General features: G+C 70.9%; 107 protein-coding genes and 1 tRNA gene (1 of these 108 cut by a window edge). 49 read left to right on the top strand and 59 right to left on the bottom strand.

Translation table 11 applies throughout. The features are described from left to right. Both JW613_RS12985 and glgB read left to right on the top strand, forming a co-directional pair. Window positions 1-1,110: the 3' portion of a maltokinase N-terminal cap-like domain-containing protein gene (locus JW613_RS12985; protein WP_209210930.1), read on the top strand. The gene continues 318 nt to the left of window position 1, outside the view; only the last 1,110 of its 1,428 coding nucleotides appear in the window; its start codon lies beyond the left edge, outside the window; the stop codon is at window positions 1,108-1,110. Window positions 1,111-1,154: 44 nt separating this feature from the next. Then, window positions 1,155-3,404: a 1,4-alpha-glucan branching enzyme gene (gene glgB / locus JW613_RS12980; protein ID WP_307865873.1), complete on the top strand. Its 2,250-nt coding sequence runs from the start codon at window positions 1,155-1,157 to the stop codon at window positions 3,402-3,404. Between the two features lie 43 nt (window positions 3,405-3,447). Here the strand turns inward: glgB and JW613_RS12975 are convergent, their stop codons facing one another. Further along, window positions 3,448-4,812, bottom strand: coding sequence for a cation:dicarboxylate symporter family transporter (locus tag JW613_RS12975; protein WP_209210967.1), 1,365 nt, complete (start codon window positions 4,810-4,812; stop codon window positions 3,448-3,450). 231 nt (window positions 4,813-5,043) lie between these two features. On the opposite strand from JW613_RS12975, the gene JW613_RS12970 reads away from it, so the two are divergent. Then, window positions 5,044-6,711: an ATP-binding protein gene (locus tag JW613_RS12970; protein WP_209210928.1), complete on the top strand. Its 1,668-nt coding sequence runs from the start codon at window positions 5,044-5,046 to the stop codon at window positions 6,709-6,711. Next, window positions 6,708-7,415 (top strand): response regulator, encoded by a 708-nt coding sequence (locus JW613_RS12965; RefSeq protein ID WP_209210927.1) that lies wholly within the window; start codon window positions 6,708-6,710, stop codon window positions 7,413-7,415. Before JW613_RS12970 ends, JW613_RS12965 begins: the two co-directional genes overlap by 4 nt. A gap of 211 nt (window positions 7,416-7,626) precedes the next feature. Here JW613_RS12965 and JW613_RS12960 read toward each other — a convergent pair whose 3' ends face one another. Next, window positions 7,627-8,262, bottom strand: coding sequence for an LAETG motif-containing sortase-dependent surface protein (locus JW613_RS12960; RefSeq protein ID WP_209210926.1), 636 nt, complete (start codon window positions 8,260-8,262; stop codon window positions 7,627-7,629). 203 nt (window positions 8,263-8,465) lie between these two features. After that, complete coding sequence (locus JW613_RS12955) at window positions 8,466-9,398, bottom strand: LysR family transcriptional regulator (RefSeq protein WP_209210966.1); 933 nt, start codon at window positions 9,396-9,398, stop codon at window positions 8,466-8,468. Between the two features lie 161 nt (window positions 9,399-9,559). On the opposite strand from JW613_RS12955, the gene JW613_RS12950 reads away from it, so the two are divergent. From JW613_RS12950 to JW613_RS12940, 3 genes are all read left to right on the top strand, one after another. Then, window positions 9,560-10,768: an MFS transporter gene (locus JW613_RS12950; RefSeq protein WP_209210925.1), complete on the top strand. Its 1,209-nt coding sequence runs from the start codon at window positions 9,560-9,562 to the stop codon at window positions 10,766-10,768. A 15-nt stretch (window positions 10,769-10,783) separates the two neighbouring features. Further along, window positions 10,784-11,962 (top strand): protein kinase domain-containing protein, encoded by a 1,179-nt coding sequence (locus JW613_RS12945; protein WP_209210924.1) that lies wholly within the window; start codon window positions 10,784-10,786, stop codon window positions 11,960-11,962. 123 nt (window positions 11,963-12,085) lie between these two features. Beyond that, window positions 12,086-14,146, top strand: a complete 2,061-nt coding sequence (locus tag JW613_RS12940) for a hypothetical protein (protein WP_209210923.1) — start codon at window positions 12,086-12,088, stop codon at window positions 14,144-14,146. Between the two features lie 72 nt (window positions 14,147-14,218). Here the strand turns inward: JW613_RS12940 and JW613_RS12935 are convergent, their stop codons facing one another. Continuing rightward, window positions 14,219-15,244, bottom strand: coding sequence for an ATP-dependent 6-phosphofructokinase (locus JW613_RS12935; RefSeq protein ID WP_099884352.1), 1,026 nt, complete (start codon window positions 15,242-15,244; stop codon window positions 14,219-14,221). Window positions 15,245-15,585: 341 nt separating this feature from the next. Between JW613_RS12935 and pta the strand changes: the two genes are divergently transcribed. The 3 genes from pta (at window position 15,586) to pyk (ending at window position 20,523) form a co-directional block, all read left to right on the top strand. After that, on the top strand, window positions 15,586-17,745 hold the full coding sequence (gene pta, locus JW613_RS12930; RefSeq protein ID WP_209210922.1) for a phosphate acetyltransferase: 2,160 nt from the start codon (window positions 15,586-15,588) through the stop codon (window positions 17,743-17,745). Window positions 17,746-17,822: 77 nt separating this feature from the next. Continuing rightward, window positions 17,823-19,031, top strand: coding sequence for an acetate kinase (locus JW613_RS12925; protein WP_209210921.1), 1,209 nt, complete (start codon window positions 17,823-17,825; stop codon window positions 19,029-19,031). A gap of 70 nt (window positions 19,032-19,101) precedes the next feature. Next, on the top strand, window positions 19,102-20,523 hold the full coding sequence (pyk, locus tag JW613_RS12920; protein ID WP_185018170.1) for a pyruvate kinase: 1,422 nt from the start codon (window positions 19,102-19,104) through the stop codon (window positions 20,521-20,523). A 96-nt stretch (window positions 20,524-20,619) separates the two neighbouring features. Here pyk and JW613_RS12915 read toward each other — a convergent pair whose 3' ends face one another. From JW613_RS12915 to JW613_RS12900, 4 genes are all read right to left on the bottom strand, one after another. Further along, the gene (locus JW613_RS12915; RefSeq protein ID WP_209210920.1) at window positions 20,620-22,077 is read right to left on the bottom strand and encodes a hypothetical protein; all 1,458 of its coding nucleotides are present in this window, start codon (window positions 22,075-22,077) and stop codon (window positions 20,620-20,622) included. Continuing rightward, window positions 22,067-22,651: a DUF6114 domain-containing protein gene (locus tag JW613_RS12910; RefSeq protein ID WP_209210919.1), complete on the bottom strand. Its 585-nt coding sequence runs from the start codon at window positions 22,649-22,651 to the stop codon at window positions 22,067-22,069. The genes JW613_RS12915 and JW613_RS12910 overlap by 11 nt, the downstream gene beginning before the upstream one ends. Before the next feature lie 118 nt (window positions 22,652-22,769). Then, entirely contained in the window at window positions 22,770-23,387 is a 618-nt protein-coding gene (locus JW613_RS12905; RefSeq protein WP_209210918.1) for a DUF6230 family protein, read from the bottom strand. Window positions 23,388-24,071: 684 nt separating this feature from the next. Then, complete coding sequence (locus JW613_RS12900) at window positions 24,072-25,034, bottom strand: tetratricopeptide repeat protein (RefSeq protein WP_099884339.1); 963 nt, start codon at window positions 25,032-25,034, stop codon at window positions 24,072-24,074. A 200-nt stretch (window positions 25,035-25,234) separates the two neighbouring features. Between JW613_RS12900 and JW613_RS12895 the strand changes: the two genes are divergently transcribed. Next, the gene (locus JW613_RS12895; RefSeq protein WP_209210917.1) at window positions 25,235-25,924 is read left to right on the top strand and encodes a TetR/AcrR family transcriptional regulator; all 690 of its coding nucleotides are present in this window, start codon (window positions 25,235-25,237) and stop codon (window positions 25,922-25,924) included. Between the two features lie 20 nt (window positions 25,925-25,944). Here the strand turns inward: JW613_RS12895 and JW613_RS36345 are convergent, their stop codons facing one another. The 7 genes from JW613_RS36345 to JW613_RS12865 all read right to left on the bottom strand — a co-directional run bounded on the left by JW613_RS36345 (window position 25,945) and on the right by JW613_RS12865 (window position 31,125). Beyond that, entirely contained in the window at window positions 25,945-26,076 is a 132-nt protein-coding gene (locus JW613_RS36345) for an MFS transporter small subunit (RefSeq protein ID WP_280635150.1), read from the bottom strand. Further along, the gene (locus JW613_RS12890) at window positions 26,051-27,379 is read right to left on the bottom strand and encodes an OFA family MFS transporter (protein WP_209210916.1); all 1,329 of its coding nucleotides are present in this window, start codon (window positions 27,377-27,379) and stop codon (window positions 26,051-26,053) included. The genes JW613_RS36345 and JW613_RS12890 overlap by 26 nt, the downstream gene beginning before the upstream one ends. Before the next feature lie 115 nt (window positions 27,380-27,494). Then, window positions 27,495-29,195 carry a coenzyme B12-dependent isobutyryl-CoA mutase large subunit gene (gene icmA / locus JW613_RS12885; protein ID WP_209210915.1) on the bottom strand — a complete coding sequence of 567 codons (1,701 nt, stop codon included), beginning with the start codon at window positions 29,193-29,195 and terminating at the stop codon, window positions 27,495-27,497. A gap of 228 nt (window positions 29,196-29,423) precedes the next feature. Beyond that, window positions 29,424-29,756: a DUF3817 domain-containing protein gene (locus JW613_RS12880; protein WP_209210914.1), complete on the bottom strand. Its 333-nt coding sequence runs from the start codon at window positions 29,754-29,756 to the stop codon at window positions 29,424-29,426. A 67-nt stretch (window positions 29,757-29,823) separates the two neighbouring features. Then, complete coding sequence (locus tag JW613_RS12875) at window positions 29,824-30,342, bottom strand: MarR family winged helix-turn-helix transcriptional regulator (RefSeq protein ID WP_209210913.1); 519 nt, start codon at window positions 30,340-30,342, stop codon at window positions 29,824-29,826. A 91-nt stretch (window positions 30,343-30,433) separates the two neighbouring features. After that, entirely contained in the window at window positions 30,434-30,730 is a 297-nt protein-coding gene (locus JW613_RS12870; protein WP_099884328.1) for an MTH1187 family thiamine-binding protein, read from the bottom strand. Beyond that, the gene (locus JW613_RS12865; protein WP_209210912.1) at window positions 30,727-31,125 is read right to left on the bottom strand and encodes a DUF3817 domain-containing protein; all 399 of its coding nucleotides are present in this window, start codon (window positions 31,123-31,125) and stop codon (window positions 30,727-30,729) included. The genes JW613_RS12870 and JW613_RS12865 overlap by 4 nt, the downstream gene beginning before the upstream one ends. Window positions 31,126-31,244: 119 nt before the next feature. Between JW613_RS12865 and JW613_RS12860 the strand changes: the two genes are divergently transcribed. The 4 genes from JW613_RS12860 to JW613_RS12845 all read left to right on the top strand — a co-directional run bounded on the left by JW613_RS12860 (window position 31,245) and on the right by JW613_RS12845 (window position 33,946). Further along, a complete protein-coding gene (locus JW613_RS12860) occupies window positions 31,245-31,889 on the top strand; it encodes an AIM24 family protein (protein WP_209210911.1) in 645 nt (214 codons plus the stop codon). Beyond that, window positions 31,889-32,539, top strand: a complete 651-nt coding sequence (locus tag JW613_RS12855; RefSeq protein WP_209210910.1) for an AIM24 family protein — start codon at window positions 31,889-31,891, stop codon at window positions 32,537-32,539. Before JW613_RS12860 ends, JW613_RS12855 begins: the two co-directional genes overlap by 1 nt. Next, window positions 32,539-33,342 (top strand): AIM24 family protein, encoded by an 804-nt coding sequence (locus tag JW613_RS12850; RefSeq protein WP_209210909.1) that lies wholly within the window; start codon window positions 32,539-32,541, stop codon window positions 33,340-33,342. The genes JW613_RS12855 and JW613_RS12850 overlap by 1 nt, the downstream gene beginning before the upstream one ends. A 127-nt stretch (window positions 33,343-33,469) precedes the next feature. Further along, on the top strand, window positions 33,470-33,946 hold the full coding sequence (locus JW613_RS12845) for a MarR family winged helix-turn-helix transcriptional regulator (RefSeq protein WP_209210908.1): 477 nt from the start codon (window positions 33,470-33,472) through the stop codon (window positions 33,944-33,946). 31 nt (window positions 33,947-33,977) lie between these two features. Here JW613_RS12845 and JW613_RS12840 read toward each other — a convergent pair whose 3' ends face one another. Then, window positions 33,978-35,507: a sensor histidine kinase gene (locus JW613_RS12840; protein ID WP_209210907.1), complete on the bottom strand. Its 1,530-nt coding sequence runs from the start codon at window positions 35,505-35,507 to the stop codon at window positions 33,978-33,980. After that, window positions 35,500-36,180: a response regulator transcription factor gene (locus tag JW613_RS12835; protein ID WP_209210906.1), complete on the bottom strand. Its 681-nt coding sequence runs from the start codon at window positions 36,178-36,180 to the stop codon at window positions 35,500-35,502. The genes JW613_RS12840 and JW613_RS12835 overlap by 8 nt, the downstream gene beginning before the upstream one ends. Window positions 36,181-36,305: 125 nt before the next feature. On the opposite strand from JW613_RS12835, the gene JW613_RS12830 reads away from it, so the two are divergent. Next, entirely contained in the window at window positions 36,306-36,980 is a 675-nt protein-coding gene (locus JW613_RS12830; protein WP_209210905.1) for a PepSY domain-containing protein, read from the top strand. 51 nt (window positions 36,981-37,031) lie between these two features. On the opposite strand, the gene meaB is transcribed toward JW613_RS12830, so the two are convergent. Further along, window positions 37,032-37,988, bottom strand: coding sequence for a methylmalonyl Co-A mutase-associated GTPase MeaB (meaB, locus tag JW613_RS12825; RefSeq protein ID WP_209210904.1), 957 nt, complete (start codon window positions 37,986-37,988; stop codon window positions 37,032-37,034). Between the two features lie 105 nt (window positions 37,989-38,093). After that, window positions 38,094-39,299: an acetyl-CoA C-acetyltransferase gene (locus tag JW613_RS12820; protein ID WP_209210903.1), complete on the bottom strand. Its 1,206-nt coding sequence runs from the start codon at window positions 39,297-39,299 to the stop codon at window positions 38,094-38,096. Between the two features lie 135 nt (window positions 39,300-39,434). Here JW613_RS12820 and mce point away from each other — a divergent pair, with 135 nt between their 5' ends. The 7 genes from mce (at window position 39,435) to JW613_RS12785 (ending at window position 49,309) form a co-directional block, all read left to right on the top strand. Next, window positions 39,435-39,878: a methylmalonyl-CoA epimerase gene (mce, locus tag JW613_RS12815; RefSeq protein WP_209210902.1), complete on the top strand. Its 444-nt coding sequence runs from the start codon at window positions 39,435-39,437 to the stop codon at window positions 39,876-39,878. 240 nt (window positions 39,879-40,118) lie between these two features. Continuing rightward, on the top strand, window positions 40,119-43,910 hold the full coding sequence (scy, locus tag JW613_RS12810) for a polarized growth protein Scy (RefSeq protein ID WP_209210901.1): 3,792 nt from the start codon (window positions 40,119-40,121) through the stop codon (window positions 43,908-43,910). A 125-nt stretch (window positions 43,911-44,035) separates the two neighbouring features. After that, on the top strand, window positions 44,036-44,986 hold the full coding sequence (locus JW613_RS12805; protein WP_099884304.1) for a coiled-coil domain-containing protein: 951 nt from the start codon (window positions 44,036-44,038) through the stop codon (window positions 44,984-44,986). Between the two features lie 274 nt (window positions 44,987-45,260). Then, on the top strand, window positions 45,261-46,295 hold the full coding sequence (locus JW613_RS12800; protein WP_209210900.1) for an ATP-binding cassette domain-containing protein: 1,035 nt from the start codon (window positions 45,261-45,263) through the stop codon (window positions 46,293-46,295). A 2-nt stretch (window positions 46,296-46,297) separates the two neighbouring features. Continuing rightward, window positions 46,298-47,068, top strand: coding sequence for an ABC transporter permease (locus JW613_RS12795; protein WP_209210899.1), 771 nt, complete (start codon window positions 46,298-46,300; stop codon window positions 47,066-47,068). Window positions 47,069-47,204: 136 nt separating this feature from the next. Next, entirely contained in the window at window positions 47,205-48,401 is a 1,197-nt protein-coding gene (locus tag JW613_RS12790; RefSeq protein ID WP_245225464.1) for an ABC transporter ATP-binding protein, read from the top strand. Further along, window positions 48,401-49,309 carry an ABC-2 transporter permease gene (locus JW613_RS12785; protein ID WP_209210898.1) on the top strand — a complete coding sequence of 303 codons (909 nt, stop codon included), beginning with the start codon at window positions 48,401-48,403 and terminating at the stop codon, window positions 49,307-49,309. Before JW613_RS12790 ends, JW613_RS12785 begins: the two co-directional genes overlap by 1 nt. Before the next feature lie 44 nt (window positions 49,310-49,353). Here the strand turns inward: JW613_RS12785 and JW613_RS12780 are convergent, their stop codons facing one another. Then, complete coding sequence (locus JW613_RS12780; protein ID WP_209210897.1) at window positions 49,354-49,716, bottom strand: Rv1322 family protein; 363 nt, start codon at window positions 49,714-49,716, stop codon at window positions 49,354-49,356. 310 nt (window positions 49,717-50,026) lie between these two features. Here JW613_RS12780 and JW613_RS12775 point away from each other — a divergent pair, with 310 nt between their 5' ends. Then, window positions 50,027-51,109, top strand: coding sequence for an LLM class flavin-dependent oxidoreductase (locus JW613_RS12775; protein ID WP_209210896.1), 1,083 nt, complete (start codon window positions 50,027-50,029; stop codon window positions 51,107-51,109). 196 nt (window positions 51,110-51,305) lie between these two features. On the opposite strand, the gene JW613_RS12770 is transcribed toward JW613_RS12775, so the two are convergent. Beyond that, complete coding sequence (locus JW613_RS12770; protein ID WP_099884292.1) at window positions 51,306-51,698, bottom strand: SCO5389 family protein; 393 nt, start codon at window positions 51,696-51,698, stop codon at window positions 51,306-51,308. Window positions 51,699-51,916: 218 nt separating this feature from the next. Between JW613_RS12770 and nucS the strand changes: the two genes are divergently transcribed. Beyond that, window positions 51,917-52,579 carry an endonuclease NucS gene (gene nucS / locus JW613_RS12765; RefSeq protein WP_209210895.1) on the top strand — a complete coding sequence of 221 codons (663 nt, stop codon included), beginning with the start codon at window positions 51,917-51,919 and terminating at the stop codon, window positions 52,577-52,579. Between the two features lie 117 nt (window positions 52,580-52,696). On the opposite strand, the gene JW613_RS12760 is transcribed toward nucS, so the two are convergent. The 5 genes from JW613_RS12760 to JW613_RS12740 all read right to left on the bottom strand — a co-directional run bounded on the left by JW613_RS12760 (window position 52,697) and on the right by JW613_RS12740 (window position 59,359). Further along, the gene (locus tag JW613_RS12760) at window positions 52,697-54,256 is read right to left on the bottom strand and encodes a PH domain-containing protein (protein WP_209210894.1); all 1,560 of its coding nucleotides are present in this window, start codon (window positions 54,254-54,256) and stop codon (window positions 52,697-52,699) included. 126 nt (window positions 54,257-54,382) lie between these two features. Next, window positions 54,383-56,881 carry an ATP-binding protein gene (locus tag JW613_RS12755; protein ID WP_209210893.1) on the bottom strand — a complete coding sequence of 833 codons (2,499 nt, stop codon included), beginning with the start codon at window positions 56,879-56,881 and terminating at the stop codon, window positions 54,383-54,385. Window positions 56,882-56,990: 109 nt separating this feature from the next. Continuing rightward, entirely contained in the window at window positions 56,991-57,350 is a 360-nt protein-coding gene (locus JW613_RS12750) for an STAS domain-containing protein (RefSeq protein WP_209210892.1), read from the bottom strand. Window positions 57,351-57,668: 318 nt separating this feature from the next. Then, window positions 57,669-58,517 (bottom strand): 3-hydroxyacyl-CoA dehydrogenase family protein, encoded by an 849-nt coding sequence (locus tag JW613_RS12745; RefSeq protein ID WP_209210891.1) that lies wholly within the window; start codon window positions 58,515-58,517, stop codon window positions 57,669-57,671. Between the two features lie 188 nt (window positions 58,518-58,705). Continuing rightward, a complete protein-coding gene (locus JW613_RS12740; RefSeq protein WP_209210890.1) occupies window positions 58,706-59,359 on the bottom strand; it encodes a TetR/AcrR family transcriptional regulator in 654 nt (217 codons plus the stop codon). Window positions 59,360-59,439: 80 nt separating this feature from the next. On the opposite strand from JW613_RS12740, the gene JW613_RS12735 reads away from it, so the two are divergent. Together JW613_RS12735 and JW613_RS12730 are read left to right on the top strand one after the other, a co-directional pair. Continuing rightward, window positions 59,440-60,228 (top strand): ABC transporter ATP-binding protein, encoded by a 789-nt coding sequence (locus JW613_RS12735; RefSeq protein ID WP_209210889.1) that lies wholly within the window; start codon window positions 59,440-59,442, stop codon window positions 60,226-60,228. A gap of 136 nt (window positions 60,229-60,364) precedes the next feature. Continuing rightward, window positions 60,365-61,120, top strand: coding sequence for an ABC transporter permease (locus JW613_RS12730; RefSeq protein WP_209210888.1), 756 nt, complete (start codon window positions 60,365-60,367; stop codon window positions 61,118-61,120). 27 nt (window positions 61,121-61,147) lie between these two features. On the opposite strand, the gene JW613_RS12725 is transcribed toward JW613_RS12730, so the two are convergent. Continuing rightward, the gene (locus tag JW613_RS12725; RefSeq protein ID WP_245225463.1) at window positions 61,148-62,236 is read right to left on the bottom strand and encodes a YncE family protein; all 1,089 of its coding nucleotides are present in this window, start codon (window positions 62,234-62,236) and stop codon (window positions 61,148-61,150) included. A gap of 255 nt (window positions 62,237-62,491) precedes the next feature. Between JW613_RS12725 and JW613_RS12720 the strand changes: the two genes are divergently transcribed. Genes JW613_RS12720 through JW613_RS12710 form a run of 3 tightly spaced genes read left to right on the top strand, consistent with a single transcriptional unit; the run spans window position 62,492 to window position 64,570 of the window. After that, window positions 62,492-63,064 (top strand): cob(I)yrinic acid a,c-diamide adenosyltransferase, encoded by a 573-nt coding sequence (locus JW613_RS12720; RefSeq protein WP_209210887.1) that lies wholly within the window; start codon window positions 62,492-62,494, stop codon window positions 63,062-63,064. Then, the gene (locus JW613_RS12715; RefSeq protein ID WP_245225461.1) at window positions 63,061-63,690 is read left to right on the top strand and encodes an HAD family hydrolase; all 630 of its coding nucleotides are present in this window, start codon (window positions 63,061-63,063) and stop codon (window positions 63,688-63,690) included. The genes JW613_RS12720 and JW613_RS12715 overlap by 4 nt, the downstream gene beginning before the upstream one ends. Window positions 63,691-63,718: 28 nt before the next feature. After that, window positions 63,719-64,570 (top strand): hypothetical protein, encoded by an 852-nt coding sequence (locus JW613_RS12710; RefSeq protein ID WP_245225460.1) that lies wholly within the window; start codon window positions 63,719-63,721, stop codon window positions 64,568-64,570. Window positions 64,571-64,649: 79 nt separating this feature from the next. On the opposite strand, the gene JW613_RS12705 is transcribed toward JW613_RS12710, so the two are convergent. Then, complete coding sequence (locus JW613_RS12705) at window positions 64,650-65,333, bottom strand: hypothetical protein (RefSeq protein ID WP_307865872.1); 684 nt, start codon at window positions 65,331-65,333, stop codon at window positions 64,650-64,652. Window positions 65,334-65,585: 252 nt separating this feature from the next. Here JW613_RS12705 and JW613_RS12700 point away from each other — a divergent pair, with 252 nt between their 5' ends. Both JW613_RS12700 and JW613_RS12695 read left to right on the top strand, forming a co-directional pair. Further along, window positions 65,586-66,896: a sensor histidine kinase gene (locus JW613_RS12700; RefSeq protein ID WP_209210885.1), complete on the top strand. Its 1,311-nt coding sequence runs from the start codon at window positions 65,586-65,588 to the stop codon at window positions 66,894-66,896. Next, entirely contained in the window at window positions 66,893-67,579 is a 687-nt protein-coding gene (locus JW613_RS12695; protein WP_209210884.1) for a response regulator, read from the top strand. Before JW613_RS12700 ends, JW613_RS12695 begins: the two co-directional genes overlap by 4 nt. Before the next feature lie 7 nt (window positions 67,580-67,586). Here JW613_RS12695 and JW613_RS12690 read toward each other — a convergent pair whose 3' ends face one another. The 24 genes from JW613_RS12690 to JW613_RS12575 form a co-directional block, all read right to left on the bottom strand. Further along, window positions 67,587-68,045, bottom strand: a complete 459-nt coding sequence (locus JW613_RS12690; RefSeq protein ID WP_209210883.1) for a DUF2550 domain-containing protein — start codon at window positions 68,043-68,045, stop codon at window positions 67,587-67,589. Window positions 68,046-68,194: 149 nt separating this feature from the next. After that, entirely contained in the window at window positions 68,195-68,578 is a 384-nt protein-coding gene (locus tag JW613_RS12685) for a F0F1 ATP synthase subunit epsilon (protein ID WP_099884276.1), read from the bottom strand. Between the two features lie 164 nt (window positions 68,579-68,742). Next, the gene (atpD, locus tag JW613_RS12680) at window positions 68,743-70,185 is read right to left on the bottom strand and encodes a F0F1 ATP synthase subunit beta (protein ID WP_099884274.1); all 1,443 of its coding nucleotides are present in this window, start codon (window positions 70,183-70,185) and stop codon (window positions 68,743-68,745) included. Window positions 70,186-70,187: 2 nt separating this feature from the next. Further along, the gene (locus tag JW613_RS12675) at window positions 70,188-71,126 is read right to left on the bottom strand and encodes a F0F1 ATP synthase subunit gamma (RefSeq protein ID WP_209210882.1); all 939 of its coding nucleotides are present in this window, start codon (window positions 71,124-71,126) and stop codon (window positions 70,188-70,190) included. 2 nt (window positions 71,127-71,128) lie between these two features. Then, complete coding sequence (gene atpA / locus JW613_RS12670; RefSeq protein ID WP_099884270.1) at window positions 71,129-72,700, bottom strand: F0F1 ATP synthase subunit alpha; 1,572 nt, start codon at window positions 72,698-72,700, stop codon at window positions 71,129-71,131. A gap of 156 nt (window positions 72,701-72,856) precedes the next feature. Next, window positions 72,857-73,672, bottom strand: coding sequence for a F0F1 ATP synthase subunit delta (locus JW613_RS12665; RefSeq protein WP_209210881.1), 816 nt, complete (start codon window positions 73,670-73,672; stop codon window positions 72,857-72,859). Continuing rightward, complete coding sequence (locus JW613_RS12660; protein WP_099886785.1) at window positions 73,669-74,214, bottom strand: F0F1 ATP synthase subunit B; 546 nt, start codon at window positions 74,212-74,214, stop codon at window positions 73,669-73,671. The genes JW613_RS12665 and JW613_RS12660 overlap by 4 nt, the downstream gene beginning before the upstream one ends. 60 nt (window positions 74,215-74,274) lie before the next feature. Further along, a complete protein-coding gene (gene atpE, locus JW613_RS12655; RefSeq protein ID WP_099884266.1) occupies window positions 74,275-74,529 on the bottom strand; it encodes an ATP synthase F0 subunit C in 255 nt (84 codons plus the stop codon). A gap of 77 nt (window positions 74,530-74,606) precedes the next feature. Next, entirely contained in the window at window positions 74,607-75,437 is an 831-nt protein-coding gene (gene atpB / locus JW613_RS12650) for a F0F1 ATP synthase subunit A (RefSeq protein WP_209210880.1), read from the bottom strand. A gap of 222 nt (window positions 75,438-75,659) precedes the next feature. After that, window positions 75,660-76,085: a Cg1360 family ATP-synthase-associated protein gene (locus JW613_RS12645; protein ID WP_099884262.1), complete on the bottom strand. Its 426-nt coding sequence runs from the start codon at window positions 76,083-76,085 to the stop codon at window positions 75,660-75,662. Window positions 76,086-76,352: 267 nt separating this feature from the next. Next, window positions 76,353-77,708, bottom strand: a complete 1,356-nt coding sequence (locus tag JW613_RS12640) for an MraY family glycosyltransferase (protein ID WP_209210879.1) — start codon at window positions 77,706-77,708, stop codon at window positions 76,353-76,355. Between the two features lie 83 nt (window positions 77,709-77,791). Then, window positions 77,792-78,454, bottom strand: a complete 663-nt coding sequence (locus JW613_RS12635; protein ID WP_372447937.1) for an arsenate reductase/protein-tyrosine-phosphatase family protein — start codon at window positions 78,452-78,454, stop codon at window positions 77,792-77,794. Continuing rightward, window positions 78,454-79,101: an L-threonylcarbamoyladenylate synthase gene (locus tag JW613_RS12630; RefSeq protein ID WP_209210878.1), complete on the bottom strand. Its 648-nt coding sequence runs from the start codon at window positions 79,099-79,101 to the stop codon at window positions 78,454-78,456. Before JW613_RS12630 ends, JW613_RS12635 begins: the two co-directional genes overlap by 1 nt. Next, complete coding sequence (gene prmC / locus JW613_RS12625) at window positions 79,101-79,946, bottom strand: peptide chain release factor N(5)-glutamine methyltransferase (RefSeq protein WP_209210877.1); 846 nt, start codon at window positions 79,944-79,946, stop codon at window positions 79,101-79,103. The genes JW613_RS12630 and prmC overlap by 1 nt, the downstream gene beginning before the upstream one ends. Window positions 79,947-79,965: 19 nt before the next feature. Continuing rightward, complete coding sequence (gene prfA, locus JW613_RS12620; protein WP_099886784.1) at window positions 79,966-81,036, bottom strand: peptide chain release factor 1; 1,071 nt, start codon at window positions 81,034-81,036, stop codon at window positions 79,966-79,968. Window positions 81,037-81,170: 134 nt separating this feature from the next. Next, complete coding sequence (rpmE, locus tag JW613_RS12615) at window positions 81,171-81,395, bottom strand: 50S ribosomal protein L31 (RefSeq protein WP_099884254.1); 225 nt, start codon at window positions 81,393-81,395, stop codon at window positions 81,171-81,173. Window positions 81,396-81,609: 214 nt separating this feature from the next. After that, window positions 81,610-82,794: an LCP family protein gene (locus JW613_RS12610; protein ID WP_209210876.1), complete on the bottom strand. Its 1,185-nt coding sequence runs from the start codon at window positions 82,792-82,794 to the stop codon at window positions 81,610-81,612. 407 nt (window positions 82,795-83,201) lie between these two features. Further along, window positions 83,202-85,337, bottom strand: a complete 2,136-nt coding sequence (gene rho, locus JW613_RS12605; protein WP_209210875.1) for a transcription termination factor Rho — start codon at window positions 85,335-85,337, stop codon at window positions 83,202-83,204. 403 nt (window positions 85,338-85,740) lie between these two features. Beyond that, window positions 85,741-86,760 carry a homoserine kinase gene (gene thrB / locus JW613_RS12600; protein ID WP_209210874.1) on the bottom strand — a complete coding sequence of 340 codons (1,020 nt, stop codon included), beginning with the start codon at window positions 86,758-86,760 and terminating at the stop codon, window positions 85,741-85,743. Window positions 86,761-87,385: 625 nt separating this feature from the next. Continuing rightward, window positions 87,386-88,510, bottom strand: a complete 1,125-nt coding sequence (thrC, locus tag JW613_RS12595; RefSeq protein ID WP_245225532.1) for a threonine synthase — start codon at window positions 88,508-88,510, stop codon at window positions 87,386-87,388. A gap of 116 nt (window positions 88,511-88,626) precedes the next feature. Next, window positions 88,627-89,925, bottom strand: coding sequence for a homoserine dehydrogenase (locus JW613_RS12590; protein WP_209210962.1), 1,299 nt, complete (start codon window positions 89,923-89,925; stop codon window positions 88,627-88,629). Between the two features lie 241 nt (window positions 89,926-90,166). Then, window positions 90,167-91,585 carry a diaminopimelate decarboxylase gene (gene lysA / locus JW613_RS12585; RefSeq protein WP_099884250.1) on the bottom strand — a complete coding sequence of 473 codons (1,419 nt, stop codon included), beginning with the start codon at window positions 91,583-91,585 and terminating at the stop codon, window positions 90,167-90,169. Window positions 91,586-91,639: 54 nt separating this feature from the next. Then, a complete protein-coding gene (locus JW613_RS12580; protein ID WP_209210873.1) occupies window positions 91,640-92,509 on the bottom strand; it encodes a DALR anticodon-binding domain-containing protein in 870 nt (289 codons plus the stop codon). A gap of 195 nt (window positions 92,510-92,704) precedes the next feature. Continuing rightward, window positions 92,705-93,151, bottom strand: coding sequence for a response regulator (locus JW613_RS12575; RefSeq protein WP_209210961.1), 447 nt, complete (start codon window positions 93,149-93,151; stop codon window positions 92,705-92,707). A 149-nt stretch (window positions 93,152-93,300) separates the two neighbouring features. On the opposite strand from JW613_RS12575, the gene JW613_RS12570 reads away from it, so the two are divergent. Continuing rightward, window positions 93,301-93,372 (top strand) — tRNA-Arg (locus tag JW613_RS12570). 155 nt (window positions 93,373-93,527) lie between these two features. Here the strand turns inward: JW613_RS12570 and JW613_RS12565 are convergent. Next, entirely contained in the window at window positions 93,528-93,707 is a 180-nt protein-coding gene (locus tag JW613_RS12565) for a hypothetical protein (protein WP_209210872.1), read from the bottom strand. Between the two features lie 178 nt (window positions 93,708-93,885). On the opposite strand from JW613_RS12565, the gene JW613_RS35740 reads away from it, so the two are divergent. The 3 genes from JW613_RS35740 (at window position 93,886) to JW613_RS12550 (ending at window position 96,911) form a co-directional block, all read left to right on the top strand. Next, the gene (locus JW613_RS35740) at window positions 93,886-94,818 is read left to right on the top strand and encodes a hypothetical protein (protein ID WP_245225458.1); all 933 of its coding nucleotides are present in this window, start codon (window positions 93,886-93,888) and stop codon (window positions 94,816-94,818) included. Window positions 94,819-95,103: 285 nt separating this feature from the next. After that, window positions 95,104-95,424, top strand: a complete 321-nt coding sequence (locus JW613_RS12555; RefSeq protein ID WP_209210871.1) for a hypothetical protein — start codon at window positions 95,104-95,106, stop codon at window positions 95,422-95,424. Between the two features lie 332 nt (window positions 95,425-95,756). Next, on the top strand, window positions 95,757-96,911 hold the full coding sequence (locus JW613_RS12550; RefSeq protein WP_209210870.1) for a branched-chain amino acid aminotransferase: 1,155 nt from the start codon (window positions 95,757-95,759) through the stop codon (window positions 96,909-96,911). Window positions 96,912-96,984: 73 nt separating this feature from the next. On the opposite strand, the gene JW613_RS12545 is transcribed toward JW613_RS12550, so the two are convergent. Continuing rightward, window positions 96,985-98,001 (bottom strand): DUF8094 domain-containing protein, encoded by a 1,017-nt coding sequence (locus tag JW613_RS12545; RefSeq protein ID WP_209210869.1) that lies wholly within the window; start codon window positions 97,999-98,001, stop codon window positions 96,985-96,987. 547 nt (window positions 98,002-98,548) lie between these two features. Continuing rightward, a complete protein-coding gene (locus tag JW613_RS12540) occupies window positions 98,549-99,475 on the bottom strand; it encodes a universal stress protein (protein WP_209210868.1) in 927 nt (308 codons plus the stop codon). A 359-nt stretch (window positions 99,476-99,834) separates the two neighbouring features. On the opposite strand from JW613_RS12540, the gene JW613_RS12535 reads away from it, so the two are divergent. From JW613_RS12535 to JW613_RS12510, 6 genes are all read left to right on the top strand, one after another. Next, window positions 99,835-100,236: a rodlin gene (locus JW613_RS12535; RefSeq protein WP_209210867.1), complete on the top strand. Its 402-nt coding sequence runs from the start codon at window positions 99,835-99,837 to the stop codon at window positions 100,234-100,236. A gap of 336 nt (window positions 100,237-100,572) precedes the next feature. After that, window positions 100,573-100,809, top strand: a complete 237-nt coding sequence (locus tag JW613_RS12530) for a chaplin (protein ID WP_209210866.1) — start codon at window positions 100,573-100,575, stop codon at window positions 100,807-100,809. A 152-nt stretch (window positions 100,810-100,961) separates the two neighbouring features. Further along, window positions 100,962-101,600, top strand: a complete 639-nt coding sequence (locus tag JW613_RS12525) for a chaplin (protein ID WP_209210865.1) — start codon at window positions 100,962-100,964, stop codon at window positions 101,598-101,600. Between the two features lie 390 nt (window positions 101,601-101,990). Next, window positions 101,991-102,272, top strand: a complete 282-nt coding sequence (locus JW613_RS12520) for a hypothetical protein (RefSeq protein ID WP_209210864.1) — start codon at window positions 101,991-101,993, stop codon at window positions 102,270-102,272. A gap of 140 nt (window positions 102,273-102,412) precedes the next feature. Beyond that, entirely contained in the window at window positions 102,413-102,820 is a 408-nt protein-coding gene (locus tag JW613_RS12515) for a rodlin (protein WP_209210960.1), read from the top strand. Window positions 102,821-102,918: 98 nt separating this feature from the next. Further along, window positions 102,919-103,089 carry a hypothetical protein gene (locus tag JW613_RS12510; protein WP_209210863.1) on the top strand — a complete coding sequence of 57 codons (171 nt, stop codon included), beginning with the start codon at window positions 102,919-102,921 and terminating at the stop codon, window positions 103,087-103,089. A 45-nt stretch (window positions 103,090-103,134) separates the two neighbouring features. Here JW613_RS12510 and JW613_RS12505 read toward each other — a convergent pair whose 3' ends face one another. Beyond that, entirely contained in the window at window positions 103,135-103,581 is a 447-nt protein-coding gene (locus tag JW613_RS12505; RefSeq protein WP_209210862.1) for a hypothetical protein, read from the bottom strand. A 285-nt stretch (window positions 103,582-103,866) separates the two neighbouring features. Between JW613_RS12505 and JW613_RS12500 the strand changes: the two genes are divergently transcribed. Then, complete coding sequence (locus JW613_RS12500; RefSeq protein ID WP_209210861.1) at window positions 103,867-104,367, top strand: DUF5949 family protein; 501 nt, start codon at window positions 103,867-103,869, stop codon at window positions 104,365-104,367. A gap of 21 nt (window positions 104,368-104,388) precedes the next feature. Here JW613_RS12500 and JW613_RS12495 read toward each other — a convergent pair whose 3' ends face one another. Then, window positions 104,389-104,934 carry a carboxymuconolactone decarboxylase family protein gene (locus tag JW613_RS12495; RefSeq protein WP_209210860.1) on the bottom strand — a complete coding sequence of 182 codons (546 nt, stop codon included), beginning with the start codon at window positions 104,932-104,934 and terminating at the stop codon, window positions 104,389-104,391. Between the two features lie 56 nt (window positions 104,935-104,990). Between JW613_RS12495 and JW613_RS12490 the strand changes: the two genes are divergently transcribed. After that, the gene (locus JW613_RS12490) at window positions 104,991-105,485 is read left to right on the top strand and encodes a MarR family winged helix-turn-helix transcriptional regulator (RefSeq protein ID WP_209210859.1); all 495 of its coding nucleotides are present in this window, start codon (window positions 104,991-104,993) and stop codon (window positions 105,483-105,485) included. A gap of 151 nt (window positions 105,486-105,636) precedes the next feature. Here JW613_RS12490 and dnaK read toward each other — a convergent pair whose 3' ends face one another. Together dnaK and JW613_RS12480 are read right to left on the bottom strand one after the other, a co-directional pair. Then, complete coding sequence (gene dnaK, locus JW613_RS12485; protein WP_209210858.1) at window positions 105,637-107,613, bottom strand: molecular chaperone DnaK; 1,977 nt, start codon at window positions 107,611-107,613, stop codon at window positions 105,637-105,639. A 52-nt stretch (window positions 107,614-107,665) separates the two neighbouring features. Further along, the gene (locus JW613_RS12480; protein WP_372447936.1) at window positions 107,666-108,775 is read right to left on the bottom strand and encodes a ferritin-like domain-containing protein; all 1,110 of its coding nucleotides are present in this window, start codon (window positions 108,773-108,775) and stop codon (window positions 107,666-107,668) included. A gap of 235 nt (window positions 108,776-109,010) precedes the next feature. On the opposite strand from JW613_RS12480, the gene JW613_RS12475 reads away from it, so the two are divergent. The 5 genes from JW613_RS12475 to JW613_RS12455 all read left to right on the top strand — a co-directional run bounded on the left by JW613_RS12475 (window position 109,011) and on the right by JW613_RS12455 (window position 112,835). Beyond that, entirely contained in the window at window positions 109,011-109,958 is a 948-nt protein-coding gene (locus tag JW613_RS12475) for an AurF N-oxygenase family protein (RefSeq protein WP_209210857.1), read from the top strand. A 131-nt stretch (window positions 109,959-110,089) separates the two neighbouring features. Next, window positions 110,090-110,830 (top strand): TetR/AcrR family transcriptional regulator, encoded by a 741-nt coding sequence (locus JW613_RS12470; RefSeq protein ID WP_209210856.1) that lies wholly within the window; start codon window positions 110,090-110,092, stop codon window positions 110,828-110,830. A gap of 79 nt (window positions 110,831-110,909) precedes the next feature. Then, a complete protein-coding gene (gene soxR / locus JW613_RS12465; RefSeq protein ID WP_209210855.1) occupies window positions 110,910-111,560 on the top strand; it encodes a redox-sensitive transcriptional activator SoxR in 651 nt (216 codons plus the stop codon). Between the two features lie 4 nt (window positions 111,561-111,564). After that, on the top strand, window positions 111,565-111,840 hold the full coding sequence (locus tag JW613_RS12460; RefSeq protein WP_209210854.1) for a DUF8847 domain-containing protein: 276 nt from the start codon (window positions 111,565-111,567) through the stop codon (window positions 111,838-111,840). Window positions 111,841-112,328: 488 nt separating this feature from the next. Beyond that, window positions 112,329-112,835 (top strand): protein kinase family protein, encoded by a 507-nt coding sequence (locus tag JW613_RS12455; RefSeq protein WP_209210853.1) that lies wholly within the window; start codon window positions 112,329-112,331, stop codon window positions 112,833-112,835. Window positions 112,836-112,931: the final 96 nt, after the last annotated feature.

Genomic DNA, 112,931 nt, shown 5'->3' with positions numbered 1-112,931 from the left:
GAGGCGTTACGGGACCCGCGGCTGACCGGCCTGCTGCTGGAGCGGCTGCGCACCCCGGGCACCCTGGGACCGCTGCGCTTCCGCCGGGAGCGGGACGCCACGCTCCCGGCGCGGAGCAGCCCGCGACTCCTGGACGCCGAGCAGTCCAACTCCTCGGTGGTGTACGGCAACGCGGCGATACTGAAGGTGTTCCGCAGGGTGGAGCCGGGTGTGAACCCGGAACTGGAGCTGACCCTGGCCCTCTCCCGGCACGGCTGCTCCCATGTGCCGCCGCCGCTGGCGTGGTTCGCGGCCGGTGTGGACGGGGGCGAACCCGGCGACGGCTCCAGGACGTTGGGCATCCTCCAGCCCTACCTCGCCGGCACCCGGGACGGCTGGCAGTTGGCGCTGCGGGCCCTGGCGAAGGGCACGGACTTCACACCGGCGGCCCGGGCGCTGGGCCGTACGACGGCGCGCGTCCACACCGGGCTGGCCGAGGCCCTGCCCACCTGCACACTGTCCCGCACCGATGTGGAGCGCACGGCGCAGAGCATGGCCGGGCGGCTGGAGGCGGCGAGTGCGGCGGTGCCCGCGCTGCGCCCGTACCGGACCGCGCTGCTGGACGTCTTCCGCGCGCTGACCGTACTCGGCAGTCGGCGGCGGGCACTGCCCGCCCAGCGCGTACACGGCGATCTGCATCTCGGTCAGGCGCTGGGCCCGGACGGCGACCGTGTCCCGGACGGCTGGACGCTCATCGACTTCGAGGGGGAACCCGCTCGCCCGCTGGCCGAGCGCCGTGCGCCCCAGCCCGTGGAGCGGGACATCGCCGGGATGCTGCGCTCGTTCGACTACGCGGCCTGCCAAGCCCCGGCGGCCGGGCCGCACAGCGCGTCCTCCCGCGAGTGGGCGGCGGCCAACCGGGCGGCCTACTGCGCGGGTTACGCGGAGGCGTGCGGGCGTGATCCGCGCGAGGACGCCGTGCTGCTGCGCGCGTACGAGACGGACAAGGCCGTCTATGAGGTGCTGTACGAGGCGCGCAACCGGCCCTCGTGGCTGGAGATCCCGCTGTCCGCGATCCGGCGACTGGCGGCTCCCCCGCACGCGTCGCCGTGCTCCCCGCCCTCAGCATGAACGTTTCTCCGCCGTCCGCCCGGCCCCACTGGAGGAGGAAGCACGTGCGTGACGACAAGCCGCTCTCCCCGCCCCGCGAGGTCGAGGCCCCCACCCCGCTGCCCGGCCAGGAGCGCGCCCGGCTACTGGCCGGTACCCACCACGACCCGCACGCGCTGCTCGGCGCGCACCCGGCCCCGGGCGGGGTCGCGGTCCGCACGCTGCGGCCGTACGCCAAGGCCGTCACCCTGGTCGCCGAGGGGCTACGGGCCGACCTCAGGCACGAGGGGGACGGGCTGTTCGGCGGGGTGCTGCCGTGGGAGCCGGGGGCCGCACCCGGATACGAGTTCGTCATCCGGTACGGCGCCGGTCCGGGCGAGGACGAGATCACCACCGCCGACCCGTACCGGTTCCTGCCCACGCTCGGCGAAGTGGACCTGCACCTGATCGGCGAGGGCCGGCACGAGGAGCTGTGGCGGGCGCTGGGGGCACACCCCATGACCGTCGAGGGTGTGCGCGGCACCCGGTTCACCGTGTGGGCACCCAACGCGCGGGGCGTGCGGGTCGCCGGGGACTTCAACCACTGGGACCCGACCGCCGCACCGATGCGGTCGCTGGGCTCCTCCGGCGTGTGGGAGCTGTTCCTGCCCGGCGTCGGCACGGGCGCGCTCTACAAGTTCGACCTCGCACGGCCCGACGGCTCGCACACGCTGCGGGCCGACCCGATGGCGCGGCGCACCGAGTGCCCGCCCGCCACGGCGTCGGTGGTGGAGGCATCCAGCTACACGTGGCAGGACGCGGAGTGGCTGGCCGCCCGGGCGCAGACCGCTCCGCACCGGGAGCCGCTGTCGGTCTACGAGGTGCACCTGCCCTCCTGGCGGCCGGGGCTGGACTACCGGGAGCTGGCCGAGCAGTTGCCCGCGTATGTGCGGGACCTGGGCTTCACCCATGTGGAGCTGATGCCGCCGGCCGAGCACCCGTTCGGCGGCTCGTGGGGCTACCAGGTCACGGGGTTCTACGCACCCACGGCCCGCATGGGCGCCCCGGACGATTTCCGGTACCTGGTCGACGCGCTGCACCAGGCCGGCATCGGGGTGCTGATGGACTGGGTACCGGCGCACTTCCCCAAGGACGAGTGGGCGCTGGCCGCGTTCGACGGGACGCCGCTGTACGAGCACCCCGACCCGGCGCGGGCCGAGCATCCGGACTGGGGGACGCTGGAGTTCGACCTGGGGCGGCGCGAGGTGCGCAACTTCCTGGTGGCCAACGCCGTGTACTGGTGCGAGGAGTTCCACATCGACGGACTGCGGGTGGACGCGGTCGCCTCGATGCTCTATCTGGACTACTCGCGCGGCGAGGGGCAGTGGACGCCGAACGTGTACGGCGGGCGGGAGAACCTGGAGGCGGTCGCCTTCCTCCAGGAGATGAACGCCACCGTCTACCGGCGCTGCCCCGGGGTGATCACGGCGGCCGAGGAGTCCACCGCGTGGCCGGGGGTGACCCGCGCGACCCACCACGTCGGCGAGGGCGGCTTCGGCGGGCTCGGCTTCGGCTTCAAGTGGAACATGGGCTGGATGCACGACTCGCTGGAGTACATGTCCAAGGAGCCGGTGCACCGCAGGTATCACCACGGGGAGATGACGTTCTCGTTGGTGTACGCCTGGTCGGAGAACTACATCCTGCCGATCTCGCACGACGAGGTGGTGCACGGCAAGCGGTCGCTGGTGGCCAAGATGCCGGGCGACTGGTGGCAGCAGCGTGCCAACCACCGCGCCTATCTGGCCTTCATGTGGGCCCACCCGGGCAAGCAGTTGCTGTTCATGGGACAGGAGTTCGCCCAGGGGGCCGAGTGGTCGGAGGAACACGGACCCGACTGGTGGCTGCTGGATCCCTCCTACGCCGCGGAGCCGGACCACCGCGGAGTGCGCGACCTGGTGCGCGCGCTGAACACCGAATATCTGGCGACGCCCGCGCTGTGGGAGCGGGACACCGAACCCGCGGGGTTCGCATGGGTCCTCGCGGACGCCGCCGAGGACAATGTGCTCGCCTTCTTGCGGTTCGCCGCCGACGGGAGCCCACTGCTGGCGGTCAGCAACTTCTCCCCCGTCGTCCGGGAGGGCTACCGCCTGGGGGTGCCGGAGCAGTGGGAGGGCTGGCGCGAGGTCCTCAACACGGACGCGGCCCGCTACGGCGGGAGCGGGGTCGCCAATGCGACCCCGCTCCCGGTCGAACCCGAACCGGCTCACGGCCGCCCCGCGTCCCTGCCCTTGGTGCTCCCCCCACTCGCGACCATATGGCTGCGCCCCGCTGTATGACGGGGCGCCCCTACCCGCGCTCGGAGCCTGCGGGGCCCGGGGGTCAGGCCTTGGTGGTGGCCTGCGAGGGGACCCGGTCGAGCGGCTCGCTCTTGGTGAGCGGTTCGGCCGGGGCCGGCTCGTGCTCCGCGGACAGGGTCTGCTCGTCGAACGGCAGCCGCCCGGCCAGCACCTCCCGTACCCGCTCCCGGTCGATCTCCTTGGTCCAGGTGCCGATCAGTACCGTCGCCACCGCGTTGCCCGCGAAGTTGGTCAGGGCGCGGGCCTCGCTCATGAAGCGGTCGATGCCCACGATCAGACCGACGCCGTCCACCAACTCGGGGCGGTGGGACTGCAGACCGCCCGCGAGGGTGGCGAGGCCGGCGCCGGTGACTCCGGCGGCGCCCTTGGAGGCGACGAACATGAAGAGCAGCAGCGAGATCTGCTCGCCGATGCCCAGCGGGTTGCCCATGGCCTCGGCGACGAAGATCGAGGCCATGGTCAGGTAGATCATCGTGCCGTCGAGGTTGAAGGAGTAACCGGTCGGAACGGTGATGCCGACGACGGGCCTGCTGATGCCCAGGTGCTCCATCTTCGCGATCAGTCGCGGCAGCGCCGACTCGGAGGAGGAGGTGGAGAGGATCAGCAGGAACTCACGCCCCAGGTACTTCAGCAGCGCGAAGATGTTGATGCCCGTGAAGACGCGCAGGATGAGCCCGAGCACCACAAAGACGAACAGGAAACAGGTGGTGTAGAAGCCGATCATGATGACGGCGAGGGACTTCAGCGCGTCCACGCCGGTCTCCCCGACCACGGCGGCCATCGCGCCGAACGCGCCGACCGGGGCCACCCACATGATCATCGCGAGCACCCGGAAGACCAGCTTCTGGATGTGCCCGATACCGCGCAGCACCGGCGCCCCGGCCTCGCCCATGGCCTGCAGCGCGAAGCCGACCAGCAGCGCGACCAGCAGGGTCTGGAGGACCTGCTCCTGGGTGAAGGCGGAGACCATGGTGGTGGGGATGATGCCGATCAGGAACTCGACCGTCCCCTGGCTCTCCCCGGCCTGCGAGGAGCCCGCGTCCCGCGCGGCCTCGGTCAGATGCAGCCCATGGCCGGGTTCCAGGATGTTGCCGACGAACAGCCCGATCCCCAGCGCGACCAGCGACATCGTCAGGAAGTAGCCGAGCGCCAGCCCGCCCACGGCGCCCACCTTGGCGGCCTTGCGCACCGAGCCGATGCCCAGCACGATCGTGCAGAAGATGATCGGCGAGATCATCATCTTGATGAGGTTGACGAACCCTTCGCCGAGCGGCTTGAGCTCGGTGGCCACGCCCGGTGCCGTCAGCCCCAGGATGACGCCCAGCACCACCGCGGCGATCACCGCGATGTAGAGGTAATGGGTACGGTCCCGCTTCGGCTGCTTCATCGCCGGGCCTCCCGGTGCAGCACCCGCTGCGGCCTGCTGCGGTGTCTTCTTCGACACGTCGGCGGCTCCTCGTCCGTGGGTCGCTTCACGATGTCCTCGCGGGAACGCCCTGGTGGACGCTCGATTGCGAATCCGGATCGTGTTGAGTCCCGGCGACTATGCAACACGGTGCGACGTGCGTCACCCTTACGTGCATTACGTGCACGAAACAAGCCACGGCAGACTGAGAGAATGCGCGTTCCCCGCCTCCGCCCGCCTGTGCGGTCCCGCCCGCGCAGCCTGGCGGGCCAGCTTTTCGCCATGCAGGTGGTGCTGGTCGCGGTGGTGGTGGCCGGTTGCGCCGTGTTCGCTTACGTTTCCGGAAAGTCACAGGCCAGGGAGGCAGCGACGCATCGGGCCCGGGCCACGACCGAGGCGGTGGCTGATTCTCCCTCCGTCCGGGAGGCCATCCGCTCCGCCGACCCCAGCGCGCTGCTGCAGCCGTACGCGGAAGAGGTACGCCGCGACACCGGCGTCACCTTTGTGACGATCATGGACACCGACGGCAGGCGGTGGACGCACCCAGACCCCCACCGGATCGGCAAGAAGTTCGTCGGGCATATCGGGCCCGCGCTGCGCGGCCGCACCTTCGACGAGACCTACACCGGCACCCTGGGGCCCTCGGTACGGGTGGTGACCCCGATCCGGGAGGCCGGGCACGACGGGCGCCGGGGCCGGATCATCGGCCTGGTCAGCGCCGGAATCGCCGTCGACACCATCAGCAGGCGGGTCAGCGAACAGCTCACCGCGATACTGGCCGTCGCCGGCGGAGCCCTCGCGCTGGGCGCCGTGGGCACCTATGTGATCAACGCCCGGCTCCGCCGCCATACGCACGGCATGAACGCGGCCGAGCTGAGCCGGCTGTACGACTACCACCAAGCGACGCTGCACGCGGTACGGGAGGGACTGCTGCTGCTCGACGGACAGGGCAGGGTCGCGCTCGTCAACGACGGGGCACGCCTTCTGCTGGGCCGGGACGAGCAGGAGGAGCTGGTCGGCCGGCGCGTCGCGGACCTCGGTCTGCCGACCGAGCTGACCGAGGCGCTGCTGGCCGACGAGGAACGAGTCGACGAGGTCCATCTGACCGGCGAGCGGATCGTCGTCGTCAACACCGCCCCGGTGGACGGCGGAGAGCGGCGCGGCGCGGTGGTGACGCTGCGCGACCACACCGAACTGCGCGCCCTGGCGGGCGAACTGGACTCGGTGCGCGGCTTCGCCGAGGCCCTGCGCTCCCAGGCCCACGAAGCGGCCAACCGGCTGCACACCGTCGTCTCCCTCATCGAACTGGGCCGGGTGGAGGAAGCCGTGCGCTTCGCGACCGAGGAACTGGAGCTCGCACAGGCACTGACCGACCGGGTGGTCAACGCCGTCCGGGAGCCGGTGCTCGCCGCGCTGCTGCTGGGCAAGGCCGCCCAGGCCAAGGAACGCGGCGTCGAACTGACCCTCAGTCCGGACTCGGGCGTCGAGGACGTCGCCGGGCTGCCGGGCCGCGATCTGGTGACGGTGCTGGGCAATCTGATCGACAACGCGCTGGAGGCCGTGTCGGGAGGTCCCTCCCCGCAGGTCACCGTCACCGTCCGGCGCACCTTGGCCCCGGGCGCGCTGCTGCTCCGCGTCGCCGACAACGGCCCCGGCCTCCCCCCGCACGCCGAGGGCCACCTCTTCGAGCGGAACTGGTCCACGAAGCCGGGTCCGGGCGGCGGCATCGGCCTGGCCCTCGTCCGGCAGACGGCCCGCCACCACGGCGGCGAGGCCGAGGCGCGCAACCTTCCCGGCGCGGGCGCCGAGTTCGAGGTGCGGCTGCCGCTCCCCCGGGAGGCACTCCCTCATGAGGCACTCTCCCAGGAGGCGCCGCGATGACACTCCGCGTCCTCGTCGTCGAGGACGACCCCGTGGCTGCCGACGCGCACGCCCTCTATGTCAGCCGCGTGCCGGGCTTCGAGGTGGCGGCGACGGCCCACTCCCGCGCGGAGGCGCTCCGCGCCCTGGAGGAGGCCACGGCCCGGGGGGCGGGCGGCGTCGATCTGATCCTGCTCGACCTGTACCTGCCCGACGGCAACGGCCTGGACCTGCTGCGCTCGCTGCGAGCGGCAGGCCACTCGGAGGACGTGTTCGCGGTGACCTCGGCGCGCGATCTGACACTGATCCGCGAGGGGGTCTCGCTCGGCGTCGTCCAGCATGTGCTCAAGCCGTTCACCTTCCGTACCCTCAGCGACCGGCTGCTGCGGTACGCGGACTTCCGGGCCACGGCGGAGGCGCGAGGCGAGGCGGTGAGCCAGGACGAGGTGGACCGGACCCTGTCGGTGCTGCGTGCCGCGCCGACCGCCTCGACCCTGCCCAAGGGGCTGAGCGCCCCGACGCTCGCCGGGGTGACGGAACGGCTGCGGGAGGCGGCCGGGGCCGGACTGACGGCGAGCGAGGCGGCGTCGGCGCTGGGCGTCAACCGGATCACCGCGCGCCGCTATCTCGAACACCTCGTCACCACGGGGCGCGCGGAACGGCGGCAGCGCTACGGCCAGGTGGGACGCCCCGAGCACCACTATCTGTGGCGAGGCGGGCAGTAGCCCGACGCGACGGTCGCGCTGCCGCGCCTGCCGCGCCCTTCCGCCGTCGCAGGTGCGTGCCGACGCGGCGGGACGGGCCGGGCGGGCGGACGGGGATGCCCGGCGGCCGGGTGGGGCGGGCCGCCGGGCGGTGGTACGGGCTGTCGTCAGTCACCCGACCCAACGGTTCAGGGCTGCACGGGGGACAGCCCCGTCGCGGTCGGCGCCGCGGTCAGTTCTGCGACGAACGGCGCTTGCGCGCGAAGGCCACCAGGGCCCCGCCTGCGACGACCACGGCGGCCGCGATGCCGGCGATCATCGGGGTGTTGCTGGAGGAACCGGTCTCGGCCAGGTCGTCACCGCCGCCCTGCGGCTTCTCGGCCGGGGCGCTGGTGCTGCTCTCGGGCGCGCTCGGCTCCGGCTTCTCACTCGCACTCTGCGAGGGGCTGGCGCTGGGCGAGGGCGAGGTGGACTCCGACTCGCTGGGCTCCGGGGCGGGGGTGGGCTTCTCCGTCTCGCAGACCGGGGACTGCTTCGTCTCCGGGCCCCAGGAGAACTGGTCACCGTCCGAGGCGACGACCTGGGCCGTCACGTCCAGCGGCTTGCTGTGCTCGGGCAGGTCCACCTTCTTGTGGAAGCTGCGGCCGAAGGTGTCGTCGATCAGGACCTTGTCACCCGCCTTGACGGTGACCTTGTTGCCCTTCTCGGCGTACTGCTTGAGATCGATCGAGACCGAGTCACAGGTCACCGACCATTGGGGGGTGTGTGCCTGGGCGGGGGCGGCCGCTATCGCGGTGCCGACGAACGCCGCGGCACCGGTCGCCGCGATGGCGACCGACCGCTGCCATCTGAGGCGCAGTGCTGTCATCGTCTTCCTTCCGGTAGGACCACGCCGCACGAGAGGCACGTACGGCGGGTGACAGCACGGTACTCGCATCCACCACGCAGGACACACGGACCCCGCAATATCCAACTGTTCCCGGCCAAGGGCCGGTTCGCCGCGCCTCCACCGAACCTCCATGGCCGCAGGTCGAGAGGGCGGCGTCGGGGCCTGCTCCAAGGAGATTGCGATTAGGTGAAGTTGGGGACTGGCACCGCGGCCGGCTCCGCGCCGGGCGCCGCCGCCCAGGGCCGGGCCGAGTCGGTCACCGCCCGGGCGAAGGCCCGCAGCAGCGCGGTGTCCGCACCTCGGACCGTCACCGTCGCCAGCTCCGACAACGGCAGCCCCTCCAGGGGGACATAGGCGATGTCCGCGCGGGCGTGCGCCTCGGCGGTGGGGCGGCACAGCAGCATGCTCCCGCGCCCGGCCGCGGCGTTGGCCAGCCCCTCCTGCAGCGTGGCGACAGCCGGTCCGCGCCGGGTGGCACGGCCCTGCGGGGTGCGCGGCGGCGCCTGGTGGTCGCGCCAGTAGTCGGGGGCGGGCGGCGCGGCAGCGACGAGGGGACTGTCGGCCAGGTCCTCGGCGTCCAACGTGCCGCGGGCGGCCAGCGGATGGTGCGCCGGGACGGCCAGCATCCAGGACTGTTCACCGAAGCAGGGGCCCACCACCAGATCCGGCTCCTCGACGGGCAGCAGGACGACGGCCACGTCCACCTCGCCGCGCCGCAACGGGCCGAAGGGATCCGCCATGGTGATCTCCACGATGTCCGTGACCACCTGGGGATGCCGGGCGTGGAAGAGGCCGAGAGCCGCCGTCAGCCGGTGGTTGGCGCTGCCCAGAAACCCCAGCCGCAGCCGCCCGGCCACGCACCGCGCCGCCGCCCGCGCCTCGTCCACGGCGTCCCCCAGCATCCCGTAGGCAGGGCGCAGCTGTGCGAGGAAGCTGGAGCCCAGTGCGGTCAGCTCCACCCGACGGCTGGTGCGTTCCACCAGCCGCGCCCCGATCCGGCCCTCCAAAGAACGCAGCAGTTGGCTGACCCTGCTCTGGGACACGTACAGCCGCTCACCGGTACGTCCGAAATGCAGCTCCTCGGCGAGGACGAGGAAGCACTCCAGCTCCCTCATCTCCAGCGAACGGATCTGCGTGGCCCTGTCCAACTCAGCCTCCCACTGTCACACTGCGCGGCTGCGCGTCGACTCCGTCCGCCGCACCGATGAGTCCCGCTCATGGAAGGATGAGAAGTCCGCCGTTGTTCCCGACCGGGTGGCGGCCGAAGGCTGAGGGCATGGCAGAAACCCTCACCTCCACCCCCTCCACGGGACCGCACCGCACCCCGTTGCGTGTCTGGCTCTCCGTCGCCTCGCTCACCTCGGCCACGTTCGCGGTCACCGCGGCCGAGATGCTGCCCGTCGGGCTGCTCACCCCGCTCAGCGACAGCCTGCACGTCTCCGAGGGCTCCGCGGGGCTGACCGTCACCCTCACCGGCGTCGTCGCCGCCCTCGCCGCACCCCTCGTCCCCCTGGCCGCCGGCAGACTCGACCGGCGCACCTCACTGACCGGACTGGCCCTGCTGCTGGCCGCCGCCAACGCACTGTCCGCCGTGGCGCCCTCCCTCACCGTGCTGCTGATCGCCCGCGTCCTGGTGGGCATCGCACTGGGCGGCGTGTGGGCACTGGCGGCCGGCCTCCCGGTACGGCTGGTGCCGCAGCACTCGCGGAGCACCGCGCTGGCGGCCGTCTTCGGCGGCATCGGCATCGCGAGCGTACTGGCCGTCCCCGCGGGCACCATGCTGGGCGAAGTGGTCGGCTGGCGGGCCGCTTTCGGCGCCGCGGCAGCTCTCGCGGTGGCCGTCGCACTGGCCCTCGCACTGCTGCTGCCCGCCCTGCCCGCCGAGCGCCCGGTGAGGCCGGGCACCCTGCTGCGGCTGCTGCGCAACGCGCGGCTGCGCACCGGTTTCGTCTTCCTCGCGCTGCTGGTGACCGGGCACTTCGCCGCCTACACCTACGTTCGGCCGGTGCTGGAGCAGATCTCCGGCGTCGCTCCCGCGCTGATCGGGGCGCTGCTGCTGGGCTACGGCGCGGCGGGCATCGTCGGCAACTTCGCCGCGGGCGCCCGCGCGGCACACCGGCCCCGGGCCACGCTGCTGACGCTGGGCGCGGGCATCGCGGTGACGACGGTGCTGCTGGCGGCGGCCGGTTCGGCCACCGGGTTCGCCGTCGCGGTACTGCTGCTGTGGGGCCTGGCCTACGGCGGACTCTCGGTCAGCGCCCAGGCGTGGGTCCTCGCCGCGGCGCCGCTGCAACGCGAGCCGGCGGGTGCCCTGTTCGCCTCCGTCTTCAACGCCGCCATCGCGCTGGGCGCCTTCACCGGCGGGCGGGTGGTGGACGCCGCACCGCTGCGCACGGTGCTGCTGGTGGGCGCCGGGCTCGCCGCCTGCGCGCTGGCCGTGCTCGCCTTCGCGCGGGGCCCGGCCGCCGACCGGGCGGACGGGTGAACCTAGCATGAGCGCATGCGAGGGCGTCGGCTGCAGGACCGGTACGAACTGCTGGAACTCCTCGGCACCGGCGGGATGGGCGAGGTGTGGCGGGCCGGCGACCTTCGGCTGGGGCGGGAGGTCGCCGTCAAGGTCTTCATGCCGCAGCGCGGCGTCACCGACGGCACCGACCGCGACGAACTGCTGGCCCGTTTCCACCGCGAGGCCCGCTCGGCCGCGGCCCTGGACTGCCCGCACATCGTGACCGTGCACGACCACGGCACCGACAGCGGCACGCCCTTCCTCGTGATGGCGCTGGTGCACGGCACGTCACTGCACGAGGTGCTGCGCGACACCGGCCGCGTCCCGCTCACCGACGCGCTGCGCTGGACCGCCGATGTGTGCCGCGCGCTGGAGTCGGCCCATACGGCGGGCGTCGTGCACCGCGACATCAAACCGGCCAACATCATGGTCGAGGGCGCCGAGGGGGACAGCCGGGCGAAGGTCGTCGACTTCGGCATCGCCAAGTTCGTCGAGGCCCGCTCCACCGACCCCCGGCTGACGACGACGGGCCGGATGCCGTTCGGCAGCGTGCTGTACATGGCGCCCGAGCAGTTCCGGCAGGAGGGCGTCGACGGACGCACCGACCTGTACGCGCTCGGCTGCGTCCTGTACGAACTCCTCGTCGGCCGCCCGCCGTACACCGGCTCGGCGGCCGGCGTCATGTTCAACCACCTGCACGACGTGCCCCTGCGCCCCAGCCGCGCCCGCCCGGAACTCCCCGCCTGCCTCGACCGCCTGGTCCTCGACCTGATGGCCCGCGACCCCACCGACCGCCCGACGGACGCGGCGCGGGCGCTGGAGCGGATACGGGATGTCGCGCGGGCGGTCCGCGAGAACGAGAGTGCCCGTGTCGCACCGGGCCGGGGCGCGGCACCGGCACGGGAAGGGGAGCCCGGTCCGCACGTCGAGGACCGCCGCCCCGCCTCGTCCGGCCTGCGCACTCCCTACCACCCTCCTCAGGTGCCCGCCCCGCGCCGCGGAGTCCCCACGCCCACGACTCCTTCCACGGCGAGACGTGTCTGGTGCGACCCGGAATGGACGCCGACCGCCGCGCAGATCAGCCGGCTGATCCCCGACCGGGGCCGACGGGGCACCGTCTTGCTGCCACTCGCCGGCGTTCTGATCGTCGTTGTCATCCTCCTCACCCGGTGAGGCCACTGGGCCGAGTACGGGCACGAAGTGACCTGCCGCCGCCAGCGCTGCCTTGACCACCGACATCACTGTCTTTCTCTCTTCATCGGATGGTTGCCCCCTCCCTTGCCTACACTCCTGCTGGTGACGACGCCTTCTCTCGACAGCACGTCCACCGGAACGCTGTCTCCGCTTGCCTCGCGTTCCGACTCCCTGCCCCTGCTGCCCGGTGGCAACGATCAACAACTCGCCGCCCTACGGCGGCTCATCGACCAGCTCGGCACCGGGCGCGAGGCCACGGACCGCATTGCCTGGCCGGACGAGGGCGACAGCGTCACCGTCCGCGATGCCGTGCGGCGCCTGGGAAGTGTGGGGGTCGTGGCGCGCGAGGGGTCACGGGTGGTGCCCACCGCCACCGCGCTGGACTGGCGGCGGACGGGGCAGCATGACCTCCTCGTGGGAACCTTCCACCGCCATGTGGCGTTCGTCGGCGAGCTGCTGGCGGCACTCAGCGACGGGCCGCTCGGCCTGGAGGACCTGCTGAGGCTGGGCAAGGAGGCATACGGCTTCAGCTGGCAGACGGTAACTCCCGTACGCCAGCGGACGATCTGGCTCCGGGTCACCGGCATGATCGCGTACTTCGACGGCAAGGCCCGGCTCACCGACGCCGGCCGCACACTGCTGGGCCGCCTGGTGCTCGGCGAACCGGCAGGCGGCGCGCGGAGCCCGGAAGAGAGCGCGTCCCCGAGCGTGGCCCGCGCAGCCGCCGCGGTGACCAGCCTCTGGGAGGAGCGGGCCACCAAGGGCTGGGAGACCAGGGGAACCGGTCGGAACCTCTACATCCCCGGGTCCAAGGACGACAACGGCCGCCTCCGCGCGCTGCGGACCCTGGTCGCCGGTTCCCGCCCCGAGGTCACGCGCGAGGAATTCGGTCAGCTGTGCGACAAGGTCTCGGGAAAGCCGGTCGCCGTCTCCTCCGTCAGCACCGTGCTGGACGCGGTCAGTGCCCTCGGGCTGCTCACCCGCGTCGGTGAGAACGCCTGGACCCCCGCTGCCGCCGCAGAAGCCTGGCTGGCGGAGGACGACCCGCTCGACCTGGCCCGGATCATCCACTCCGCGATCCGGTACTTCGGCGAAATCCTGGCCGTGCTCGGCACGGAAACGGTCTCCACAAGCTCCCTCGTACGGCACAGTTCGGAATGCGTGGACGACGGCCTCACGCCGGCGGCCGTCAACGCACGCCTGCATCTGCTGGAGTCGTGCGGGCTCGTGAAGAAGATCACCAGCAAGACCTACCAGGCCACGCCCCTCGGCCGGGCCTTCCTCCGCACCCTGCCTCCCGACTCGGTCATCAGCGCCCTTCCCCGCTCCACGGGGGCGGCTGCCGACTGCGCACCGGGCCACGGGCCGCGAGCCACGGCGGAGGAGGTGGCGGCCGAACTGGAAATCGCGGCCAGGGAAAGCGAGGACCACGTCCGGCTGGAGAAGGCCGCCGTCGCCGCGCTGGAACAGCTGGGCCTGGAGGGAGTACATCTGGGAGGAAGCGGCCGGACCGACGGCGCCGTACGGCTCGGAGTCGGGCTTCGGAAACGGACCTTCGCCGTGGAGGCCAAGGCCACCGCGACGGGGGCGGTGGAGCGCAAGGCCGTCGATCTGGAAGGGCTCGCCGAGCACCGTGAAAAGCTCAAGGCCGAGGCGACGTTGCTCATCGGCCCCGCGTTCCACGAGCGGGTACTGACCGCCGCCCGCAAGGACGGCAAGGTCGCCGTCCTGCACACCGGGCTACTGGCCGCCGTGGTCCGAAGCCGGCAGACGGTGCCCCTCACAGGCGAACTCCTCGACCTTCTGCTCGACCCCGCCCGCGATCCCGCGACCCGGGAGAAGCAGATCGAGGCCGCCCGGCAGGAGGAGGAGCGGCGCTTCGCCGTCGAACGAGCCGTCGTGGACGCCTTGTTGGAGGAGGCGGAGTACTCGGAGGGCTGGCTGACTCTGCGCGACCTGGTACGCGATCTGCGGAAGGGCGGACCGGCCACCGACGAAGGGGAGATCCAGGAGGTGCTGAACTTTCTCGCCTTCCCCCGGATCGGCGCCGTCGAGGAGAAGAACGGTCAGTTCCGGGTGACCGTCAACCGGCGCACCCTCGTGCACCTCGTGCAGACGATGGGACGCTCCCGGCTCACGGTCTCCCCGGAGGAGGCCGGGTGACGCGAGGCCGGGGGCGTCCCTCGCGGCACCGCGGCCGGGTGGGCGACACGCCCGGTGCTGCGGAACCGGAGCTCAGAAGACCGCTTCGGTCTCGTCCATCCGGTCCTGCGGGACCCGCTTCAGTTCGGAGACGGCGTCCGCGAGCGGGGCCATGACGATCTCGGTGCCGCGCAGGGCCGTCATCCGGCCGAAGTCCCCGCGGTGGGCGGCCTCGACGGCGTGCCAGCCGAAGCGGGTGGCGAGCACCCGGTCGTAGGCCGTGGGTGTGCCGCCGCGCTGGATGTGGCCGAGGATGACCGGCCGTGCCTCCTTGCCGAGCCGGTGCTCCAGCTCGACCGCGAGCCGGTTGCCGATGCCGGCGAAGCGCTCGTGACCGTACTGGTCGATCATGCCCTTCTCGTACGGCATGGACCCCTCGGCCGGGTGCGCGCCCTCGGCGACGCAGATGATGGCGAACTTCTTGTTGCGGGCGAACCGCTCCTCGACCATCTTCGCCAGGTCGTCGACCTCGAAGTTGCGCTCCGGGATGCAGATGGCGTGGGCGCCGGCCGCCATGCCCGCCTCCAGGGCGATCCAGCCGGCGTGCCGGCCCATGACCTCCACGACCATGACGCGCTGGTGGGACTCGGCGGTGGTCTTGAGGCGGTCCATGGCCTCGGTGGCGACGCCGACGGCCGTGTCGAAGCCGAAGGTGCGGTCGGTCGCGGAGATGTCGTTGTCGATGGTCTTGGGGACGCCGACCACCGGCAGCCCGATCTCGGCGAGCATCCGCGCCGCGGTCAGCGTGCCCTCGCCGCCGATGGGGATGAGCGCGTCCAGACCGAGGCGGTCGATCAGCTCCTCGGAGTTGTTGCACGCCTCACGCAGCCGGTCGCGCTCCAGCCGGGCCGAGCCGAGGATGGTGCCGCCGCGGGCGAGGATGCCGCTGACGGAGTTTATGTCCAGGGGGCGGTAGCGGCCCTCGAGCAGGCCCTTGAATCCGTCTTCGAAGCCGATGACCTCGTCGCCGCGGTCGTGTACGGCACGGTGCACGACGGATCGGATCACGGCGTTGAGACCGGGGCAGTCTCCGCCTGCGGTGAGGACTCCGATGCGCATGGGGTTCGCTTCTCCTGCTGAAGTAGATGCCCGCCCGGGGACGGGCCGCTTGGGCACGGTCGGACCTCACTGTCCGGGGGTGCCGCTGGTCCGTGTGAGCCGGTGCGATTGTTTCACGTCTTGAACGCGAGGGCATGGATCCCGCCCAGCATCCGGACCCCCTTGCTCCGCTCTCCTCCCGGCCCGGTGCCCGGGGTCGCGGGTCGCACTCCTGGCGAGCGGCCTAGCCAGAAGCGCGGGTATTGTCAAGGGTATAGCCATACCCTTACGGGTGCTTTCTAGGCAATACCGCTCAAGAAACCCCCAAGGCGATCTCGACCGCGACCCGGAGGAGACAGCGCGTGACGCGCAGCGTGTACGTGACCGGCATCGGACGCAGCGACGGCCGACAGGTCGTCGAGCTGGGCGTCATGGAGCTCCTGACCCGTCAGGTCGACCGCGTCGGGGTTTTCCGTCCCCTGGTGCACGACGGGCCCGACCGCCTGTACGACCTGCTGCGCAGCCGCTACCGACTCAGTCAGCCCGCCTCCTCCGTCTTCGGTATGAGCTACGAGGAAGCGGCGGCGCTCCAGGCCGAGCAGGGCACGGACGAGCTGATATCCCGCCTGGTGGACCGCTACCACCAGGTTGCCGACACGTACGAGGCCGTACTCGTCCTCGGCACCGATTTCGCCGACACCGGACTGCCCGCCGAGCTGGCCCTCAACGCGCGGCTGGCCAACGAGTTCGGTGCCGCCGTGCTGCCGGTGGTCGCGGCCCGCGACCAGTCCCCGGAGGCGGTCGTCGCCGAGGTGCGCAACGCCCACCACGCCTACGCCTCGCTGGGCGCCGATCTGATCGCGATGGTCGCCAACCGGGTGGCCGACCCGGAGGCCGCCGCCGCGGTGCGGGGGCTGGCCGAGCGGCTTCCGGAGCCGGTGTTCGTGCTCCCGGAGGAGCCCGCGCTGGCCGCGCCCACGGTCGCCCAGGTCAAGGAGAGGACGGGGGCCGAAGTGCTGCTCGGCGACCACGCCGGGCTCTCCCGTGACGTCCGCAACCTGGTCTTCGGCGGCGCCCACCTGCCCGCCTTCCTGCCCGCGCTGACCGAGGGCTGCCTGGTGGTCACACCCGGCGACCGCTCCGATCTGATCATCGGTGCGCTGGCCGCGCACTCCGCCGGCTCCCCCGCCATCGCCGGTCTCCTGCTCACCCTGGACGAGCGCCCCGGCGAGCAGACACTGGCGCTGGCCTCCCGGCTGGCGCCGGGCACGCCGTTGCTCGTCGTACCGGAGGGCTCCATGCCGACCGCGGACGCGCTGCTGTCGCTGGAGGGCAAGCTGACCGCGGCCACCCCCCGCAAGGCGGAGATCGCGCTGGGGCTGTTCGAGACCCATGTGGACACCGCCCGGCTGTCCGAGCGGCTGTCGGTGGAGCGCAGCGAGCGGGTCACGCCGATGATGTTCGAGCACGAGCTGGTGGAGCGCTCGCGCGCCGGGTCCCCGAAGCGACGCCACATCGTGCTGCCGGAGGGCACCGAGGAGCGGGTGCTGCGCGCCGCCGAGGTGCTGCTGCGCCGCAACGTCTGCGACCTGACGCTGCTGGGCGAGCCGACGGTGGTCCGCAAGCGCGCCGCGGAGCTGAGCATCGGCCTCGACCTGCCGGCGGACGACGAGACACCGGCGCAGCCCGCCTCGGGCGCCGGCGGAGCCATCGCGCGCGTCGTCGACCCGCAGACCTCCCCGCTGCGGGAGCGCTTCGCCGAGTCGTACGCCAAGCTGCGCGCCCACAAGGGCGTCACCTACGAACTCGCCCACGACGTCGTCTCGGACGTCTCGTACTTCGGCACGATGATGGTCCACGAGGGGCTGGCCGACGGCATGGTCTCCGGCGCCGTGCACTCGACGGCGGCGACGGTCCGCCCCGCCTTCGAGATCATCCGCACCCGGCCGGACGCCTCGATCGTCTCCTCCGTCTTCTTCATGTGCCTGGCCGACCGGGTGCTGGTCTACGGAGACTGCGCCGTGGTACCCGACCCGGACGCCGAGCAGCTCGCGGACATCGCGATCCAGTCGGCCGCCACCGCGGCACGGTTCGGGGTGGAGCCGCGGATCGCGATGCTGTCGTACTCGACGGGCACCTCGGGCTCCGGCGCCGACGTGGACAAGGTGCGGCGGGCCACCGAGCTGGTCCGTGAGCGCCGCCCCGACCTGCTGACGGAGGGACCGATCCAGTACGACGCTGCCGTGGAGCCCTCGGTCGCCGCCACCAAGCTGCCCGGCTCCCGGGTGGCGGGGCAGGCGACCGTGCTGATCTTCCCGGATCTGAACACCGGCAACAACACCTACAAGGCCGTGCAGCGCTCGGCAGGGGCCGTCGCCGTCGGTCCCGTGCTCCAAGGGCTGCGCAAACCGGTCAACGACCTGAGCCGGGGCGCCCTGGTGCAGGACATCGTCAACACCGTGGCGATCACGGCCGTCCAGGCGCAGGGCGACGACCCGGTGCCCGGCGGCGCGGTCGGCTGATCCCCCCTTCCCGGTCTCCCCGACTCCCGTCCCCGATCGGTTCCCGAACCCCGCCCCCGTAGAGAAAGCCCCTTGCTGTGAGCCCCACCCGGATCCTCGTCCTCAACTCCGGCTCGTCGTCGGTGAAGTACCAGCTGATCGACATGGCCGACCGCACCCGGCTGGCCGCGGGGCTCGCCGAGCGGATCGGCGAGGAGACCTCGGCCGTCTCCCACCAGCCGCTGGCCACCGGCGGCGAGCCCCGCACCCGCGAGGGCCGGCTGGCCGACCACGACGCGGCGCTGGGGGCCATCGCGGACGAGCTGGCCGCCGACGGGCTCGGCCTGGACTCCCCGGACCTGGCCGCGATCGGCCACCGGGTGGTGCACGGTGGGCTGAAGCTGACCGCGCCGACCGTGGTGGACGACGCGGTGCTCAAGGAGATCGAGCGGCTGGTCCCGGTGGCGCCGCTGCACAACCCGGCCAACGTCACCGGCATCCGTACGGCGCAGCGGCTGCGCCCGGACCTGCCGCAGGTCGCGGTCTTCGACACCGCCTTCCACTCCACGATGCCGGAGCACGCGGCCCGCTACGCCATCGACACGGAGACGGCGGACGCGCACCGGGTGCGCCGCTACGGCTTCCACGGCACCTCGCACGCCTACGTCTCACGCAAGGCGGCCGAGCTGCTGGGCAAGGACCCCGCCGAGGTCAATCTGATCGTGCTGCACCTGGGCAACGGCGCCTCGGCCTCCGCCGTGCGCGGCGGGCGCTGCGAGGACACCTCCATGGGTCTGACCCCCTTGGAGGGCCTGGTGATGGGAACCCGGTCCGGTGACATCGACCCGGCGGTGGTCTTCCACCTGGGCCGGGTGGCCGGGATGGACGTGGACGAGGTGGACGAGCTGCTCAACAAGCGCAGCGGCCTGCTGGGGCTGTGCGGCGCCAACGACATGCGGGAGATCCGCCGCCGGGTGGACGCGGGCGACGCGGCGGCCACCCTGGCCTTCGACATCTACATCCACCGGTTGCGGAAGTACATCGGTGCCTACTACGCCGTACTGGGAAAGGTCGACGCCGTGGTGTTCACCGCCGGCGTCGGGGAGAACGCGGCCCCCGTGCGCGAGGCCGCCGTCGCGGGCCTGGAGGAACTGGGCCTGGCGGTGGACGGCGAGCTCAACGCGGCGGGCGGGAAGGAAGCACGGCTGATCTCGCCCGAGTACGCGAGGGTGAAGGTGGCCGTCGTACCGACCGACGAGGAACTGGAGATCGCAGAGCAGACCTACGCGCTGGTCGCCCCGAGCTGAGCGGCCCTGACGCCCGGGGGAGCCGCCCCCGAATCGTTCAGTACCTAAACAAAACGATAGGATCGCCACCATGCGCCGTTCCAAAATCGTCTGCACCCTGGGCCCCGCCGTCGACTCCTACGAACAGCTCAAGACGCTGATCGAGGCGGGTATGAACGTGGCCCGCTTCAATATGAGCCACGGCTCCCACGCCGAGCACGAGGAGCGGTACCACCGCGTCCGCAAGGCCGCCGAGGAGACGAGCCGCGCCGTCGGCGTGCTCGCCGACCTGCAGGGGCCCAAGATCCGGCTGGAGACTTTCGCCGAGGGCCCCGTCGAGCTGGTCCGCGGTGAGGAGTTCACCATCACGACCGAGGACGTGGCGGGCGACAAGACCATCTGCGGCACCACCTACAAGGGGCTGCCGGGCGACGTCTCCAAGGGCGACCCGGTCCTGATCAACGACGGGAACGTCGCACTCCAGGTCGTCGAGGTCGAGGGCCCCCGGGTACGCACCATCGTCATCGAGGGCGGTGTCGTCTCCGACCACAAGGGCATCAACCTGCCCGGCGCCGCGGTGAACGTGCCGGCGCTGAGCGAGAAGGATGTCGACGATCTGAAGTTCGCGCTGCGGATGGGCGCCGACATGATCGCCCTCTCCTTCGTGCGGAGCGCCTCGGACGTACGCGACGTGCACCGGGTGATGGACGAGGTCGGCCGCCGGGTACCGGTCATCGCCAAGGTCGAGAAGCCGCAGGCCGTCTCCAACATGGAGGAGGTCGTGCTGGCCTTCGACGGTGTGATGGTGGCCCGCGGCGACCTGGCGGTCGAGTATCCGCTGGAGCAGGTCCCGATGGTGCAGAAGCGGCTCGTCGAGCTGTGCCGCCGCAACGCCAAGCCGGTGATCGTGGCGACCCAGATGATGGAGTCGATGATCACCAACTCGCGGCCCACCCGCGCGGAGGCCAGCGATGTCGCCAACGCGGTGCTGGACGGTGCCGACGCGGTGATGCTCTCGGCGGAGTCCTCCGTCGGGCAGTACCCCATCGAGACGGTCAAGACGATGTCGAAGATCGTGCAGGCCGCCGAGGAGGAGCTGCTGGGCCGCGGCCTCCAGCCGCTGGTGCCGGGCAAGAAGCCGCGCACCCAGGGCGGTTCGGTCGCCCGCGCGGCCTGCGAGATGGCCGACTTCCTCGACGGCAAGGCTCTCGTCGCCTTCACCAAGTCCGGCGACACGGCCCGGCGGCTGTCCCGCTACCGCGTCAGCCAGCCCATCCTCGCCTTCACCACGGACTCGGCCACCTGCAACCAGCTGACGCTGAGCTGGGGTGTGGAGACGTTCGTGGTCAAGCACGTCGACCACACCGACGAGATGGTCGAACTGGTCGACGCGGAGCTGCTGCGGCTGCAGCGCTTCGAGACGGGCGACACCATGCTGATCACGGCAGGCTCCCCGCCCGGCGTCCCCGGCACCACCAACATGGTCCGCGTCCACCACCTGGGCACCGCCTGAGCCGGCTCCTGACAGACGAAAAGGCCCGCACCCTGGCAGGTGCGGGTCTTTTCGTGAGGGGGTTGTTCGCGGGTCGCCGCCGACTGCCGCCGCGGCCTATCTGCTGACGTACTGGTGCAGTCCCGGCACCGTGAGGGTGCCGCCGAACTGCCCGGCCTGGGTCACCGAGACATCGGTGAAGTAGGCGAACGGCACATTGATCGGCGGCGGGGTCTCGGGGGAGAAGGTGATCGGGATCAGCCCGAACAGATTGCCCTTCAGCTCCTCGGTGTACATCGTCACCTTGCCACCGCGGATGGTGGAGGTGGAGCCCTCGGCCGCCTGCACGTGGTAGGTGACGCCGTCGGCCTTGACGGTCTGGTGCAGGTCGCCGATGTCCAGCGCGTCGGCGGTGAACTTGAGGGCCTGCTTGGTCTTGCCGTTGGGCATCTTGATGTTGACGACGCCCTCGTAGTCGAGGCCCTTGAGGGTGAGGGAGGAGGCTTCCAGGTACCAGGGGTCGTACGGGATCTGCGCGGGGGTCTGCTCGTCCTTGCCCTCGACGCTCATCTTCTCGGGGCACGGGAACGGCTTGCCCGCGTCCTTGGCGGGGTCGTAGTCGCGTGCGGTGCCGTCCTTCTTGTCGGCACCGGGGCCCTCGGAGTCCTTGCCGTCCTCGTCGCTCTTGCTGTCCTTGTCGCTCTTGCCGTCCTCGCTGTCCTTGGCGGACGTGTCCGGCTTGTCGTCCTTCTTCGCGGACCGCGAATCCGAGTCCGCCTCGGAGCTGTCGGCCTTCGGCTCGCCGCCGCTGCTCTTGCGGCTGCCGCTGTCCGAACCGCCGCTCGGCGAGGAGGACTTGTCGCCGTCCTGGGACCCGGAGCCCGAGTCGGAGCCGGAGCCCGTCGAGGGGCCGGGTGTGGTGGAGGGTTCGTCGGCGGGCTCGTCCTTGTCCTTGTCGGGGTCGAGGACACCGTCGAGCGTCTTGCCGACCCCCAGCGGGTCGTACCAGGGGTTCTCCTCGTCGTCCTGGGAGCCGGCCGAGCCGTCGTCGGAGCCGGTGGACGGCGAGGGCGACGGGGAGGGCTTGGCACTCCCGGAGGAGCCACTGGAGCGCTCGGAGGGCGTCGTGTCGCCGGGCTTCTCGCCGGAAGCGCCGCCCTCTGCCTTCTCCTTGGCGTCGTCGGCGCCCTTCCCGGCGTTCTCGGCGGCCTCCTTGGCCGCCTTCTCGCGCTTGGCCTGCTCGCGGGCGAGGTCCTCCTTGAGCTTCGCCGCCCGCTCCTTGCGCTCCTGCTTCTCCTTCTCGGTCTCCTGCTGCTCCGAGATGGAGACGCAGGAGTCGCCCTTGAACGGATTCTTCGGGAGCGGCTTGGCGTTGGCGAGCTGCGGAGTGAGGCCTACGCCCATCAGGACCGCCGAGGGCATCGCGGCCAGGGCTATCGCCTTGCCGGCGGGCAGATGGAACCGGGTCAGCAGCGGCTTTCTGGGGGCCGCGTGCCGGGGACCGGTTCTTCCCCGGGCGCCGGGCGCGGCATCGGTGCGCGCGCCCTCCCCCTCGTGGACCTCGTCACCCGGCACGGTGCCTCCCGTTCCCGTCGTCCGCGTCGACCCCGTGGCGGGGGGACGCTCCAGAGACTGCTGTGTTGTCGCTCGCCGGCCCCGGCCCGGCGTCCGTGGCGGCGTCCGCTGCGGGGTGCTCGGCCTGCTCGACACGGTCGGCGGGCTCGACCCGCGCGGCGGGTTCGGCCTCGACCGGCTTGCCCGGAGCCCAGGAGACGCCCAGCGCACCGCCGATCAGTCCGAGCAGGAAGCCGATCAGGAAGGCGCCGAAGTTGGACACGACGAGGGAGACCAGCGCGAGCAGGATCGCGGCAACGCCCGCGAACACCCGCGAGTGGGGCTGGAACCACATGGTCAGCCCGAGGACGACCAGCAGGACGCCGATGATCAGCGAGCCCGCGCCCGCCGTCGTCGACATCCGGATCGTCAAGGACCCCAGGGTGAGGTTCTGGTAGGGGACGTACATGATCGGGATGCCGGCCAGCAGCGTCAGCATCCCGCCCCAGAACGGGCGCTGGCCGCGCCAGTGCCGGAAGGACTGCCGCTTGTGGCCGAATCCGGTCGTCAGACTCTGTCGCGTGTCGGCGCTCATGGGTACGGGGCTCCTCGGAACTGGCACAGAACTTGCTTGTGTGGAGCGGACCCTACGGGTGCGGAGTGCGGGAGACGGAGCGGGCGTCCCCGTTCCCCGCACCCGAGGGAGGCTCACGTCAGTAGCACTCGTGCTTGCCCTTCTTGACGCTCATGTGCAGACCACTGAGCTTGAAGGTGCCGGCCGTGGTCGCCCACGCGCGCTGCTTGACGTCGGTGAAGTGGACGCTCTCCGCCTGCTGGGAGAAGGAGCCCTTGGCGTAGCTGTCGCCCTTGTGCGGACCAGGACCCTTGGTGGTCTTGTCCACGCTGACGCCGATGTCGATGTTCTTGAACGTCGCGTTGGTGTGCAGATCGTCGGCGTCGATGTAGAGCTTCTTGGCCTCGACGCGGGGGCCGCCCGCACGCCCGGCGCTGAGCTTCATCGACACATCGCCGAAGACCGGCACCGGGACGACGACCGACTGGCAAAGGTTGCGTATCTTCGCCGAGTTCATGCCGACGACGGCGACGGCCTTCTTGCCCTTCTCGGTGCTGTCGAGGGCGCCGTACTGAACGAAGCCGGTACCGTCCAGCTCGTCCGCCGTGACCTTGAACTGCTGGCCGGAGACGCTGAACGACGCCGCCAGCGCACCCTGCGAGAGGGCGACGCCGATCGCTGCCGTAGCGGCCACGCTCGGCACCATGACGACGGCGAACCGCTTCCATCTGGTCCCGCCACGAGCCAGGGACTCCATGACTTTCCTCCTTCTCGGACGTACATCTCCGGCTCGGAGAGCCGTGCCGCCTGTCTCAGCGGGCCGCTCCTGCCGTGGGGGTACCTCCCGGCCACGGGGCTGGGGAGGGAGACGAGCTACGTCCTCGGAACGGAGAACGCCAACGTCGTACGTGCCGTTCTCACGCACGTCACGTCCGAGCTGCCGGCGATCACCCCCGAGCGACAACCACGGGCCACGCTCTCGCGCAACCTTGCTTTTGTAAGGACAGGCCCTGCCGTGGAGCAGGGACCCCCCTGTCCTGAGGACCGGCGAGTGGAAAGGGTGTGTGGTGGTGCGGGTGGTGCGGTGCCGGTCCGCTCGGTGGGGACCCATCGTCGCGGGCGCCGAATGGATGCCGGGCTGCGGGCGATGGACCGAGCGTGGCCGATCGTGGTCCATCTGAGCCCGCCGCACAAGGGGGTTCGTTACTTACGAGTAACGGCTGGATAACCCCAGGGCCGCCGGGGGGTGCCGCACGGCGACGGAGGGTCGCCGAAGGGGTGGGGCTCCAAGCCGCATCAACCGGGCAAGCCGGGAGGTTTCCGCGAGATGTCGTAACCATGAGTAACGGCGACCGCGATTGCCAAGTTTTGGCAAAGCGCGGCCGCCGTTGTCGCTAAATCAATGAGTGGCGACGTGTGTGTGACCGTCGGTACGGGCAGGTCAGAACAGCGCGCGAGCGAGTGCCGCACGCGCGGTGACCACGCGCGGATCCTCCGGGCCGATCACCTCGAACAGCTCCAGGAGCCGCACCCGCGCCGCGTCCCGGTCCTCACCGGCCGTACGCCGCACCGTGTCCACCAATCGCCCGAAGGCGTCCTCCACATGGCCCCCCGCCATGTCCAGGTCCGCGACCTTCAGCTGTGCGGCCACGTCCTCGGGCCGGTCGGCGGCGTCCTTGCGGACCTGCCGGGCGTCCATGTCCTGCACCCGGGAGAGGAGTTCGGCCATCGCCAGGCCGACCTTCGCCTCCACGTTCGCGGGCTCGTCCGCCAGCTTGTTGCGGTACGCCTGGATCGCCCCGGGCAGATCGCCGGAGTCCAGCGCCTGCTGCGCGGCGGCCAGCACCGGGTCCTCCGGCGCCTGCGGCTCGGCGGGCTGCTCGGCGGCGTCACCCTCCTGCGGGACGCCCTGCAGACCCGTGATGCCGAACCGCTGCTCGGCCACCTGGACGAGCTGATCCAGCGTGGCACGGATCTGCTGCTCGGGAGCCGCCCCCTGGAACAGCGGCAGCGCCTGCCCGGCCACCACGGCGAAGACCGCCGGGATGCCCTGGACACCGAACTGCTGCATCAGCATCTGGTTCTGGTCGACATCGATCTTGGCCAGCAGCAGCCGGCCCGCGTACTCCTGGGTGAGCCGCTCCAGAACCGGTGAGAGCTGCTTGCACGGCTCGCACCACTCCGCCCAGAAGTCGATGACGACCGGCACCTCGGCGGAGCGCTGGAGCACCTCCGCCTCGAAGTCGGCCTCACCGACGTCGATCACCAGACCCGACGGTCCCGGCGCGCCGTCCCCCTGCGCCGCCCGGGCCCGATCCTGTTCCGCCTTCTGCTTGGCCTCACCGGCCGCCTTCACCGCGGCGAGGTCGACCACACCGCTCATGGACATGTTGCGTGGCTGCATGGGTCCAGTCTCCCCCCTTCGCGCGGCCGTGTGTGCAGTGGTCGCCAGGTCCCCACCCGGCGTGTGATTGTCGCGGGGGTCATTCCGCTACGGCTCGTAGCGTAACTTGTGCGGCCCACGCTCCCGCAAGGCCGTCCCGCCCCGGCATCCGGTGATCCACCTCACGATGCACGACCCATACCGATCGGTAGGGTCGGCCCATGGCCGCCCCCGACCCCCTGCCCTCCCCACAACGCCGCGGACGTCCGCGAAGTGCCGCGGCCGACCGTGCGATTCTCGCCGCGACCCGGGCCGCGCTGGTCGAGGTCGGCTGGAGCAGACTGACGATGGGCGAGGTCGCCCATCGCGCCGGGGTCGCCAAGACGACCCTCTACCGGCGCTGGGCCGCCAAGAGCGAACTCGTCCTCGACGCGGTGGCCGTCCTCTTCGACGAACTGGAACTGCCCGACAGGGGCTGCCTGCGGGCGGACGTGGAGGGCGTCGTGCTCTCCTTCGCGGCCCTGCTGCGCCGGCCGGAGACCAAGACCGCGCTGATGGCCGTCCTGGCCGAGTCCACCACCGATCAGGCGCTGCGGGCGCGGATCCGCGAGGCCATCGTGGACCGCCAGAAACGGCTGGTACTCGACGGTCGGTCCCGGGCGCAGCAGCGCGGAGAGCTGCCGCCCGATCCGCCCGACGCGGCCGAGACCGCCCGGGTGGTGGACCTCATCTTCGATGTGATCGCGGGAGCGGTGGTGCACCGGTCGCTGGTGAGCGACTGCCCCGTCGACGAGGCGTGGGCCCGGCAGTTCGCCACACTGCTGCTGGAGGGGCTGAGCACCGTCTCGTCCGCGCCCGGCGGCGACGCCTCCGAAGGCGATACGCAGCCCGAAGAGCACCCACGTGGCTGAGAAGGCGCCGAGAGGCCGCCTCAGCCGGTGAACAGCTGGGTCGCCTTCCGGACCAGTTCGTAGACGCCGTACGCGAGCGGCAGGCCCACCCAGCACCACGACAGCACGATCAGGCCGGTACGCCGCTCAGACGGACTGCCGCTGCTGGACATCGGGCTCCTTCCGCAGATGGTGACGTTCGTGCACGGGCCGCACCAGTTCGTTGGCCACGAAGCCCACCAGCAGGAGCGCGATCATGATGGTGAGCGACAGTCCGTACAGACCCGGGCCGCTCTTGCCGGCGGACTCCTGGGAGTCGGCGACCCAGTTGACGATCAGCGGGCCGAGGATCCCGGCGGTGGACCACGCGGTCAGCAGCCGTCCGTGGATGGCGCCGACCTGGTAGGTGCCGAACAGGTCCTTGAGGTACGCCGGGACGGTGGCGAAGCCGCCGCCGTAGAAGGAGAGGATCACCAGCGCGCAGAGGACGAACAGCGGCTTGGAGGAGTCACCGAGCTGGGCGATGGCCAGGTACATCAGGGCGCCGACGCCCAGGTAGACCCGGTAGATGTTCTTCCGGCCCACCAGGTCGGAGGTGGCGGACCAGCCGATGCGCCCCACCATGTTCGCCGCCGACAGCAGCGCCACGAACCCGGCCGAGGCGGCGGCCGAGACCGGGGTCGAGGTGTCCGCGAAGAAGTCCGTGATCATCGGTGCGGCCTTCTCCAGGATGCCGATCCCGGCGGTGACGTTCATGCACAGCACGATCCACAGGCACCAGAACTGCGGGGTGCGCAGCGCCTGCCGGGCCGAGACCTGCGGCCCGGAGGTGGCCGCCGGCGCGACCGACGCGCCCGCCCCCTCGGTCCGGTCGGGCGCGGGCACCCGTACCAGCAACACGCCCAGCGCCATGAAGACCGCGTACACCAGTCCGTGGGTGAGGAACGCGGCGGCGATGCCGCCGGGGCCGCTTCCGTAGGACTCCAGCATCTGCGCCGACCACGGCGAGGCGATCAGCGCGCCGCCGCCGAAGCCCATGATGGCGATGCCGGTGGCCGTGCCGGGCCGGTCGGGGAACCACTTGAGGAGGGTGGAGACGGGCGAGATGTAGCCGATGCCGAGCCCGACGCCGCCCACGCCGCCGTAGCCGAGCACGATCAGCCAGTACTGCTCGCTCCAGGCCCCGAGCGCGGAGAGGAGGAAACCCGCGGAGAAGCAGCACAGGGCCACCGTCATGGCCCAGCGCGGCCCGTTCCGTTCGACCAGGGTGCCGCCGAACGCGGCGGACAGGCCCAGCATCACGATGGCCAGTTGGAAGGGCAGCGCGCTTTGCGTGCCCGACAGCTGGAGGGCCTCCTCCAACGGGGGTTTGAACACGCTCCAGGCGTACGCCTGGCCGATCGACAGGTGCACCGAGAGCGCGGCGGGCGGCACCAGCCACCTGCTCCAGCCGGGCGGCGCCACAGGAGGTGTCATGGTCAAGAACGTTAAAGTTTGAACTTCCCGTTTGGGAAGGCTCGTGCACCGCCTCCCTGACAGCCGACGAGACGCGCGGTGGAGGCCGGAGGGCCCGGCCCCGCACCGCGCCGGGTCAGAACACCGGCGGTTCGGTGTAGGTGCCCCACTCGTCCCGCAGGGCTCCGCAGATCTCGCCCAGCGTGGCCTCGGCCCGCACCGCCTCCAGCATCGGCTCGATCATGTTGCCCTCCCCGCGCGCGGCCTCCACCAGTGTGGCGAGCGCGCCGCGCACGGCCGCGTCGTCCCGCGCGGCCCGCCGGTCGGTGAGGGACCGCACCTGCTCGCGCTCCACCTCGTGGCTGACCCGCAGGATCTCCAGGTCCCCGGTGACCGACCCGGTGTGGCAGTTGACGCCGACGACCTTCTTGTCGTTCTTCTCCAGCGCCTGCTGGTAGCGGAAGGCGGACTCGGCGATCTCGCCGGTGAACCAGCCGTCCTCGATGCCGCGCAGGATGCCGGAGGTGATCGGGCCGATGGGGTGCCGCTCGTCGGGCACGGCGCGCCGACCGCGCTCCTTGATCTGCTCGAAGATCTTCTCCGCGTCGGCCTCGATCCGGTCGGTGAGCGCCTCGATGTACCAGGAGCCGCCCAGCGGATCGGCGACATTGGTGACGCCGGTCTCCTCCATCAGCACCTGCTGGGTGCGCAGCGCGATCTCGGCGGCCTGTTCGCTGGGCAGCGCCAGCGTCTCGTCCAGTGCGTTGGTGTGCAGCGAGTTGGTGCCGCCCAGCACAGCCGAGAGGGCCTCTATGGCGGTGCGCACGACGTTGTTGTAGGGCTGCTGCGCGGTGAGCGAGACACCGGCGGTCTGGGTGTGGAAGCGCAGCCACTGCGCCTTCTCGCTGGTGGCGCCGTACACGTCCCGCAGCCAGCGGGCCCAGATACGGCGGGCTGCGCGGAACTTGGCGATCTCCTCGAAGAAGTCGAGGTGGGCGTCGAAGAAGAAGGAGAGGCCGGGTGCGAACGTGTTCACGTCCAGCCCGCGGCTGAGCCCCAGTTCCACGTAGCCGAACCCGTCGGCCAGCGTGTAGGCGAGCTCCTGCGCGGCGGTCGCCCCGGCCTCGCGGATGTGGTAGCCGGAGACCGACAGCGGCTTGTACGCGGGGATGCCGTGCGCACAGTGTTCCATCAGGTCGCCGATGAGGCGCAGATGGGGCTCGGGCTGGAAGAGCCACTCCTTCTGTGCGATGTACTCCTTGAAGATGTCCGTCTGCAGGGTGCCGTTGAGCACGGCCGGGTCCACGCCCTGCCGCTCGGCGGCGACCAGGTACATGCAGAAGATGGGTACGGCGGGGCCGGAGATCGTCATGGAGGTGGTGACATCGCCGAGCGGGATGTCCCGGAAGAGGACCTCCATGTCGGCGGCCGAGTCGATGGCGACGCCGCAGTGGCCGACCTCGCCCAGTGAGCGCGGGTCGTCCGAGTCGCGCCCCATGAGCGTCGGCATGTCGAAGGCGACGGACAGCCCGCCGCCGCCCGCCTCCAGAATCATCTTGTACCGCTCGTTGGTCTGCTCGGCGTTGCCGAACCCGGCGAACTGGCGGATGGTCCAGGTCCTGCCCCGGTAACCGGTCGGGTAGAGCCCTCGGGTGAAGGGGAACTCACCCGGCCATCCGATGCGCTCGAACCCCGTTACGGTGTCGCCGTCCCGGGGGCCGTAAACAGGCTCGACGGGGTCGCCGCTGAGCGTGGTGAAGTCCGCGTCCCGCTTGCGCGCGGAGTCGTAGCGCTCCTGCCAGCGGCGGCGGCCTTGTGCGATGGCGTCAGCATCCATACCCCCGAATTTACTAGGACGTCCAAGTAAAAGCGATGACCACCGCCATCAATGTGGGGCCGCACACGTTCTGGTACCCCGCCGTCGGGTGCTGGGTCCGGCTGGGGGAGCGCAGTTCCCCACGCCCCTGAATGGTTACCCCGCGAAGCTTGGGCCGTCTGCTCCCCCGAGCTCTTCGAGCAGGGGTACCCCCAGGCGCAGGGTGGGCAAGCGCAGCCCCTGAGAGGGCTACGCCTCCACGGGTGCAGCGGTCCCCACCAGCGGCGCGACCTCGCGGGTGACCTTGCGCTCGACGAAGAAGGCGGCGGTGGGCACGGTGCCCGCCAGCAGCACCCAGATCTGCTTGCCCAGCGGCCACTTCGCCTTCTGGCCGAGGTCGAAGGCGAAGATCAGGTAGAGGATGTAGAGCCAGCCGTGTGCGATCCCGACCACGCTGGTGAAGCCCTCGGCACCGTCCATACCCAGCAGATACTTGCCGATCATGCCGAGCGTCAGCAGGACGAGGAGCACGGCGGTGACGTACGCCATGACGCGGTAGCGGGTCAGCACGCTTCGTTTCATGAAAACGAGCGTAACCGCCGCTTCGGTGCGACCTTTCACCACCCTGCGGCCCCCACCGTCGGCACGCTCAGCGGCCGGGGCCCTCGGTGAAGTCCCCGGCCGCCACCCGCAGCGGGCGCAGCAGGTCGAAGATCTCGTCGAGCTGCTCGGTCCCGTAGGCGCCGAGCCCGAAGTCCATGGCCATCAGGTCCTCGGTGGCCGCGTCGCACACCTCGCGGCCCTTGTCCGTGATCGCCGCGAGGGTGCCCCGGCCGTCGTTGGGGTTGGGCCGCTTCTCCACGAAGCCCGCCGCCTGCAGCCGGTCGACGGTGTTGGTCACCGACGTGGGATGCACCATCAGCCGCTCGCCGATCTTGGACATGGGCAGCTCCCCCTTCTGCGAGAAGGTGAGCAGCACCAGCGCCTCGTACCGTGCGAACGTCAGCCCGTACGGCTTGAGCACCGCGTCGACCTCGGACAGCAGGATCTGATGGGCGCGCATGATCGAGGTGATCGCGGCCATGGACGGCACCGAGCCCCATCGCTGCTTCCAGTGCTCATCGGCACGGGCGATCGGGTCGAACGACAGACTGAGCGGCTTGGGCACCCTAAGACCCTACCGGCCGGTCAGGTGCCGGTCTAAGCCGTCCCGCTCCGCGGGCGCTCCGCACCGGGCCGGGCGCCTCCCGCCGCGCCGCTCAGTCCTCGCCCAGATACCGGTCGACCGTGGCGACCTTCGAGGTGAGGCCGTCGACGACGCCGGGACGGATGTCGGCCTTCAGGACGAGCGAGACGCGCGGAGCCCGTGCCTCGACCGCCGCGACGGCCCGCCGCACCACGTCCATGCACTCCTCCCACTCGCCCTCCAGCGAGGTGAACATGGCGTCCGTACGGTGCGGCAGCCCCGACTCGCGGACCACACGCACGGCGTCGGCGACGTACTCCCCCACGTCCTCGCCGACGCCGAGCGGGGTGACCGAGAAGGCGACGATCACGAGTTGACCGCGCTTGAGCCGCTGCTCACCGTCGAGGTCTGCTCCTTGCGAGCACGCGCGGCGATGACGCCGGCCTCCTCCTCCTTGCGCAGCATCTTGTCCGCGAAGAAGCCGCCGGTCGGCAGCACGGAGAGGACGAAGTAGAGCGCGGCCCGGCCGAACGGCCACTTGATCCGGTTCCAGGCGTCGGCCCAGAAGATCACATAGAGGATGAACAGGATGCCGTGGACGGCGCCCATCACCGGCACGGCGTTGAAGTCCGTGGTCCGCTTGAGCACGGAGCAGACCAGCAGGACGAGGAAGGAGACCCCCTCGGGCACCGAGGTGAGTCGCAGACGGCGCAGGGCGGAGACCGCCTTGGGCGGCAGGCCGCTAGGAGTTTCCAGTATGGCCACGGCAGGTCCTCAGATCGTGTGTCGTCGATCGGTTGTCGTTGGTTTGTGAAGGAACGCACAAGCTCCTGCCATTGTGGCAGCCCTGCACTCGATCACGGCCCGCAGGGTAGGTTCGTCGCGTGGCTCAGTTCCGACTCGAGAGCAGCAAAGTACTGGCCGTCACGCTCGGCGGTGGCGGCGACGCGGTCAAGGCGAAGAACGGCTCGATGGTCGCCTACGACGGCGAGATGGCGTTCAAGAAGATGAGCGGCGGCGGCGAGGGCATGCGCGGCATGGTCACGCGCCGGCTCACCGGGGAACAGCTGACGGTGATGGAGGTGAAGGGGCAGGGCACCTGCTACTTCGCCGACCGGGCCGCCGACATCAGCCTCGTCTCGCTGAACGGCGAGAAGCTGCACGTCGAGGCGAGCAATCTGCTGTGCACGGACGGCGGCCTGCGCACCGGCACCAGCTTCACCGGGCTGCGCGGCGCCTCCCAGGGCAACGGCCTGTTCACCACATCCGTGGAGGGGACCGGCCAGGCAGCGCTGATGTCGGACGGTCCCGCGGTGCTGCTGCGGGTCACCTCGCAGACCCCGCTCCAGGTGGACCCGGGCGCCTATGTCGCGCACCAGGGGAACCTGCGGCAGAGCTTCCAGACCGGGGTGAACTTCCGCACGCTGATGGGGGAGGGCTCCGGAGAGGCGTTCCAGATCCGCTTCGAGGGCGAGGGCGTGGTGTACGTGCAGCCGAGCGAGCGCAACACGCTGGGAGGAGAGGTCTGATGCCGTTCCGGGAGCTGTCCGGCAAGCTCGTCGAGGCCCGGGTGGTGCCGGGTCAGCGGATGTTCAGCCAGCGCGGCGCGATGGTCGGCTACCAGGGCGAGGTGACCTTCACCCCCAACATGCAGGGCGGCCAGGGCGGTCTGATGTCGATGATCGGCCGCCGGGTGGCGGGCGAGGCCGCACCGCTGATGACGGTCGAGGGCGACGGGACCGTGATGTTCGGCCACGGCGGCCACCACGTCCAGGTGATCAACCTGGACGGCGACACCCTGTGTGTGGAGGCCGACCGCCTCCTCGCCTTCGACGGCAGCCTGCAGCAGGGCACCCTCTTCCTCGGCAGGGACGGCGGGGTGATGGGCATGGTGCGCGGCCAGGTCTCCGGCCAGGGCCTGTTCACCACCACGCTGTCGGGCAAGGGCGCGGCGGCCGTCATGGCGCACGGCGGCATCATCCAGCTGCCCATCACCCCCGGCCGCCCCGTCCACGTCGACCCGCAGGCGTACGTCGCGCACTTCGGCGACGTACGCAACAAACTGTCCTCGGCGCTGGGCTGGCGCGACATGGTGGGGCGCGGCTCGGGCGAGGCGTTCCAGCTCGAACTGTCCGGCAACGGGGCCGTTTTCGTGCAGGCCAGTGAGGAGAAGCTGTGATGTCCCAGCCGCAGGGGGCCGCAGGGGACGGCTACCGCGTGTACGACGCGACGACGCTGCCCGCGAACGACAACGTCAATCCCTACGCCTTCTCCGTCGAGCTGGACGGCCAGTGGTTCCTGCAGAAGGGGAAGATGATCGCCTACTACGGGCAGATCGACTTTCACGGCATCGGGCACGGTCCGCTGGACCGGCTGGTGGCGAGCAGCTTCCACTCGCCGCTGCACGCCTCGGACTGGGTCGTCGCGCAGGGGCGGGGCAAGCTGCTGCTGGCCGACCGCGCCTTCGACGTCAACTCCTACGATCTGCAGGACGGCAACCTGACCGTGCGGTCGGGCAATCTGCTCGCCTTCGAGCCCTCTCTCTCGCTGAAGCAGTCGATCGTCCCGGGCTTCCTCACCCTGATCGGTACGGGCTCCTTCGTGGCCGCCTCCAACGGGGAGGTGCACTTCGTTCAGCCGCCGGTGCGGGTGGACCCGCAGGCGCTGGTCGGCTGGGCCGACTGCCCCTCGCCCTGCCACCACTACGACCACCAGTACCTCAAGGGCGTCATGGGCGGTCTGCGCGCCATGACGGGGATGGGGGGCACCTCGGGCGAGGAGCACCAGTTCGAGTTCGTCGGCGAGGGCACCGTACTGATCCAGTCCTCCGAGGTGGTCATGGCCGAGCGCGACGCCGGTGCCGTACCGCAGCAGGCGGGGGTGCCGGGCGGCGGCCAGGGCGGACAGGGCGGACACGGCGGACAGCAGCGTCCGCAGCTTCCGGGCCAGTTCGGCAGCCTGCAGCGGCGCTTCGGGCTCTGACCCCGGCCCCCGCAGTCGTCCTCACCCTCGCCCTCGTCCTCTTCAGGAGGCGAGCCGACAACGCTGCGACATCTTTACGCCACGCCGCGTAAGCACGTGTGTGCGAGCCTCGGTAAAGTCTCACGGTATGGACACCGACGACGGCACCCGTTGGCTCACCGAGGACGAGCAGCGCGCATGGCGCACCCACCTGGACGTCGGCAGGCTGCTCAGCTACCAGCTGGAGCGTGACCTGCAGCCGTTCGGGCTGACCCTCAACGATTACGAGATACTGGTGAACCTTTCGGAGTCATCCGAGCACCGGATGCGGATGACCGACCTCGCCTCCGCGACGCTCCAGTCCAAGAGCCGTCTGTCACACCAGATCACGAGGATGGAGAAGGCCGGACTGGTGCGGCGCGAGTCCTGCGAGTCCGACAAGAGGGGGCTGTTCGCCGTGCTCACGGAGCACGGCTGGGACACCATGCGCACCGTGGCCCCGCACCATGTCGCCTCGGTGCGGCGCCACTTCATCGACAGCGTCTCCCCCTCGGACCTCACCCACCTGGAGCGCACCCTCCGCCCCGTCGCGGAGAAGCTGCGCACCGAGCGGGGCCGGGTGTAGGGACCGGGCGGGCCGGGCGTCCGAGGCGCGGTCAGCCGTCGGCGAGCGGCAGCCGCAGCACGAAGCGGGCCCCGTCCCCGGTGGGGCCCTCCACCCGGAGGGACCCGCCGTGGCGCTCCGCCACGTCGCGGGCGATGGCCAGGCCCAGCCCGGCCCCGCCCTCGTCCCGGGAGCGCGCGGCGTCCAGCCGGACGAACCGCTCGAAGATCCGCTCCCGCTCCCCCTCGGGCACCCCCTCGCCGTCGTCCTGGACGCTGAGGGCGAGCCCGTCGCCCTCCCGCCGTACGGCCACCGAGACCTGGGAGGTGGCATGCCGCTGGGCGTTGTCCAGCAGATTCGCCAGCACCCGTGACAACTGGCCCGCCGACCCGCGCACTTCCCCGGACTCCAGCGCTCCCACCCGCACCGGGTGCGGATCCGCCACCCGCTGGGCCACATGCTCCTGTACGAGGGCGTCCAGGGCGACCCGCCCCTCGGCGGGCCGCTCCCCCGCGTCGAGCCGGGCCAGCAGCAGCAGATCCGCGGCGAGCGTCTGGAGCCGCACGGTGTCCTCGACCGCCTCGTCCAGATCGAGCAGTTCGGGGTGGGCCGCGGCGACCTCCAACTGGGTGCGCAGCGAGGCGATGGGGCTGCGCAACTCGTGTGAGGCGTCGGCGACGAACCTGCGCTGCCGCTCCACGGACGCCTCCAGCGCGGCGAGCGTCTCATTCGTCGTACGGGCCAGCCGTGCGACCTCGTCGCGCGCGTCCGGCTCCGGGACGCGGCGGGTCAGATCGGTGCTGGCGGTGATCGCGCTCATCTCCTGCCGGATGCCCTCGACGGGCCGCAGGGCGCGCCGGGTGACCAGCCAGGTCACTCCGGCGACGACCAGCAGCAGCACGGGCAGCCCGAACAGCATGGAGCGGGTCACCGTGGAGACGGCCTCCTGCTGGGCTCCGAGAGAGGCGCCGGAGTAGACGGTGACGGGTGTGCCGTCCATGGTGCGGCCCTGGACGGCGGCGACGCTGAACTCCTGGGTCCCGACGACATCCTCCTTGTCGTAGGTGACCTCGCCGTCGTCGTCCACCGGGAAGGTGAGGGTCCTGGTCTCGCTGTCGGTGTCGACCTCCGCCCGGCCGCCGGCACCACCGCCGGCGGCGGCGCTGTCGCTGCTGTCACCGTCGTCGGTGTCCGCGGCGTCGTCGGCATCGGCGTCGGCGTCCGCCCCCTCGGCGTCCCCTGCGTCCCCGGCGTCGTCGTCGGGCCGGTCGGCGCGGGCGAAGTCGGCCATCGGGCCGCGCCCCTTGAGCGGGTCGCTCGCCCCCAGCACCTTGCCGTCCGCGTCCACCACCTGCGCGGGCTCGTCTCCGTCCAGCCCGTCCACCTGTGCGATCTCGGTGTCGGGCACATCGGCGATCTGGGCGGCCGTCCCGCGGGCCGCGTTCTCCGCGTTGAGCCGAGCCGTGTCGGCGAGCCCGCCGCGGAGTGTGGCCACCACGAAGAACCCCGCGGCGACGAGCGCCAGCGCCACCACGACGGTGGCACCGAGTGCGGCACGTACCCGTACCGACGCCCTACGCACGGCGGGCCCCCGCGGTGCCGTCCTCGAGCCGGTAGCCGGCGCCGCGCACCGTACCGATCCAGCCGGGCCCCAGCTTGCGCCGCAGGGCGCTCACATACACCTCGACGATGTTCACATCGCCCTCGTAGGCGAAGTCCCACACATGTTCGAGGATCTCCGTCTTGGCGACGACCTCCCCGGCGCGGACCGCCAGATACTCCAGTACGGAGAACTCCTTGGCGGTCAGCTCCACCTCCCGCTCACCCACCGTGACGCGCTGCGCGGCGGGATCGACGGTCAGCTCACCGACCCGCAGGGCCGCCTTGGCGCCCCGCGTACGACGACGCAGCAGCGCACGGACCCGGGCCAGGAGCACGACATAGGAGAACGGCTTGGTGAGGTAGTCGTCCGCACCGGTGTCCAGCCCCTCGGCCTCGTCGTACTCGCCGTCCTTGGCGGTCAGCATCAGCACGGGTGTCTCGTCGCCCGCGGCACGCAGCGCGCCGCAGACCCGGTACCCGTTCATCCCGGGAAGCATGATGTCGAGAACGATCAGGTCGTACTCGTTCTCGACCGCCGTGTGCAGTCCCTCCGCGCCGTCGTGCACGACGTCCACGGCGAAGCCCTCGGCCATCAGGCCCCTGGCGAGCGACCGGGCCAGTCGCTGCTCGTCCTCCACGATCAATAGGCGCACACCGCAACCCTGCCAAATCGCGGCTGAAGAGGGCTTCAGGTAGCTTCAGCTTACGTTCAGCAATGGTCGGCCACCGTGGAGTCATCGAAAGCGAGAGCAGCGAACGACCCGAGGAGTCGAACGTCATGAAGCGCAAGGTCATCATCGCAACCGTCACCGCCGCCGCCCTGGTCGGAGGTGGTACGGCGACCGCCTTCGGGGTCGCGTCCCACGACGGCGGCACGGACGGCAAGCAGGCGTCCGCGGCGCAGTCCCGGTCGGACGTGCGCACGGTCGACCACGACGACGACCACGGTGACAGCGACGACGACCGGGGCGACGACCGCGACGGTGGCCGCGCCGACAAGGCCGAGGACACCGGCGCCGCCGACGTCTCCCTCGACCGTGCGGCCCGCTCGGTGCTGAAGGAGGTCCCCGGCAGCATCACCGAGCTGGAGCTGGACACCGACGGCGACCGGCTCGTGTGGGAGGCCGACGTCCTCGGCAAGGACAACAAGTGGCACGACGTGCACATCGACGCCACCAAGGGCGACGTCCTCAAGAACCGGGTCGACCCCCGCAAGGACGAGGACCGCTCCGTCGTCCGGCACGCCAAGCTGGACGCGGCCGAGGTCGGCAAGAAGGCCGCCGAGGAGACCAAGGGCTCCGTCACCTCCGTCAGCCTGGACGACGACGGCCGGGACAAGGGCCGGTGGGAGGCGGACGCGGTCGACAAGAAGGGCAAGGAGCACGAGCTCACCCTCGACGGCACCTCCGGCAAGGTCCTGCACCACGAGACCGAGCAGGGCGACGACGACTGAGGGCCGCAGCCCTCCGCCGCAGCACCATCCTCACCCGTCCGGGTCAGGGCGTCACCCCTCGGTGACGCCCTCGACCAGTTCGTCGGCCGCCGTGTACGGGTCCAGCGTCCCGCCGACCACACGCTCGGCGAGCGCGTCGAGCCGTTTGCCGCCCCGCAGCTCGCCGATGCGCCGGCGCAGCGTGGTGACCGCGATGGTCTCGATCTCCTTCGCGGCCCGCGCCGCACGGCGCTCGGCCAGCACCCCCCGCTCCTCCATCCAGCCGCGGTGCTTGTCCAGCGCCGCGACCATCTCGTCCACGCCCTCGGCACGGGCGGCCACCGTCTTGACCACGGGTGGCCGCCAGTCGCCGGGCTGGCGGGCCTCACCGAGACCGAGCATGTGGTTCAGCTCGCGCACGGTGGCGTCCGCGCCGTCCCGGTCGGCCTTGTTGACGACATAGACGTCACCGATCTCCAGGATTCCGGCCTTCGCCGCCTGGATACCGTCGCCCATACCCGGCGCGAGCAGCACCACGCTGGTGTCGGCCTGCGCCGCGATCTCCACCTCGGACTGCCCGACGCCCACGGTCTCGACCAGCACCACGTCGCACCCGGCCGCGTCCAGCACCCGGATCGCCTGCGGCGCGGCCCAGGCCAGGCCGCCGAGGTGGCCCCGGGTGGCCATCGAGCGGATGTAGACCCCCGGGTCCGAGGCGTGCTCCCCCATCCGGACCCGGTCACCGAGCAGCGCACCGCCCGAGAACGGCGAGGACGGGTCCACGGCCAGCACCCCGACCCGCCTGCCCTGCGCCCGGTACGCACTGACCAGCGCCGAGGTGGTGGTGGACTTGCCGACCCCCGGGGAGCCGGTCAGCCCCACCACATAGGCGTTGCCGCAGTGCGGGGCTATGGCCGCCATGGCCTCGCGGAGCTGGGGAGAGGCCCCCTCGACGAGGGAGATCAACCGCGCCACCGCGCGGGGCGCCCCCTCCCGGGCCCGCGCCACCAATGCTGCGACATCCGCCATCTCAGACCGCTTCCTCTCTCACGGGCCGTGGCCCTCGCCCCTGGGCCGCCGAGCCGGCGGGGCGCCGCCGGGTGACCTCTCCTGCCTCGTTCGTCGTGTCCGCTGCTACGGGACGCGGATGATCAGGGCGTCGCCCTGCCCGCCGCCCCCGCACAGGGCAGCGGCGCCCAGGCCGCCCCCGCGACGCTTCAGCTCCAGCGCGAGGTGGAGCACGATACGCGCCCCGGACATGCCGATGGGGTGCCCCAGGGCGATGGCCCCGCCGTTCACATTCACCTTTTCGGGGCCGACTTCGAGGTCCTTCATTGACTGGTGCGCCACGGCTGCGAACGCCTCGTTGATCTCGATCAGGTCGAGGTCCTCCACGGCGCGCCCCTCCTTCTTCAGCGCGTGCTGAATGGCGTTGGAGGGCTGGGACTGGAGGGAGTTGTCGGGGCCGGCGACGTTGCCGTGGGCGCCGATCTCGGCGATCCACTCGACGCCGAGCTCCTCGGCCTTGGCCTTGCTCATCACGACGACCGCCGCGGCACCGTCGGAGATCTGCGAGGACGACCCCGCGGTGATCGTCCCGTCCTTCGCGAACGCGGGCCGCAGCTTGCCCAGCGACTCGGCGGTCGAGTCGCCCCGGATGCCCTCGTCCTCGGAGAAGAGCACCGGCTCGCCCTTGCGCTGCGGAATCTCGACGGGAGTGATCTCCGCGGCGAAGAGCCCGTCGCGCTGCGCGGCGGCGGCCCGCTGGTGGGAGCGCGCCGCGATCTCGTCCTGGACGTCGCGCGGAATGCCCAGCCGGGTGTTGTGCTTCTCGGTGGAGGCGCCCATGGCGATGCCCTCGAAGGAGTCGGTGAGGCCGTCGTGCGCCATGGAGTCGAGCACCTCCAAAGCGCCGTACTTGTAGCCCTCGCGGGACTTGGGCAGCAGGTGCGGGGCGTTGGTCATGGACTCCTGACCACCGGCGACGACGACGTCGAACTCGCCCGCGCGCACCAGCTGGTCGGCGAGCGCGATGGCGTCGAGTCCGGAGAGGCACACCTTGTTCACGGTCAGTGCCGGGACGTTCATCGGGATGCCGGCCTTGACCGCCGCCTGGCGCGCGGGGATCTGACCGGCGCCGGCCTGGAGCACCTGGCCCATGATCACGTACTCGACCTGGTCCCCGCCGATCCCGGCCCGCTCCAGTGCCGCCTTGATGGCGAACCCTCCCAAGTCCGCACCGGAGAAGGACTTCAGCGAGCCGAGCAGCCGCCCCATGGGCGTACGGGCGCCCGCGACGATCACTGAGGAGGTGGTGCTGCTCGAGGAGGTGGCAGTCATGAGGGGTTCCCTTCCGAGGGGAAGTTAACGAGGGTTACCACTCAAGATACTGAGCGGTACCAGCCCGGGTCACCGGTCGGTGAGTGTGACCGTGCGCACGTTGCGTAACCGCACTCGGAGCGCTGCACTGTTCCCATGCTGACGCGTATCGACCACATCGGAATCGCCTGCCGGGACCTCGAAGCCACCGTCGATTTCTACTCTCGCACCTATGGCTTCCAGGTGTTCCACACCGAGGTCAACCAGGAGCAGGGCGTTCGCGAGGCCATGCTGCGGATCAACGGCACGGACGACGGCCAGGCGTCCTACCTCCAGCTGCTGGAGCCCATCCGGGAGGACTCGGCGGTGGGCAAGTGGCTGGCCAAGAACGGCGAGGGCGTCCACCACATCGCGTTCGGCACCCAGGACGTGGACGGCGATTCGGAGGCCATCCGCGACAAGGGTGTCCGCGTCCTGTACGACGAGCCCCGCCGGGGCTCCATGGACTCGCGGATCACCTTTCTGCACCCGAAGGACTGTCATGGAGTGCTCACCGAACTGGTGACCTCGGCAACACCCGGCGACCAGCAGACGCACTGACCCCGCGCCCCATTGACCACTGCGGCACCAACGGACCACTGACGTCGGCTTCCAGGCCCGGTAGAGTGGGCATTCGGCCGGGGCGGGCCCTCCCCACCCGTTACAGAGATCTCCGGGCTGGGGGCTCGGTCCACGTTCCGCCGATGATCTGACACCATTTCCGGGAGACGTGTCCAAGCAAGTCCGGGGAGAGGGCTCGGATCATCTCCACGACTACCAGGGGACGGATGGGACCGCGCAGTGCGGGGCTACGACCGCTACGAGGCTGACGATCACCTCTCGCAGTTCGAGGCCGAGATGGAGCGGCTGAAGAAGGAGCGGGAGAAGGCCGTCGAGCATGCCGACGACCTCGGCTACCAGGTCGAAGTGCTGCGCGCCAAGCTGCACGAGGCGCGCCGCGCCCTGGCCACGCGCCCGGCGGGGTACGACAACCTCTCCCACCAGGCCGAACAGTTGCTCCGCAACGCCCAGCTGCAGGCCGATCAGATGCGCGCCGACGCCGAGCGGGAGCTGCGGGAGGCGCGCGCCCAGACCCAGCGGCTGCTCCAGGAGCAGGCCGAGCAGCAGTCGCGGCTGGAGGCCGAGCTGCACGCCGAGGCGGTACGCCGCCGCCAGCAGCTCGACCAGGAGCTGGCCGAGCGCCGCGCCACGGTGGAGAACCACGTCAACGAGAACGTGGCATGGGCCGAGCAACTGCGGGCCCGCACCGAGCAGCAGGCCCGCCGGCTCATGGAGGAGACCCGGGCGGAGGCCGAGCAGTCCCTGACCCGCGCCCGGGCCGAGGCGCAGCGGCTCACGGAGGAGTCGCGGCAGCGGCTGAACGCGGAGGCCGAGCAGGCCCGCAGCGAGGCCGAGTCGATCCTGCGGCGGGCCCGCGCGGACGCGGAGCGGCTGCTGAACGCGGCCTCCACACAGGCGCAGGAGGCCACCGACCACGCCGAGCAGTTGCGTACCTCCACCGCCGGCGAGGTGGAGGCCAGCAGGCGCGAGTCCGCCGAGCTGGTGCGCCGCGCCGAGGAGCGGATGCGCGAGGCCGAGGAGGCCCTGCGCGAGGCCCGGCAGAAGGCGACCGACAAGCTCCAGGAGGCCGAGGAAGAGGCCGGCAAGCGGCTCGCGGACACCGAGTCGGAGAACGAGCAGCGCACCCGTACGGCCAAGGCCGAGGTGGCGCGGCTGGTCGGCCAGGCCACCAAGGACGCCGAGGCGATCAAGGCCGAGGCGGAGCAGCTGCGCGAGGACGCCAGGGCCGAGGGCGAGCGGATGATCGCCGAGGCCCGGGAGAAGGCCCGCACCACCACCGCCGAGGAGTCCGCGAACCAGCTCGCGGAGGCGGCCCGTACCGCGGAGGACGTGCTCAACCGGGCGTCCGAGGAGGCCAAGGCCACCACGAAGTCGGCCGCCGAGGAGGCCGAGCGGCTGCGCCGGGAGGCCGAGGAGGAGGCCGACCGGCTGCGGGCCGAGGCACACGATGTGGCCGAGCAGCTCAAGGGCGCCGCCAAGGACGACACCAAGGAGTACCGGGAACGGACGGTCGAGCTCCAGGAGGAGGCGCGCAGGCTGCGCGGCGAGGCCGAGCAGCTGCGGGCCGAGGCGGTCGAGGAGGGCGAGAAGATCCGCGGCGAGGCCCGCCGCGACGCCGTCCAGCAGATCGAGGAAGCCGCCAACCGCGCCGAGGAGCTGCTGGGCAAGGCCAAGGCCGACGCCGAGGAGACCCGTACGGACGCCGCCACGGAGAGCGAGCGGGTGCGTACGGAGGCCATCGAGCGGGCCACGGCGCTGCGCAAGCAGGCCGAGGAGGCGCTGGAGCGGGCCCGTGCGGAGGCCGAGGAGCTGCGCACGCAGGCCGAGGAGCAGGCCGAGCAGGCCCGGGACGAGGCGGAGGAGGCCGCGCGGCGCACCCGCGAGGAGGCCGAGCAGGCGGCCCGCGAGCGCGAGGCCGAGGCCGAGGCGGAGGCGACGCGGCTGCGCGAGGAGGCCGAGGCCAAGCTGGCGGAGGCCGAGACCGGTCTGACCGAGGCCCGCACGGAGGCCGAGCGGCTGCGGGACGAGGCCCGCACGGAGGTCGAGCGGCTGCGCTCGGAGACGGCGGAGCGGGTTCGTACGCTGCGCGAGCAGGCCGAGGAAGAGGCCGAGCGGCTGCGCACGGAGGCCGCCTCGGACGCCTCGCAGGCCCGCGCGGAGGGCGAGTCGGTCGCCGTCCAGCTGCGCAGCGAGGCGGCGGCGGAGGCCGAACGGCTGCGCGAGGAGGCCCAGTCGACGGCCGACCGGGTGCGCGCCGAGGCGGACGCGGCGGCCGAGCGCACCAACGCGGAGGCCGCCGAGGCGCTCAGCGCGGCCCAGGAGGAGGCGGCCCGCCGCCGGCGCGAGGCCGAGGAGCTGCTGACCGCGGCCCGCGAGGAGGCGCACCAGGAGCGCACCGAGGCCCGCGAGCAGAGCGAGGAGTTGCTGGCGGCGGCCCGCAAGCGGGTTGCCGAGGCCCACGAGGAGGCCGAGCGGCTGACCGAGGAGGCCGAGCGGCGCGCGGCCGAACTCGTGGCGTCGGCCGAGGAGACGGCGCAGCAGGTACGGGACTCCGTCTCGGGACTGCGCGCCGAGGCCGAGGAGGAGATCGCCGGACTGCGGTCGGCCGCCGAGCTCGCGGCGCAGACGCTGCGCCGCGAGGCCCAGGAGGAGGCCGAGGCCGCCAAGTCGCTGGCCGAGCGGACCGTTTCGGACGCGATGGCGGAGTCGGAGCGTACCCGGGCCGACGCGCAGCGGGTCAGCGACGAGGCCCGCGCGGAGGCCGAGCGGGTCCTGGACGAGGCCCGCGAGCAGGCCGCGAAGAAGCGCGGCGAGGCCGCCGAACAGGCCGACCAACTGCTCGCCAAGGCCCAGGAGGAGGCCGACCGGACCCGCACCGAGGCCCAGCAGTTCAGCGAGGAGACCCGCACCGAGGCCCAGCAGTTCAGCCGGGACACCCGCGCGGAGGCCGAACAGTTCAGCGAGGAGACCCGCGCCGAGGCCGAGCGGGTCGGCGGCGAGCTGCGGGCCAAGGCCGAGCGGTTCAGCGAGGAGACCCGCGCCGTGGCCGAGCGGGTCGGCGAGGAGGCCCGCGCGGAGGCCCAGCGGCTGCTGGACGAGGCCCGCGAGCAGGCCGCCGCCAAGCGCGGCGAGGCCGCCGAACAGGCCGACCAACTCCTCGCCAAGGCCCAGGAGGAGGCGCTGCGTACCCAGGCCGCCGCCGAGGAGCAGGCCGACTCCATGGTCGGTGCCGCACGCTCCGAGTCGGAGCGGCTGGTGACCGAGGCGCGGGCCGAGGGCCGGGAGCTGGTCGAGAAGGCGCGCTCCGACTCGGACACCATGCTGGAGGAGGCGCGCAGCGACGCCGGCGCGATCCGCGAGCGCGCCGAGGAGCTGCGTACCCGCATCGAGACGGAGGTCGAGGAGCTGCACGAGCGGGCCCGCCGGGAGGCGGCCGAGGCGATGCAGTCGGCGGGCGAGCGGTGCGACAAGCTCGTACAGGCCGCCGAGGAGCAGCTGGCGGAGGCGCGGGCGAAGGCGGAGGAGATGCGCGCGGATGCCGACGCCGAGGCGGGCAAGGTGCGGATCGCCGCCGTCAAGAAGGCCGAGGGCCTGCTCAAGGAGGCCGAGCAGCGGAAGGCCGCGATGCTGCGCGAGGCGCAGCAGGTGCGGGACGAGGCGACCGAGGAGGCACGGCGCACGGTCGAGGCCGGGCAGCGCGAGCTGGATGTGCTGATGCGGCGCCAGGAGGACATCAACGCGGAGATCTCCCGCGTGCAGGACGTGTTGGAGGCGCTGGAGTCGTTCGAGACGCCGGGGGCCGCGTCAGCGCCCCCGGCGGGCTCCGGCAACACCGATTCCGGTTCTGATTCCGCTTCGGGCTCCGGCGGCGGATCCGGCTCCGGCGGCGGGTCGGGGCGCGGCTCGGGGACCGGCAAAAAGGGCGGACGTGACACCAGTGCAAAGGGTGGTGTGACAGCGGGCGTTGGCGCTGGTACAACTCGTTCGAGTGGCAAGAGTGCGGAGAGTTAGCCACTCGAATGAGGGCACATTCTCCAGATCAAACCCGCATAAGCTCGATGACACGCCGCTTCGGCCCCTAGGATTCCCTCTATCACTCCCCCGTCTGATAACCCGTCTGACTCGACAGGAACCCCATGAGCGACACTTCCTCCCCCTTCGGCTTCGAGCTCGTGCGGCGTGGCTACGACCGCGGGCAGGTGGACGACCGCATCACGAAGCTCGTCGCCGACCGTGACAGCGCCCTGGCCCGTATCACCTCTCTGGAAAAGCGCATCGAGGAACTGCACCTCGAAACGCAGAATGCCCAGGCTCAGGTCAATGACGCCGAGCCGTCGTACGCCGGGCTGGGCGCCCGAGTCGAGAAGATCCTCCGTCTCGCGGAGGAAGAGGCCAAGGACCTGCGCGAGGAGGCCCGTCGCGCCGCCGAGCAGCACCGCGAGCTCGCCGAGGGCGCGGCGCAGCAGGTGCGCAACGACGCCGAGGCGTTCGCCGCCGAGCGCAAGGCGAAGGCCGAGGAAGAGGGCTCCCGCATCGTCGACAAGGCGAAGAGCGAGGCCGCTTCGCTGCGCAGCGAGGCGGAGAAGGACGCCCAGTCCAAGCGCGAGGAGGCCGACACCCTCTTCGAGGACACCCGCGCCAAGGCGGCTCAGGCCGCGGCCGACTTCGAGACCAACCTCGCCAAGCGGCGCGAGCAGTCCGAGCGCGACCTGGCCTCCCGTCAGGCGAAGGCCGAGAAGCGGCTCGCCGAGATCGAGCACCGCGCCGAGCAGCTGCGCCTGGAGGCCGAGAAGCTGCGCACGGACGCGGAGCGCCGCGCCCGCCAGACCGTCGAGACCGCCCAGCGCCAGGCCGAGGACATCGTCGCCGACGCCAACGCGAAGGCCGACCGGGTGCGCAGCGAGTCCGAGCGCGAGCTGGCAGCGCTCACCAACCGCCGCGACAGCATCAACGCACAGCTCACCAACGTGCGCGAGATGCTGGCCACGCTGACCGGCGCCGCCGTGGCGGCCGCGGGCCAGCCCGGCGAGGAGGTCGCGGACGAGGAGGCCGCCGGCCGCTCCGTGCCGGCCCAGCAGTCCCGCTGACCGCTGCGCGGGGCATTCCCCAGGCCCAGCTCCCTTGCCGCCGCGACGGCGAGGCGCTCCACGGCGCAGACCGGCGGTGCCGTGCCCGGCGCAACCCCCGGGTTCGCTCGGCACCGCCGGACAGGCCATGGGAGTTGGCCACCGCTGCGGCGGAAAGTGATGGCGCACATGAAACGGGCCGCACCACACGGTGCGGCCCGTTTCGCATGTGCGGGTGATGTGCGGATAATGCGCACAAGTGGCGAGTGCGCGGGCAGGCCCTTAGCGTCGAAGAATGATCGAGCTGGAAGACCTCACCAAGCGGTACGGCGACAAGCTCGCTGTCGACGGTCTCAGCTTCACCGTACGTCCGGGTACGGTCACCGGCTTCCTGGGCCCGAACGGCGCGGGCAAGTCGACGACCATGCGGATGGTGCTCGGCCTCGACGCCCCGACCCGGGGCGATGTGCGTATCGAGGGCAAGCACTACGGGGAGCTGCGAGAACCGCTCAACAGTATCGGTGCGCTGCTGGAGGCCAAGGGCGTCCACGGCGGCCGCAGAGCTTACGACCACCTGCTGTGCCTGGCGCAGTCCAACGGCATCCCCGAGCGCCGGGTGGGCGAGGTGCTGGAGATGGTGGGCCTGCAGGAGGTGGCCCGCAAGCGGCCCAAGGGCTTCTCGCTCGGCATGGGGCAGCGGCTCGGGATCGCAGCCGCGCTGTTGGGCGACCCGCGCATCCTGATGTTCGACGAGCCGGTCAACGGCCTCGATCCGGAGGGCATCCACTGGATCCGCAATCTGATGCAGCAGCTGGCCCGGGAGGGCCGCACGGTCTTCGTCTCCAGCCATCTGATGAGCGAAATGGCACAGACCGCCGAGCACCTGGTCGTCATCGGCCAGGGCAAGCTGCTGGCGGACACCTCGATGTCGCAGTTCATCGCGGAGAACTCCCGCACGCACGTGCGGGTCCGCACCCCTGAGCCGGAGCGGATGCGGGACGTGCTCGTCGAGGCCGGTCTCAGGCCGGTCACCGGCGGGGACGGCGCCTTGGAGGTGGACGGCGGGGAAGCGCCGCGGATCGGCGAGCTCGCCGCCGCGAACGGGGTGGTGCTGCACGAGCTGAGCACCCAGCGGGCCTCACTGGAGGAGGCGTTCATGCGGCTGACGGCCCAGAGCGTCGAGTACCACGCCTACGCGCCCGGTGCCGACGGCACGCAGCTGCCGCAGACGCCCCCGGGTGCCGCTCCACCGCCGGGCGGCGCAGCGCCACCGCCGCAGCCGGGGCAGGCACCCCCCGCCTGGGGCGAGGACTGGAAGAGGGGGCGTTGAGAATGAACCACACCACCCGGGTACTCAAGTCCGAGTGGACGAAGGTCCGCTCCGTACACTCCACCGTCTGGACACTCGCCACGGCGCTGATCGTCTCCGTCGGTCTGGGCGCGCTGATCTGCGCGGTGACCGCCTCCACGTTCGACGACATGTCCACCGGGGACCGGCTCACCTTCGACGCCACCTACACCAGCTTCGCCGGTATGGGCCTCGGGCAGCTGGCGATGATCGCGTTCGGCGTGCTCATCGTGTCGGCCGAGTACAGCACCGGCATGATCCGCAACTCACTGGCCGCGGTGCCGCAGCGGGGCACGTTCCTGTGGTGCAAGGTGCTGATCGCGGGCGTCCTGGTGCTGGTCGTCGGCATGCTCACCAGCTTCTGCGCGTTCTTCCTGGGCCAGGCCCTGCTGGGCTCGCACGGGGTGGGCATCGGCGACCCGGGGGTGCTGCGCGCCGTTGTCGGCGGCGGCCTGTACATGGCGCTGATCGCCATGTTCGCCGTCGGGATCACCTTCGTCCTGCGCAGTCCGCTGCTGGCGTTCGCGATCCTGATGCCGTTCTTCTTCCTGATCTCCAACATCCTCGGCAATGTGGAGGCCACCAAGAAGGTCGGCCAGTACCTTCCGGACCAGGCGGGCACGACGGTGATGGCCGTGGTGCCGGAGACGCTGGACCGCCCGTACGGCCCCTGGGAGGGGCTGTTGATCATGGTGGCGTGGACGGCGGCCGCACTGGTGGCGGGCTTCATCGTGCTCAAGAAGCGGGACGCCTGAGCCGCACTTACCCACGATTGCCCAAGAAGGCGGCCCCCCTCAGGGGGGCCGCCTGATGGAACCGATTCGGGGCCCCGTAGCCTCCTAGGCCATGTCCGGGGGCGATCGAGCCCCGAACTGCGTCCAAGGGCAAAGGATGATCGAGGCGTACGGCCTGACGAAGCGCTACGGCGCCAAGACGGCCGTGTACAACCTGTCCTTCCAGGTGCGGCCGGGGGCCGTGACCGGGTTTCTGGGGCCCAACGGCTCCGGGAAATCGACCACGATGCGCATGATCCTGGGGCTGGACACGCCGACGTCCGGCCGGGTGACCGTGGGCGGCCACGCTTTCCGCGGCCTGCCCAACGCACCCCGCCAGGTCGGTGCGCTCCTCGACGCGAAGGCCGTGCACGGCGGTCGCAGCGCACGCAACCATCTGCTCTCCCTCGCCCAGCTGTCCGGCATTCCGGCCCGCAGGGTCGATGAGGTGCTGGGCGTCGTGGGCCTCCAGGAGGTCGGCAAGAAGCGCTCCAAGGGCTTCTCGCTCGGCATGGGCCAGCGCCTGGGGATCGCGGCCGCGCTGCTCGGCGACCCTCAGGTGCTGCTCTTCGACGAGCCGGTCAACGGCCTCGACCCGGAGGGCATCCTGTGGGTCCGCAACCTGATGCGGCGACTGGCGAGCGAGGGCCGCACGGTCTTCGTCTCCAGCCATCTGATGAGCGAAATGGCACAGACCGCCGACCACCTCATCGTCATCGGACGCGGTCAGTTGATGGCCGACATGTCCGTGCAGGAGTTCATCGAGCGCAACTCCGTCGGGTTCGCCCGGGTGCGCACCCCGGACACCGAGCCGGAGCAGCGCGAGAAGCTGATCGTGGCGCTGCAGGAGGCGGGCGGCCAGGCGCAGCCCGAGAACGACGGCGCCCTGCGCGTCACCGGGCTGCCGCTGCCGCGCATCAGCGACCTGGCGCACAGCGCGGACGTCCGGCTGTGGGAACTGTCGCCGCATCAGGCCTCCCTCGAAGAGGCGTATATGAGGCTCACCCAGGGCTCGGTGGACTACCGCTCGACGACCGACATGCGCGCGGGGCTGCAACAGCCCGCCGGGGCCCCGGGAATGGCGGTGCCCGGCACGGTACCGCCGCAGGCGGCGCCGGTACCGGGGGCGGCTGCGCAGATGCCGCCGGCCCCGCAGGGCAACCCGTACGTGGCCCAGCAGCCGGTACCGCAGCAGGCACCGCAGCCGGGCGCTCCGGAGGGCGGCACGCTCCAGATGCGTGCGCAGCAGCCCCCGGCCGGCGCCGCCGGCAGCAGCACGAGCAGCACCACCAAGAACGAAGGCGAGGACGCCTGATGAGCACCCAGCAGTACGAGGGCCAGGCGGCTGGGCAGGCGAACTGGCCGAACGGCATCGCCCCCTACAACTCGCCCATTCCGATGGCGCGTACCCACCTCGGTCACGCGCTCGTCTCGGAGTGGACCAAGATCCGCACCGTTCGCTCCACGGTGTGGACGCTCAGCGTGATGTTCGTACTCGTCGTCGGTATCGGCCTGCTGACCGCCATGGCGCTGAGCGGTGACGACTACACCGGGATGCCGCTGCTCTCCAGCGGCCTGTTCGGGCTCATGCTGGGCCAGCTCTGCGTGATCACCCTCGGTGTACTGGTGGTCACCTCCGAGTACGGCACCGGCATGATCCGCACCACCCTCACCGCCTGCCCGCAGCGGGGACGGGTGCTGCTGGCCAAGGCCGTGGTCTTCTTCGTGCTGGCGTTCGTGATGACGACGCTGGCCTGCACCCTCACCGCGCTGATCAACTCCGCGCTGCTGAGCGACCAGACGCGTCCCTCGTACGTGAGCGACAGCAACTTCGGCGGGTCCTTCGAAGGAGGGAAGCTGGTCGCCTCCGGCGGCGAGTGGCTGGGCGCCACCGTCGGCGCCGGGCTGTATGTGGCCCTGCTCGGGCTGCTGTCGCTGGCGGTCGGCGCACTGCTGCGGCACTCGGCGGGCGCGATCACCACCATGATGGGCGTCGTCCTGCTGCCGCTGGTGATGGCGCTGTTCATGGCGGGCGAGGCCCTGAAGGACGTCCGCGACTTCCTGTTGGAGTACTCCCCGCTCAACGGGCTCGCCTCCCTCTACCGCATCCCCATGACCGAGGACCAGGACGCCACGGGCTGGCCGCTGCTCGGTGGCCTGGCCGTCGTCACGCTGATCATCCTCGGGGTGGCCTACGCCCTGCTGCACAAGCGCGACGTGTAGCGGCGGGCATCACCGCACGGGGCGGCGGCCGACCGGCCCGACCCTCAATAGCGCGGCGCGTTACGGGACCGCTGGAGTCTGGCACTCCGGCGGTCCCGTGCGTTCCAGCAGGCGCGGTGCCAGTGCCGACGGTCGGCCACATCGCCCTCCAGCGGCCAGGCGACGACGTGCGGAACACCGGGGGGAATCTCCTGGTCACAGCCGGGGCACCGGTAGTGCTTGACCGCCGCGCCGCCGCTTATCTGGCGGACCGCCCACTCCTCGCCCCGCCAGTCCTCGGTGCGCTCCAGGCCGTAGCGCTCCCGCTCGCTGCGCTCCTCACCACCGCGCCGCACCCCGGAGCCGGTGCGGGCGGCCTTGGCCGAGTTGACTGCGCCGCTGCGGGAGCGGTTACGACGCGGGGACACGTGGGCACCTCGGAGGGTCGACGGCGGTGGACGGGCCGACGGCCGCCCGCAGCACCGCCCGGCAGCGCGAGTGACGCCTCGGGGTGCGTGCGGCGCGGCGGCCGTACGCGTTCCAGCCTACGCAGGTGGCCGACGACCGCTCGCGGCTGTCCACAGGCGACGGCCGATCGGCGTTCATCTGATGAATGGCCTGTCAGGCCGTGCCTTCGGCACATGTCCGGCGTTAGTGCCGGGTAGGGTGTCCGGCCTTCCGGAACGCCCAGCCCGGGCCGGGCCGGACGGCCGCGGGCAGTCACGAGGGCGGTGGGGAATGCGAGTTGGAGCTTTTGTCCTGGGAGCACAGTTCCCGGGCCAGGGGCAGGGTGAGGCGCTGGAGCGGGCGGTGAGCACCGCTGAGGCCGCGGAGGAGGCGGGGCTGGCCGATGTCTGGCTGGCCGAACACCACTTCGTGTCCTACGGAGTGTGCCCCTCGGCGGTCACACTCGCGGCGCTGCTGCTGGGGCGTACCCGGCACATCGGCGTCGGCACGGCCGTCAGTGTGCTGCCCAACGCGCATCCGGTCACGCTCGGCGAGCAGACGGCACTGCTCCATCTGCTTTCCCAGGGGCGCTTCACGCTCGGCGTCGGACGCGGCGGCCCCTGGGTGGATCTGGAGGTGTTCGGCGGCGGCCTGAAGGCGTTCGAGGAGGGCTTCCCGGAGGCACTGGACCTGCTGCTGCGCTGGCTGCGCGAGCCGAGGGTGGGCGCGGACGGCGAGCGGTACCGCTTCCGTGAGGTCCAGGTGGTCCCCCGCCCGGACGCCGCGGGCCCTGACGCCGGGTTCGCCGCGGACGGGCCGGCCAGGGGCGCGGACGGCGGCCCGGGGGCCGGCCCCGGTGTGGTCGTCGCCTGCACCTCGCCGGGGACCGTGCGGCTGGCTGCCGAGCGGCTGCTGCCCATGCTGCTGGGCATGCACTGCGGGGACGAGGACAAGGCCGACATGACCCGCCTGTGGCGGCGTACGGCGCTGGAGGCGGGCCACCCGCCCGAGGTGGTGGAGGCGGCCGCGGGACGGCATGTGTCGGCCGGTGTGGTGCAGGTCGGCGACTCGTTCGAGGAGGCACGGCGGCTGCTGACGAAAACCATGCCCGGCTGGCTGCGCGAAGGGCTGGGCCAGCATGTGACCGTCGACGGCCGGCCGCGCCCGATGCGGGACCCCAACGGCTACACGGAGCTGCTGTGCGAGCTCCATCCGGTGGGGACGCCCCGGTTGTGCGCGGAACGGCTCGCGGCGACGGCGGAGCGCACCGGCATCGAGCGGTTCGCGCTGCTGGTGGAGGGCACCGGCGACCGGGACGCCACGCTGCGCAACGTCCATCGGCTGGCCGGTGAGGTGCTGCCGCTGCTCGGCTGAGAGCAGGCCGGACAGGTCCGCGACCCGGGCCCGAGCCGACGGCGTCGCAAAGGCTGAAAAACGTTGCAGGCGGCGCTTGCCGCGGGCGATCCCACTCGGCGGGCGGCGCCCGCGTGGTGGCATGCCGAGAAGCGGTTGCGGCGACGACACTCCACCGCCGCAACCGCCTCAGGGCCCCGTCCGCCGTGGGTGGGGCTCAGCAGTCGCGCAGCTCGGGGGACTGGTTGAGGAGCTGACCGCGTATGGAAGTGAAGCGGGCGAGCCGGTCGTCCACCGACGGGTCCAGCGGGAAGACAGCGACCCGGTGACAGTTCTGGAAAGCGAGCCGCACACCGAAGTGACGCTCCAGCGCACCCCGGATGGCGTCGCTGGCCATTGCACGGAGCAATTGCCCCCGGCGCTGCTCATCCGGCGGCGGCGTCTGGTTGTCGGCGAACTCCCCGCCGTCCACCTTCAACTGCGCGACGAGCGAACTGACCATCTCCCAGGCGTACGGGAGAGAGGTGCGGACGCAGTCGACGAACGCCGCCTCATCCACCTCGCCACGCTCTGCCTGTTCCAACAGCGCAGGTGGGACGTCGAGCGACATGGGTTTCTCCTCTCGCGACCCGGGCCCGGAAGCCGGGTCTCTTGGGGGTGAAGGGACATCACCGCGTAGTCGCGCAACCTCGGACGGCGACGCCCAGCCTTACCGTACGGCCACGAGGGTGAGAGCAGCACGAGAATGGGAATACTCGCGCCACTGTCGAACACCCCATCCGGGGGCGAATCGCGCACAGCACGTGCGGTCGAGTAGCGTGACCGACCATGCGTCTCGTCATCGCCCGCTGCTCTGTCGACTACGCCGGCAGGCTCACCGCACACCTGCCCTCAGCGCCCAGACTCATCCTGGTCAAGGCGGACGGATCGGTGTCCGTCCACGCCGACGACCGCGCCTACAAGCCCCTCAACTGGATGTCTCCCCCGTGCACTCTCAAAGAGGGGGACGACGAGCGCTGGACGGTGGAGAACAAGGCGGGCGAGAAACTGATCATCACGATGGAGGAGATACTGCACGACTCCTCCCACGAACTGGGCGTCGACCCGGGTCTGATCAAGGATGGCGTGGAAGCGCACCTCCAGGAACTCCTCGCCGACCGTATGGAGACGCTGGGCGACGGATGGTCACTGATCCGCCGCGAATTCCCCACCGCCATCGGCCCCGTCGACATCCTGGGGCGGGACGGCGACGGGACGACCGTCGCCATCGAGATCAAGCGCCGCGGTGAGATCGACGGCGTCGAACAGCTCACCCGCTATCTGGAACTGCTCAACCGGGACCCGCATCTGGCCCCGGTCAAGGGCGTCTTCGCGGCCCAGGAGATCAAGCCCCAGGCCCGGGTCCTGGCCACCGACCGCGGCATCGACTGCGTGACCCTGGACTACGACGCCCTGCGCGGTATCGAGGACGACAAGCTCCGCCTGTTCTGACCCGGCGGCCCGGCCTGCCCCGGCACCGGCCCGGCCGAACGGCCGCTGCGGACGGCGCCGGACGGCCGCTCCGGACGGCCGCTGCGAACGGCCGCCGTCGCGGGCCGCCGGAGGTGGTCACGTCCGGGGGCCCGCGGCCTGCGCCGACGTTCGCGCGGATCCCAACTCGCGGACCAGGCGGGCCAGGTCGTCCGGGGCGGCCGCGAGGCGGACCGGCGTACCCGCGTCGTCGAGTTCGGCGATGTGCCAGCCCCTGGGGACGGTGTCGCCGTCGTCGCCCCGGACCCGCCGCACGTCCCGCACGGTGAGCCGCTCCACCGGAATCGGTCTGGCCGCGAACCTTCCCGGGCCCGGGTGGGGGGTCACAGCGGGCGGGCCGTCCCCGACGACGATGTGGGTGCCGAAGCCGTGCGGGTTGTACTCGGTGTGCTCCAGGAACCGGGCGGCCAAGAACGCCTCCCGCTCCGGCTCGGCGGACACCTCGGCCGCAGCGTCCTCAGCGTCCGCCGCGGGCGTACGGACGCGCGTGGCGTACCAGGCCCGGACGAACAGGCCCAGCGTCACCAGCGAACCCGCGACGGCCCATGCGACGGCCTCGGAAGAGGCGAGGCCCGTGGGGTGGCGGTAGCACAGCGGCAGCAGCCACACGGCCGTGCCGACGAGCGCGCCCGCGAACGGCAGAGCCGACGGGAGGACCTCGTCGTCGGGCCGGCGACGGGCGCGCAGCCGCAGCAGCACCTTCGTGCCCGGGTAGACCGCGGCGAGGGCGACCGCGGCCGCGACGACGGCCAGCGCCCCGGCGTCGGCGATGTGGTTGCGCCACACATGGCCCTCCCCCGCGACCTCCATCACCTCGCGGCGCCAGACGGTCAGTTCGACGCTGTCACCGGCATCGAACGCGAGCGCGGCCTCGCGGGAGACCGCGAGCCGCTTCTGCGGCCGGCTGTCGGTGAAGTACAACCAGCTGCTGTGCTTGGGCCGGCCGGCCTCGGTCCGCTCGATCTCGGCCGACAGGGTGGTCAGGCACTCGTCACGCTCGTCGGCGGGGGTGCGGGAAGTGCACGGGGCCGCCGAGACCCACGCCCTCTCCTGCGACGACGCGTTCGGTACGAACCAGGCGGCCACCCCCGCGCCCGCCAGCAGCAGCACGCACAGACTCAGCGCCCCGGCCCAGGTTCGTCCGACGGTGCGGTACGTAAGGACGGGAAGGTGGCTCGACCGCGGGGTTCCGTGCCGGCGGTGCAGTGCGCGGAGCACGTCCAGTTCCGCGTCGAAGTCCGGGTCGTCACAGGGGCCGTGCGGCAGGGGCAGGAGCCGCTTGCCGCCGTCACACAGCAACACGCTGACGCGACGGGTGGTCCTGGCCCGGTGGTTGCGCTCGTGCCGCAGCTGGATCCGTAGGTCGGCGACGTCCTGCCACGGCACGCTCCAGCGGCTCAGCAGCGTCCAGGAGCGCAGGCCGTACGCGTCGGCGCGCACCCGGGCGGTGGCCGCGTACAGCGCCGCGACGCCCAGCGGGGCGAGGAGCAGTCCGACACCCAGCCACACCACCGCGAGCTCGTCCCGAAGCAGCGTGCCCACCACGGCCACGCCCATCCCGGCCGCCCCGAGCCCGACGAAGAACCACAGGGTGCGCCTCCAGCGCGGACGGCAGAGCACTTCGCGGGCATCGTTCATGCACGAGATCCTGCCGCTGCCGGGCCGCCCGCGCCTGTGCACGGTGCGGCAGCCTCTGCGCGGGCGACACTGCCGACCCGCGGCAGCGGCACCTCGACTGTCCCGCGGAGCACGTTCCCTCGGGACCTACGACGCCGAGGGTGCGGCCGAGTCGGACCCCTGGCCGGTGCTCGGGGAGCCGCCAGTTGTCGTGCCGGCGTCCGTGGGGGTCCGGTCCGCGCCGCCCGAGGGGGTCTTCCCCGGGTCCTGCGAGGACGGGTCGTCGCTGGGGTCGGGCGACGGGTCCTGGGAGGAGGGCGGGTCCTCCGGCGAGGAGGACGGCGGCCGGTTCGGCGAGGAGGGCGGGTCGTCGGGTGAGGACGGCGGCCTGTGGGGGCTGCTGGGGTCGTCCGGGGAGCTGGAGGACTCCTCGGAGGAGCTCGGCCTGCCGCCAGGCGTCCCCGCGTCCTGCGACGAGGACGCCGGTCCCTGTCGAGCGCCCTGCGACGGGCTGCCCGCGGCGGGCTGCTGCCGCCCCGGCTGTCCGCTTCTGCTGCCGTCACCGGGCGAGGCGTCGCCGGGGGCGTTGTCCTCGTCGTCTCGGGAGGTGCCGGCATCCGGCCGTACCGAGTCCGGGGGGTCGTCGTCGGAGACGGTGCCGAGCGTGACGACCGTGCCGAGTACGGCGGCGATCAGCGCGCCCGCACCGGCCGCCGCGAGGTTGCGCTTGCTGCTGGTGAAGGCGCGCCAGCCGCGCGGTGCGCCGTGCCGGCCGCTGGTGTGCCCGGCGCGGGACGCGGTGCCGGCCGAGTCGGGCGCGCCGTCCGTCGGCGAGACCAGCGTCTCCCCCGGCTGCTGCTGCTGCGCGGCGGCGGTCGACAGGGCCGGGGTGGTGGCCGCGTCGGTCCCGGCGGCGGCTGCGGTGACGGCCTCCGGAGCGCCCAGCGGCGGTGTGTCGACGGGGGCGTACGGGTTCACGGCCGGGCTCGCCGCCGGTCCGCCGGGCGGGGTGGACCCGGCCGCGGCGAGCTGGTCGGTCACCAGAGCGAGCGCCCTGCGGCCCGCGACCATGCCGCGCTGCTCCGCCAGTGTGCCGCGCAGCCCGAGCGCGGTCTCCAGTTCGGAGCGGGCCCGCTCGGGGTTGCCGGCGGACAGGGCGAGGATGCCCAGCTCGTGGTGGAAGTAGGCCTCCTCGGCGAGCTCACCGGAGGCGCGGGCGGCCTCCTGGCCGCAGCGCAGCATCCGCTCCCAGGCGCTCCAGCGCATGCCCGCCGCCAGCACGGGCGCTGCCGTGCGGGCGAGCAGCACCGCGGCACTGGCGCTGCCGCCGCCCCGGGCGCCCCGTACGGCGGCGAGCAGCGCGTCGGCTTCCTGCGCGACGCGGTCGGCGCTGACGGAGGCCTGTCCTGCCCACCAGCTGTAGTGCTGCGCGGCAGCGAGCGCGTGTGCGGCGCCGCCCTCGGTGTGACCGGCCTCGGTGAGCTGTGCGGCGACGCCCGCGGCGAGCTTGAAGTGGCCGCCTGCCGGGCTGATCAGCCCGGAGGCCAGCAGTTCGGTGACGCTCTCGTCGGCCTGCGGGTCGCCGGTGAGGGCGGGCAGGTGCTCGGGGTGCGGGAGCTCTCCTTCGAGTGCGAGGGCCAGCCGCAGTGCTCCGCGGCCCGCCTCGGAGAGCGCCGCGGCCAGCAGCGGGGCCAGCGCCACGTCGTCCGGCAGGTCGGGAACGACGCTGTCGCTGCCCTGCAGCCGCAGCAGCGCCCCGGCCTGGACGAAGCGCAGCGGCAGCCCCTCGGAGCCGAACCACAGGTCCGCGGCCCAGTCGGCCTCCTCGTCGGTGAGCTGGCGGTGGACGGCCCGTTCCATCAGCTCCATACAGGCGGTACGGCTCAGCCCGGGCAGGAACACCTCTTCGAGGTACGAGCCGGGGGCGGGCGCCGGCTGGTCGGGGGTGACGGCGAACACGAAGGCGCACTCGGGCGTGGCCCGCAGCAGCTCGTCCAGGGCCTCGCCGCCGAACTCCAGATCGTCGACGAGGACGACGGCGCCGATCCCACCGAGCGCGCTGACCAGCTCGGTCTTCCCCGGCCGGTGCAGCGGGGCGCTGTGCACGGCGGCGAACAGGTCGTACATCAGGTCGCTGGGCGTGCGGTGGTAGCCGCTGAGCCGGATCACCCCGTCGGGCGCGAGGGAGGCGACGTCCCCGGCGACGGCGTCGAGGAGGGCGCTGCGGCCGGACCCGGAGCGCCCGGTGAGCCGCACCGAGCGCCCACGGGAGAGCAGCCGGGTGAGCCGTTCGCGCTCCTCGTCCCGCTCCAGCAGGCTGCCGGGCGGCAGCGCGGCCACGGCGGTGACCGTCTCGGGGACGGGGCGGTCCTGCGGGGTGAGCTTGGCCGGGGTGCCGCGCTGCTCACCCGGCGGGCAGGGTTCGATCTCGCTGCCGTCGACCGGGTTGACCGTCACCAGGTACCGGTCGGCCACGAGCCGGACCGCACGGGCCGACTCGCCGCCGGTCCCACTGCCCGGTCGGCCGTCGGCCGGTTCGCCGCCGGTCGGTTCGCCGCCGGCCGGTTCGCCGCTGGTCGTGGCTCCGGTGGACGGGTGCTCGTCCCCGTGTGCGTAACGCTCGCTGCCGTGCCGTTCCATCGTCATGTCTCCCAAGAGCTGGTGGCGCGGCCGGCCGGTCGAGAGGGGCCGGTCCGGTGCGCGGCCTCCATTGTCCAGGAAGCGGCGGGACGCGGGGACGGCACCGGCCGGGTTGTCATGGCTTCGCCAGAATGCCGGACTGTCCGGACCGGGACCCGGCCGCCCGGGAGCCGCCCGGCGCGGGGGTCTCGATGGCGAGGATGCGGTGCAGCCGAGTGGCCACCAGCAGGCGCTGCATCTGCGAGGGCACCTCACGCAGGACGAGTCTGCGGCCGCACCGTCCCGCGCGGCGGTGGGCGCCCATGATGACGCCGAGGCCCGTGGCGTCCCACGAGTCGAGCTCGGCGAGATCCAGCACGAGGTCGCCGTCGCCCGAGTCGACAGCCGCGTGCAGAACCGTACGGGCGTCCGCCGCGCTGCGGACGTCGAGACGACCTCCGACGACCAGCTCGGCGTGGTCGCCCCTGATGTGCATATGCGCTCCCGGAGTGGTTCCGTCGTTTGTTGGCGCTTTGCGCGTGTTGCAGCCCGCCGCGGGGACCTGCACGGGGTGCGGCCCCCTTCACCACAGATGACTGGTGCCGCAGCGGTGGAGTTGCCGTCCGTGTCCTGACCGATACCGGATTTCACTCAGGTGAGTGGGAGCCGGCAGCGGACCGGTCACCGGATGTGCCGGTGGCGCGGACCGTCGGTTCCGCCGGCCACGCGCCGAGGAGAGGAGCAACCACCGGCAACCAGGCCGGCGGCAGGGCGTGGAGTACGACCACCGTCTCCGGGCGTCCCGTGCGGCGGTTCAGTGCGGGTAGAAGCCCTGCCCGCTCTTGCGGCCCAGGTCGCCGGCGTCGACCATGCGGCGCATCAGCTCCGGCGGGGCGAACTTGGCGTCCTGGGACTCGGTGTGGATGTTCTCGGTGGCGTGCAGCAGGATGTCGACACCGGTCAGGTCGGCGGTGGCCAGCGGCCCCATGGCGTGGCCGAAGCCGAGCCGGCAGGCGGTGTCGATGTCCTCCGCCGAGGCGACGCCGGACTCGTAGAGCTTGGCGGCCTCCACCACGAGCGCCGAGATGAGGCGGGTGGTGACGAAGCCCGCGACGTCCCGGTTGACGACGACGCAGGTCTTGCCGACGGACTCGGCGAACTCCCGGGCGGTGGCGAGGGTTTCGTCGCTGGTCTTCAGGCCGCGCACCAGCTCGCACAGGGCCATCATGGGCACCGGCGAGAAGAAGTGCGTGCCGACGACCCGCTCCGGCCGGCCGGTGGCCGCCGCGATCTTGGTGATGGGGATGGCGGAGGTGTTGGAGGCGAGTACGGTCCGGTCATCGACCAGTTTGTCGAGGGCGGCGAAGATCTCCCGCTTGACCTCGATCTTCTCGAAGACGGCCTCGACGACGACATCCGCCTCGGCTGCCGCGTCCAGGTCCGTGGTGGTGGTGATACGGGCCAGGGCCGCCTCCGCGTCGGCGGCGGTGAGCTTCCCCTTGGCGACGAACTTCTCGTACGACGCCTTGATCCCGTCGGTACCACGGGCGAGCGCCTCGTCCGTCACATCGCGGAGCGTCACGTCCCAGCCCGCCTGAGCGGAGACCTGTGCGATTCCGGAACCCATGAGTCCGGCTCCGATGACGGCGAGCTTCTTCGCCACGTTCTTCACCCTCACTTCGTCGCGCCGGGTCGCGCTCCCGCCCTCGGGGGTAGCGCCCCGTGCCTTGTGAATGACCGTCCGTTGGGCGGACATTAGCGCCTTACGCCGGAGCGTGGGGGACGAAGAGACACGTATCACGTCTCACATGGCGGACGTCACACGGTGGGGCGACGCTGGCTGGGGGCGGCTCACCGGCCGGGCTTCGTCGCGTAGTTGAGGAACTCGTCGGTGACGAACGACTCGAAGGCCTCCAGTTTGGCGAGCGCGTCGCGGGCGGCCTGTTCGGGTGAGGTTCCATCGGCGATGCTCAGTGTGGCGCCCCGGGTCACCAGGTTGACCAGGTTCACCAGTTCGTAGGCGACGAGCTCGGGCATCGGATCGCCGGGAGCCGCGTCGGTCTCGGCAGCCAGGGTCTCCCGCAGCCGGTCGGCGGTGCGGTGGTGCAGCACCATCAGCCGGGCCACCAGCGCGGGGGACTCGCGCACAACACGCATGAAGTCGCCGAACCCCTCCCGGATGCCCGCGTACAGGTTCTGCTCGGCGATGTCCTGGCGCAGCCTGCCCAGTACGGCGCCGGCGGCGGACCGGCCCGGCTCGCGGTCGCGCACCAGGGCGGCGGCGCGGTCGACCATCTCCTCCTCGCGGTCGAAGAAGAGGTCCTCCTTTGCCGGGAAGTAGTTGTAGACCGTGTTGACCGAGACGTCGGCCGCCTCGGCGATCTCGGCGATGGTGACCGCGTCGAAACCGCGCGCCAGGAACAGCCCGGTGGCGATGTCGGAGATCCGCTGACGGGTCTCGCGCTTCTTCCGTTCTCTGCGGCCCTCTGGGGCGGTGGTGGCCATGGCCCCATCGTAGGCCAGGGTGGGGTCTCTCAAATCTTGGGGAGATTGCAAGTTTTCAGTGACTCTGTTTTTCTGGAGCCATGCCAGCAGCCATCCACACCGCCGGGCTGACCCGGGCCTTCCACACCACATCGCGCACCGTCGAAGCCGTACGCGGCATCGACCTGACCGTCGAGCAGGGCGAGATCCTCGGCTTCCTCGGCCCCAACGGAGCGGGCAAGACGACCACGCTCCGGATGCTCACCACGCTGCTGCCGCCCACCTCGGGCACCGCGACCGTCGCGGGCCACGACCTGATCGCGGACCCCACCGGCGTACGGAGGCGCATCGGCTACGTCGCACAGTCCGGTGGGGTCGACCCCACCGTCAGCGTCCGCGAGGAGCTGACCACCCAGGGCAGGCTCTACCGGCTCGGCAGGTCCGAAGCCGCCCGCCGCACCACCGAGCTGGCGGAAGAACTCGATCTGGTCGCCCTGCTCGACCGCCCCTGCGGCGCCCTGTCCGGCGGCCAGCGGCGCCGACTGGACATCGCCATGGCTCTCACCCACGAACCCGTGCTGCTCTTCCTCGACGAGCCGACGACCGGACTCGACCCCGGCAGCCGTGCCGACCTGTGGCAGCTGGTCGGGCGGCTGCGCGACGAGCGCGGCATGACCGTCTTCCTGACCACGCACTACCTGGACGAGGCCGACGCGCTCGCCGACCGACTGGTGATCCTGGACGACGGCCGCGTCGTCGCGCAGGGCACTCCGACCGAGCTCAAGCAGCGCCACGCCGGCTCGGCCGACGCCGGCCTGCAGGACGCCTTCATCGCCCTGACCGGGCGCAGGGCCGAGCGAGAGGCGGAACACACGCCCGTCGCCGTCTGACCCGAAGCACCACCGCTCCACCGCCCCACCGCTTCCGCAGAGCTTCGCAGCCGCGCGCTCGCGCGTTCCGGGCGCGCTGTGCGCCCGTGCGCCCGTGCGCTCCCCACGGTCTCCCTAGAGAACGGACAACCCTCCTGTGTCCCACCTGCTGACAGACACCGGCATCATCGCCGGGCGCTACATCCGGCAGACGGCAGCATCCAAACTCGGGCTGGTCTTCGGGCTGCTCCAGCCGCTGCTCTTCCTCGTCTTCTTCGGCCCGCTGCTGGAGGGCCTCCACCTCGGCGGGAACGGCGACTCCTGGCAACTGCTGGTGCCCGGCCTCCTCGTCCAGCTCGGCCTGTTCTCCTCCGCCTTCGCCGGGTTCAACATCCTCATCGAGAAACAGCACGGCGTGGTGGAGAGGATGCGGGTGACGCCCGTCAGCAGGCTGGCCCTGCTGCTGGGGCGTCTGATCCGCGACGTCCTCCAGCTGTTCGTGCAGTCCTTGCTGCTCGTCCTGGTCGGCGTCGCCCTGGGACTGCGCGCACCGGTGGCCGGGGTACTGCTGGGCTTCCTCCTGGTGGGCCTGCTCGCCGCTTCGCTCGCCTCGCTGTCGTACGCGCTGGCGATGCGGGTCGGCTCGCCACAGGAGTTCGCGCCCGTCATCAACTCCCTCAACATGCCGGCGATGCTGCTGTCCGGAATCCTGCTTCCGATGGCGCTGGCGCCGGGCTGGCTGGACACGCTCTCACGCTTCGTACCGTTCCGGTACGTCGTCGACGCGGTACGCGACGCCTTCACCGGGCACTACACGGACGGCTCGCTGGCCCTCGGCGCGGCCGTCGCCGCCGCGCTGGCCGTGGTGTCGCTGGGCCTGGGCACCCAGGTGTTCCGGAAGGTGGGCGCCTGACGGACGGACGGCAGGGCAGGGCGGGCGTCACCGGGGCGTGATGGCGATGCCTTCGGGCTCGGGTCCGGTGGGGAGGGTCTTCCGGAGCCGGGGCCCGGCCGGCTGGACGACCGACACCGTGCTGGAGGCCTCGTTGGTGACCCAGACCCGCTGTCCGTCCGGGGTGACGGCGACGCCCTGCGGGGTGACGCCCACGCGCACGCTGCCGGTGACCCGCCGCGCGGACAGGTCGATGACGAGCAGCGAGTCCGCTGCCGAGTCGGCGACGTAGAGCCGGGAGCCGTCCGGACTCACCGCGTTGCCGAGCGGCGCCCTGCCGGCCGGGATGGTGGCGACGACCTTGTTGCTGTCGGTGTCGATGACCGAGATCGTGCCCGATCCGGTGTTCGAGACGTAGACATGCTCGCCATTGGGAGAGGAGCTGATCCCGCTGGGGAAGTCGCCCACGCCGATGGTGGTGATCTGCTTGCCGTTCGCATTGAGGACGGTGACCCGGTTGGCGCCGTTGTTCGTCACATACGCCAAGCCGCCCGGGATGGTGGCGATGCTGTGCGGAAGCCTGGCGACCGGGGTGGTGGCGACAACCTTCCGGTCGCCGACGCTGATGACCGAGACGGTGTCGGAACCGAAGTTGGCGACCAGGACGCGTTTCCCGTCCCGGGTGGGGACGGCCGCGAAGGGGCGCTTCTGGACGGGAACGGTCGCGAGGACGGAGCGGCCGTCGGTGGCGAGGAAGGTGACGCTGTCCGACCGGCCGTTCGCGACGTAGACCATCGTGCCGTCCGGTGCCGCGCTCACCCCCGTCGGTCCTGCTCCGACCTGGGCGGCGCCTGCCGGACGCTCGAGGCGGGTGTCGAAGAGGGACACGGTCCGGGACCCGCTGTTGGCCACGTACGCGGTGATCCGCATGGGGTACGCCGAGGCGGACGACCGCCCCGCGGCGCTCTCGGCTGCGGGCAGGGCCGCGGCGAGCAGGCAGACCAGCAGGGCGCCGGCCGCCAGGCGGAAGCGGCACAAGCGCCGGGCACGGAGGACGGTGACGGACTCGGCTGCTCCACCCGCCGCTTCCCGGAGAGGGCCGGAATGACGGGAGAAGGGCATGGAGGGGAGACGCATGACAGGGACAGTCCTTCACATGAGCCGACGATCGGAAAACTGCATCCGCCTCCATTCCTGACCGTTCGTACGCCCGTCGCATGGTTGTCCGTCCACAGTCCACACCTACGGAGAGTTCGCTACGCCATCCGCCGCAAGAGCGGTGGCGGCACGCACGGAGATGAACCCCGGGGTGTCCGTTCGCGGCGCTGCCCGTGCCCCCGGAGCTTGTCCGGGCCCGGTCGCCACGACCGGCGCCCCTACTACGCTCGCAGCATGGTTAACCTCACGCGGATCTACACCCGAACCGGCGACAAGGGCACCACAGCGCTCGGCGACATGAGCCGCACCGCCAAGACCGACTCCCGTATCGCGGCGTACGCCGACGCCAACGAGGCGAACGCCGCGATCGGGGTCGCGCTGGCCATGGGCGAGCTGGACGAGGAGATCCGTACCGTCCTGCTGCGGGTGCAGAACGACCTGTTCGACGTGGGCGCCGATCTGTCCACACCGGTGGTGGACAACCCCGAGTTCCCGCCGCTGCGCGTCGAGCAGGCCTACATCGACAAGCTGGAGACCGACTGCGACCACTTCCTCGAAGGGCTGGAGAAGCTGCGCTCCTTCATCCTTCCGGGCGGTACGCCGGGAGCGGCGCTGCTGCACCAGGCGTGCACCGTCGTCCGCCGCGCGGAGCGCTCCACCTGGGCGGCGCTGGAGGAGCACGGCGAGACGATGAACCCGCTGACCGCGACCTACCTCAACCGCCTCTCCGACCTGCTGTTCATCCTCGCCCGGTCGGCCAACAAGGCGGTCGGCGACGTGCTGTGGGTGCCGGGCGGCGAGCGATGAGCCCACCCGAGCGGGGACGGCCCGCCCTGCTGATGGACCTGGGCGGCGTCCTGGTGGAGGACAAGCTGCCGGCCGCCGCCGCCAAGTGGTCGGCCCGACTGGGCATCAGCGAGCGGGACTTGATCACGGCCGTCTACGCGGGCAACGACACGGAGGTGCTCGTCGGGCGGATGAGCGGCCCCGCCTGGTGGTCCGTCGTCCGCGAACGGCTCGCGCTGGACGCGGCCGGCCTCGACGAGCTGCGCCACGATCTGGCGGGCACCCCCGTGTGGGACCGGGAGCTGCTCGACGCGGTGGCCGCGCTGCGGGGCCGGGCCCGTACCGCGTTCGTCAGCAACGCCTGGCCGGACGCCCGCCCCAACCTGGCCCCGAACCTGTCCGTCGCCGACGAGGTGGTGCTCTCCTGCGAGGTGGGCTTCGCCAAGCCGGACCCGCGCATCTACACGCACACGCTCCACCTGCTGGGGGTCGCCGCACAGGACGCGCTGTTCGTCGACGATGTCCCGGAGAACGTCGAGGCCGCCCGTGCCCTGGGCATGGCGGGGCATCTCCACACGGACTCCGCCCGGACCCGCGCCGTCCTCGACACGTTCGCCGCCCGGCTGCCCCGGGCCGACGGACCCTGACCGGAAGTCAGCGGGTACTGTGCCCCGCATGGCAATACCGGGGGCCCAGCCGCAGCAGCCGTACTCACAGCAGCCCACATCGACCGCGACGCCCGCGTACCAGTTCAACCCGTACGCCCAGCCGCAGACTCCGCCCCCCGGCCCGCCCGGGCCCCCCGGACAGCCGCCGGGCGGGCCGGTGCGCGGCGGCGGCCCGCGCTGGCTGTGGGCGCTGGGCGGCGTGGTCGTCGCCTCGGTCACCTGGGCCGCGACGCTGATGGCCACCGGCGCGCTGGACAAGGGCACCGCCGACTCGGCCGCGGCCGACTTCAAGGGCTACCGCTTCCACCACGACATGTGCGAGACGGCGAAGCTCAAGTCCTTCCAGCAGGAGTACCGGATCCAGGAGTCCTCCTCGGACAATCCGGACGGCTACTCCTCGCGGCAGAAGGGCCTCGACGTCAGCCGGTGCAGCCGCACGCTGATCGAGCACGGCGAGACCTCGAAGACTCCACCGACCACCTACGTCTCGACCACGGTCACGTGGCACAAGAAGAGCGACCCCGCGCCCGAGTTCGCCTCCGAGCAGCGGACGTGGGAGGACCAGAAGTCCGGCACGTACCAGTACGAGGTCTCTCCCGTCGACGGCTTCGGCGACGAGGCGTACCTGATCAAGGAGGAGCGCGGCGACAGCTTGGGCCGGCTCATGCTGGAGGTACGTGCCGGGTGGATGACGTACGAGATGAGCTGGAGCTGGTTCGGCGGCGGCATCGACGAGGACTTCGAGCCACCGTCCGAGAAGACCGTGACCGGCTGGATGAAGAAGGACACCCGCGCCACGCTGGCGGCGCTCAAGAAGCCCGACTCCAAGAAAGCCCCCGGCCGCGACCCGGGCGCCTAGCCCACCTTCCCCGGTGGGGCCGACCCGGCCGCGCACGCCGATGGGGCAGGCGTCCGTCGTCGTACGGGGGCGCACGGTCTCACCGGGCCGCAGGCCCGGTCCGGCCAGTTCCCGGACCAGCCTGCTGCGGGGACGACCGCTCCGCCTCCGGCCGGGCCGCGGCTTCACCCTGCTCGCCCCGCTCGCCCCACTCGCCACGCTCGGCCTCGCTGTGTTTCGGCTGCTCGCCCTGCTTCGGCTGCTTGGGCCACACCGTGTAGCTGAGCGCGATGATCAGACTGATCCCGACCACGAAACCCATCCGGGTCTGCCACTGGCGCAGCGGTTCGACCTGGGACGCGTCCCCCACGTACCAGATCGCGGCCTGCAGCAGTCCGGCCGCGATGACGGCGGCGCCGATGGCACGCGCCCCCATCTTCCACTCGTGCACGGCCCGTGCCGTGCCGTAGCGGGGCGGTTTGGCCGGGCGCGGTCCCCTGCCCAGCAGATGCGCGGCATGGCCGTCCGCCCACTTGATCATGTAGTGCCCGTGCGTGGCGGTGAATCCGATGTAGACGGCGGCGAGTCCGTGCTTGAAGTCGGGCTCCGCGCCGTTGCGCAGATCGATCGCGGTGACGATCAGCAGCACGACCTCCAGCAGCGGCTCGCACAGCAGCACCGCCGCGCTGGTACGCGGCATCCGTGCGAGGTAGCGCAGCGCGAGGCCCACCGCGAGCAGCACCCAGAAGCCGACCTCGCAGGCGATGATCAACGTCACGATCACGATTGAACGCCCTCCTGGCGTATCCCATGGCGGGAGTGGTGGCGGAATCGCCGCCGGTCGTCGCCTCCTCCCCGATGCCGGACGCGACGACCGGACGCGTACCCCCACCCTCTCGCCGCGGGACCGCCCGGGGCGTCGTCGTCCGAGACGATTCCCCGCGCTGCCGACTGCATCGAAAGATGCAGTCGCACGGCGCCGACGCTCGACCGGGCGAGGGACACCCGCGCCGCGGGGACTCGGGAGAATGGAGCCATGACCACCGCAGCCGCCGCACCGTGGATCCGCACGCTCCGTGGCCTGCGCCCGAACCAGGACGATGTGCTGGTCGCGGTGTCCGGGGCCGCCGGCGGGCTGCTGCTGTGGGCGTTCGGTCTCACCAGCGCCCCGCTGTGGGAACGCGGACCACGCTGGCTGGTGCTGCTGCCGCTCGCCGTGCTGTGTCTGGCCTCACTGCTGCGCCGAACGGGACAGCCGTATGTGCTGTACGTCGGCATCGCGGCGCAGGTGGCCGATCTGCTGGTGGGCTCGTTGCTGGCGACGCTGATCCTGTTCACCGATGTGCTCTACGCCGCCGTGCTGTACGGATCGCCCCGCCTGTCCCGCGGGGTGATCCGGGGTTCGGTGGTGGTGACCGTCCTGGTCACGGCGGGGCTGCTGATCGCTTTCCAGAAGGCCGAACTGCTGCTGGTCGGGGCTGCCTGCGCCGGTGTGCTGGTGGTGCCCACCAGCACCGGGGAGGCCATCCGCAGCCACCGGGAGAAGGCGTCCGCCGAACGTCAGCGGGCCGAGCAGACGGCCCTCCTCGCGGAGCTGGACCGCAAGCAGGCGGTCAACAGCGAACGCGCCCGGATGGCGCGCGAGCTGCACGACGTGGTCGCCAACCACCTCTCGGCCATCGCCATCCACTCCTCGGCCGCCCTCTCCTTCCCGGAGTCCGGCCACAGCGCGGGCGCCACCCGCGAAGCCTTGGGCGTCATCCGCGAGAACAGTGTGCAGGGGCTGGCCGAGATGCGCCGCCTCATCGGCCTGCTGCGCAACGCGAGCGGCTCCGAGGAACCGGCGGCCACTCCCTCGCTCGACGGGCTGGACGTACTGCTGGCCCGCGCCGGGGCCATGGCGGGCGACGGCCGTACGTTCACACTGGCGGACCGCCGCGCCAAGGGTGAGCGGCTGCCCGCACCGGTGGAGCTGGCCGCCTACCGCGTGGTCCAGGAAGCGGTCACCAACGCGCTCAAGCACGCGGCCCCGGGCAACGTCACCGTGGAACTCGACCGTGACGACGCCCGCCCCGACCACCTCGGCATCCGGGTCACCAGTCCGCTGGACGAGGATCCGGTGGACGACGGCTCGCCCCGCGCGCCCGGAGCGGGCGCGGGGCTGGTCGGGATGCGCGAGCGGGTGGAGCTGCTGGACGGCCGACTGACGGCAGGGCCTGCGACCGGCGCCGACGGCGCGCGGGTCTGGCAGGTGCACGCGGTGCTGCCCGCACCGCGCGAGACGGACACGGCCGCCGACGAGTCCGGCGCAGCACGCCGGCCCGAACACAGGGAGACGAACCAGTGACAGCTGACCGAGCCATCCGGGTGCTGGTCGCCGAGGATCAGCAGGCCGTACGCGCGGGAATCGTGCTCATCCTGCGCAACGCGCCCGGTATCGAGGTGGTCGGTGAGGCAGGTGACGGGGAAGAGGCGGTGCGGCTCACCCGCGAGCTGGCTCCGGACGTGGTGCTGATGGACATCCAGATGCCCCGGCTGGACGGGGTGACGGCCACCCGGCACATCACCGCCGGCGGCCTCGCCGACGTCCTGGTGCTCACCACGTTCGACCTCGACGAGTACGTCTTCGGCGCACTGCGCGCGGGCGCGGCCGGCTTTCTGCTCAAGGACAGCGAGGCGGCGGCGGTGGTCGAGGCGGTCCGTACGGTCGCGCGCGGCGAAGGCATGATCGCGCCTGCCGTGACCCGCCGTCTGATCGCCGAGTTCGCGGGGGCGTCGGCGCCGGGCGGTCCGCAGGCCTCCCGCTCGGCCACGGAGCCGCCGGCCGGACTGGCCGAACTCACCCGCCGCGAGCGGCAGGTCCTCGGCTGTCTGGGCGAGGGGCTGTCGAACTCCGAGATCGCCGCCCGCCTCACCATGGCGGAAGCCACCGTCAAGTCCCACGTCAGCAGGCTGCTCGCCAAGCTGGAGCTGCGCAGCCGCACCCAGGCCGCCGTACTGGCCCAGGAGTGGGGCATCGGGCCCGGGTAGCCGGGGCCTAGGCCACGTTGACGCGCTGCCCGGGAGGGGCGGCCTCCAGCCAGGCGAGGAAGCCGGTGAGGGCGTCCTCGCTCAGCGCCAGCTCCACCCGTACCCGCTCCGGACCCACGGCGCAGGCGAGCACCACGGCGTCGGAGAGCAGCGCCTGCTCCTCCTCGCCCAGCGGGGAGCGACGTTCGAGAACATCAATGGCCCCGCGCACCAGGTGGCGGCGGGGCCGGGGGGCATAGGAGAAGACGCGGAACCATTCGATGCGGTCCCCGTTGTAGCGGGCGATTCCGTACGCCCACCCTTTTCCTTTGGGGTCGACGGCCTCTGCCTCGGAGACGGCCCAGCGCAGATTGCAGTCGAACGTTCCGCCGGACCGCTGGATGAGCCGTCGGCGTACCCCGAAGGCGAAGAGTCCCGCCATCACCAGCAGGACGACCACGCCGCACAGCAACAGAGCGAGGACCATCTTCACCGACCTCCTCGCTCTTTCCGGGACCTGCCGCGCGACAAGTCTCTCAAACCCTGCTGTATGGCTTCAGCCGCGGACGGACCCGGATAATTCCGGGACCACCCGCGGCTGAGGGTCGTCGTGCGCCGGGTGTGACGCGACAAACGTCAGCGTGCGGCCGTCACCGCTCGCAGTCGGACATCGGCACGCTTCTCGGCGTCCTCATCGGCCTTGGACTTGGCGTCCTGCAGCGCGCGCTCCGCCCGCTCGACATCGATCTCGTCGGTCAGCTCCGCGACCTCGGCGAGCAGCGAGAGCTGGTTGTCGGCGAAGGAGATGAACCCGCCGTGCACTGCGGCGACGACGGTGCCGTTGCCGCTCTCGCCCGTCGTACGGATGGTGACCGGGCCGGACTCCAGCACGCCGAGCAGCGGCTGATGGCCGGGCATGACACCGATATCACCCGAGGAGGTGCGCGCGACGACCAGGCTGGCCTCGCCGGACCAGACCTTGCGGTCGGCGGCGACCAACTCGACGTGCAGCTCAGCCACTGTGGCTCCTCAGACTGGAATGGGGAAAGGATAAGGGGTGCGGCGCGGGGGCGGGTACTGGCACCCGCCCCCGCCACGGAGCACAACCGGCGCACATCCGCGTACGGCCGTTCGCGACCGTGCGCCGAGGCGCAAACGGCGCACCGCAGCTTCGAGGTCCGACGTCAGGAGACGCCGAGCTCCTTCGCCTTGGCCTTGAGGTCGTCAAGGCCACCGCACATGAAGAACGCCTGCTCGGGGAAGTGGTCGTACTCGCCGTCGGCGATCGCGTTGAAGGCCGCGATCGACTCGTCCAGCGGCACGTCCGATCCGTCGAGACCGGTGAACTGCTTGGCCGCGTGGGTGTTCTGCGACAGGAAGCGCTCGATACGGCGGGCGCGGGACACCGTGAGCTTGTCCTCCTCGGACAGCTCGTCGATGCCGAGGATGGAGATGATGTCCTGCAGGTCCTTGTACTTCTGCAGGATCCCCTTGACGCGCTCGGCGCAGTCGTAGTGCTCCTGGGAGACGAACCGCGGGTCCAGGATCCGGGAGGTGGAGTCCAGCGGGTCCACCGCCGGGTAGATGCCCTTCTCCGAGATCGGACGCGACAGCACGGTGGTGGCGTCCAGGTGCGCGAAGGTGGTCGCGGGCGCCGGGTCGGTCAGGTCGTCCGCGGGCACATAGATCGCCTGCATCGAGGTGATGGAGTGACCACGGGTCGAGGTGATGCGCTCCTGGAGCACACCCATCTCGTCCGCCAGGTTCGGCTGGTAGCCCACCGCGGAGGGCATCCGGCCGAGCAGGGTGGAGACCTCGGAACCGGCCTGGGTGAAGCGGAAGATGTTGTCGATGAAGAACAGCACGTCCTGCTTCTGCACATCGCGGAAGTACTCCGCCATGGTCAGACCGGCCAGCGCCACGCGCAGTCGCGTCCCCGGGGGCTCGTCCATCTGGCCGAAGACCAGCGCGGTCTGCGGGAGCACGCCGGAGTCGGCCATCTCCTCGATCAGGTCGTTGCCCTCACGGGTGCGCTCGCCCACACCGGCGAACACGGAAACGCCCTCGTGCAGCTTGGCCACACGCATGATCATTTCCTGGATGAGGACGGTCTTGCCGACGCCCGCGCCGCCGAACAGGCCGATCTTGCCGCCCTTGACGTACGGGGTCAGCAGGTCGACGACCTTCAGACCGGTCTCGAACATCTCGGTCTTGGACTCGAGCTGGTCGAAGGCGGGGGCCTTGCGATGGATGGACCACCGCTCGGTCACCTCGGACTCGGCCTCCGGCTCGTTGAGGATCTTACCGAGGGTGTTGAAGACCCGGCCCTTGGTGACGTCACCGACGGGCACGGTGATGCCCGCGCCGGTGTCGGTCACCGGGGCCTGGCGGACCAGGCCGTCGGTCGGCTCCATGGAGATGGCGCGGACCAGACCCTCACCGAGGTGCTGGGCAACCTCCAGGGTCAGGGTCTTCCGCTTGCCGTCCTCGGCCGGGTCGAGCACCTCGACCGTCAGCGCCTGGTAGATGTCCGGCATGGCGTCGACGGGGAACTCCACGTCGACGACCGGGCCGATGACCCGGGCGACGCGGCCCGTCGCAGCGGCCGTCTCAACAGTGGTGGTCATGGTTAGCGGTCACTCCCCGCGTTAGCGTCAGCCAGCGCGCTCGCCCCACCGACGATCTCGCTGATTTCCTGGGTGATGTCGGCCTGGCGGGCCGCGTTGGCAAGCCGCGTCAGCGACTTGATGAGCTCTTCGGCATTGTCGGTCGCGGACTTCATCGCCCGCCGCGTGGCAGCGTGCTTGGACGCTGCCGCCTGCAGCAGGGCGTTGTAGACGCGCGACTCGACGTACCGCGGCAGCAGCGCGTCCAGCACATCCTCGGCCGAGGGCTCGAACTCGTACAGCGGCAGGACGACGGCACCGCCCTTGGCGGTGCCCTCGCCGTCGCCGGGCGACTCGGTGGCCTGGTCGAGGGAGAGCGGCAGCATCCGGGCGTCCACCGCGGTCTGCGTCATCATCGAGACGAACTCGGTGTAGACGATGTGCAGCTCGTCCACACCGCCGTCCGCGGCCTGCGCCTGTACCGCCTCGATCAGCGGTGCCGCCACGGCCTTCGCGTCCGCGTAGGTCGGGTTGTCGGTGAAGCCGGTGAACGACTCCTTGACGACCCGGTTGCGGAAGCCGTAGTAGGCCACGCCCTTGGTACCGATGATGTAGCTGTCGATCTCCTTGCCCTCGGCGGCCAGCCGGGTGTTCAGCTGCTCGGCCGCCTTGATGGCGTTGGAGTTGTAGCCGCCGGCCAGACCGCGGTCGCTCGTGATGAGCAGCACCGCGGCCCGCTTCGGCTGCTCCGCCTCGGTCAGCAGCGGGTGCTTGGCGTCGGAGCCCTGCGCGACGGCGGTGACCGCGCGGGTCAGCTCCTTCGCGTACGGCTCGGACGCTGCCACCTTGCGCTGCGCCTTGATGATGCGCGAGGCGGCGATCATCTCCATCGCCCGGGTGATCTTCTTGGTCGCAGAGACGGACTTGATCCGCCGCTTGTAGACCCTGAGCTGGGCACCCATGCTCAGCCCTCGCCCAGCAGCTTGCCGTCCGAGGTCTCGAACTGCTTCTTGAACTTGTCGACCGCGTCGCTCAGGGCCTGGATCGTGTCGTCCGACATCTTCGCGCCCTCGCGGATGCCGGTCATCAGGGCCTGCTCCTCGCGGTGCATGTAGTCCAGCAGCTCGCGCTCGAAGCGTCGGATGTCCTCGACCGGGACGTCGTCCATCTTGCCGTTGGTGCCGGACCAGATGGAGACGACCTGGTCCTCGGTGGCGAACGGCGCGTACTGCGGCTGCTTGAGCAGTTCGACCATGCGCTTACCGCGCTCCAGCGACGCCTTGGAAGCGTCGTCCAGGTCGGAACCGAAGGCGGCGAACGCCTCCAGCTCGCGGTACTGGGCCAGGTCCACCCGGAGCGAACCGGTGATCTGGCGGATGGCCCTGTGCTGGGCCGAGCCACCGACACGGGAGACGGAGATACCGACGTTCAGCGCCGGGCGCTGGCCCGCGTTGAACAGGTCGGACTCCAAGAAGCACTGGCCGTCGGTGATGGAGATGACGTTGGTCGGAATGAACGCCGAGACGTCGTTGGCCTTCGTCTCGACGATCGGCAGACCGGTCATCGAGCCCTTGCCCATGTCGTCCGAGAGCTTGGCGCAGCGCTCCAGCAGCCGGGAGTGCAGGTAGAAGACGTCACCCGGGTAGGCCTCACGGCCCGGCGGGCGGCGCAGCAGCAGCGAGACGGCACGGTAGGCGTCGGCCTGCTTGGACAGGTCGTCGAAGACGACCAGCACGTGCTTGCCCTGGTACATCCAGTGCTGACCGATGGCCGAGCCGGTGTAGGGGGCGATGTACTTGAAGCCGGCCGGGTCGGACGCCGGGGCCGCGACGATCGTCGTGTACTCCAGCGCACCGGCCTCCTCCAGCGCGCCGCGCACGGACGCGATGGTGGAGCCCTTCTGGCCGACGGCGACGTAGATGCAGCGGACCTGCTTGTCCGGGTCGCCCGAGCGCCAGTTGTCGCGCTGGTTGATGATCGTGTCGACGCACAGCGCGGTCTTGCCGGTCTGACGGTCGCCGATGACGAGCTGGCGCTGGCCACGGCCGATCGGGGTCATGGTGTCGACGGCCTTGTAGCCGGTCTCCATGGGCTCGTGCACCGACTTGCGCTGCATGACCGTGGGGGCCTGCAGCTCCAGGGCGCGGCGGCCCTCGGCCTCGATCTCGCCGAGGCCGTCGATCGGGGCACCCAGCGGGTCGACGACACGGCCGAGGTAGCCGTCGCCGACCGGGACCGACAGGACCTCGCCGGTCCGCTGCACCGACTGGCCCTCTTCGATGCCGCTGAACTCACCGAGGACGACCGCACCGATCTCGCGCTCCTCCAGGTTGAGGGCGAGGCCGAGGGTGCCGTCCTCGAACTTCAGCAGCTCGTTCGCCATGGCCGAGGGCAGCCCCTCGACCTTCGCGATGCCATCGCTGGCAGCGCTGACCGTACCGACCTCTTCGCGCGAGGCCGCGTCCGGCGTGTACGACTGGACAAAGTTCTCCAGCGCGTCCCGGATCTCATCCGGCCGGATCGTGAGCTCCGCCATCTGGGTTCCCTGCTCTCCTTGTTGGGCCCGTAAGTTCCTTCGGGCTCCGGGGGGTGACTCGGTGACTCCCCCGACTCCCTTGTACGGCCCAACTCGGGCCGCGTTCGTGCTTGTTGAGTTGGTTGGCGCTCAGCGCCGGGTACTGCTGCGGCTGCCTCAGCCCGCCATCCGCCGCTGGGTCTCGTCCAGCCGGTCGGCGATGGAGCCGTTGATGACCTCGTCGCCCACCCGCACCGTGATCCCGCCCAGGACCTCGGGGTCCACGTCCAGGTTCAGGTGCACCTGGCGCCCGTACAGCTTGGCCAGCGCCGCGCCCAGGCGCCGCTTCTGCCCGTCGCTGAGCGGCACCGCGGAGGTGACGACGGCGACCGAACGGTTCCGGCGCTCGGCTGCGAGCCGGGACAGTGCTTCGAGCCCACCATCCAGGCTACGTCCCCGCGGCTGGGTCACCAGCCGGGTGACCAGACGCTCGGTGGCCGGCCTGACCCGGCCGTCCAGCAGCTGGTGCACCAGGGTGCGCTTGGCCTCGGCCTGGGCCGTGCGGCTGGCCAGCGCCGCCCGCAGGTCCGGCGAGGAGGCCGCAGTCCGCCCGAAGCGGAACAGCTCGTCCTCGACGTCGTCCAGCGAGCCGTCCCGCTCGGCCGCGATCAGGTCGGCCAGGTCGGCCAGCTCCTCGACGGCGTCGACCAGGTCACGCGGCGCGGACCAGCGGGAGCGGACCATGCCGGAGACCAGGTCGGCGGCCGGGCCGCTGAGCCGGCTGCCGAGCACCTGCCGCACCAGCGACGCCTTGGCCTCGCCGTCCTTCGCCGGGTCGGTGAGGACCCGGCGCAGCGAGACCTCACGTTCCAGCAGCGCCGTGACGGCGGCGAGCTCGTCGGCGAGGGCCGCGGCGTCGACCGACGTGGAGTCGGTCAGCGCGGTCAGGCTCTCGCGCGCGGCGGCAAGCGCCTGGCGGCTCGCACCATTCATCGGGCGGCTCCGCTGGCGTCGGCCTCGGCAGCCTCTTCGAGCCCGTCGAGGAAGCGGTCGATGACACGGCTCTGCCGGGCGTGGTCCTCCAGGGACTCGCCGACGAGCTTGCCGGCCAGGTCGGTGGCGAGCTTGCCCACGTCCTGGCGGAGCGTGTGCGCGGCCTGCTTGCGATCGGCCTCGATCTGGGCGTGGCCGGCGGCGATGATCTCCTCACGCTGCCGCTGGCCCTCGGCGCGCATCTCGGCGATGAGCGCGGCGCCCTGTTCCTGTGCCTCGGCACGCAGCCGGGCGGCCTCGTGGCGGGCCTCGGCGAGCTGGTCCTTGTACTGCTGGAGTACGTCGGCAGCTTCCTGCTGAGCCGCCTCGGCCTTCTCGATGCCGCCCTCAATGGCTTCACGACGCTCTTCCAGCACCTTGTTGATGCTCGGAAGGAGCTTCTTCCACAGGAAGAAGAAGACGATGGCGAATGCGATCAGGCCGATGACCAGCTCTGGGATCGGCGGAACGAGCGGGTTCTGCGGAACCTCGGTCTCCGCCATGTGTACCAGGGCGTTCACGTCAGTGCCTTCCGTCGGAAATGGGTTCGTTCGCTCGGTACGTCAGGAGCGGAAGATGAAGCCCATGACGATGCCGATGAGGGCCAGCGCCTCACAGAAGGCGAAGCCGAGGATCTGGTTCTGACGGATCAGACCGGCCGCCTCGGGCTGGCGGGCCAGCGCCTGGGTGCCGTTACCGAACACGATGCCGACGCCGATGCCGGGGCCGATCGCGGCGAGGCCGTAGCCGATCGAACCCAGGTTGCCGGTAACGCCTTCGGTGGCGGCGAGGTTGACCATGTCGAGAGCAGCGGACATGCCGTTACTTCCTTCTCTGTACGGACCGGCGGGGGTTGGCCGCCGGACAGCTGGGGATTGTGCGGTAAAGGGGTTGCTCAGTGTTCCTCGACGAGCGCGCCCTGGATGTAGGTGCAGGTCAAGAGGACGAAGACGTACGCCTGGATGAGCTGGATGAACAACTCGAAGGCGACCATCACGATCGTCATCACGAAGGAGACGGCCGAGTAGGCGATCCCGATGCCGTTGAGCATGTACCAGGTCGCGATCGTGAAGAGAACCAGCAGCATGTGTCCGGCAAACATGTTCGCGAAGAGCCGGACGGCGTGCGTGAAGGGGCGCACCAGCAGGTTCGAGAAGAACTCGATGACCATGACCAGCGGCCGCACTCCACCGGGGAGCGACGGGTCGTACCCCGTGAAGTTCTTGAACGCGCCGACGAAGCCGTGCCGCTTGAAGGTCAGCGGGACCCAGACGAGGTAGACCAGCAGCGCGAGGCCGAGCGGGATCGAGAAGATCGAGGTCACCGGGAACTGTGCGAGCGGGATGACCGACCACAGGTTCATCACCCACACGAAGAAGAAGAGCGCCACCACCAGGGGGACGTACTTCTCGCCTTCCTTCTTGCCGATCGTCTCGTAGACCACGCCTCGGCGGATGAAGTCGTAACCGGCCTCGCCGATCATCTGGAGTTTGCCGGGCACCAGCTTCGGCTTGCTGAAGGCGGCCCAGAAGAACGCCACGATGGCGAACGTGCCCACGAGGGCGAGCAGGATCGGCTTGTTGAAGTCGAATCCGCCGATGCTGAACATCGGCTCGAAGACGAACGAGTGGAGCCCTGGAGCCTCGAAGCCGCAGCCACTGAAAAGGTGGCAGTCGGTCTCAAAGGCGAGCATCTGGTCAGCACTCACCGCGGGCTCCTTCTGCATGGCGCATGAAAACGGCTACCTCGTTGTGTCGGCGCGGCGTGCGGCCACGGAACGGCACTGGTCTTTGTCTTACGAATCGGGGGCGGCGGCTGATCAGGGTGCGAAAGTGTCCGTTCCGTCCCGTGGGATCCGGAAATGGAGGGCACTCTGCCGTCCCCTGTCTGCTGCGCCGCAGTTGGCAACGGACGATAGCAGTTGCTCGAACGAGCGCTTATCCCGCCCCTACGTGGCACTGGCCTTCTCGCCGGAGCCCGAGGTCGGTTCGACGTACATGATCTTCGCCTTCAGGTGGGCCCTGCCCTGTGCCGCCACCCACACGACAGTGGCGCCGAGCAGTGTGAACGCGAAGGTCGAGGTGTCGAAAAGGGTCGTATCCCGGAAGACCACCAGCACGACGAACAGCAGCAGAATCTGCGTCGTGTACAGAAGCAGCCCCATCGCCTGAAAGAGGTGCGGAAAGGAGCGCGCTACCCGCTGGAGGACGTAAACGCCGAGACCCATGAAGAGGATCACGACGAGTGCTCCGGCCGCGGCACCGATGGCGCCCTTACCTGCTGCGAACACGGCGCTGATCGCTGCGGCCACGACACCGGCTACGGCGGTCGGGACGGCGCAGTGCAGGAGCATGCGTGCGTCGTTCGACTGCATGTGGTGTGCTCCGGGGAAATCGGGGGACGAGGGTCGTCGATGACGAGCGTAGCCCCGGCGTGGAGGACGGACCTCCCGGCAGAAGGGCCCGCGGGAGTGCGAGACTTCGGCTGGCCACCGGGTTTCGTGAACGGTATCACAAACTATTTGATGAGGTCTTTACCTACTTGGTGTGCCTCCTGTCACACGGGGGTGTGACAGGAGGCGTTCGCGACTGACGGCGAACGCTATGTCTGGTATAAGGCGATTCCCCGGGCATCGAGCTGCTCAGTCGTGGCTGTTGATCTTCTTGGGCCTGGTGAACTGCCGGCGCTCCCCGATGGCCGTGGCACCGTTGAGACCGGCCATCGCGGGCTCACGCTCGGCCTCTTCGGCCGTCTCGCCCGCGGGAGCGGGGTCCTCACCGGGCCCGGGCGGGGTCGCCGCGACCTCCGCCGCCGGCTCGGGCTCCGACAGCGACCGCCGGTACCGGGGCGGCAGCACCCGCTGCGCCCACGCGGGCACCCGGGGCGTGTAGCGCGGCATCAGCAGCACCACCAGGCCCACAGCGCTCAACAGCACGACCGCCAGCACGATCGCCAGGCTGGAGGAGCGCACCGAGAACGCCACGGCGCCGAAGGCGATCAACGCGGCCCAGAAGTACATGATCAGCACGGCACGGCTGTGCGAGTGCCCGATCTCCAGCAGCCGGTGGTGCAGATGGCCCCGGTCGGCAGCGAACGGCGAACGCCCGTTCCAGGTGCGCCGCACGATCGCCATGACCAGGTCGGCGACCGGGATCGCGATGATGCTCAGCGGCAGCAGCAGCGGCATGTACAAGGGCACCATCGTGTGCACGGCGGACTTCACCGAACCGGTGTGCTCGACCATCACGTCCGGGTCCACCTGGCCGGTGATGGAGACCGCACCGGCCGCCAGCACCAGGCCGATCAGCATGGAGCCGGAGTCGCCCATGAAGATCCGCGCCGGGTGCATGTTGTGCGGCAGAAAACCCACGCACATGCCCATCAGTACGGCGGCGAACAGGGTGGCGGGGGCCGCCGCCTCGATGCCGTAGCCGTACCAGATGCGGTACGCGTACATGAAGAACGCCACCCCGGCGATGCACACCATGCCCGCGGCGAGGCCGTCCAGCCCGTCCACGAAGTTCACGGCGTTGATGGTGATCACCACCAGCGCGACCGTCAGCAGCGTGCCCTGGAAGGGGGTGAGCGCGACATTGCCCACGCCCGGCACCGGCAGCCACAGGATCGTCAGTCCCTGGAGCACCATCACACCGGCGGCGATCATCTGCCCGCCCAGCTTCACCAGCGCGTCGACGCCCCACTTGTCGTCCAGCACACCGATCAGCCAGATCAGACCGGCGCCCGACAGCAGGGCGCGGGGCTCGTCGGAAAGGGTGAACAGCTCGCCGATGTTGGTCAGTTGCGAGGCCACCAGCAGCCCCGCGCACAGCCCGCCGAACATCGCGATGCCGCCCAGTCGCGGCGTCGGCTCCCGGTGCACGTCACGCGCGCGCACCGGCGGCATGGCGCCCGCCGCGATGGCGAACTTCCGCACCGGCCCGGTCAGCAGATAGGTGACCGCGGCCGTGACGCACAGCGTCAGCAGATATTCACGCACCGATTCCCCAAAAGTCTCGCGGGCTGTTCAGGCCCACACCATAGGACACGCTCACTCCTGCCTGCTGGTTCTCCGTGGTGCCGCTACGTGTGCGCGGGAACCCCCGTCAACGCGGTGACCACCGGGTCCAGCGCCCCGCTGATCTCCTCGCCGACGCTGCGGAAGTACGGGATCGGGGCACCGTAGGGATCGTAGATCTCGTCCGCCTCCGGGCTGGGCGCCAGCAGCCAGCCGCGCAGCGCGGCCGCCGCCTGGACCAGCGCGCGGGCCCGCTCCACCACGCCCTCGGCGCTGCCGGCCGCCGGCAGGGTCGCGGGGTCTATGGCCCGCACCAACCGGGTGAACTCCTTGAGCGTAAAGGTGCGCAGGCCCGCGGAGTGGCCCATGGAGATCACCTGGGCACGGTGGTCACGGGTGGCCGTCAGCACCAGGTCGGCCCGGATCACATGCTCGTCCAGCAGCTCGCGCCCGGTGAAGTTCGAGGCGTCCGCACCGTGTTCGAGCAGCACGGCCACCGCGTTCTCCTCCATGGGCGCGCCCTCGTGGCCCCAGGTCCCGGCGCTCTCGACCACGAGGCCGCCCATGCGGCTCTCCCCCAGCCGTTCGGCCAGGGCATGCCGGGTGAGCCGCTCGGTGATCGGCGAGCGGCACACGTTGCCTGTGGAGACGTGGAGGATACGGAACGCGCCGTCGGCGCCGCTTATGCCGCCGGCCTCGGCCGGCCCACGCCCGGGTGGGGCGGTCACTACGGGGCCACCTCCAGGCCCGGCACGACCTTGCGCAGCTCGTCGGCCCCGATGGCGCCCGCGCGCAGCAGGACGGGCACCGAGCCGGTGACGTCCACGATGGAGGAGGGCACGCTGTCCTGGGTGGGGCCGCCGTCCAGATAGACGGCGACCGACTCGCCCAGCATCTCCTGGGCAGCGTCGCAGTCCATCGGCGCCGGGTGCCCGGTCAGGTTCGCCGAGGAGACGGCCATCGGACCGAACTCGGTCAGCAGCTCGATGGCCACCGGGTGCAGCGGCATCCGCACCGCCACCGTGCCATGGGTCTCCCCCAGGTCCCAGGTCAGCGACGGCTGGTGCCGCGCCACCAGGGTGAGCGCGCCGGGCCAGAAGGCGTCGACCAGTTCCCAGGCCGTCTCGGAGAAGTCCGTGACCAGGCCGTGCAGCGTGTTCGGCGAGCCCACCAGCACCGGGGAGGGCATGCCCCGGCCGCGGCCCTTGGCCTCCAGCAGATCACCGACGGCGTCCGCGCTGAACGCGTCCGCGCCGACGCCGTAGACGGTGTCCGTCGGCAGCACGACGAGTTCCCCGCGCCTGACGGCCGAGGCGGCCTCGCGCAGCCCGGTCGCCCGGTCGGTCGCATCGGAGCAGTCGTATCGCCGTGCCATTACGGCACCTCCCTGCGTGCGGTGGCAAAACGGGGCCGGTTGTTGAGGTCGGGGTGGTCCGCGGCATCAGCCCAGCCGCGGTCCTCGGTGAAGATCCATGGCACCTGCCCGCCCTGGGTGTCGGCGTGCTCGATGACCACGACGCCGCCGGGGCGCAGCAGCCGGTGCGCGGTGCGCTCCAGACCGCGGATGACGTCCAGGCCGTCCTCTCCGGAGAACAGCGCGATCTGCGGATCGTGGTCGCGGGCCTCCGGCGCCACATGCTCCCACTCGGTGAGCGGGATGTAGGGAGGATTGGAGATCACGAGGTCGACCTGGCCGTCCAGCTCGGTCAGCGCCGTCCGCGCGTCGCCCTGGTGCAGCGTCACCCGCGAGCCCTCGACATTCTTGCGCGCCCACACCAGCGCCGCCTCGTCCAGCTCCACGGCGTGCACCCGGGAGCGCGGCACCTCCTGGGCGAGCGCGAGCGCGATGGCGCCGGATCCGGTGCACAGGTCCACGATCAGCGGCTCGGCCACGTCCATGGCCCGTACCGCGTCTATCGCCCAGCCGACCACCGACTCGGTCTCCGGCCGGGGCACGAAGACACCGGCCCCGACGTGCAGCTCCAGGTAGCGGAAGAAGGCCCGCCCGGTGATGTGCTGGAGCGGCTCGCGGGCCTCGCGGCGGGCCACCGCCTCCCAGTAGCGCGCGTCGAAGTCGGCGTCGGCGACCCGGTGCAGCTCGCCCCGTGAGACACCGTGCACCCAGGCGGCCAGTTCCTCGGCGTCGAAGCGCGGCGAGGGCACGCCCGCATCGGCGAGCCGCTGGGTGGCCTGCGCCACCTCGGCAAGCAGCACGTTCACTCCGTCCCCCTCCCGGGCGTCACTGAGCGGCGGCCAGTTTGGCCGCGGAATCCGCGTCCACGCACGCCTGGATGACCGGGTCGAGCTCGCCGTCCAGCACCTGGTCCAGGTTGTACGCCTTGAACCCGACACGGTGGTCGGAGATGCGGTTCTCCGGGAAGTTGTAGGTGCGCACCCGCTCGGACCTGTCGACCGTACGGACCTGGCTGCGGCGCGCGTCCGAGGCCTCCTTCTCGGCCTCCTCCTGGGCGGCGGCCAGCAGTCTGGCCCGCAGGATGCGCAGGGCCTGCTCCTTGTTCTGGAGCTGGCTCTTCTCGTTCTGGCAGGAGACGACGATGCCGGTCGGCTCGTGGGTGATGCGCACGGCCGAGTCGGTGGTGTTGACCGACTGCCCGCCGGGCCCGGAGGAGCGGTAGACGTCGATGCGCAGATCATTCGGGTTGATCTCCACATCCACGTCCTCGGCCTCGGGCAGCACCAGGACACCCGCAGCCGAGGTGTGGATACGGCCCTGCGACTCGGTGGCCGGCACCCGCTGCACGCGGTGCACGCCACCCTCGTACTTCAGCCGCGCCCACACGCCCTGGCCCGGCTCGGCCGACCCCTTGGTCTTCACCGCGACCTGCACGTCCTTGTAGCCGCCGAGATCGGACTCGTTGGACTCGATCAGCTCGGTCTTCCAGCCGTTGCGCTCGGCGTAGCGCAGATACATCCGCAGCAGGTCACCGGCGAACAGCGCGGACTCGTCACCGCCCTCGCCCGCCTTGATCTCCAGGATGACGTCCTTGTCGTCGCTGGGGTCGCGCGGGACCAGCAGCAGCCGCAGCCGCTCGGTGAGCTCCTCGCGGCGCCGCTCCAGCTGTTTGACCTCGTCGGCGAAGTCCGGGTCCTCCGCGGCCAGTTCCCGCGCGGTGCCGATGTCGTCCCCGGTCCGCTTCCACTCGCTGTAGGCGGTGACGATCGGGGTGAGTTCGGCGTAGCGCTTGTTGAGCCGGCGGGCGCCCGCCTGGTCGGCGTGGATCGCCGGATCGGCGAGCCGCCGCTCCAGGTCGGCGTGCTCGCCGACGAGTTCCTCGACCGCCTCGAACATCGTGGCCATCCCTTACTGATGAGTGGGGGCGCCGCTTCGCCGGGAGGGCGGAGCGGCGCCGGGGCGCTGAGCACCAAAAGAGCGCCGGGCCGCGCTGCCCCGCAGGGCAGCCGCGGACCGGCGCTGCAGTGTCGCTACTTCTTGGCGCTGCCGGCGCTCTTGCCGAAGCGGGCCTCGAAGCGGGCCACGCGGCCACCGGTGTCGAGGATCTTCTGCTTGCCGGTGTAGAACGGGTGGCAGGCCGAGCAGATGTCGGCGCGGATCATGCCTTCCGACATGGTGCTACGCGTGGTGAACGAGTTGCCACAGGTGCAGCTCACCTGGGTCTCGCGGTACTCGGGGTGAATGTCGCGCTTCAAGGTGACTCCTAGGTTCGGGAGGGCACCGGGTCGGGATACGGGTTGTTTCCCGTGAACCGGGGCCGACGGTCCAGTTTGCCACTGGTTCCCGCACCCCCCAAAACCGGGGGGAGGCGCCCGGTATTCCCCAGGCTCCCACGGCCGGCCCGCCGGCTCGCGTCAGCGCGGCGCCGGTCCGCCTCCGCTCGTCCGTCAGCGACGGTCCGCCCGCTCGTCAGCGGCCGGCCCGCCCGTCCGGCTCCGCCTTGGGCGCCGCCTGGGCCTTGCCCTGCTGCACCACATCGCCTATGTCGGTCTTGTCGCCCGCCGAGCCCTTGGTGGCGGACTTCGGGACCGGCCTGTCGTGCTTGATCGCCGACCAGACCTTCTTGGTCTTCGAATCGATCTGCACGACCCGGTTCGGGTCGTTCGGGTCGTACCTGACCGGCAGCGTCGTCATCTGGATGTCGTCGGACTTGATGCCCTTGAGCATCTTCGCCATGCCGGTCAGCTTGCTGACCGAGTCCAGGTCCGAGTCGGTGGTGATCGCGGAGGTCGCGGTGTCGGCCAGGTCGTAGAGCTTCTTCGGGCTGCTGAACACCCCGACGCTGTTGACCTGGTCGATCAGCGCCTTCAAGAACGCCTGCTGAAGCTGGATACGGCCCAGGTCGCTGCCGTCCCCCACCCCGTGCCGGGTACGGACCAGGCCCAGGGACTGCTCGCCGTCGAGGCGGTGGGTGCCTGCCTTGAGATTCAGGTGGCTGTCCTTGTCCTTGATGGCCTCGTGGGTGGTCATCTCGACGCCGCCCAGGGTGTTGATCAAGCGCTGGAAGCCCGCGAAGTCGACCTCGAGGTAGTGGTCCATCCGCACGCCGGAGAGGGACTCGACGGTCTTGACGGCGCAGGCGGGGCCGCCGACCTCATAGGCGGAGTTGAACATGGCCCGCTGCGCCGGAACGTTTTTGTTGCCCACCGACTCGTCACCCTTGCAGCTGGGCCGCTGCACGATGGTGTCCCGGGGTATCGAGACCACGCTGGCCTTGTCGTGCTTCTCGTTGATGTGCAGCACCATCGCCGTGTCCGAGCGGGCGGTGCCCTCGTCCTTGCCGTACTTCGCATTGGCACCGGCGCGGCTGTCCGAGCCCAGCACGAGGATGTCCATCGAGCCGTTCGGCACGTCCTGCGGCCGGTCGGTGCCCAGGGCCGCGTTGATGTCGACGCCGGATATGTTCCCGTCCAGCTTGAAGTAGACGAACCCGAGACTCGTCCCGCCGAGCACGACCGCCCCCGCGGCGGTCCAGGCGGCGACCCGCACGGCACGTCGGCGGCCGCTGAGCGGCCTGCGGCGACGACCGGAGGCACGTATGCCCCGGGAGCGGCGCGCTGCCGCCGTGTCGCCCTCGTAGCTGTCGCCCGCCATGGTCACTTCCCTCAGTCCTGCCTCGTGGCGCCGTTGTCCTGTGTGGACGTCGTTCCGGTGCAGACGTTGTCCCGTGGGGGACGCTGCATCTCGCCGGAAGGGTTGCACAACGAGTCACCGCGCGCCGTAAGCGCGCGTGACGGGACAGCGGCGCACGGACCGGGCCGCAACGCGGCACTGCTCCCGTTTTACCTGCGACGACGTACCCGCGCCTGCCGAGACCACACCGGTCACCGGTCGGTAGGGCCTGTGGTCAAGCTCTCAGCAGCCAAAACGCACGGCGAGGGCCGCCCCACCGTACGTGGTGGAGCGGCCCTCGCCTTCATCCGTCCGGGCGACAGCCCGACCGCCGGCCCCGGCCGACGGACCTGGGTCCTGGCCGTTGCCGGGCGTCGGGGCCGTCGACCTCAGTCCTGGCCGTTGCCCGGCGTCGGGGTCGTCTTCTGGATCTGCAGCAGGAACTCCGCGTTGGACTTCGTCTGCTTCATCTTGTCCAGCAGCAGCTCGATGGCCTGCTGCTGGTCCAGGGCGTGCAGCACGCGCCGCAGCTTCCAGACGATCTGGAGCTCCTCGTTCGCCATGAGGATCTCTTCCTTACGGGTGCCGGACGCGTCCACGTCCACCGCGGGGAAGATCCGCTTCTCGGCGAGCTTCCGGTCGAGCTTGAGCTCCATGTTGCCGGTGCCCTTGAACTCCTCGAAGATGACCTCTTCCATCCGGGAGCCGGTCTCCACCAGCGCCGCGGCGAGGATCGTCAGGGAGCCGCCGTCCTCGATGTTGCGCGCGGCGCCGAAGAACTTCTTCGGCGGGTAGAGCGCGGTCGAGTCGACACCGCCGGAGAGGATCCGGCCCGAGGCGGGCGCCGCCAGGTTGTAGGCGCGGGCGAGCCTGGTGATGTTGTCCAGCAGGATCACCACGTCGTGGCCCAGCTCCACCAGGCGCTTGGCCCGCTCGATGGCGAGTTCGGCGATGGTGGTGTGGTCCTCGGCCGGGCGGTCGAAGGTCGAGGAGATGACCTCGCCCTTGACCGACCGCTGCATGTCGGTGACCTCTTCCGGACGCTCGTCGACGAGGACGACCATCAGGTGGCACTCGGGGTTGTTGCGGGTGATGGAGTTCGCGATCGACTGCAGCACCGTGGTCTTGCCCGCCTTCGGCGGGGCCACGATCAGACCGCGCTGCCCCTTGCCGACCGGCGCCACCAGGTCGATGATCCGCGAGGTGAGGTGGTTCGGCTCCGTCTCCAGCCGCAGTCGCTCCTGCGGGTAGAGCGGGGTGAGCTTGTTGAACTCGGAACGACCCTTGCCGTCGTCGGGCGACATGCCGTTGACCGAGTCCAGGCGGACCAGCGCGTTGAACTTCTCGCGCCGCTCGCCCTCGCGCGGCTGGCGGACCGCGCCGGTGACGTGGTCGCCCTTGCGCAGGCCGTTCTTGCGGACCTGGGCCAGCGAGACGTACACGTCGTTCGGCCCCGGCAGGTAGCCGGAGGTGCGCACGAACGCGTAGTTGTCGAGGATGTCGAGGATGCCCGCGACGGGGATCAGCACGTCGTCCTCGGAGATCTGCGGCTCGAATTCCTCCCGGCCGCCGCGCCGACCCCGACGGTCGCGGTAGCGGCCGCGCCGCCCGCGACGGCCGCCGCCGTCGTCGTCGAAGTCGTCCCGGCCGTCCCGGCGGCCTCCGCCGCCACCGGCCTGGTTCTGCTGGCCGCCACCGCCACCGCCGCCGTCGTTCTTGTTGCGGTTGCGGTCGCGATCGCGGTCCCGCTGGCGCTCGCGCTTGGAGGGGCGGTCCCCCTGCTGCTGCTTGCCCTCGCCGGAAGAGCCGCCCTTGCCGTCCTTCTCGGACCGCTCGGACCTGCCTTCCTTCCCGTCCTGGGCAGCCTTGCCGTCCTGGGCAGCCTTCCCGTCCTGGGCAGCCTGCTTGCCGCCCTCACCGCCGGACTTGGCGTCCGTGCGGCCCTCGGCGGTGTCGGCCTCGGCCTTGGTACGGCGGCCACGGCCGCCCTCCTGGGCAGCCTTTGCGTCACCCTCGGTCTGGCCGGGGATGTCGATCTGCTGCTGGCTGCCGGAGGCGTCCTGCTGCGCGGCCTCGGCCTCACCGGTGCGGGCCCGGGAGGTGGCGCGGCGCTTCGGCTTCGCCTCCTCGGCGCCGTCGGCGCCCTCGGCGGACTTGCCGTTGCCGGCGGCGTTGTCGGCCTTGGCGTCCTTGGCCTGCTTGGCGTCGGCGGCCTTGCTGTCGGCGGCCTTGGCGCCCTTGCCCGAGGCGGCGGGCGCGGAGTCCGAACTGCCGCCCGCCTGGCGCTCCTTGATGACCTCGATCAGCTGGCTCTTGCGCATCCGCGCGGTGCCCCTGATGCCGAGGCCGGAGGCTACCTGCTGGAGCTCGGCCAGAACCATGCCCTCGAGCCCCGTGCCGGAGCGCCGACGCCTGGGTGCGGCACCGGAGGCAGGCGTGGCGGATGCGTCCGTAGCGGCGGGCGCCGCGGCACCGTCGGCTGCGGTATCGGCGTTCACGCCCATCAGATCGGTGGTGTCGCTCACGAAGGGTCCTTCCCTGGAGCGGACGTCGGCCAGTCTGGCTCGGCGACCGGTTGTGCTGTCCGGTTACGGTCCTGTGTTCGCGGACCTGACCGGGGCGGTGGTCCCGCCTTGATGTACGGCGGGGAGATCAGTACGTGGGTTCGGCGTGAAGCCTCGACATGGATGTCCTTCACGTCGGCTCCGGAGCGTGTTCGCCCCTGCCCGGCAGTGGGCCGAGCAGTGTGGGAGGCTCCTGGGAGAAGAGGTGGTCCCTGCTGGGGCTGCCAGGGGAACACGCAAGCACCGCACTCTTCGAACCATCGCACTTACCTGTGCGGGGCCCACGAGACTGCGAGTGCAGACTTGAGGTTAACACTACCGGATCCAACAAACATTCCCCCTCTCGAAGATCCGCAACCCGCTGTCACCGGGGCCCGCTGTCCGTGCCTTCCGGTGCGTTTCCGGTCCCGTTCCCGGCCTCCTGACCGGCACCGTTCCCGGCATCGTTTCCACCGGTCCGGGCCGTGGCGGAGAGCGGCAGGACGCTGGCTCCCGCCAGATCGAGGGCGAGCCTGTTGGCCGTCCAGCCGTCGCCCGCCAGCCGGGAGACCTTGTCGGCCTCGCCGTCGTCGGCCGCCAGCGCCAGTACCGTCGGTCCGGCGCCCGAGATCACGGCGGGAACGCCCTCGGCGCGCAGTCCGCCGACCAGTTCCGCACTCTCCGTCATCGCCGGGGCGCGGTACTCCTGGTGCAGCCGGTCCTCGGTGGCGGCCAGCAGCAGCTCGGGACGGCGCGTCAAGGCCTCGACGAGCAGCGCGGCGCGCCCCGCGTTGAACGCCGCGTCCACATGCGGCACGCTGCGCGGCAGCAGCCCTCGCGCGGTCTGGGTGAGCAGGGGCTTCGCCGGGACGAAGACCACCGGGACGAGGGATGCGGCGGGCTCCATCCGCAGCGCGCGGGCCGCGCCGCCGTCCGTCCAGGCCAGCGTGAAGCCGCCGAGCAGGCAGGCGGCGACGTTGTCAGGATGGCCCTCGATCTCGGTGGCGAGCTCCAGCAGCGCGGTGTCGTCCAGCCGGGCCTCGCCGCCGGTGGTCACGGCGCGGGCCGCCATCACGCCGGCGCAGATGGCGGCGGAGGAGGAGCCGAGGCCGCGGCCGTGCGGAATGCGGTTGGCGCACACGACCTCCAGGCCGCGCGGCTGCCCGCCCAGCAGCTCGAACGTGGTGCGCAGGGAGCGGATGAGCAGATGGTTCTCGTCGCGGGGCAGGGTCTCGGCGCCCTCGCCCGCGATGTCGATGTGCAGCCCGGAGTCGGCGACGCGGACCACCACGTCGTCGTAGATCCCCAGGGCGAGGCCCAGGGCGTCGAAGCCGGGGCCGAGGTTGGCGCTGGTGGCGGGGACGCGCACCCGGACGGCGGCGGCGCGGAACGCGGGACCGGCCATCTCTCGATGACTCTCCTTGGTTTGGGTTTGCGGAGCACCCTCGACCGCGGCTGCGCCGGACCGGTCACGGCTCCGCGCTCACCCGCGGTGGGGACGTACGGGAGTCGGGGTGAAACTCAGCCTATCGAAGGTGGGTTCGCTGGCGACATAGGGCGCACGGGAGGCGCACGATGCGTGTCGTGAGCCTCCCCGTGCTTCGGCGCGGTACGCATGCGTGCCGCGCACCGAACCGTCCCGCCCGGAGGCGGAACCGGCCCGGGCGGAACCGGTACGGGTCGCCGGCCGGACGCTCCGCTTCGAGTGCTCCGATGCGGATGTCCGACCCCGCGCACCCGGTCCGGAAGCGGCCCGGTGAGACCCGCATCAGGGATCTGCCCCGGAGGACGGCCCCGGGAAACCGACCCGGCCGGAATCGGTCCCGACCAGCTGCGGCGACCCGCAGCGGCAGCCGGTTCCCCCCGGTAACAGCCGACCGGCGACAGCGACAGCCGGCCCGTCCGCACCGACGGCGACCGACCGGCGTGGCCACCCCACGGCGCCCGACCGGCGGTGACCCGACCCACCGTGGCCGACCGGTGACAACCGGTCCAGACCAGTGGCGGGACCGGAGTCGCCGGGCACCGGCTCAGGCCAGGCCGAGCCGCCCGGCGGCGGCGTCCGCGTCGACGGGGACGACGATGGGCTGCGGCGCGCCCGCCACCGCCCAGTCCGGATCCTTGAGGCCGTTGCCGGTGACGGTGCAGACGACACGCTGCCCCGGGTCCACCCTGCCCTGCTCGGCCGCCTGGATCAGCCCCGCGACCGAGGCGGCCGAGGCGGGCTCCACGAACACGCCCTCCTGTGCGGCCAACAGCCGGTAGGCCCGGAGGATCTGACGGTCGGTCACCGAGTCGATGAAGCCGCCCGACTCGTCACGCGCCTGCTCGGCCAGCGTCCAGGACGCCGGGTTGCCGATCCGGATGGCGGTGGCGATGGTGCTCGGCTCCTTGACGGCCTCGCCGCGCACGATCGGCGCCGCGCCGGACGCCTGGTAGCCCCACATCCGCGGCGTGCGGGTGGCCGGGCCGTCCTGGTGATACTCCCGGTAGCCCTTCCAGTAGGCCGTGATGTTGCCCGCGTTGCCCACCGGCAGTACATGGATGTCGGGGGCGTCCCCGAGCATGTCGACGATCTCGAAGGCGGCGGTCTTCTGCCCCTCGATCCGCACCGGGTTGACCGAATTGACCAGCGCCACCGGGTACTTGTCCGACAGTCCGCGGGCCAGCTCCAGACAGTCGTCGAAGTTGCCGTCGACCTGGAGGATCTTGGCACCGTGCACCAGCGCCTGCCCCATCTTGCCCAGCGCGATCTTGCCCTGCGGCACCAGCACCGCGCAGACCATCCCCGCTCGGACGGCGTAGGCCGCGGCCGACGCCGAGGTGTTACCGGTGGAGGCGCAGATGACGGCCTGTGCCCCCTCCTCCTTGGCACGGGTGATGGCCATCGTCATCCCGCGGTCCTTGAAGGAGCCGGTGGGGTTGGCGCCCTCCACCTTCAGATGGACGTCGCAGCCGGTCAGCTCGGAGAGCTTCTGTGCGGGCACCAGCGGGGTGCCGCCTTCACGGAGCGTGACGGGGGTGGTCTCTGGGGCGACCGGCAGGCGGTCGCGGTACTCCTCGATGATGCCGCGCCACTGCGGGCGCCCCGCGGTGCGTCCCGCCCCCTGGGCGGCGGACGCGGACGAGGCGGCATCGCCGACGGCGGCACGCATCTGTGACATCGGAGGCTCCATGACGGTCACTGTTCCTTGGCTCCCTTACTGACCATTGTCCGACGCTGCGGTGCTGTGGTGCCGCACACAGTCCGTCGCTGCGGCGCTCCGCACGCTCACTCCCCCTCGACCCGCATGATGCTGGCCACCCCGCGCACGGTGTCGAGGCCGCGCAGTGCCTCGACCGTCGCGCCGAGCGCCGCGTCCTGGGCCCGGTGGGTGACGACCACGAGCCAGGCTCCGTCGTGCGCGCCTTCCTTGCCCTTCTGCCGCACGGTGTCGATGGAGACACCGTGCTCGGCGAAGACCGTGGCCACCTGCGCCAGCACGCCGGGTTTGTCGGCCACGTCCAGGCTGATGTGATAGCGGGTGACCACCTCCCCCATGGGCGAGACGGGCAGCTGCGCATAGGCGGACTCGCCCGGGCCCTTGCCCCCGCTGAGCTTGTTGCGGCAGGCGGCCACCAGATCGCCGAGAACGGCGGAGGCGGTGGGCGAACCGCCGGCACCGGGGCCGTAGAACATCAGCTGCCCGGCCGCCTCGGACTCGACGAAGACCGCGTTGTACGCCTCGCGCACCGAGGCCAGCGGATGGCTGAGCGGGATCATCGCGGGGTGCACCCGGGCGGTCACCGAACGGCCGTCCTCGGCGCGCTCGCAGATGGCCAGCAGCTTGACGGTGCACCCCATGCGTTTCGCGGAGGCGATGTCGGCCGCCGTCACATCGGCGAGGCCCTCGCGGTGCACATCGTCCAGGCGTACCCGGGTGTGGAAGGCGATACCGGCCAGGATCGCGGCCTTGGCCGCCGCGTCGAAGCCCTCCACGTCGGCGGTGGGGTCGGCCTCCGCGTAGCCGAGCGCGGTGGCCTCGTCCAACGCCTCGCTGTAGCCGGCGCCGGTGGACTCCATCCGGTCGAGGATGAAGTTGGTGGTGCCGTTGACGATGCCCAGGACCCGGTTGACCTTGTCGCCCGCCAGGGACTCGCGCAGCGGGCGCACCAGCGGGATGGCGGCGGCCACGGCAGCCTCGTAGAAGAGGTCGACGCCGTACTTCTCGGCGGACTCGTGGAGGGTGGAGCCGTCCTCGGCCAGCAGCGCCTTGTTCGCGGTCACGACGCTGGCGCCGTGCTCGAACGCCGAGGTGATCAGGGTACGGGCGGGCTCCAGGCCGCCGATGACCTCCACCGCCACATCGATGTCCTCGCGCGCGGCGAGCCCCGCCGCGTCGGTGGTCACCAGCGCGGGGTCGACACCCGCACGGACCCGGTCGGGCCGGCGCACGGCGACCCCGGCCAGCTCGACCGGGGCGCCGATGCGCTGGGCGAGGTCCTCCGCGTGCGTCGTCATGATGCGTGCCACCTCTGAGCCGACGACCCCACAGCCCAGCAGCGCCACTTTCAGCGGACGCGTACGCATCATCTGACCTCTGTTTCTCGACGTTTTTTGGTTCTCGAAGTGCTTCGGCTCTTGGTTCTCGAAGTGCTTCGGCGCCTTCGACTTCTTGTCGCCCGGACCGGCGTCTTTCTCGTCGTCCGGGCCGACGCCTTCTCCCGCGAGCCGACGTCCGGCCCGTCGGACCGGGCGTTTTCGTCCGTCAAGTCTCACTTACCGAAACGGAGATTCCACGTCTGTTCCAGTATGTGGGACGTATATCTCGCTACCCGACATCGAGTCGCAGGAGATCTTCCTCCGTCTCGCGCCGCACGATGGCCCGGGCCTGCCCGTCCCGCACCGCGACGACCGGCGGGCGCAGCGCATGGTTGTAGTTGCTCGCCATCGAACGGCAGTACGCACCGGTCGCGGGCACGGCCAGCAGATCGCCCGGCGCCAGGTCCGCGGGCAGGAACGCGTCCCGTACGACGATGTCACCGCTCTCGCAGTGCTTGCCGACGACCCTGCTGAGCATCGGCTCCGCCTCCGAGGCACGGGAGACCAGCGCCACGCTGTACTCCGCGTCGTACAGCGCCGTACGGATGTTGTCCGACATCCCGCCGTCCACACTCACATACGTACGCAGCCCCTCCAGCTCCTTGATCGTGCCGACCTCGTAGAGCGTGAAGGCCGTCGGCCCGACGATGGCACGCCCCGGCTCCACCGACAGCCGCGGCACCGCCAGCCCCGCCGCCTCGCACTCCCGCGTGACGATGTCGCCCAGCGACTTGGCGATCTCGTGCGGCTCCCGCGGGTCGTCCTCGGGGGTGTACGCGATACCCAGGCCACCGCCCAGATCGATCTCCGGCAGCTCCACCCCGTGCTCGTCCCGGATCTGGGTGAGCAGCCCCACCACCCGCCGGGCGGAGACCTCGAAGCCCGCCATGTCGAAGATCTGCGAGCCGATGTGCGAGTGGATCCCGGTGAGCTCCAGGCTGTCCAGCATCAGCACCCGGCGTACCGCCTCGGCCGCCGGGCCCCCGCCGGCCTCCGGATGGGACGAGCTCCCGGCCAGCGCGAGCCCGAACTTCTGGTCCTCGTGCGCCGTCGCGATGAACTCGTGCGTGTGCGCCTCGACGCCCACCGTGACCCGAAGCTGCACCGGCTGCCGCCGCCCCAGCCGCTCGGCGATGTGCGCGACACGGGCGATCTCCTGGAACGAGTCCAGCACGATCCGCCCCACGCCCGCCTCCACGGCCCGGGTGATCTCCTCGTTCGACTTGTTGTTGCCGTGCAGCGCGATGCGCTCCGCCGGCATCCCGGCGGCCAGCGCGGTCGCCAGCTCACCGCCGGAGCACACATCGAGGTTCAGCCCCTCCTCGTACAGCCAGCGCACGACAGCGCGGGAGAGGAACGCCTTCCCCGCGTAGAAGACGTCGGCGTCCTGCCCGAAGGCGTCGCGCCAGGCGCGGCAGCGGGCGCGGAAGTCGTCCTCGTCCATCACATACGCCGGAGTGCCGAACTCCTCGGCGAGCCGGCGTACGTCCAGCCCGCCGACGGAGACGGCCCCGTCCAGCGTGCGCTCGACCGTCTGCGCCCACACGCGCGCGTCGAGCGAGTTCAGATCGGCCGGCGGCGCCGTGTAATGGCCCTCCGGGAGAACGTCGGCGTGCCGGGGCCCTGCCGGGTGTGCGGAACGGCTCATGATCGTGTCCCTGTGTCCCTGTTGCTGAGTTCCAATGTCCCTGGAGCCAAGGCTCTAGAGATGTACGGGTGCGGTGACGCCGAGCTGGGACAGGCCGCCTGCCAGCACCGCTCCGGTGGCCTCGGCGAGGGCCAGCCGACCGCGGTGGGCGGCCCCGGGTTTCTGCTCGCCACGGGGCAGCGGCTCGCCCGCGTCATGGAACGCGGCGAACGCCCCCGCGACGGCATCCAGATGCCGCGCCAGCGGGCCGGGCGCGGTGATCCGCGCCCGGTCGGCGAGCAACGCCAGCAGCCGCGCGCCGGCCGCACCGAGCGGCACCGCGCTCGCCGGCTCGGGCCTGAGCCCGAGCCGTCGGCCGTTACGCAGCAGGGAGCAGATCCGCGCATGCGCGTACTGCACCCGAAAGAGCGAGCTGGACCGCTCCGTACGCACCGCCAGCGCTGCGGGGTCCTCCCCGGTGACCGCAGCCCACCGCGGAATGTCCCGGCAAGGATCGTCCGTCGGCTCGGGGGTGAGGGGGGCGAGGAGACCGGTGGAGGGACCGGCGGGGGCGGAGACCGTGGCGCGGTCCACCGAGTCGCTGTCCACCGGCCCGCTCCCCGCGAGGGTGCGTACCAGCTCGATCCGGGCGGCGGACGTGAGCGTGACATTCACGAACCCTCCGCCGACGACCTCGGCCACCGAGACGGCGTCCTCGTCCCGTACCAACCTGACGGCCAGCGCCTCCGCGACCTCGCGCGCGGGACGCCCGCAGGCCGCGGCGACCTGGAAGGCGGCCCCGGTCGCGTAGTCCCCCTCGCCGCGCCGGGGCGGCGACTCGACGACGACGCGTACACGAGCACAGAGGGACCCCGCGTCTGCGTCGTCCGGGAGCACACGAGGCAGCGTGTGCCGGATGGTGCGCGAGAGCTGGGCGGGGGTCACAGAGCAAGCGTATGGGAGGCGGGGTGGGTCCGCGCGAGCCGGTTTCGGCAGCTGGACGCCCACGCGGCCGAACGCGACCGCGCTGGTCACGCACTGCGGCGAGGGGGCGACGCAGGGCACCCGACCGACTCGACCCCCCCCCCGGTCCCCAGGGGGCTCTCCCCCTGGGCCCCCTCTCCCTCGGCTTGCCCTTCCTCAGGGCTCGACGACCTCGGAGACGACACCGAAGGCGTCAGCCGCACCCCCGGAGCCACCGCTCTCCCCTCCGGATCTCCCATGCATCAGACAGCGCACCATCCGCACCAGGTCCACGGGCTCGAACGGTTTCCCGAGAAACGCGTCCACACCTCTCTCCCCGTCGACCACACCCCCACCCTCCAGCTCGGTGCACGCGCTCACGAGCGCGAGCGGCAGGTGCCGCGTACGCGGATCGGCACGCAGCCGCTCCGCCGTACGCACCCCGTCCAGACGCGGCATCACCGCATCGAGCGTCACCACATCGGGCCGCACACGATGCACCACGTCCAGGCACTCGGCACCGTCGACGGCGGTCACCACCTCGAAGCCCTCAAGCTCGAGGTTGACCCTGATCAACTGCCGGATGACGCTGCTGTCGTCCACAACAAGCACCCGGCCGGACATACCTGGCACATCCAGAAGCGTAGGCGCGCCCCTCCCCCTGCGTCCGGGTTTTGCCCATTTCCACCCCGCCCCCACCCTCCCGCACAACCCGTTCCTGCCCACCCCCGGTGACCTGGTAGTGTTCTACCTGTCGCCGCCAAGACGGCCACGCCCCCGTAGCTCAGGGGATAGAGCAACGGCCTCCGGAGCCGTGTGCGCAGGTTCGAATCCTGCCGGGGGTACTTCGACTGAAGTGCCGAAACGCCCTGTGACCAGGTTGGATGCTGGTGCGGGGCGTTTGTCTTGCCAGGATCAGATGCAGGCTGAAGCAGCCCCAGGTCAGTGATCACGTTGTGATGGCGATTGGTGCGGGCAGTCGTCGCGTCGGTGCTGTGCGTCATGCGCCCCCCGGGCGTTCGCGCTCTGCGGCGTGCAGGAGCGCCTGCAGTACTCGCCAGGCTCTGCTCCGGCGCCCGGCGTCGTTCGACCAGAGGTAGACGGTGGTCAGGACGTAGACGAGCAAGCTGACGGCTCCCAGGCCGATCAGAGGCAACAGGGCGAGGGTGTAGGGCGTCATGGGCGTGACTTCTCCTAGGAGGGTGGGCGTTGAGCCCGGTCGCTTGGGCCCTTCCACGCTCCCGCGCCGTTCTCCGGACCGTACGCACGAGGACATGCACTTCCGAACTCGCACGCGAGCCTCCATGAAGTGACGCTTCGGTCCGTCGGCTTACAGAACTTGACGGGCCATTCCGCCCATGTGCCTGCGGGAAACCAGCGCACCCGGGCGCAGCTCCTGGGATGATCGGCTGCGCGAGCACATCGAGGGGGGAGCGATGGTGTCGGCAGCATCAGGGACTGCTTCGGGGTCGGCGCTGGAGCGGCTCCGGTACCGGCTTCAGCTGCTGCATCGGCAAAGAGGCGAGCCGAGTTTCAGGGTCGTCGCACAGCGCACCGGCAAGGCGATCAGCCATACGACGGTGGGGAACGTGCTGCGCTGCGAGAGTCCGCCTGGCTGGGGACCGCTGGAACTTGTCGCCGAGGCCCTGGGCGGCGAGCTGGACGAGTTCCGGGCACTTTGGATCGCTGTGCGCGACGAGACGTCACCGTTGGCCTTACCCACCCCTGGCGTCTGGGAAGAAGAAAAGGACGAACAGTCGAACACAGTGGTGTTGTCTCTTCCCGACCTCGACGCCGCAGAGGAAGACCTCAATGGTCGAGCGGCCGAGCGCAGTCGTCGCGAGGGCGAGACACGTAAGGAATTGCTGCTCGCGCTGGAAGCCCGAGCCGATAGCGCCGACCGACTGGCCGAGTTGCACGAACGGTTGGGTCATGAGCGGGGACGCAACGAGGAGCTTCGTCAGCGGCTCGCTGCTTTGGAAGCCGAGCGCCAGGAACACAGCCGACGCATCGAGCGCCTCCAGGACGAGCTGCGTTCCGTCCGAGAAGAGCGGTTGATCCTCCTTGAGAAGCTGAACAGTCTCCACTCCCGTCGCGCTGAGCTGTACTTCACCTGGGCTCGTGAGGAGGAGAGCCGGCGTCGCAATACCGAACTCGATCGGCGGGAACGGAACATGGAAGTCCACGAGCTGCGTGAACGACTCCAGGCCGCCGAGGGGTTACTGAAATCGGTCCTTGCGTCGAGGCACGAGCCGGAGAACCCCGAGAACGCCGGTGGGTACGAGAGTTGAGTGGCGGAGCCATCAGCGAGCGGGTTGCCGTCTGACGACCTGGCGTTCGTCGTCCGTCGTCCGTCGTTCTTCGTCCGAGAACGCGTACGTGGGGTTTTGTGGGAGCTTCCGTGTATTCGCCGGGGGCTTGCGGTGGGGTGGGGGGTGGGTGAGGATTTGGGTCGGTGGTCGAGACCAGTCGTACGTGAGCGTGCGGCGGGTGGCGGCCGTCGGCGAGGGCGCGTCCGGGGGTGCGGGCCGGGGGCGGCGAGCCTTGTTTCCGCACCGCCAACGGGAGGACTCTTCGTGCCCTTCGTGTTTCGACTTCCGCGTGTTCTGGGTGTGCTGGCGGCCGGTGCCGCCTTGGTCGTCGTACCCGCTCAGGCCGCTGGTGCGGCAGCGCATGACGCGGCTGTGCCGGGTGTGTTGGGGGCTTGTGCCGAGTTGACCGAGCAGGGGCCGGGCTGGGCCTCGTTGCGCAACGACTGCGGCGTGGAGATCAGCGGGTCCGTCCAGCTGAGCTCCGGGAAGAACCCGAAGTGTGTGTCGATCCCCGCGTACGGGACGGGCACCGTGTACTGGAAGGGCAGCGGGACCGCCGAGTACGCGTTCGACTGCTTGGGGTAGGCCGAGGGCGGCCTGCGGGAAGGGCGGGCGGTGCGCGTGGGGCATGAGCCCGAGAGTCCGTATCTGCGCGTGCCCGCCCCCCTGCCCGGGGCCTGCGCCTCTGCCCGGGGCCTGCGCCTCTCGGGGCCCTGCCTGGCCGCGATGGCGCGGTGGGCGCAGCAGGCGGTGGGTGCAGCAGGCGGTGGGCTGCGGTGCGCGGTGGCTGCGCACGGCGGCGGCCACCGGGGGCGCCTCGCCGTACCGCGTACGACCCGTGTCCTGGTGGGTCGGGCACCTTACGATTCCGGGCAGTCGTGGCGGGTGTCGGGAGTTGTGTGGCGGGAGGAGTCGGTGTGAGTACTGAGTTTGCCGTGGTGCGAAGTGGACGGCCCGTGGGGGCGGAGGAGCGGGCGGCGATCCTGGCGGCGCCGGGCTTCGGGCAGTACTTCACCGATCACATGGCCTCGGCCACTTGGACGGTCGACGGTGGCTGGGCAGGGCACAGGGTGGGGCCGCTGGAGCCGTTCCAGCTGCACCCCAGCGCCGCCGTGCTGCACTACGCGCAGGAGATCTTCGAGGGCCTGAAGGCGTACCGGCACGGTGACGGCAGTGTGTGGCTGTTCCGGCCGGAGGCGAACGCGCGGCGCTTCGCACAGTCAGCGCGCCGGCTGGACCTGCCGGTGCTGCCGGAGGAGGACTTCATCGCCAGCTGCGCCACGCTGGTGGAGGTCGATGAACCGTGGGTCCCGGTACCGGCCGGTGAGGAGAGCCTGTATCTGCGGCCTTTCATGTTCGCTTCCGAGGCGTTCCTGGGGGTACGGTCCGCCGCCCGCGTCGAGTACGCCGTGATCGCGAGCCCCGCGGGGCCGTACTTCGAGTCCGGGGTCACCGGGGTCACCCTGTGGGTGAGCAGCACGTACGCGCGGGCGTCGGAGGGCGGTACGGGTGCCGCCAAGTGCGGCGGCAACTACGCCGGAAGCCTGGCCGCGCAGCGCGAGGCGGCGGAGCACGGTTGCGATCAGGTGCTGTATCTCGACAGCGCGGGGAAGGGCAATCTGGAGGAGTCCGGCACGATGAACCTCCTCCTGATCACCTCGGACGGGCACCTGGTCACACCGGAACTGGGCACCATCTTGGCAGGCGTCACCCGCGACACCCTGCTGACGCTGGCCGACCAGCACGGGCTGACTCCGATCGAACGCTCGGTCAACATCGACGAGCTGCGCACCGGAGTCGCCGACGGCACCTTCGTCGAGGCCTTCGCCGCGGGGACGGCGGCCGTGGTCACTCCGATCACCGGGTTCAAAGGCGAGGCCCGGCAGGGCGACACGGGCCACGCAGGCGACACGGGCCACGCGGGCCACGCAGGCGACAGCGCCCGGTACTACGAACTCACCGTCGGCGACGGCACACCGGGCAGGAAGACGGTCGAGCTGCGCGAGCACGTGCTGGACATCCAGTACGGCCGTACCGAGGACCCGCACGGCTGGCTGCACCGCGTGTGCTAGCAGCGCGGCGCAGTGCGGCTCGCTCACTGCACCAGAACGTCGCCGTCTGTCCGAGTCCCTCGTTCATATCCACTCATCGCGAGTCCACCAGTGCGTACTTCGCGGACAGCACCGTCGGCCGCCCCTGCCGCGGCAGGTGGGCGAGCGCCTGGCCGTGAAAGGTACTGATGACGGTCGAGCGCGGAGCGGGGTCGTAGACGGCCTCCTCGTCGGAGGGGGTGATCTGATAATCGGGGCGGGTGACGCGCAGCCACTGCTCGTGCGCAAGCGGTACGACCGCCAGCACTCCCCCGTCCGCGGTACGCAGCGCGTAGCTGTCACGGTGGCGCGGCGACACCGGTACGAAGTATCTGCGGGCGCCCTCCGCGCCGAGTTCGTCGTCGCGGTGGCGGTAGGTGGAACGCGCCTCCTTTGTCACGGCGTTGGGGGCGAGCAGCCTTGCCTCGTCGGTGCCGCCCGTCTGCCACAGGTCCTCGTACGCCCTTTGCACGTCGTACGGGCGCGGACGTGGCCCGCCGCTCCCGGCGGTGGCGTCGACCTCCGTCGCGAGTCGGGACCGGGTCGTCGCGATGCGGGGCAGCGGCCCGGCGGCCTGTAGTGGGAGCGCGACACGTAGGCGCCAGCGGGTCACCGTGCGCCCCTCCCGCGCCCCGTTCGTCCTCCGTCGCCCCTCGGCCCTGGCCTCGCCTTCGCCTGTCCCCTTGCCTTCAGCCGTCTCCACGCCCTCGCCTGTTCTCTTGCCTCCAGCTCTCGTCTCACGTCCGGCCCTTGCCTCGTCCTCGGCTCCGCTTTCCCTGGCGAAGACCAGCACGGTGGGCTGGGGTGCGGGGGCGGCGCGGGTGGCGGTCACCAGGAACCAGGGAGCGCCCGACGGGATATGGAACGCGGGGCTCCGATAGTCGGTCGGACGTGCGAACGGAGCGCGTTCGTGCTGCGGAAGTGCGTTGTACTGCCGGTAGCCGGCTGTCTGCCGTTCCAGGACGTTTCCTGCCGCGACTTCGGCCAGCAGGGCGGCATCCCGGGTCCGGTCGGCCCTCGTGGCAATCTTCTCGTAACGGTCGAGGATGCGGCGTGCCTGTGCGACGGTCACGGCACCGTGCGCACGTGGACCGGACGACGGCGCGCTCGTACGACCGCGGTCACCGCGCCCGCCACCGCGCCCGTCATCGCGAGCACCGCCGCGCGCACCACTGTCCGCCTCAGCGTGGGTGTTGCTGCGCGGACCACCGCGCCCATCACCGGACTCGCTCGCACCACCCGTACTGCCCGTACCGACAGCGTCCGGAATGTGTCCGCTCCCGCACCCCGCCCCCGCGCTGATGAGAAGGGCAGCCGCGGCCGCAAGCACGACGCCTACGGAGGTCCGTGGACGTCCGAGCCTGTGACGGCGGGACAGATGTCGGAAGGGCGGGCGACAACAAGCACACATGGTGGGGGCTCCTGAGTGCATGGCCGGAGGGGCGCGGTCGGTGTCGCCGGGCGGCCGGCAGGACGTCGCCGGGCCCGGCACCTACTGGTCCACGTCCCGCAGGATGCCTCAACTCCGTTGTGAGAGCAGCAGTTGGACCGCAAATCGACCTTGGGGACACCAAACCGCCACCCCTCAGCCGCCGTGTCACCCCTCAGTCGCCCCTCCGTCAGCCGTCCGTCAACCGTCCCCGGTGCGACGATGGCGCGTGCCGGCGCTCGCGGTTGGCCCGTACGACCGCCACCGGGCACTCCGCATGATGCAGCACCGCCTGGCTGACCGACCCGAGCAGCAGTCCGGTGAATCCGCCCCGCCCCCGGGCGCCGACGACGAGCAGTTGGGACTCCTCGCTGGCCGCGATCAGTGCCTGCCTGGTGTACTCCTGGACGAGTCGGGGCGTCACCTCCACGTCCGGGTACCTCTCGCGCCACCCGGCGATGGCCGTCGCCAGTACGCTCTCCTCCTCCGCCCGGTAGAGGTCCACGTCGTAGTACGTGGGGACCTGGACGCTCGGTCCCGCGGCGACCGGGCCCGTCCAGGCGTTCCAGTTGTGCAGCGCGACGAGTTCGGCCCCGCGCAGCGACGCTTCCTCGAAGGCCCAGCCGACGGCCGCGTCACCCACCTCGGAGCCGTCCACCCCGAGCAGCACCGGTCCGGTGGGGTGCTTCCTGCCGCGGGTGACCAGCACGGGGCACTCGGCGTGTGCGGTGAGATAGACGGCGACGGAGCCGACGAGCAGTCCGGTGAAGCCGCCGAGGCCGCGTGTGCCGACGACGACGAGTTCGGCGTCGCGCGACTCGGCGGTGAGGACGGAGAGCGGCTCACCGACGATGACCGCGTGGGTGACCTCGACGGTCGGTTGGGAGCTCTTGGCGCGAGCCGCGGCCTCCTCGGCCGTACGGTGGGCGACGCTGCGCAGTCCGCCTTCGGGAGGGCCCACGGCGGACGGCCCGAGCGGGACCTTCATCATCGGCCAGACGAACGCGTGTACGACACGTAGTGAGCCGCCGCGGAGCTTCGCCTCCTGAGCGGCGATGTCGACGGCCTCCAGGCTCGACGGGGAGCCGTCCACTCCCACCACTACGGTGCCGCTCACGGCCGCACTCCCTTCCGCGACCCGCCCGCCGCCACGCTTCTCGGTCCGACACATTCCTCGGCCACCCCTCCAGGCATACCGTCCGCCGACCTGGACGGCAGGGCGGATGACCCGAACGGGCGGGCGCGCCCCCACCCCACCGTGCGACGGTCGTGCCGGTCGTGGTGGTCGCAATGGTGCTTTCTGCCCGTGGTGCGTGTGCGGAGGGGAAGCACGCCAATAGACCGGACCGATGAACCGAGGATCACATCGTCGCTGGTCACAGAGGTTGTCGTCCGGGTGAATATGCGCAACCAACACCGCGTGACCGAGTTGTCCAGTGCGCTCCGCGTCTGAGCTCCACATCAGGAGGACTATCAATGATCAAGAACGCGCTGGCCACTGCCGCCGCCGCCACAGCCATCGTCGGTGTGGCTGCCCCCCAGGCCATGGCCACCGGCAACGACCATGGCACCACCACGGTGAACGGCAACGGCGCGGACCAGATGTACGGGAACTCCGCGACCTACGGGAATTGGAGCCCGCAGTTCGCGCTGATCCAGGGCTCGCTGAACAAGCCCTGTATCGCCCTCCCGGACAAGCTCAACCTGGGCTCCCTCATCGGCCTCATCCCGATCACGGTCCAGGACATCAACATCCTGTCCAGCCCGCAGACCCAGAAGTGTGTCGAGAACTCCACCCAGACCAAGGGCGACGAGGCACTCTCGCACATTCTTCAGGACATTCCCCTCCTCTCCGGCAACGGCACCGGAAACCGCTAAGCAGCTCCGGCTGCGGCCAGAGCGGAACGCGGGCAGCGGGCCCGGGGCGGCTACGCCCCGGGCCTTCCGCTGTTTGCGCGGGCGCCTGTGGGCTGTCATCTGTCCGAAGGAATTTCCGCATCCGGGCCCACCTCATCGAATGACGTAACCCGTGACGTGGCCAGAACGATCCATTACTCCATCAGAGGGATGGAGCAGGTAATTCGGCATAACTCGTGTCGTACGGAACGTGACATCGTTACGAATGGCGACAGCGGAGTTGCGGGCGATCAGCCAGCACTCGTGGACATACGAAATCCGTGGTCCAGGGAACCCCGCTTGAGAAAGGACTCCCACGTGAAGTACACGAAGGTCGCGACCGTCGCCGCAGGCACGCTGATGGCCCTGGGCACCGCCGCCGCTCCGGCTCTCGCGGACTCGGGCGCCCAGGGTGGCGCCGCGAACTCTCCCGGTGTCATCTCGGGCAATGTCATCCAGGTCCCGATTCACATCCCGATCCAGGTCTGTGGCAACACCATCGACATCATCGGTCTGCTCAACCCGGCGTTCGGCAACACCTGCGTCGCCGACTGACGTTCCCCGCCCTCGTGCGCGGGAACGAGTTCGGACGGCTCCGGTGCGGGGAGTGGAGCCCACGTGCCGGAGCCGTCCGGTTTCTTGAGACGCGGATACGGGATCGTCGGAATTCCGCGCCTTCCGCACCAGACTGAGAGCAGGAAGAGACCATGCGAAAGGTCTTGAGTAAAAGCCTCCTGACCGCTGCCGCCACAACGGGAGCACTCGCCGGCGCAGCCGGGTACGCACAGGCCGACGCGGGAGCCGGTGGTGGCGCCGCCGGCTCCCCCGGCGTCGGGTCGGGAAACGTGGTCCAGGCTCCGGTGCATGTGCCGGCCAGCGTCTGCGGCAACACGGTGAACATCGTCGCGCTGCTCAACCCGGCGTTCGGCAACAAGTGCGTCAACGGCCACACCCCCGCCAAGACGCCTCCTCACCACCACAAGCCGAGGGAGGAGCCGAAGCAGCCCCCGAAGCAGCAGACCGAGGAGGAGCCGCCGGAGAACGCCCAGGAGCGCCCGCCCGAGCGCGCTCCGGAGAAGCCCGCCGAACCGGTGGAAAACCGCGGCGAGAAGCCCGCGGATCCGGACGCCGGCGAGCGCGCCCCGGAGGCGGAGAAGGCGGTTACGCCGGTCGACGCCGGGGAAGCCGCTCCGACCGCTCCGCGAGCGGCCGAGCCCGAGCGCACGCCCTCCGAGGCGCTGGCGGAGACCGGCGGGTCCGGTGTCTGGGGCACGGCGGCCCTCGGCGTGGGCACGCTGCTGGGCGGTGTGGTGCTGTACCGCCGCTCCACACGGCTTCACGCCTGACGCACGCGTCGGAGCTTCGCACGTCGTCGCGTCGTTACGTCGTCGCGTCGTACTCGACGTATCGGTCGCATTCGTCGTACTCGGCGTATCGGTCGCATTCGTCGTGCTCCGCCTACCGGCCCGTGCAGCGGACGTCCGGGTATCGCGGAACCGCCATTGCCGCTGTTCCGCGATACGGCCGTTTCGCCGTACGCGCTGTTCCGCCGTACGCCCCGTTTTCCCGCTGCGTACTGTTCCGCGTTCCGCGTTTCACATTGCACCCGGGCAGGGATTGGGCATCGGGCGTCGTGGCGCGTATCGGGGAGAAGCGGCAGTTTCCAGTCGACCGGTTGCAGCACCGGGGCAGGCGCTGTCGGAACATCACACAGTTTCCGGGAGAAGAAACACCGTATGAAAAACAGGAAGACCGCCGCTGTCGTCGCGGGGTCGGTGATGGCTCTGGGAGCGGCGTCGCCCGCCTTCGCGAACGAGGCGCCTGTCGGTCCGCGCATGGGTTTGAACCGCGGTCTCGACTACGCCCTCGGAAGTGGCGAGCTGCTCTCCTCCTCTCCCCCGGTGGGTGTGGAAGGCCCGCAGTTCGACGCCTTGGTGAAAGCGGTGAAGCGCCCCCTGCAGGACGGGAAACTGATCGGCGATCAGAATCTGCTGGGCGGACTTCCGCTGGTCGAGTGACGACCCCGCGTCGGTAACGGAAATTCGGGTCACGGCGTACTCACCATTCAGGTGAAAAGGAAAAACTCATGAGGCGGAAGACAGTTAGACCCGACGTCCCAGACTTCCGCACCATTCCAGGAAGAACGGTAGAACCCATGATGAAGAAGGCCCTGTCCACCGCCACGGTGGCCCTTTCACTCGTCGGCATCTCCGCGATGGCCGCCCCGCAGGCGCTGGCCACCGGTAACGACACCGGCACCACCACCGTGAACGGCAACGGCGCCGACCAGAGCGACAGCAACGCCGCCACGTACGGCAACATGAGCCCGCAGAACCAGCTCATCCAGGGCTCGCTGAACAGGCTCTGCCTCCTGCCCATGGAGAAGATCAACGTCGGTTCCCTCATCGGCCTGATCCCGATCACGGTTCAGGACATCAACATCCTGTCCAACTACCAGTCCCAGAAGTGCGCGCAGAACTCGTCCCAGGCCAAGGGCGACGAGCCGCTGTCGCACATCCTGGACGACATCCCGGTTCTCTCCGCCAACGGCGAGAACAACCGCTGAGGCGCAGGACCACGCGTCGAAGCGGGACCCGCATAGAAGAAGCCACCGGCATCCAGCCGGTGGCTTCTTCGCGTGCTGCCGCGGCGACGACCGAAGCGGTGGCTGCGCCTGGGGTCGTGGCGGCGACGGCGACGGCGGCTGTCACCCCGGCAGCGGCAGCTGCCACAGCGGCAGAGCTGCCGCTGCCGCTGCGGCGACACCTGACGCGCTCCGGCATCAGGTGGCGCCACGGCGGGCAGGCAGCCGCCGCGCTGTGGGGGGGCACCTGACGCCGCGACAGCCGCACCGCAGGGCGGTCGGGCGGGCGTGCGGGCTCAGCCCTGCAGCGTGTCGGTCGCCCTGGTCGCCAGCGGGCCGACGAGCGGTAGGTCGCCGAGGGAAGCTCCGCGGGTGAGCGGGCCGGTGACGGCCGCGGTGCTCACCGGACGGAAGTCGGCGATCTGGGTGCCGACGGAGTTGTCCAACGGATCGGTGCCGGTGTTGGCCAGCGGATCGAGTTGGAGGTCGTTGACCGCACCCAAAGCACCACCGAGCGCCATGCCCGCCCCCCTTGCCGTCTCCTGCGCAGGCATCGTGACGCTCTCGGCAAGGGCCCCCACCGCGACCTCACCGCCGGACTTCCCGTCGCCACCCTGTTCGGCCGCCCCAGCTGTCGGAACGGCCGAGCCGAGCGCCGCGCCGACAGCCGCAGCGAGCACCCCCGCCCGCGCGAGGACGCGCGGGGAGGGTGCTTTGTGACGGGCGGTTCCGGAATTCAACATGTTCACCACCGAGTACGAGTTGCCCGAACGAAGGGCAACAAAGTGTGACCGGACAACTCCTTAGCGTAGTCATAGGCAAGGTCTCTCTCCAGCCTGCCGGGGGCGACCCGAAGGGATCCCGGTGGCGCGTGACTTCCCGATGACCTCCGCGTGACAGGCGTCAGCACCGGGAGGACGTACAGCTGAGCGACCGTACGCTCGGTGGCGTGCACAGGCGCCGAATGTGGTCATCCAGGGTGATTCCGGTACCGGCTGCGGCCTTCGGCGCCACTAGGGTGCCCGTCCATGACCTCCCCCCAGACCGCCCAAGGCGGCATTCAGCAGCAACAGTTCGGCACCCTCAGCGTGGTCGGCTGGGCCGGTGAGTACGGAGACGGGCGGGACATGGCCTTCCTGCTCCTCTTCTCGCTCGGCGACGGCACGGGCACCCGGGAGGAGACCGTCGCGGCGATGCGACAGCTCGCCGAGCGGGCCGGACTGACGGTCGGCGGCGACATCGTGGACGCCACCTCGAGCGGGCGGCAGTTCCCGGTCTCCGTACTCGTCGAGGCCGGCCAGGTGGCGCTGACGATGCCGAAGATGTCGGTGCAGTACCCGACGCCGCCCGAGTGGGTCGCGGCGGCGCACGATCGCGGGCACGTCTACTTCCTACTGGCGACCCACCCCTGGCCGCAGGCCCGCCTGGAGAACGAGATCGGCCAGGAGGCGCTCCGGGAGTTCGTGAGCGACGAGATGCTGGCCGCGTCGGCACACTGCCTGCTGCCCGTGCGGAGGCTCGCACGCTGAGAGCGCAAGGCGCCGGGAGCGTCAGGCATACGGCTCCAGTTCGGGGTCGACGGGTGCGCCGGTGAGCCGGTTGGCCAGGGTGGAGAGGGTGTACGCGCCGATGCCGAGGACGACTTCGAGGGCCTGCTCCGCCGTATAGCCGTGGGCCAGGAAGGCGTCGAGCGCCTTCTGGTCCACGTCGCCCGCCCGGTCGAGCACCTCGACGGTGAAGACGCGTACCGCCTCCAGGCGTGCGTCGGGGAGCGGACGCGCCTCGCGCAGGGCCTCGATCAGCTCCTGGTCCGCCTGCAGAGCGCGCAACTTGCGGGTGTGCATGGCCACACACACATGACATCGGTTGCGGGTCGCGACAGTGAGGACGACGGTCTCGCGCGCCAGCACGTCCAGGCTGGTGTCCTCGAAGGCGGCGCTCATCCTGGTGAACGCTTCCAAGGTGTGCGGCGAGACGGCGAGACGGGTCATCGCCGAGGGAAGGAATCCGAGGCGCTGCCGGGTGGCCTCCATGATGCGGCGCGAGGCGGCGGGTGCGGACTGCGGCGACAGATCGGTGAACGTCTTTTCAGGCACTGCTGCACTCTCTTCTAAAGTGGTCAACGTGGTTGTCGAAAAGAAGGTAAACCAGGTTGTCGAACTTGTCGAGGGTCGTCGTGCCTGAGCGGGAGCGGTGGGGATTCGAGCTGCCGTTGCTGCTGTTCGCCGGGTTCCGGTCGCTCATCGACCAGTTGCACACGGAGCTGGCCGACCGCGGACACCCCGAACTCCGCCCGGCGCACGGTTTCGCGATGCAGGCCATCGGACGCGACGAGCTGACGGCGAGCGAACTGGGGCGAAGGCTGGGCGTCTCGAAGCAGGCAGCGGGAAAGACCGTCGACCGGCTCGCGGCGCTGGGCTACGCGGAACGGGTCGCCGACCCCGCCGACGCCCGGCGCAAGCTCGTCCGGCTCACCCCGCACGGTCAGGACGCGCTGATGCTCTCGGGCACCGTCTTCGAGCGACTGCGCGGCAACTGGGCCGACCAGTTGGGCCCGGAGCGGCTGTCGGAGCTGGAGGACGCGTTGGAGACCGTGGTGGGCCCTGCCGCGTTCCGGCTGGACGCGGCGGGCTGGTTCGGAGACTGACGAACGCACGCTCGACGCTTCCCCGGAGCCCGGCGTACGCCGCTCCGGGCCCCCGGGCCCGCGGGCCGTCCGGGTGCCTGGGCCGGGCTGTCCGGGTCCCCCGGGCCGCGGGGGCGCCCCGGACGCCGCTCAGCGGCCGTTCAGCGGCCGCTCAGCGCTCCCCTGGGCCGCCGCGGGTGCCGTCCCCCTCGGCCCCCTCCTCGCCGGTCCCCGGCCCGCTGGAGCCGTCGGCTTGCTCGTCGTCGATGATCTCCGCGTCCACCACGTCGTCGTCGGCCGTGGCGGCGCCGCCTTGGCCCGCGCCTTCCCCGGCCTGCCGCGCCCCCTCGGAGCCGCCCTGCTGCCCCTCTCTGGCCTGCGCGTACATTGCCGTGCCGATCTTCTGGGCCGCGGCCGTCGTACGATCGACGGCCGCGCGCAGGGTCGCGGTGTGCTCGGCGGCCCGGGCGGGGTCGTCGGGCGTCCCGGCCAGCTTCTCCTTGAGGTCGGCGAGCGCGGCCTCCACCTCGGCGCGGGTTTCAGCGGGCACAGCGCCCTCCGCGGTGTCGGCCAGCAGGCGGTCGGTCTGGTAGGCGAGTTGTTCGGCCTGATTGTGGGTCTCGGCGGCCTCGCGGCGCCGGGCGTCCTCCTCGGCGTACTGCTCGGCGTCCCGCACCATGCGGTCGATGTCGTCCTTGGGCAGCGCCGAGCCACCGGTGACGGTCATGCGCTGTTCCTTGCCGGTGCCCAGGTCCTTGGCGGAGACATGCATGATTCCGTTGGCGTCGATGTCGAAGGTGACCTCGATCTGCGGCACGTTGCGCGGCGCCGGGGGCAGACCGGTCAGCTCGAACATGCCGAGCTTCTTGTTGTACGCCGCGATCTCCCGCTCACCCTGGAAGACCTGGATCTGCACGGAGGACTGGTTGTCCTCGGCCGTGGTGAAGGTCTCCGAGCGCTTGGTCGGGATCGTGGTGTTGCGCTCGATCAGCTTGGTCATGATGCCGCCCTTGGTCTCGATACCCAGGGACAGCGGAGTGACGTCCAGCAGCAGGACGTCCTTGACCTCACCCTTGAGCACACCCGCCTGCAGCGACGCACCGATGGCCACGACCTCGTCCGGGTTCACACCCTTGTGCGGATCCCGGCCGGTGAGCTCCTTGACCAGCTCCGTCACGGCGGGCATCCGGGTGGAGCCGCCCACCAGGATCACGTGATTGATGGCGGACAGCTCGACATCGGCGTCGTTCACAGCCTGGTGGAACGGCGTCTTGCAGCGCTCCAGCAGATCCTCGGTCAGCTGCTGGAACTGGGTGCGCGTCAGTTGCTCGTCCAGGTGCAGCGGGCCCTCTGCCGTCGCGGTGATGTACGGCAGGTTGATCGTCGTCTCGGTGGACGAGGACAGCTCGATCTTCGCCTTCTCCGCCGCCTCACGCAGCCGCTGCACGGCCATCCGGTCCTTGGACAGGTCCACGCCGTGGCCGTCCCTGAACCGTTTGACCAGGTGATCGACGATCCGCTGGTCCCAGTCGTCACCACCCAGACGAGTGTCGCCGGCGGTGGCCTTCACCTCCAGGACGCCCTCACCGATCTCCAGCAGCGACACGTCGAACGTGCCGCCGCCGAGGTCGAAGACGAGGACGGTCTGCTCCTCCTCCTTGTCGAGCCCGTAGGCCAGTGCGGCGGCGGTCGGCTCGTTGATGATGCGCAGAACGTTGAGGCCCGCGATCTCGCCCGCCTCCTTGGTGGCCTGCCGCTGCGCGTCGTTGAAGTACGCGGGAACGGTGACGACCGCGTCGGCGACGTCCTGTCCGAGGTAGCTCTCCGCGTCCCGCTTGAGCTTCTGCAGGACGCGGGCGGAGATCTCCTGGGCGGTGAAGGACTTGCCGTCGATGCTGCCGGACTCCGGGAAGCGCCAGTTGGCCTCACCCATATGGCGCTTGACGGAGCGGACGGTGCGATCGACGTTGGTGACCGCCTGCCGCTTTGCCACCTCGCCGGTCAGCACCTCACCGCCCTTGGCGAAGGCCACCACGGACGGCGTCGTCCTGGCCCCCTCGGCGTTGACGACGACCGTGGGATCCCCGCCCTCCAGGACGCTGACCACCGAATTGGTGGTGCCGAGGTCGATTCCGACAGCGCGTGCCATGGCCGTCCTCCTCAGGAGTGCCGGCCTCCGAAGTTCGGGAGTGCCGGATGGGCTACACCTGAGTCTTGCCCTCCTCGATGGCTTCGGCCACCTCAGCCGTCCGTTCGGCTTCCTCCGCGGCGAAGCGCTCGGCGTCCAGTTTCTCGGCCACTTCCTCGTCCTGGGCCATCAGCAGATCGAGATTCTGATCGCCCATCTCGAAGACACCCATGTCGACGTAGGCGCGCTGCAGGCGTTCGCCCCACAGACCGATGTCCCGTACGCAGGGGACTATGCGGCTGAAGAGGAGCTTGCGGAAGAGCTGAAGGTACTCGGACTGCTCGCTGAAGGCGTCCGCCTCCGCGCGGGGGATGCCGAAGTTCTCCAGCACCTCGGCGCCCTTGAGCCGGTCGCGCATCAGATAGCAGCCCTCGATGACGAACTCCTCGCGCTCCCGCAGTTCGGCGTCGGTCAGCTGCTTGTAGTAGTCGCGCAGCGCCATCCGGCCGAACGCCACATGGCGGGCCTCGTCCTGCATGACGTAGGCGAGGATCTGTTTGGGCAGCGGCTTGTCGGTGGTGTCCCGGATCATGCCGAAGGCGGCCAGCGCCAGGCCCTCGATCAGTACCTGCATGCCCAGGTACGGCATGTCCCAGCGGGAGTCGCGGAGGGTGTCGCCGAGGAGCGACTGGAGGTTGTCGTTGATCGGGTAGAGCATGCCGATCTTCTCGTGGAGGAAGCGACCGTAGATCTCGGCGTGCCGGGCCTCGTCCATGGTCTGCGTCGCGGAGTAGAACTTCGCGTCCATGTCGGGCACCGACTCCACGATTCGCGCCGCGCACACCATGGCACCCTGCTCGCCGTGCAGGAACTGGCTGAACTGCCAGGAGGCGTAGTGTCGGCGCAGCTGGCCGCGTTCGGCCTCGCTCATCTTGTCCCAGTAGGGCGTCCCGTAGAGCGTCATGGCCTCGTCGGGGGTGCCCAGCGGGTCGTACGGGTCGACCTCCAACTCCCAGTCGATGCGGCGCTGTCCGTCCCACTGCTTGTCCTTGCCCTTCTGGTACAGGGCCAGCAGGCGGTCCCTGCCGTCGTCGTACTCCCAGGACAGGCGGGCGCTGCCGGAGGCGGGGATCTGCCAGAGGGGGCTGTCGGTTGCGTGCACATAGAGATCGTGTGTGGACACGGACATCTCCTTCGGTCACGGACTGCCCGGTACCCGGTCGGAGTCGGTGCGGAACTGCCCGGTACGGGCGGGTAATCGGCAGGCTCACACGTGGGTTACCGCACGGTCAACAAGTCGCGCACAGGGGATTGACGTCCTTACTGACAAGCAGTCTCATAAGAGACGACAGCAGACGTGACCGCCGGTAACACTCGAACGAGATCGCCGGCACCCCCCAATGAAGAGGTGCCTCAGCATGACGACAGCGCCTGACATCGCCGACATGGAACGCGAGGCGCTCAGGGACGCCCTCGGTCTGCTCAAGGACCGCGAGCAGGTCGCCGAGCGCCTCCTCGAGTCCTCCAGGAAGCATTCCTTCGACCCGGACACCGAGCTGGACTGGGACGCCCCGTTCGAGGACGGCAAGTGGTTCTGGCCACCGGAGCTGATCTCCCTCTACGACACCCCGCTGTGGCGGCGGATGTCCGAGGAACAGCGGATGGACCTGGCCCGGCACGAGGCGGCCTCACTCGCCTCGCTGGGCATCTGGTTCGAGGTGATCCTGATGCAGCTGCTGGTGCGGCACATCTACGACAAGCCGCTGACCAGCAACCACGTCCGCTACGCACTGACGGAGATCGCCGACGAGTGCCGGCACTCGATGATGTTCGCGCGCATGATCAAGCGCGCCGGGGCACCCGCTTACCCCGTCTCCAGGCTGCACCACAACATGGCGCGGCTGCTGAAGACCGTCTCGACGACGCCTGGTTCGTTCACCGCGACGCTGCTGGGCGAGGAGATCCTGGACTGGATGCAGCGGCTCACCTTCCCGGACGAGCGCATCCAGCCACTGGTGCGCGGTGTGACGCGGATCCACGTCATCGAGGAGGCCCGGCATGTGCGCTACGCACGCGAGGAACTGCGCCGCCAGATGGTCAAGTGCCCTCGCTGGGAGGCCGAACTGACGCGCATCAGCTCGGGCGAGGCCGCCCGCGTCTTCTCCATCTCCTTCGTCAACCCGCAGGTCTACGAGGACGTCGGGTTGGACAAGAAGGAGGCGGTCGCCCAGGTGAAGGCCAGCGGCCACCGACGCGAGATCATGCAGTCCGGTGCCAAGCGGCTGACGGATTTCCTGGACGAGATAGGCGTACTGCGGGGCGTCGGCCGCAAGCTGTGGGTGAGCTCGGGGCTACTGCCCAAGTGACAAAGCCGCGACCTGATGAGCAGTTCGCCGGCGCGACAAGAAGTGCATGTGGACCGCGTGAAGGAGGCGTGACGAACTCCGGTGGGACGCGGGGAACACGGACCACCGCCGGGGCGGTTACGCTGCACTGCATGAGCAGCAGCGGCACCGCCCCGGCGTATCGCAGGCTGAGCGTGCACGAGCGGCGCAGCCAACTGCTCAAGCACGCGCTGGGCCTGTTCGCGCACCGGCCGCCCGAGGAGGTCTCGCTGGACGATGTCGCGGCCTCGGCCGGGGTGTCGCGCCCGCTCGTCTACCGGTACTTCCCCGGAGGCAAACAACAGCTGTACGAGGCCGCGCTGCGCAGCGCCGCCGACCAGCTCGAACAGTGCTTCGCGGAACCGCCCGCCGGGCCGCTCACCACCCGGCTGGCCCGCGCACTGGACCGCTATCTCGCGTTCGTCGACGAGCACGACGCGGGCTTCATGGCACTGCTGCAGGGCGGCAGCGTGGTGGAGACCTCGCGTACGAACGCCATGGTCGACGAGGTACGCAGGGACGCGGCCGAGCAGATCCTCGCCCACCTGGCTGCGGACCAGGGCGGCCAGGGCGGTGGATCGCCCCGGCTGCGCATGGCCGTACGGACGTGGATCTCCGCCGTGGAGGCCGCCTCCCTGATCTGGCTGGACGAGGGCAAACAGCCGCCGCTGCCCGAGCTGCGGGACTGGCTGGTGGATCACTTCGTCGCGGTGCTGACCGCCACCGCGGCCGGCGACCCGGAGACTGCCGCGGTGACCCGGCGGGCTCTGGCACTGGAGGAGTCCGACGGCGCCGTCGCGGATCTGGTGCGCAGGATGCTGCCCGTGGTCTCCGACTCCGGGCATCTGTTGTGAGCGCCCGGAACCAAGAGCGGACCGGACCGCCCCGGCCATGGACTTAAATATTACTTGAAGATTGGCTAAGCTGAGGGCCATGCCGACTCAGCTGTCATGGAAGGCCAAAGAAGCGACCGTCGGAGAGCTGGCGGAACGCGCCGGGGTGGCCACTTCCACGCTGCGCTTCTACGAACGCGAGGGTCTCATCCGCAGCCGCCGCACCTCGGGCAACCAGCGCCGCTACAGCCGCGACACGCTGCGCCGCGTCGCCTTCATCCGGGCCTCCCAGCGGCTCGGCCTCCCGCTCGCCGCCATCCGGGATGCGCTCGCCCTGCTGCCGGAAGGTCGCACGCCCACCCGGGACGACTGGGCCGCCGTCTCGGAGTGCTGGCGCGAGGACCTCAACCAGCGCATCGCACTGATGGAACAGCTCCGCGACCACCTCACCGACTGCATCGGCTGCGGCTGTCTGTCGCTGACCGCGTGTGCACTGGTCAACCCCGAGGACCGGCTCGGCGAGCAGGGCCCCGGAGCCCGCCAGCTCGCCCAACCGTGCGGCCCGGACCAGACGCCCGGCGAACGGTCGGACTGCCGCGGCGGCGGGGTCTCCGACGACGGAGAGCGGTGTACGGGCTCGGAGGAGGACTGTTCGACGGACGCCGCCACGGCCGGTGGCGGCTGGGCGGCTGCTGCCACAGCCGGTGACGCTTCGACGGTTGCCGTCGTGTCCGACAGCGAAACGGTCTGAGACGGTGCGCAGCGAGGAGACCGCCTTTCACGGCGGCCCGCTGGACGGGCGCACACTCTCCGTGCCGCTGGGCCCGACCGGCCGGCCGCCACGCAGCTACCAGGTGCCGGTGCCCGATCCGGAGGGTGGCCCGACGTCCGTCCACGTCTACCGGCTGGAACCGGCCGCAGTGAACCGTCTGGGGCTGCCGCGCGGCTGGGCGTACGTCTACGAGCCCGAAGGGCTGCCCGCGAAGGGCCCGCTGGAGCGGCTGCCGTGGCGCAGGAAGCGCGACAGCTGACGCCAGTGGTCTGGTCCTCCCGCCCCGCCACGGCGCTTCGCGGAACCGGCGCCCCTGGTCACGGATGAGCCGCGCAGCCTGGACAGCGCCGCGGAGAGACGGTTTTCTGCTGGCGTGATCGAACGCATCGCGGGGCTGCGAGAGACGGACCCCCGGCAGCTCGGCCCCTTCCGGCTCTTCGGAGCCCTCGGCCACGGTGGGGCGGGCACTGTCTACCTGGGCAAGGGCGCCCCCGCGACGAGGCGCGCGCAAACGGGCGGCGGCGGTCCGTGCCGTTCGGCCCGAACTGCTGCGCGACCGGCAGCTGCGGGCGCGGCTGCGGCAGGAGACGGCGCGGGTCGCCGACGCGGTCGACAGTCCCTTCGTCGCCGACGCGCTCGGCTGCGAACTCGACAGTGAGCTCCCCTGGGCGGCGGAGGCGTTCGTTCCAGGCGTGCCGCTGTCCGCCCTGGTGGCCCTGTACGGGCCGCTGCCGGAGATGTCCGTACGTGCGCTGGGGGGCGGTCTCGCCCGTGGGCTGGCGGCACGCGGCGAGTACGGCGCACGGGGATCTGCGGGCCTCGAACGTGCTGCTGACGGCGGACGGGCCACGCCTGGTGGACTACGGCATCGCACTGGGCAGGCGGCCCGGGGCCGTCGGTGGTGCGGGGTTCGGGCAGTCGGCGCGGCGGGCCGAGGACGTCTTCGCGTTGGGCACCGTGCTGGCGCTGGCGGCGAGTGCGCGACATCCGTTCGCCGGGAACCCACTGCCTTCGGCCCGCGAGGGCCCGGACCTGGCCGGAGTGCCCGACGCGCTGTGCGTGCCGCTGCTGGCCTGCCTGCACAAGGCTCCCGAGACCCGGCCGACCCCGGAGGCGCTGGCCCACACGCTCGACCTCTCCGGCACGGCCACCCGCCCGGCACGGGAGTGGCTTCCGGAGTCGTATCTCCATGAGATCGGCAACCGCGCGGACGAGGCGCGGGCGCTGATCGGGCGGCGGGGCTGGGGGCGCTGACGGGGTGTGAGCGAGCAGCTGAGCCGGGCGTCGGGACCCGCTCCTCACACGTTCGGGTGATGGGAGGCGGCCCGAGGGCTGCTGGACACGGCGCTG

The organism is Streptomyces smyrnaeus (assembly GCF_017676345.1).
Lineage (GTDB): Bacteria > Actinomycetota > Actinomycetes > Streptomycetales > Streptomycetaceae > Streptomyces > Streptomyces smyrnaeus.
This window is presented reverse-complemented; position numbering and strand designations above follow the sequence as displayed.

Bases quoted from the DNA above. Each gene is read 5' to 3' on its own strand.
- JW613_RS12910 (WP_209210919.1), bottom strand. From the start codon at position 22,651: ATGAGCGCCGACACGCGACAGAGTCTGACGACCGGATTCGGCCACAAG.
- JW613_RS12750 (WP_209210892.1), bottom strand. From the start codon at position 57,350: ATGCACATCAGGGGCGACCACGCCGAGCTGGTCGTCGGAGGTCGTCTC.
- atpB (WP_209210880.1), bottom strand. From the start codon at position 75,437: ATGCAGAAGGAGCCCGCGGTGAGTGCTGACCAGATGCTCGCCTTTGAG.
- JW613_RS12790 (WP_245225464.1), top strand. From the start codon at position 47,205: ATGATCGAGGCGTACGGCCTGACGAAGCGCTACGGCGCCAAGACGGCC.
- pyk (WP_185018170.1), top strand. From the start codon at position 19,102: ATGCGCCGTTCCAAAATCGTCTGCACCCTGGGCCCCGCCGTCGACTCC.
- JW613_RS12735 (WP_209210889.1), top strand. From the start codon at position 59,440: ATGCCAGCAGCCATCCACACCGCCGGGCTGACCCGGGCCTTCCACACC.
- JW613_RS12515 (WP_209210960.1), top strand. From the start codon at position 102,413: ATGAAGAAGGCCCTGTCCACCGCCACGGTGGCCCTTTCACTCGTCGGC.
- JW613_RS12895 (WP_209210917.1), top strand. From the start codon at position 25,235: ATGGCCGCCCCCGACCCCCTGCCCTCCCCACAACGCCGCGGACGTCCG.
- atpD (WP_099884274.1), bottom strand. From the start codon at position 70,185: ATGACCACCACTGTTGAGACGGCCGCTGCGACGGGCCGCGTCGCCCGG.
- JW613_RS12520 (WP_209210864.1), top strand. From the start codon at position 101,991: ATGAAAAACAGGAAGACCGCCGCTGTCGTCGCGGGGTCGGTGATGGCT.
- JW613_RS12960 (WP_209210926.1), bottom strand. From the start codon at position 8,262: ATGACAGCACTGCGCCTCAGATGGCAGCGGTCGGTCGCCATCGCGGCG.
- JW613_RS12725 (WP_245225463.1), bottom strand. From the start codon at position 62,236: ATGCGTCTCCCCTCCATGCCCTTCTCCCGTCATTCCGGCCCTCTCCGG.
- JW613_RS12610 (WP_209210876.1), bottom strand. From the start codon at position 82,794: ATGGCGGGCGACAGCTACGAGGGCGACACGGCGGCAGCGCGCCGCTCC.
- JW613_RS12855 (WP_209210910.1), top strand. From the start codon at position 31,889: ATGCCGTTCCGGGAGCTGTCCGGCAAGCTCGTCGAGGCCCGGGTGGTG.
- icmA (WP_209210915.1), bottom strand. From the start codon at position 29,195: ATGGATGCTGACGCCATCGCACAAGGCCGCCGCCGCTGGCAGGAGCGC.
- JW613_RS12845 (WP_209210908.1), top strand. From the start codon at position 33,470: ATGGACACCGACGACGGCACCCGTTGGCTCACCGAGGACGAGCAGCGC.
- soxR (WP_209210855.1), top strand. From the start codon at position 110,910: ATGCCGACTCAGCTGTCATGGAAGGCCAAAGAAGCGACCGTCGGAGAG.
- JW613_RS12630 (WP_209210878.1), bottom strand. From the start codon at position 79,101: ATGGCACGGCGATACGACTGCTCCGATGCGACCGACCGGGCGACCGGG.
- JW613_RS12525 (WP_209210865.1), top strand. From the start codon at position 100,962: ATGCGAAAGGTCTTGAGTAAAAGCCTCCTGACCGCTGCCGCCACAACG.
- JW613_RS12785 (WP_209210898.1), top strand. From the start codon at position 48,401: ATGAGCACCCAGCAGTACGAGGGCCAGGCGGCTGGGCAGGCGAACTGG.
- thrC (WP_245225532.1), bottom strand. From the start codon at position 88,510: ATGCGTGCCGCCGTCGGCGATGCCGCCTCGTCCGCGTCCGCCGCCCAG.
- dnaK (WP_209210858.1), bottom strand. From the start codon at position 107,613: ATGGCACGCGCTGTCGGAATCGACCTCGGCACCACCAATTCGGTGGTC.
- JW613_RS12675 (WP_209210882.1), bottom strand. From the start codon at position 71,126: ATGGGTGCCCAGCTCAGGGTCTACAAGCGGCGGATCAAGTCCGTCTCT.
- JW613_RS12565 (WP_209210872.1), bottom strand. From the start codon at position 93,707: ATGACGCCCTACACCCTCGCCCTGTTGCCTCTGATCGGCCTGGGAGCC.
- JW613_RS36345 (WP_280635150.1), bottom strand. From the start codon at position 26,076: ATGTCCAGCAGCGGCAGTCCGTCTGAGCGGCGTACCGGCCTGATCGTG.
- JW613_RS12900 (WP_099884339.1), bottom strand. From the start codon at position 25,034: ATGCAGCCACGCAACATGTCCATGAGCGGTGTGGTCGACCTCGCCGCG.
- JW613_RS12795 (WP_209210899.1), top strand. From the start codon at position 46,298: ATGAACCACACCACCCGGGTACTCAAGTCCGAGTGGACGAAGGTCCGC.
- JW613_RS12775 (WP_209210896.1), top strand. From the start codon at position 50,027: ATGCGAGTTGGAGCTTTTGTCCTGGGAGCACAGTTCCCGGGCCAGGGG.
- JW613_RS12710 (WP_245225460.1), top strand. From the start codon at position 63,719: ATGGCAATACCGGGGGCCCAGCCGCAGCAGCCGTACTCACAGCAGCCC.
- JW613_RS12850 (WP_209210909.1), top strand. From the start codon at position 32,539: ATGTCCCAGCCGCAGGGGGCCGCAGGGGACGGCTACCGCGTGTACGAC.
- atpE (WP_099884266.1), bottom strand. From the start codon at position 74,529: ATGTCCGCTGCTCTCGACATGGTCAACCTCGCCGCCACCGAAGGCGTT.
- JW613_RS12935 (WP_099884352.1), bottom strand. From the start codon at position 15,244: ATGCGCATCGGAGTCCTCACCGCAGGCGGAGACTGCCCCGGTCTCAAC.
- JW613_RS12535 (WP_209210867.1), top strand. From the start codon at position 99,835: ATGATCAAGAACGCGCTGGCCACTGCCGCCGCCGCCACAGCCATCGTC.
- JW613_RS12975 (WP_209210967.1), bottom strand. From the start codon at position 4,812: ATGAAGCAGCCGAAGCGGGACCGTACCCATTACCTCTACATCGCGGTG.
- JW613_RS12905 (WP_209210918.1), bottom strand. From the start codon at position 23,387: ATGGAGTCCCTGGCTCGTGGCGGGACCAGATGGAAGCGGTTCGCCGTC.
- mce (WP_209210902.1), top strand. From the start codon at position 39,435: ATGCTGACGCGTATCGACCACATCGGAATCGCCTGCCGGGACCTCGAA.
- JW613_RS12470 (WP_209210856.1), top strand. From the start codon at position 110,090: ATGAGCAGCAGCGGCACCGCCCCGGCGTATCGCAGGCTGAGCGTGCAC.
- thrB (WP_209210874.1), bottom strand. From the start codon at position 86,760: ATGGCCGGTCCCGCGTTCCGCGCCGCCGCCGTCCGGGTGCGCGTCCCC.
- meaB (WP_209210904.1), bottom strand. From the start codon at position 37,988: ATGGCGGATGTCGCAGCATTGGTGGCGCGGGCCCGGGAGGGGGCGCCC.
- JW613_RS12755 (WP_209210893.1), bottom strand. From the start codon at position 56,881: ATGACGATGGAACGGCACGGCAGCGAGCGTTACGCACACGGGGACGAG.
- JW613_RS12505 (WP_209210862.1), bottom strand. From the start codon at position 103,581: ATGTTGAATTCCGGAACCGCCCGTCACAAAGCACCCTCCCCGCGCGTC.
- prfA (WP_099886784.1), bottom strand. From the start codon at position 81,036: ATGTTCGAGGCGGTCGAGGAACTCGTCGGCGAGCACGCCGACCTGGAG.
- JW613_RS12800 (WP_209210900.1), top strand. From the start codon at position 45,261: ATGATCGAGCTGGAAGACCTCACCAAGCGGTACGGCGACAAGCTCGCT.
- JW613_RS12805 (WP_099884304.1), top strand. From the start codon at position 44,036: ATGAGCGACACTTCCTCCCCCTTCGGCTTCGAGCTCGTGCGGCGTGGC.
- nucS (WP_209210895.1), top strand. From the start codon at position 51,917: ATGCGTCTCGTCATCGCCCGCTGCTCTGTCGACTACGCCGGCAGGCTC.
- JW613_RS35740 (WP_245225458.1), top strand. From the start codon at position 93,886: ATGTGCCTGCGGGAAACCAGCGCACCCGGGCGCAGCTCCTGGGATGAT.
- JW613_RS12890 (WP_209210916.1), bottom strand. From the start codon at position 27,379: ATGACACCTCCTGTGGCGCCGCCCGGCTGGAGCAGGTGGCTGGTGCCG.
- JW613_RS12970 (WP_209210928.1), top strand. From the start codon at position 5,044: ATGCGCGTTCCCCGCCTCCGCCCGCCTGTGCGGTCCCGCCCGCGCAGC.
- JW613_RS12700 (WP_209210885.1), top strand. From the start codon at position 65,586: ATGACCACCGCAGCCGCCGCACCGTGGATCCGCACGCTCCGTGGCCTG.
- atpA (WP_099884270.1), bottom strand. From the start codon at position 72,700: ATGGCGGAGCTCACGATCCGGCCGGATGAGATCCGGGACGCGCTGGAG.
- JW613_RS12660 (WP_099886785.1), bottom strand. From the start codon at position 74,214: ATGGCGGAGACCGAGGTTCCGCAGAACCCGCTCGTTCCGCCGATCCCA.
- JW613_RS12770 (WP_099884292.1), bottom strand. From the start codon at position 51,698: ATGTCGCTCGACGTCCCACCTGCGCTGTTGGAACAGGCAGAGCGTGGC.
- JW613_RS12720 (WP_209210887.1), top strand. From the start codon at position 62,492: ATGGTTAACCTCACGCGGATCTACACCCGAACCGGCGACAAGGGCACC.
- JW613_RS12715 (WP_245225461.1), top strand. From the start codon at position 63,061: ATGAGCCCACCCGAGCGGGGACGGCCCGCCCTGCTGATGGACCTGGGC.
- JW613_RS12950 (WP_209210925.1), top strand. From the start codon at position 9,560: ATGGCAGAAACCCTCACCTCCACCCCCTCCACGGGACCGCACCGCACC.
- JW613_RS12740 (WP_209210890.1), bottom strand. From the start codon at position 59,359: ATGGCCACCACCGCCCCAGAGGGCCGCAGAGAACGGAAGAAGCGCGAG.
- JW613_RS12760 (WP_209210894.1), bottom strand. From the start codon at position 54,256: ATGAACGATGCCCGCGAAGTGCTCTGCCGTCCGCGCTGGAGGCGCACC.
- JW613_RS12645 (WP_099884262.1), bottom strand. From the start codon at position 76,085: ATGCAGTCGAACGACGCACGCATGCTCCTGCACTGCGCCGTCCCGACC.
- JW613_RS12945 (WP_209210924.1), top strand. From the start codon at position 10,784: ATGCGAGGGCGTCGGCTGCAGGACCGGTACGAACTGCTGGAACTCCTC.
- JW613_RS12955 (WP_209210966.1), bottom strand. From the start codon at position 9,398: ATGAGGGAGCTGGAGTGCTTCCTCGTCCTCGCCGAGGAGCTGCATTTC.
- JW613_RS12575 (WP_209210961.1), bottom strand. From the start codon at position 93,151: ATGTCCGGCCGGGTGCTTGTTGTGGACGACAGCAGCGTCATCCGGCAG.
- JW613_RS12590 (WP_209210962.1), bottom strand. From the start codon at position 89,925: ATGCGTACGCGTCCGCTGAAAGTGGCGCTGCTGGGCTGTGGGGTCGTC.
- JW613_RS12500 (WP_209210861.1), top strand. From the start codon at position 103,867: ATGACCTCCCCCCAGACCGCCCAAGGCGGCATTCAGCAGCAACAGTTC.
- JW613_RS12820 (WP_209210903.1), bottom strand. From the start codon at position 39,299: ATGACTGCCACCTCCTCGAGCAGCACCACCTCCTCAGTGATCGTCGCG.
- JW613_RS12475 (WP_209210857.1), top strand. From the start codon at position 109,011: ATGACGACAGCGCCTGACATCGCCGACATGGAACGCGAGGCGCTCAGG.
- JW613_RS12965 (WP_209210927.1), top strand. From the start codon at position 6,708: ATGACACTCCGCGTCCTCGTCGTCGAGGACGACCCCGTGGCTGCCGAC.
- JW613_RS12665 (WP_209210881.1), bottom strand. From the start codon at position 73,672: ATGAATGGTGCGAGCCGCCAGGCGCTTGCCGCCGCGCGCGAGAGCCTG.
- JW613_RS12690 (WP_209210883.1), bottom strand. From the start codon at position 68,045: ATGGTCCTCGCTCTGTTGCTGTGCGGCGTGGTCGTCCTGCTGGTGATG.
- JW613_RS12880 (WP_209210914.1), bottom strand. From the start codon at position 29,756: ATGAAACGAAGCGTGCTGACCCGCTACCGCGTCATGGCGTACGTCACC.
- lysA (WP_099884250.1), bottom strand. From the start codon at position 91,585: ATGAGCCGTTCCGCACACCCGGCAGGGCCCCGGCACGCCGACGTTCTC.
- JW613_RS12830 (WP_209210905.1), top strand. From the start codon at position 36,306: ATGAAGCGCAAGGTCATCATCGCAACCGTCACCGCCGCCGCCCTGGTC.